Genomic DNA, 115,343 nt, shown 5'->3' with positions numbered 1-115,343 from the left:
GTTATATTCACGGTCTAAATAAAAGTTTTTAAATTTTAATTGGACATTACTGTCGTCAACAAAATCTGCATTCGATGCAGTTGTTCCTAAAGTTGCTGTCGCAGCAAGCATTGCTATCCATAAGTTTTGACGACGCATGGCTGAATTCCCTAGTAATCAAATTAAGCTATGACGCCATCATGCTAAACAATCACAAAAAACGAAATCCGACCAGAGTATTAAGATTTATTGCCTTTATGGCTATTTCTGCTTTTTTTTATTTTAGTGATTCAAATCACGTTAAGAACTTTAAACAATAAGTCATTTTATCTTCCTTTCATTTCATTATTGTTAAACCTTTGTTTCAAGGTTTATTTTCAAAGAATTCAGGCTTTTTGACCGCAAAAAAAAACTGATTAATCGCTTTTAAGTTTAACCCAGTCAAAAATTCACTTAAGCAATTGATTATATTAATATATTACAACTATTTCATGATATTTTTTATCTATAAAGCCAAGTGTCAAATCAAGGTCCAGCCATAAAAAAAGCGCCCTTTCGGACGCTCTTTTTCGCTGTGACTTAAAATAAATTAAGCATTGGCTTCTTTTGCTTTAGACATGGTCAATGCCAAGTCTTCAATCATGTCTTCCTGACCGCCGACTGTACCACGACGACCAAGTTCCATCAGGATTTCACGTGCAGACACGCCATATTTCGCTTCGGCACGTTTAGCAAATAACAGGAATGATGAGTAAACACCAGCATAACCTAAAGTTGCTGCATCACGGTCGGCACGAATCTGATGGGTCATCATTGGAATGATCAGATCTTCCGCAACGTCTTGCACCTTAAACAGGTCTACACCGGTTTCCATCTGCATACGGTTGGCAACCGCAACAAACAGTTCAAGCGGTGTATTACCCGCACCCGCGCCCAGACCAGCAGAGGCCAAATCGACACGTTTTGCACCCGCTTCAACCGCTGCAACCGAGTTTGCTACACCCATGCCCAGGTTATGGTGACCATGGAAACCGATTTCGATGTCTGAACCCAGGTTGGCACGTAAAATACCCACGCGATCCGTTACATCTTTAGGCAACATATAGCCTGCAGAGTCAGTCACATAGATACAGTTTGCACCGTAAGACACCATTTTTTGTGCTTCTTCAAGCAGTTTTTCTGGAGAAGCCATGTGCGCCATCATCAAGAAGCCCACAGTGTCCATACCGAGTTTACGCGCAGCAGTAATGTGCTGTTCAGAAACGTCAGCTTCAGTTGAATGCGTTGCAACACGAATAGTTGCAACACCAACATCATGCGCCATTTTCAAATGGTCAACGGTACCAATACCTGGCAGTAAAAGTGCAGACACTTTAGCCTGTTTCAGGTTTGGAATCACCGCCTTCAAATATTCTTCATCGGTTGCCGCAGCAAAACCGTAGTTCACAGAGTTACCGCCTAAGCCGTCACCGTGAGTCACTTCAATTAAAGGTACACCTGCATCATCCAGAGCCGTTGCAATCGCAACCATTTGCTCAGGTGTAGTTTGATGGCGCATTGGGTGCATGCCATCACGTAAAGTCATATCATTAATAATAATCTTAGACATGAAGATGCTCCTTATGCTTCAACTGCGCTTAAAACACGTTCTGCAAACATTTCTGCGGTACGCGCAGCTGCTGCAGTCATAATGTCGAGGTTACCGGCATATTTAGGCAGGTAATCGCCCAGACCTTCAACTTCCAGGAAGATAGATACACGGTTACCGTCAAATACAGGACCGTTCACCAGTTTGTAACCTGGTACATATTTTTGAACTTCCTTGATCATCGCATGCACAGATTCTGTGATTGCAGCCTGATCTGGCTCACCTTCAACCAGGCAGTGAACCGTGTCACGCATCATCAGTGGTGGCTCAGCCGGGTTAATGATGATGATCGCTTTACCCGCTTTAGCACCACCGACTTTTTCAATCGCACCTGCTGTGGTACGGGTGAATTCGTCAATGTTTTTACGTGTACCCGGACCTACAGATTTAGTCGATACAGTAGCAATGATTTCACCATATTCAACCGGTTGAACACGTGAAATTGCTGCAACCATAGGAATCGTTGCCTGACCACCACAAGTTACCATGTTTACGTTTGGTACTTCGCCCGCGTCTAACAAAGCTTCCAGGTTTACTGGTGGTACACAGAATGGACCGATCGCAGCAGGCGTCAAGTCAATCATCAACACGCCAAGTTCATTCAACTTGCGGCTGTTTTCAGCGTGAACGTAGGCAGAAGTTGCATCGAATGCAATTTTGATGTCGTCTTCCAGAACGTGAGGAAGTAAACCGTCTACACCGTCAGCAGTGGTTTTTAAACCCATTTTCGCAGCACGTGCCAAACCTTCAGAAGTAGGGTCAATACCCACCATCCATACTGGCTCTAAAAATTCGCTGCGTTGTAATTTATACAGCAAGTCAGTACCAATGTTACCTGGACCGATCAATGCACATTTAATCTTTTTCATGAACAATTTCTCTTAAAAAACGCTCTTAAAATCTGGACTTATTCAGCAGCGAATGCAGCAGTTACAGAACCAAAACCTTCAATTTCAACCACGAATTCATCACCCGGGTTAGCGACAACCATAGGACCTAATGCACCCGTCAGGATGATGTCGCCTGCAAGTAAAGGACGGCCACGGCGTACCATTTCATCTGCCAGCCAAACCGCTGCGTTTAACGGGTTAGCCAGACATGCTTTACCCACACCTTGAGACACGATTTCTTCGCCGCGTTTCATGATCATTTTGCAGTTAACGAGGTCTAAATTTTCCAGTTTCACAGGACGTGAACCAAGAACATAAGCCGCAGAAGATGCGTTATCTGCCACAGTATCAATTAAACTGATTTTCCAGTTTTCGATACGGCTATCCACAACTTCTACAGCTGGCAGTGCATATTCAGTTGCACTGATAATGTCTGCATAAGTGTGTTTTTCTTGGGTTAAATCTTTGTTGATGATTAACGCGATTTCTGCTTCAACTTTAGGTTGAATCAACAGGCCGGCTGGAATCGCTTCGCCATCGCCATAAGCCATGTCAGCAAACAACATACCGAAGTCCGGCTGGTCTACACCCAGCTGTGCTTGCACAACTTTAGAGGTTAAACCGATTTTACGACCGGTTAAACGGCGGCCTTCAGCCTCTGCACGTTTGGTATTTACTTCCTGAACTGCGTATGCGATATCCACATCAGCACTTTCACCGCCAAGTTGCGGGCGAATCGGTGCAATCGCAGTTTTTGATAATTCAGCGTCACGTAATGCTTGCGCAACTGATTCAACAACAGCAGAATTCGACATCAATGTTTCCTTAAACTGCAAAAATTGGACTTATACCGTTATCGATGGAAATGCGATGAACAACGAGAAAAAAAATCTGTGAACTGATCAAAGCCATCAGCAAATGGGTGCTGCCCATCTTGGCAAACGCGTATATGTATAAACGGTTTTAGAATCGGAAAATTGCGCTTTTTATGCCAATACTTATTTTATTTATGACAATAGCTAATTCCTATAAATTGACTTGGTTTTATTTTAAAAAAACAGTCATATGAACTAAATATAAAAACCGCTTTCTCATCCAAGCTTCGGCTCAGATTGCCAGATTTCTAAAAGAGCCATCCATCTACGACTAAAAGACTAGATACTTTGCCCATTTTTAATACAGCTCATTTATTCGAGCGGGCAGATATAAATAAAATTTATTAAAGATTAATATTTTAAATTCTAGTGATTGATCAGCATCAGCTTTAGTTTATTTACTGCCAAAAACTTTTTTACACTGCCTTTTTCTATTCCCTCACGACCCATTTGAATATCAAGATAAACCTGTCCACCTGGCAACGGAACATCATGAGCCTTCATTTTTTAAGGGACTATTCGCATTAGATGAAATGAAATAAGAATAAAAAGGAGAATCTAAATCCTCCTTTTAACCGATTACACTGAGCTCAAACCGCCTGTTTTAAATTCACCTGGTTTAATAAAAGCTGATGCAAATCTGCGACATCCTCTGCAATGGCCAGCGGATGATAGCGGGCAAGGACTTCAGGCGTATGCACGCCATAACTTACTCCTATACGCGGCATGGCAATATTTTGTGCCATTTCCAGATCATAGGAAGTATCACCAACCATAATCGCATGTTCAGCCTGGACACCCGTTTGGGTCAAAATTTCTTCCAGCATTAAAGGATGGGGTTTAGATCGGGTTTCACTGGCCGCACGTGTCGCGGCAAACAGCTCCATGCTTTGTGTCTGCTTCAAGACACGATCCAGACCTTTACGGCTTTTGCCTGTAGCGACTGCCAGTTTTACATCCGCTTGAGCCAATGCTTCCAGCATGTCGGCAACACCAGCAAACCATTGATCACCCGTTGAGTTGGCAACGTAGTGCTCTGAATAAGACTGTAAAATATCGGCATGCAATTCAGGCACTGCCGGAAATAAACGCTGTGCGACTTCCGGTAAACCTAACCCGATAATACTTTTGGCATCTTCATCGGTTAAGGGTTGCTGGAATTGTTGTGCTGCGAACTGCAAACTCGCCACGATTTGACCGACCGAATCAAATAAAGTGCCATCCCAATCGAAAATGACCAGTTTTACAGGTGTGTTCATAAATGCTTTCCTAGTATTTGATTCAGTATTTAATTGTTCACCTTTCCCTAGCCCTCTCCTACAAGGAGAGGGAAACCCTTTTGCTTAGTCATTCATTTTTTACTAAATCAAAATACTGACTACACGAAGTCTGAGTTAATGACAGAATATTTTACGTGATGTCCCCTCTCCTTTTTAAAGGAGAGGGTTAGGGAGAGGTCATCCCTCTTAGCTTCTTTTTTCTAAAGAACTGAAATTCTGTAGTGGTTTAATAAAGGAGGGTTAAGATGGATTTTTATCAATCCTTCTTCTGTGCTCTAAGTTGCGCCACCAGACTCTGCATATCTTCCGGCAATGGCGCTTCAATCACGGGATAGCCCGGAATTTCCAGACGCATGGCATGCAGGCACAGACGACGTGGATTTGGACCTTTGTATTCCGTTTGATGACCGTATTTATCATCACCAATTAAAGGATGACCAATACTTAAGCCATGCACACGAATCTGATGGGTACGGCCAGACAGCGGTGAAGCATACACCAATGTGCCATGCATGAAACGCTCAGCCACATTCCATTGGGTTTTACTGTCCTTGCCTTCTTTAGACACACGAACCCGGCGTTCGCCATTGGCCAGTTCATAACGGTGCAAAGGTGCATCAATCAGCTGTTGATCCAGGCTCACCTGCCCTTTAACAATCGCGGCATAGGTTTTTTTGATTTTGTGTTCACGCAGCATATCCTGCAGTGTTTTTAAAGTGCTGCGCTTTTTACTGATCATCACCAGACCGGACGTGTCGCGGTCAATACGGTGAATCAGCTCCAGATATTTTTTGCCGGTAGCCGCACGCAAGCCTTCAATCAGCCCATAAGCCACACCGCTACCGCCATGCACCGCAATTCCTGAAGGCTTGTTCACCACCATCAGCCCTTCATCTTCATACACCACACGGCTGAGCAGGCTTTGTGCCACCTTGTCTGAGACCGGTGCCGCCGTTTCATCTTTCGCTTCAAAACGAATCGGTGCAACGCGAATCTGGTCGCCAATATTCAGTTTGGTTTCTGCCTTGATGCGCTTTTTATTGACCCGCACCTGTCCTTCACGGATTAAACGATAAATCCGACTTTTAGGCACACCTTTCAGTCTGGAAAATAAAAAATTGTCGATGCGTTGACCCAATTGATGTTCGTCCACTTCAAACCAGGTGACACTTTGCCATTCTTGCGTAGAATTCATACAGTTACGATGACCCAAAAAATACTAAAATTGATTAAAAACTGATCACTTAGGCTATGCTTTACACAAGAAAGATAAGCTTAGCCCATAGGCAGATGATGCAAGGTTTGATATAGTCAGCGCACGGATACCGCCGTTAGTGTGAAAAAATTTAATTACTTCAATCTTTTTTTGAAGCTCAATATTAAATTTCACCATTCACATTAAATACGGAAAGGTCCCTAAAGAATATGCCGACGCCGAAGGCTTATTATATCGGCAAAAAAGCAAACTGTTGCGTTTAATTGTACTTCGTACATAAATCAGTTTGCCCTAAAAAATATGTCGCCAACCTAGTTGGTTTTTAAACGTAAACTGATACACATCAGATTAGTCGCACCCTGAAGTCGCATTCAGGCTACAACGTTGATGCATTGGATCTGCACATAAAGCAAAGATACGATGATAATTCCGTATCAAGACGCCCGATCATGAATTAATGAAGGGACGATCTTCAAGCTACGTGACAGTGAAAGTTACTCACATCCAATGCACCGTTTGTCCGCCAGTGAATCGTCCAGGTGACTTTAATCGTTTATAAGATTGAAGCCGTATTGCCATCTTCAATACGTGAATCAAAAACCGAAGCCCAAAAAAAGGCCGGTAAAAAAGCTCAGACCACAATTGCGTCATTTTGAGATCTGGGTGTTGATCCGTAATGTATGATGTTCGCTACGTGTATAGCGATGTCCTGCTGTGTATCACTATTAGGTGTTACACCCATGAAACGTATGTTGATTAATGCAACACATGCCGAAGAGATTCGCGTTGCACTTGTCACTGGTCAGCGTCTTTACGATTTCGATCTAGAAAATCGTACCCGTGAACAAAAAAAATCCAATATCTATAAAGGTCACGTGACTCGCGTTGAACCTTCTTTAGAAGCTGTTTTTGTAGAGTATGGTGCAGGCCGTCAAGGCTTCCTGTCCATGCGTGAAATCGCAAACTCGTATTACAAGGCAGATCCTCGCCAAACTTCAAATATCCGTGAATTGATCACTGAAGGTACCGAACTTTTAGTACAGGTGGAAAAAGAAGAGCGTGGCAATAAAGGTGCTGCCCTTTCTACCTTCATTTCGCTTGCCGGCCGTTATTTGGTGCTTATGCCAAACAACCCGAAAGGTGGCGGTATCAGCCGTCAGATTTCCGGTTCAGTGCGTGAAGAACTGAAAGAAATGTTGGCTTCACTGAATATTCCGCGTGGCATGAGCGTGATTGTGCGTACCGCAGGTATTGGCCGCTCGCAAGAAGAACTGCAACTTGATTTACAGCACTTGATGGATCTTTGGGCGCAAATCCAGAATACGGCAAGTTCAGGTCCGTCCCCAATGCTGGTCCATCAAGAAGCCGGTGTAGTGACTCGCGCAATTCGTGACTATTTACGTGATGATGTTGCAGAAATCCTGATTGACTCGGAACAAGCCTATAACGAAGCCTATAACTTCGTGAAAGCAGTCATGCCACGTCAAATCGACAAGTTAAAAACCTATACTTTAAATGAGCCTTTATTTGCTCACTTCGGTATTGAAAGCCAGATTCAAACGGCTTATGAACGTGAAGTAAAACTTCCTTCTGGCGGTTCAATCGTGATTGACCAGACTGAAGCTTTGGTTTCAATCGACATTAACTCGGCTAAATCGACCCGTGGTCATGACGTTGAAGACACTGCTTTAAACACCAACCTGGAAGCAGCAGAAGAAATCGCACGTCAACTGCGTTTACGCGATATCGGTGGCCTGGTGGTGATCGATTTTATCGACATGACCAAAGACCGCAACCAGCGCATGGTGGAAGCCAAACTGCGTGAAGCCACCCAAAGCGACCGTGCCCGCATCCAGTTTGGTCAATTGTCCCGTTTTGGCTTGATGGAAATGAGCCGTCAACGCTTGCGTCCATCGCTGGAAGAAGCAACAGGTTACGTTTGCCCACGCTGTCATGGTACCGGTATGGTACGTGACTTGCGCTCTTTATCACTTTCAATCATGCGTAAAGTGGAAGAAATTGCACTGCGTGAACGTCACGGTGAAGTTCAGGTTGAAGTTCCGGTTGAAATTGCAGCATTCTTATTGAATGAAAAGCGTCACAGCCTGGTTTACTTAGAACAAACGTCAAATGTCCGTGTAACCGTATTGCCTCACCCGCACCTGGAAACACCACATTACGAAATTTCGTATAACCCTGAAGGTTTTGCCCCAACCAGCTATGAACGTACCGAAGCCACCCGTTCAAGTGAAAAAGAGTTAGGTTATGAAGCGTCTGAATGGCATTTAGGTGAAGAGCAACCAGCCCAGCAAGCTGCTCCACAAGCTTCAAGCCAGCCAGAGCGCAACAACAAGAAAAAACAGCAGCAACATGCTGTTCAACCACAAACTCAAGCCGCTGCCCCTGCTGCACCGTCGACCAGTCCATGTGCCTGGTTAGAAAACCTGTTTGTACAAAAACAGGCCGCAACTGTAGATCAGGCGCGTACTGCAAACAACGCTGCTGCGGCTATTGAACAAATGGTCAATGCTGGCGCCGTAAGCCGTGGTCAATTCGGTCAGGTGGTAACAGCTGCTGCACCTGCACCTGCTGCGACAACAAGCAGTAATGCTTACTTAACGCCAAATGCTCCTGCAAGCAACAAGCAGGAACCTCGTGAAGTTGCAGATAAATATTCTGACAAAGAAGAAAAATCGCAGCGTCACAATAAAAAGCGTAACAAGCCTAAAGAGCAACGCGAACAAGTTCAGCATGACAATCAGCAAAATCAGGTGCATGAAGAAATTGTTCAGGTTCCCCGTCATGAGCAACGCCAAGAACAGCGCCAGGATTCACGTGAAAACAAGCGCCCTTCTCGTCGTCAACAGGCTGATCAGCAAACCGAACAAAATGCTGTGCCACGCCGTGACCGTCGCAACCAGCAACGTCCGGAACGCCCAAATCGCCACCGCGATCAAAGCGTATTGAACGAACAGGCAGCGCAATCAGCTGCACCGGCTGCACCGGCTGCAATTGTGAATGAACAGCAACCTAAAGTCGAAGTGATTGATACACCTCGTCAGGAAGTTCTTGCAACTGCATTGGTGGTTAATGTCGATCAGGCGAAAAGTGAAATTGTTGCGTTAGATTCAGCACCTGCTGTGATTGAAGCATCTATTCCTCCAGCAACTCCGGTAGCAGCTGAAGCGCAAGCGCCAGTCATCGAGAAGCCAGTGGTCGCGAAGGAAGAAAAACCTGCTGCAACTGAAACTCATGAGCCACACAAGCCACGTTCTGCAGACAAGCGTGCCAGCAACGACCCTCGTATGCGTCGTCGCCAAAAACGTGAAGCTCAGGCAAAACAGGCTCAGGCACCGAAGTTAAGCCCTTCTCAGGTTCCAACTTTGGGTCAATACACCGTGATCAGTCTCATTCGCCATGTTTATGGTGAAGATTGTTCCGTGCTGATTGAACAGTTCGGTTTAATTCCAACATTCAACCGTGCCTTGGTTAAATTTACCGAGCAGTATGCTGCAACGCTTTCTGTTCAGGCAACCGAAGCTGAAATACCAGCACAACCGGTAACACGTGATGTAGCAGTCACCAAAGCCGCCCCTGAAGCAGAACCTGCACCCGTGCTTGACTTGACGCCGCCAAAACCGGTGTCGGACAAACGCGTGGCAAATGATCCACGTGAACGTCGCCGTTTGGCAAAACAGGCTGCAGAACAGGCTTTAGAGCAAGCAAAGCAGGCGCATAACCAACCTGAAACTGCTCCGGCCGAAACTGTTGCTGTAACAGAAGCAGAAACGCCGACAGCCGAAGTGGCCGAAGCCGAAGTAACTCAAGCAGTCGTTGAACCAGTAGCAACTGAAGCAGTGGCTGAACCTGTTGCAGAAACGGTAGCAGCGCCAGTGGAAACTGAACAGGCCGCAGAACCGGTACAAGCTGAATTGGCGGTAGAAGCTGTTCAGCAGGATGTACAAACTCCGGCCGAGGCTACAGCAGAAGCTGAAAAAACCGAAGGTGAAGAAACGGATAAACCTGTCCGTCCTCGTCGTCCTCGCGGCCGTCCACCAAAGAAAGCAACCTCTGCAAATGAGTCATAATTTGTTCTAAAATTAGCTCTCGTGCAATGAAATAAAAAAACCTAGTCATTCCGGTGACTGGGTTTTTTTTGATACTTTTGTCAGATTAGGTTGATTGCACTAGACTGAAACGATTAAAAGACAAGTGTACAAATCATAGCAAGCATATTGCGAACAAATAGACTGTATTGGATTACGAAAAATAATAGGATTCATATGAACCACACTACACCGAGCGATCTTATCGGTATTGCGGATGTTGCAGCCAAAATACCTAAATTTATCAGCAAAGTCCCTCATTTATTGAGTGGTCTCAAACAGGCCTATTTGCGTACATCCAATACTCCAGCAGGCTTGGGAATTGCCTTTGAAAAAGCGGTAAGACACAATCCGCACGGCACGGCTTTATTATTTGAAGATCAGAAATTCAGTTACGAAGCACTGAATGAATGGGCCAACCAGATTGGACACTTTTATTTATCGCTCGGTGCCCAAAAAGGCGACGTGATTGCGGTGATGGTAGAAAACCGTCCAGAGCTGATTGCTACCGTTATCGCCCTGGCAAAAATTGGCGTTACCTCTGCTTTGGTCAATACCTCACAAAGTGGCAAGGCCCTGACCCATAGCATTAATCTGGTCAAGCCAATTGCCGTGATTACCGGTGAAGAATGCCGTGCAGCTGTAGAAGAGGTTCGCCAGGATCTGGAACTGGCAGCAGACCGTTTTCACTGGTTCGCCGATCAGGCCACGCAGGTGGATGCCGGCACAGCACCGCAAGGCTGGATCAACCTTGCAGAAAAAGCGGATCAATTTCCGAAATTCAATACCCCGACCACACACACCATTCAAGGTAAAGATGGTCTATTCTACATCTACACCTCAGGCACGACCGGCCTGCCTAAAGCGGTCATTTTCACCCATAGTCGCTGGACTTTGGCTTATGGCACCTATGGTCACGTGCTGGATTTAAAACCTGATGATGTCATGTATTGCACCCTGCCGCTGTATCATGCCACCGGCATTGTGGTGTGCTGGTGTGGCGTGATTGCAAGCAGTGCAACTTTTGCATTGCGCCGCAAATACTCGACCTCTGCTTTCTGGAAAGATGTCAAAAAATTTGATGCTTCAGCCATTGGTTATGTCGGTGAACTCTGCCGCTATTTAATGGATGCTCCCCCGTCTGAACTGGAAAAAGGTCACCGTGTCACTAAAATGATCGGCAACGGCATGCGCCCGAATATCTGGGACAAATTCAAGGAACGCTTCGGGATTGAAGAGGTACTTGAGCTGTATGCATCCAGTGAAGGCAATGTGGGTTTTAGTAACGTGTTTAACTTTGACAACACGGTCGGCTTCTCTCCAACCCCTTATGCGATTATTGAATTTGATAAAGAAAGCAATCAGCCGGTGAGAGATGCCAAAGGCTGGTGTAAAAAAGTCAAAAAAGGTGAAGTCGGCTTACTGGTGGGCAAAATTACCCGCCGTTCACCTTTTGACGGCTATACCGATCCGGAAAAAAACAAATCCGTGATTATGAAAGATGTTTTTAAACATGGAGATGCATTCTTTAATACCGGTGATCTGGTACGCGATATCGGTTTCCGTCATGCCCAGTTTGTAGACCGTCTGGGCGACACTTTCCGCTGGAAAGGCGAAAATGTGTCTACCACAGAAGTTGAAAATGTGGTCAGTGAATATGAAAAAATTGCTGAAGCCGTGGTTTACGGGGTGGAAATCCCCCATACCAATGGACGTGCCGGCATGGCAGCCATTACCCTGAATGAAGGTGTAGAATTAACCGCCCAAGACTTGAAGCAGATGGCAAGCGAGTTTAAAAAATGTTTGCCGGCTTATGCAGTTCCGGTATTTTTACGTGTTCAGGCACAAGTCGAAACCACAGGCACATTTAAATATCAAAAGAACAAACTGAAAGAGCAGGCTTTTGATCCCGACAAGACCGATGAGCGTTTGCTGGTACTCCTGCCAAATGCAACAGAATATTGTGATTTAACTGCGGAGATATTCAACAATATTCAAGCCTATCAATACCGTTTTTAATTGCAGAGCCGTTGTTTTTTTACGAGATTAAGCAAATTTGTTGTATTTATAATCAAACATCAACAAGTTTGCTAATTTTTACTTGCGCTCGTTTGATAACTTGCTACAATACGCTCCATCAAAACAAAGTGGTGTTTAGAAAGCTTTTATTTTCTTGCACTGCACATTCAGACAAGCGCTGAATGTTGGTTCAGGGTCGTTAGCTCAGCTGGTAGAGCAGCGGACTTTTAATCCGTTGGTCCCGCGTTCGAATCGCGGACGACCCACCACTTATTTTGATTGATCTAGAGATGGGTCGTTAGCTCAGCTGGTAGAGCAGCGGACTTTTAATCCGTTGGTCCCGCGTTCGAATCGCGGACGACCCACCATCTTTTTGAAGGCTTCTGACACGAAGCTTTTTTAGCTTTTAAAGCACTCTTTCTGAATGGGTCGTTAGCTCAGCTGGTAGAGCAGCGGACTTTTAATCCGTTGGTCCCGCGTTCGAATCGCGGACGACCCACCATTCTTTCTTAGGGCTTCTTTCTGTACTACACTTTCCGTACTACAATAGAAACGAAACCTGCAATATTCCGACCAAGACAAACCACACCGTTTCGGTTGATTCGCCATTCTCGAAATTTTGCTACACCGATGCTGCAAAACACAATGCTTGAATGCATTCTTAAAAAATCTTCGATTTTTTCTTGCCTCGGGTGAACCCTTAAAGTGATGCTTTAGGTTCACTAATCCTTACTCAGGGTTGTTAGCTCAGTTGGTAGAGCAGTAGACTCTTAATCTATTGGTCGAGGGTTCGAGCCCCTCACAACCCACCAGATTTCTTTATTATTCATCTTATTTCTACACGTCAATATAAAAAAAATACTGCACTTTTAAAAAATTTTTTATCCGTCTGGCTCAATCAAACCAGCGCCTCAACTTTAACTGGCTTTCTCCTTAAGCAAACGGTAAGCCTGTTGTGGAAAAGGATTGCCTTCGGCAAAATATTGCTCGTTTAAGGCGGATGCATGGGCAATCTTGTCCAGATCCATGACCAGATTTTGATCTTTATCAATATTATAAAAAAATTCTACGCCATTTGAGCGATACAAAATCACCTGATGATTTTGCACATCATATGACCAGCGATCTTGACGGTGATAGGGGTTTGAAGCGAAGCTGATTTGCCCTGAATGGATCAGGTTGCGATGGGCAATCCCATCCTCCAGCAAATTAATCACATAATCTGCTGTACCCTCTTTACATCTGACAAAAGGATCATCACAACTGATCGTAGCTTGATAGCGGCCAATATAGGGCTGGGCACTTTTTGGCAGGGTATTTTTAAGCCCTGGCTCGGTTTCCCCTACCGGAACAGTCGCCCGCCCCGCAACATCGGTCAGGCTTTTAGCCTGCTCACCACTCTGAGCTGACGTTTCTTTTTTGATTTGCTGTGCAACAGAATCTTCCAAGGGTTTATTACAACCCATTAAAGCTGCACATATTACTACCAAGAAACAGCCATAATAATCCGTTTTTTGAAACACCTTTTCCCTCCTGGGCGTTAAATGCTCTTTGGCTGTCCCTAGCCATATTTGCCAATACAGAAAATAAGCTACAACGAAATGATATTTATTTTACACTCATACATTAAAGCTTATTTAATTGATTTTTATTGATATAAATCAACTTATTTAACCGAAGACCATTTTAAATCACGACATCGCAATACGCACTTACATTTACATAACTTAACTATTTTTTATGGCGTGTCCCTTTAAAAAGAATCATTCATCTCCATTTTTTATTTATAAGCGAGTTGTTTTAACTGCTTTGCTATTTTCTATTAAGGAGACCTAGATGGCCAATGTTGGTTTATATCGCTCTAAGCGTCAAAACATGATTGCAGGTGTAATGGGTGGTATTGCTGAACGTTTTGGTTGGAATGTGACTTTACTGCGCATTATTTTTATTCTTGTTTCTGTCATGAGCGCAGCATTCCCGGGAATCCTGGTGTATTTAATTTTATGGCTTGTGATCCCCAAACAGCCCAATACCATGTTTGGTCAGACACCAGCGTATAACAACCCGATCCGTACGGTAAATCCGGATCAAAATCGCTAACAACCCGTTGAACTCCATGAGTTGAGTTCGTTTTATGCTACGACTTTTACCCCAATCAGTCGTAGCTTTTTTTTTGCTTTATTTTTTGCTTTATGCCGCTACATTCAACTGCTGGTTCAATGCCGCAATCATATCCGCTCGGCTAATAATGCCCACCATTTTCTGTTTTTCCACCACGGGAATATAGTTAAACGAGCGCTCGACAAAATAAGGCACCAAATCCTGAATCGGCTGCTCCGGCTTTACGGTGATGACCTGCCGAACCATAATATCCTTGACCTGACGCTGCCATGTGGTTCTTAAATCGGTTGCACGTTTAAACCATTCCACCACTTCGTATAAGGCCAGCGTACCGACCAGTTGCTGCTGGGCATTAATCACCGGCAGGCTCATTAAATTCATGTGCTTGAATTTATCCAGGGCAGAATGAATATCCTCATTTTCATTCAAGCTAATCACGTCTTTGGTCATGATGTCCTGACACTTAAACTGGCTTATGCCGCGGGCATTGGCTTTCTCCTGGGCTGCCAGAATGATTTTTTGCAGGTCATATTCACTAATATCCAGCAGCTCGGTCTGCTGATCCAGCGTTGCCTGAATATCCTGCGGTTGAATGGTGACTTTTTGCGTTGGTGTCGGATCTTTAGAACGCTGGTTGATCTGGGCCATTTGCGGATATTGTTTTCCAAGCAGGCGGTTAAACACAATTGCAATCACCAGCAACAGCATGGAGTTTAATAACACCGGATAAAAGATAAAATGATATCCCAGCTCATGGACTGCCTCTCCCCCCAAAACGGCAGTTATGGCTACCGCCCCACTTGGCGGATGCAATGAATCGGTAGTCATCATCAAGATAATAGACATCCCCACCGCCACGCTAAAAGCTTCGGTCAGGTTAGGAATATACATGGCGCAGGTCACCCCAATGACTCCGGCAATGATATTTCCCACCACCATATTCCACGGCTGTGCCAAGGGACTGGCAGGCACGGCAAACAGCAACACCGAAGATGCCCCCATCGGCGCGATATACCATGCATTGATATCCCCCAGCACCCACCAGCTTATGAAAGAGGAAAGTGCCAGTCCAAGCAATGCACCCAGACCGCACAGTAGGCGCTCTCTCAGGGGAAGAACCTTGAAATTGGGTTTTAGGATATTCAGCCATTCAAGTCGGGAATGAAACACAGCACGCCTTTTATTGTTTTGGGGAAGAAGCTGCAAATTATAGAAGGTTGAAGATTAAAGGTGTATTTATTTTATATCTTATATTTATCAATAAATCTGTGAATATAGAATATTTAAATTGAAAAACATAAACTTAGCCATAATATAAAGATAAATTTATGACTTTATAAAAAATCAATGACACAAAATCGCGAAGAATTACTAAAACACCTAGCTGCATCACTAAAAGATGCTAAAGAGCAAGGTGGTGCAATTTTATTGGTTGGTGCTGGCATTTCTGTTTCAGCAGGCATCCCACCTGCACAACAACTCATGAAAATCGCGATTGAGAACTTTCCTGATTATTTTACTGAAGAAGAACAATGTCTTGCTCAAGAAGACATTAACCAACTGCAATACAATGACATTATGACAAAGTTATCGAACGTTAAGCGGAAAGAACTTTTTAAATGGTTTATTGAAGGAAATAAAACTAAGGGTATTAAAAAAGCAAAACTTAATTTTGCTCATATTGCAATTGCTGAGCTTTTAAAACAAGGTTATTTCAGTCGTATTCTCACTGTCAATTTCGATCCTCTTTTAATTCATGCCTGCTATATGGTCGGCATGTACCCTTTCCCTGCAATTTATGATTTGGGTGCAATGGGTCAAGTTAATGCAGAACTTTTACACGACCCGAGTATTGTTTATTTAAATGGTCAGCATGTAGGTTTTGTACAACGTAATACAACGGATCAGCTTGAAGCACATAAGGAAACTTTAACCCAAATTGTTCGCTCCACAGGTTGCTCGAAAACTTGGGTTGTTGCAGGCTATAGTGGTAAAAATGATCCTTTGATGGATGCTCTAAATGAATTACGCCCTTATAACAACTGGCTTTATTGGCTTGAATATAATGAGCAGGTGCTACAAAAAAGTAGCCATCAATTCTTAGAAAGTGATGAAGAGTGTAAAGTTATTTATAAAGCGGATGCCGATAATATTTTTATGCAAATTGCAGATCTTTTGAACTGTAATCTAGACTTTATAGAAAGTCCAAATGTTGAATTAGCCTTATACGAACGAGAAATTAATTTCCAGACCGCTGGGACTAAACAAAATTATTTTACAAAAAAAATTAAGCATTACAGGCAACTTTTATCACAACCAGAACTTATAAAGCTTTTAGAAGAAGTTGAGGATTTTAATACTTCTCTTATTTTACAAGGAATAACACAAAAAATAATTCATCTTTGCCAATCTTCTGATGAAGAGCAAATGCTTGAACTTGTAAAAATCGGTGATATTTTCAAAAAGCAAATAAATTTAGATGATAATCAATTTCAAAACTTTCAAAAAATTCCAATGCTTTTTGCAAACATTTTTATTCTAGCATATGAAAAAAATATCACTATTGATCCAAAACCATTAACCGATAATGGCTTATTAGAATTTGCTTGGATGTTTTGCGAAGTGGCAGAAAATATACAACCCAATTGCGCTATAGAAATTAGAAATCGTATTAACGATTTAAAAAAGTGCATCAATATTTAAACCTTTGCCACTCCCCGACAAAATCCTTATACTTAGAGCCAATTTTTCTCTAATTTTAATGGATGCTACATGAGTCGCGCCATATCGCATATTGATACATTTCAAGGCTTAATTCTTGCCTTACAAAACTACTGGGCTGAACAAGGTTGTGTGGTGTTACAACCTTACGATATGGAAATGGGGGCAGGGACATTCCACACTGCCACTTTCCTGCGTGCTTTAGGGCCAGAAACATGGAACGCGGCTTACGTACAACCTTCACGTCGTCCAAAAGACGGCCGTTATGGTGAAAACCCGAACCGTTTGCAACATTACTACCAGTTCCAGGTGGTGCTTAAACCCAACCCGGACAATATCCAACAGCTTTACCTTGACTCGCTAAAAGCCATTGGTATTGATACCCTGACCCACGACATCCGTTTCGTGGAAGACAACTGGGAATCGCCAACGCTCGGTGCCTGGGGCTTGGGCTGGGAAGTCTGGCTGAACGGTATGGAAGTGACCCAGTTCACTTACTTCCAGCAAGTCGGTGGTGTGGAATGCTATCCGGTAACGGGTGAAATTACTTACGGTCTGGAACGTCTGGCAATGTACCTGCAAGGTGTAGACTCGGTGTACGATCTGGTTTGGACCAAAGGTCAGTTCGGTACGGTCACTTATGGCGACGTATTCCATCAAAACGAAGTAGAGCAATCCACTTACAACTTTGAATATGCCCCAGTCGATAAACTGTTTGAACTGTTCGACTTCTACGAAGCTGAAGCAACCCGCTTAATGGAAGCAGAACTGCCATTACCGGCCTATGAACAGGTGGTTAAGGCATCGCATAGCTTTAACCTGCTGGATGCCCGCGGTGCGATTTCAGTGACTGAACGTCAGCGTTATATTTTGCGTGTCCGTACTTTGGCACGTTCAATTGCAACAAGCTATGTGGCAGCACGTGCGAAACTGGGTTTCCCTATGGCAGAACCGCATCTACGTGATGAAGTATTGGCGCAGTTAAAAGCACAAGTTGAAGCAGAAGCAGCTCAAGCAGCGGAGAACAAATAATGTCTAAACATACTGTTTTATTTGAACTTGGCTGCGAAGAACTTCCTCCAAAAAGCTTAAAAAAATTACGTGATGCCCTTCAGGCCGAAACCGAAAAAGGCTTAAAAGATGCTGGTCTTGCATTTGACACAATTGAAGCCTATGCAGCACCACGCCGCCTCGCATTGAAAATTGTCAATGTTGAAGGCGCCCAAGCCGATACACAAAAACGTTTTGATGGCCCTGCGAAACAAGCCGCTTTTGATGCGGAAGGCAAACCAACCAAAGCTTTGGAAGGCTTTATGCGTGGTCAGGGCATCACGGTTGATCAAGTTTCGACTTTCCAGGCCGGTAAAGTTGAAAAAGTGTGCTATTTAAAAGATGTCAAAGGCCAAAGCCTGGACGTACTTTTACCGCAAATTTTACAAAATGCGTTGGACAACCTGCCAATCGCAAAACGCATGCGTTCTGCGGCCAGCCGTACCGAATTCGTGCGTCCGGTAAAATGGGTCGTGTTGCTTAAAGACAACGATGTGATTGATGCAAGCATTCAGGATCACAAGGCAGGCAACGTGACTTATGGGCACCGTTTCCATTCGCCTGAAGCCATTACGCTGAACCATGCTGATGAATACTTGGCGAAGTTAAAAGCTGCTCACGTGGTTGCGTCTTTTGAAGAGCGTCAAGCCATCATCGACCAGCAAGTAAAAGCTCTGGCTGATGAAGTCAATGCGATTGCCATTGTACCAAGTGACCTGCGTGACGAAGTGACTGCACTGGTGGAATGGCCTGTTGCGTTACGTGCAAGCTTCGAAGAACGTTTCCTTGCGGTGCCTCAAGAAGCACTCATCACCACCATGCAGGACAACCAGAAGTATTTCTGCTTAGTGAATGCTGACAACAAACTTCAACCGTACTTCATTACCGTGTCAAATATTGAGTCGAAAGATCCGACTCAAATTATTGAAGGTAACGAAAAAGTGGTTCGTCCGCGTTTGTCGGATGCGGAATTCTTCTTCCTGCAAGACCAGAAGCAACCGCTGGCATCGCGTAAAGAAAAACTGGCCAACATGGTGTTCCAGGCAGAGCTTGGCACACTTTGGAACAAGTCTGAACGTATTGCGAAACTGGCTGTTGCGCTTGCGCCAATTACAGGTGCAAACCCGGCTGATGCTGAAAAAGCTGCCCTGCTTGCAAAATGCGACTTAACCTCTGAACTGGTGGGTGAATTCCCTGAACTTCAAGGGATTGCGGGTACGTATTACGCGCGCATTGAAGGCGAAAATGATGAAGTTGCAGAAGCATTAGGCGAGCAATACTTACCTAAATTTGCCGGTGACGTTTTACCTAAAACCAAAACAGGTACAACCATTGCCCTTGCCGACCGTTTAGACACCTTGACCGGTATTTTCGGTATCGGTCAGGCACCTACAGGTTCGAAAGACCCGTTTGCACTGCGTCGTTCTGCGATTGGTATTTTGCGTCTAGTAACTGAAAACGAGCTTGATGTGTCAATTGAAGACCTGATCAAACTTGCTTTAGCTGCCTATGGCGATGTATTGAAAGATCACGACAAGACTCTGGCGGATGCTGTTGCATTCCTGGAAGGTCGTTACCGTGCGAAATACGAAGACCAGGGCGTTGCTGTTGACGTGATTCAAGCGGTTCAAGCCTTGTCGCCAAAATCTCCACTTGATTTTGACAAGCGTGTCAATGCGGTCAATCACTTCCGTGACTTGCCTGAGGCGGCTGCACTTGCTGCTGCCAACAAGCGTGTTGCCAACATTCTAGCTAAAGAAGCAGAGCCGACTGGTGCTGTGGTCGAATCGAACCTGGTGGAAGATGCTGAAAAAGCATTGTTCGCTGAACTTGCGAAAATCACGCCTGTGGTTGAGCCGTTATTTGCTGCCAAAGACTACACTGCTGCGCTTTCTGCTTTAGCTGCACTGCGTGCGCCTGTAGATGCGTTCTTTGATGGCGTGATGGTGATGGCTGACGATGCCGACCTAAAAGCAAACCGTTTACGTATGCTTGCTCAGCTTCGTGGCTTGTTTACCAAAGTGGCTGATATTTCAGTGTTGCAGCACTAAAGTCCTAGTTACTTGAATTTTAAACAAAACCCCGCTATAAATTAGCGGGGTTTTGTTTTTGAGAAAAATAATGCAAGCAAATTATAAAGCATATGATTTTGAAAAAAGTCGTGAAAGAATGGATGAAATATTAGATTCTTCTGATAATAATTATCAAGAAAGCAATAAAGTACCAAGTATTGACGATTTAACTTATACCAATGGCTATCATATAAATTGCTCAGCATTATTTATTGATATGCGCGGTTCAAAAGAACTTGCAACAAAACATCAAAAAAAGGTTTTAGCGAAAATATACAGAGTCTATATTTCTGAAATAGTTGCACTACTTAATGGAAACCCTAATATTCAACAAATCTATATTGAAGGGGATTGTGTTTGGGGAGTTTTCAACACAGAAACAAAAGCTCAAATTGATAGCGTTTTCCAAACAGCCTTCGAAGCAAACTCATTAATCCAAACATTAAATATAAAATTAAAAAAGAAAGCATACACTCAACTTAAAGTGGGTATAGGGCTTCACTATGGTCAAGCTTTAGTTATCAAAGCTGGTTATAAAGGTAGTGGTATCAATGAAGTTACTTGGATTGGTGAACTCATAGGTAAAACTGCTCAATACTGCAACAATGCAAATAAAGGATATCGTAAAACAATTATCCTTTCTGATGTATTTTATTCAAATTTGAATGACCATAATAAAAGTTTATGTCAAAAAGTAAATTATACTGACTATTATGAAGGTGATGTCATAAGTAGCTCTATGAATCAATGGGTTCAAGAGAATGGATAAATTAGAATTTCTTCACTCTGCGATTCAGGACACCCAACAAAACATAAGAGCAATCGACTTTAAAATCGGTGCATTACTAGCTGGCTGCATTGTTCCTTTTCCACAAATAAGAGAGATTTTTAAATTTTTAACGGCAAATGAACTATGGTGGCAACAAGCTCTAGCCACAATCATTTTAGCTATTTGGTTATTAACAGTAATTATTTTACTTTTAGCACTTTCGGTAATCGACAGCCCTAGTAAGCATATTAATGATAGTACGGATCAAAAAGGTCTATATTTTAATACTGGTTTATTCAAATTTAATTTATTTAATATTTTTTGGAGAACCGATAATTTTTCTAAAAAATCAGTTCAAGACTATAAAAATGAAATTGAAGATACAACTTTAGATATCTCAAAAGAATTAGCTTTCGAACATTTAAAGTTAATCTATATTCGTGACCTAAAAATTTTCCGCTTGAGGCATGCTGTAGTTCTTATTTTCATACTAATTATAGTCGGATCAATCAGCTTTATCGTAACACCAAATACAAAAAAAGTAGACGTCGTAAACCAAGAGATACAACACCTTCATCCTAAAAAATATTTAGACTATTTGTTATAGCCAATAATCCACCAAGACCCTATACTCAAACTAACAACACTCAACAAGAAAGAATCACATGAAACTTAAAATGCTTATTTTGACTGGTCTTGCGAGTATTGCTGTTACGGCGTGTACCACTGCTCCCACTATTCCCACCCTTGAAACAGGTGTCCTACAAGAAGTTCAGAATCTGGAAGTCTACCCAAACACCATTCACAACAAAGCCAAACTAACCAAATTTACCAACAAATGCATGATCGAATTTACCGGCAACCTGCCAGCCGGAAAAGCCATAGAACACTGGTCATTTAAGGGCAATACCCTCATCACGGGCAGCTCGACCGTGTTTGCTACAGATGGTACAAGTACAGCCACTAACTTTGACCTGAATGATGCTACAGTGCAAAAAAACTTCCTTGCGCTACGCCATTATTTTCATAAAGATGCTTTAGCACAATGTAACTAATGCCTGACTCATACACCCAGAATCACCGATTCTATATGGATTCGGTGATTCTTCTTCCCCTTCAATAAAAAGTCTTTCATTCGCTTCATTTCCATTCAAATACCGCTCATCTGTATTTACTCTAAAGTGTTACATATCAATAGTTTGTATCCAGGGAAATTTATTTTTTTTTGAAAATTTTTTTTAAATTCAAAAACTAAAAAAGAATAGCCAAAAATCACATTCACATATTTGTCCAGATTGTTAATTCGTTGTTGCTAAAACGTTGGAATTTATTCTTACATTCAAAATTTAGAAATTGGACCGATTAAGATAGTGATCTTATAACTCGGTAAACACTCGAGTTTTATCATGCAAGGATAAATCGAGCTATGAAAACAATCAGAACAATGTTGATTAGCACTGCACTTTTAGCTTGTACTCCCCTTTTCGCCAACCCAACCCCCAACGCAGCTTCAGAGCTAAAAGCAAAAGACAGTGAGCAAAATACTGCTGATAAAGCGGAAAATGTTAATCAAGAGATGAATCAAACTCAAACTGCGGACGAAAACTTTGTCAGTAAAAATTCACAACAGAGCACGGATAACAACGGTTCACACCCGAGCAATATGGACATTAATGGTAAAACGCATGCAGAGCTGGGCATTTATTCAGGAAGAATATATTCAGGATTTACGATTAAAACGCCGAATCAGTATCAAGAATAAATTCATCTCTCAGATCTCGTGAAAAAAGCTCATATCAATGGGCTTTTTTCTTGCCTCATGAATCCCAGATTGATCTTAAATGTAATAAATCTGTATTAATTTCGCCACATTTCACGTTTTCTCCTCAATTCATTCTTAAAATAAAATCGAATAGAACAGATTAAACGCATTGCCAAAACAGGAATAAAACCCACAATGAAAATGATGAGAACGGTATTAGTGACCAGTGCAATTTTGCTCTCTACTCCACTTTGGGCTCAAACAGGCACAGCCACTCCTGACAGCACTTCAGAGCACAATCAGTCTGCACCCTACGGAGACAACCCTAATATCTTTAAAGTGCTCGGTCATAAGGCACAGCAGAAGGTTCAGAACACGGTGGAAAAGGTGGATACTGCTGCGCAAAAAGGGATCGCCAAGGTAAAACCGAAGGTAGAACATGCGTGGGAAGAAACCAAAGACTTTGCCACTGAAAAATCGGCCATTGCCAAAGAAAAGTCGCAACACGCAGCAGCCACGGTCAATCAGAAAATAAATGAAACCAAGGATAATATTATTGGCAGTCCAAATGATCAGCCTGCACCGATTATTTCTCACCCGCTAAGTGAATCTTCAACCAATAATTAATTTGCTGCTGCATATGACTGGCTGCTCAAGTACAAGCTGTATGGTAAAACCAAGCCCGATTTATAAATCAAGCTGACTATAAGCAATCAGCCTCTCATAGAGAGGCTTTTTTAATACAGATTAATTGACCTGTCGAATCGGTTGTCCTGCTTTAAAAGCCTGCACGTTCTGCTGCATCTGCTGCACAATCCGTTGCCGTGCATCCACACTGCCCCATGCACTGTGCGGAGTAATAATCAGGTTGGGAATGTCATCGGCCAAAAGTACATTGCCGTCTTTAGGTGGCTCAACGGTAAGCACATCGGTGGCAGCGCCGGCAATTTTGCCCTGGCGTAAAGCATTGGCAAGGGCGGCTTCATCAACGATTCCACCACGCGCACAGTTAATTAGAAATGCGCTCGGTTTCATGGCATCGAAGGCGTAGGCATCAATTAAATTGCGGGTGTCTTCAGTTAAAGGACAATGCAGGCTCAGGAAATCGACTTGGGGCAATAAATCTGCAAAAGGAATACGACTGGCATCAGCTGGACGGTTCGGCAATGACCCGACCAAGACCTTCATGCCAAAAGCATCCGCCAGCTTTGCCACCGCCTGTCCCAGTTCACCATAACCGACAATACCCAGCGTTTTGCCGGACAGTTCGATAATCGGGAAATCCAGCAGACAGAATTGCGAAGCCTTATTCCACTCGCCTTGCTTTACGGCTCGGTCGTATTTGAGTAATGAAGTTGCCAAAGCCAGCATCAAGCTTAACGTATGCTGAGCCACTGCGGCAGTGCCATAACCCTGACAGTTGCACACCACAATGCCCTGCTTACGTGCCTGAACCAGATCAATATTATTGGTGCCGGTTGCGGAAATTAAAATCAGTTTGAGATTGGGACATTGCTGCATAGTCGCTGCATCGACCACGACTTTATTACTGATAATGACCTCTGTCTCCTGCACTCGCTCCAAGAGTTGTGCCGGAGTCGTCGCTGGAAAAAGTGTCAGCTCATCAAATACAGCTTCAAGCTGACTGAAATCCAGATCATTTTTATCCAGCGATTCATAATCTAAAAATACGGCTTTCATGCTGCTTTCCTTGGCTGAGTTTGATGAATATCTAAAAATTATTGCCCAGACATTAAAAGCCAGTTTTACATTCTTTTTCAACCAAATTTAGAGATTAAAAATACAAAACCCACTATTTGGTGGGTTTGTTGATATGCAGTTGAATTGACTTGCGGATTGCATAGAACACATAGATTGCCAGAACAAACACGACAAGCATGCCCCCGCCCATAATGATATAAGTCGGATATAGACTGTGTGCAAAAGTATAGGAAGGTATGGATATAGAGATGAGGGTTAAAAGTACAGCCGGTATAAAATCACGTTTCATCCTTAAGCACCCGTTATTTGTTTATTGTTTAATTTTGAGTCATGAGAACTTGCCTTACCGTTCTATCTTAGACCGATTTAAAGATAAAGCAAGTGATCAAAATTAAAACAAACCGGGCGTATGCTCAACCCTGAATCTGTAGGTTATAGGGCAGATACAGGTTCAGGCTGGGTCACAAATTGCGCCGTTTGCGGAGTATCTTCCACGAACTCATGACTGCCATATTCGTTATTGCTCAAGTTTAAATGCTTATAACTGAGCAGATAAAAATCACTATATTTTTTAATGACCAAGGGATGCATACCGGCTGTTAAGGCGTCCTGCTCCTTGAACAGTTTCATCACCTGCCGGTCATTCATGGCCACAATATAACGCTCATCATTCAATGCAATTTGTACCAGTCCACTGCCTTTGGCAAAGATCGGAATCAGAAATTTATGGTTCAGGGCAATGGCGCTGGCGGCATAGCTTTCAATCTTCTGGCTAATCACATTAAATACCAGTCCATGACCAAAACAGTCCAGTAACTGGCTACGACTTTCCTGCGGCAAATTGACCTGTATGCCCAGTTTCAATAGGTCTTGCTGACTGACCTGTTTATTGCGCAGCAATTCCCTGAGTAAATTGTTTTTGAGCTTGGCATCAAAAAACTGGCTGTCCAGCTGCAAATCATTATTGACCAGAATGGAACCCAAGGCATTGCGGTGCCGGGGCAACAGGTTTTCAATGACTTTGCGATAGTAAAACTTGCTGTTCTTTTTCACCTGACGGATTTTGCGGTAAAAATAGATGGCATCAAACTTGTGCAGCAGAAAGTCACGCAACAATTCCGAGCTGGCCAGAACCGCAATGGCATCGTGTCCGGTGAAAGGTAAATTCAGGGTCTGAATTTTTGGCAGCACCTGTTCAAGTTTTAAATAATGCGCACGGTCTTCCGGACAATAAGGATCATAGACCACAATATATTCACGTTCAGCTGCAACATCCTGTGGCTGAATGTGCATATTGGCATTCTGTTCAGGATCAAAGAACATATTGTAACGCGGGTCTTCGACATCTTCAGGATTGATGGAATACTGCGGCACCAGAGCCACCACGCGCTTTAAATCCAGCAGGTTGGAATACTTGATAACCGCATATCCGCCCATGGAACCGCCATAGCCAATACGGGTTTTAAACGGCGCAATCAGTTCCTGAATCTGGGCAAACATCTCACGCATTGAACTTTCAGGAAACCAGGACTTCTGCTTGGGCATGATGCCAATTACGTTAAAGTCATATTTATGCAGGGATTTTTCGGCATTAATCGACAGTCCTTTGGCCCGGGTAATTAAATCGCCAAAAGAGAAAATCAGTTCATCCGATGAGCCTTTAAGAAAGATTGCACGAATTTGTTCGTCTTCAAAAATAATGTGTTTATCCATTTCCACACCGAAGCAAATCGGCCCTTTATCAGATTCAATACTACAAATAGACACCTTGCCTATTTACGAAAAGCGACTATGTTATTTTATAGATGCCATGAAGATTAAAAAGCGCAAAATATGACACAATCACTTCATCCTGCTGCTCAAAAAGGCTTCAGTTCTGCTGCTGAACTTTATCAACAAGTACGGCCGAGTTATCCACAAGACATCGTCCATTGGCTACGTGATCAGCTCCAACTGGATGAACAGTCGCAGGTGGTTGATCTGGGTGCGGGCACTGGCAAATTCTTACCTTATTTAAAACGGCTGACCTCACACATCATTGCCATTGAGCCAATTCAGGCCATGCTGGCACAATTGCAACATGCCTATCCCGGCATTCAAACGCTGCAGGCATCGAGTGAATCTCTGCCGTTAACGGCACATAGTATAGATGCTGTGATCTGCGCACAATCCTTTCACTGGTTTGCCAATCTTGAATCATTAAGGCAAATTCATCAAGCGCTCAAACCGTCCGGGCATCTGGCACTGATCTGGAATCAGCGCGATGTTCAGGTCGACTGGGTCAAAGCGCTGGCAGACCGCATTCAACCGCTGGAGGGCAATACGCCACGTTATCACAGCGGCCAATGGAAAAAGGTTTTTGAACAGCAAGCGCTGTTTCAGTTAGCAAATACCGAAACGTTTCAGCAGCAGCATGTTGGCACTGTGGAACAGGTGGTGTCCAAACGCCTTCTCTCTACCAGTTTTATTGCCACCATGTCCGCACAAGAACAGCAGCAGTTAAAAGCTGAATTTGAACAGATCGTTTTAGAGTATACAGGCAAGCATCCCCAGGATGAAATTGCATTTCCCTATGTAACTTATGCCTATGACTTTAAAAAAATTGATCAGAAATAAAGGAACCCATCATGATAAAACTTCAACTCAAATACTGTGGTCTTCCTGTTTTACTGTGCTCAAGTGTACTGATGAGTGCCTGTGATCGTAAGCCAGATACCGTATCTCAAGGCGATAAGATTCAGCTTGAAGACAAGGTCATGCAGGAGCTGATTACCGAACCGGTAAAAGAATTTAAAAAAACGCCAGAAGATCAACATGATATTGCCTTGCTGACCGACTTTGACCAGCGTTTCAGCCAAATGAGTGACGAGATGGAAGATGAACTGCTCAAAATGGAGGATCAGGGTACACTGACGGATGAATTTGCCTATAACCGTAAACGCGACAATATTTATTCGGCTTTAACCATGCTCAAAGAACTGGATTTGAAAACTGAGCAAGGGCGTTATATTCAAGGGCTGATGGCAGAATACTGGCAGAATCAGGCCAAATTCTATGATGAAAACAAAGAAAAAACAGCAGAACCAATTAAAAATTCAGCAGATCAAACCAAAGGCCTGGGTGAATTTTTACATGCCCAGGAACAGCTGGAACACTGGCAATCCCAATATCCGGACATGAATCAGGCCCAAGCAAAAAAAGCTGAGGCAGCCAAATCCGAAACCACTGAATCTGGCTATTAAATTCCGTGCATAAAAAAGGGATCCTGTGATCCCTTGATCTTTTTAATCCCTTAATATTTTAACCGCAGGTTTCAGCATGACTAAGGTCGTTCATTATATTGTGGCAGGCCATCACAGATGCTATCCCACTCGGCCTTGGACGCCACAAAAATATGTTGCGTTGGCTTTTGCTGCAGCGGTGTATCCAGCGTACCGATTCTCAGGTGATACAAATCAGGCGTATCGGTTTTAATGCTGATAATCGGCGAGCTACAATCGCTACAGAAACAGCGCTGCGTGGTTTCGCTGGACTGAAACTTTTTCAGTAAATGTTCACCTTGCACAATGTGAAAATCGGCTTTTCGAATCGGGGCATTGGTGGCAAAGGCGCTGCCATTAGCCTTACGGCAACGCTGGCAATGGCATTGCACGATGTCGCCAATTTCGCCCCGAATTTCATAGCGCAAACCGTCACACAAACAACTTCCTGTATATCGCTTTTGTTCAGACATAACTGCTGCATTTTTTATCAAGATTGTGTATGCAACTTAGCATGCTTTAAATAGCAGTTCAAAACCGGCCGCATGATGCACTGTTATTTTTGTGCAGCCAGATAGGCATGTACACCCTCACCTGCAGCACGACCTGTGGCAAAACAGGCCGTAAGCAAATAGCCTCCTGTCGGTGCATCCCAGTCCAGCATTTCGCCGCAACAAAATACATGCGGGTTGGACTTTAATTGCAGCTGCCCGGACAACACGTCGCGTTTCACCCCACCGGCACAGCTAATCGCTTCTTCTATAGGGCGAAATCCCGTTACAGCAATCAGTAGCTGTTTAATCTGCTGGGCCAAAGCTATTGGATCGTTCCATAGAGGTTTTGCAACCAGTTCACGCACCAGGCTGGCCTTCGCTGCATCCAGTCCCGCCTTACGCCAGACAGTGCTCAATGACTGCTTTTTACCCGGCTGTAATTTTTTCACCAATTGCTCCATGCTTTGCTCGGGAAGCAAATCCAGATACAGTTGCATGGCCTGACCATTTTTCACTTGCTGGCGCAGTGCACGCCCCTGCTTATAGACCAGGCCACTTTCCAGACCATAATGGGTAATCACAATATCGCCCATGCTTTTGGCTTGACCCTCTACCCAGGCTTCGACACGTTTTAAAGGCTGGCCAAAGACCGGCTGCATAAACTTGGACCAGGTACGCTCCACCCCGGCATTGCTGGCCTGAAAGGCTTCAATTTCATGCGGAGACAGCCATTGCTGCCATGCGCCGTCACTGCCGAGTTGTGACCACGATACTGCCCCACAAGCCATAATGATGGCATCAAAATCCTGTTCGCTGTCTTGCTGTGTGGTTACATCCCGGATACACAATTGCTGAGCCTTTAGATTCAACACCTGATGGCGATAGTGAAATATCACCCCCTGTTCAACCAGACGTTTTAGCCAGGCACGCAGTAAAGGGGCAGCCTTCATTTCTACCGGGAACACCCGTCCTGAGGAGCCGATATAGGATGCAATCCCTAAACCCATCATCCATTGCTGAATCCATTGGGCATCCCATTTTTTTACCCAAGGGGCCAGCCATTCCGCCTGATCATAACGCTGAATAAACTGCGCAATTGGCTCGGCATGGGAAATATTCAGTCCGGTTTTACCCGCCATCAAAAACTTGCGTGCAGCAGACGGCTTTTGTTCATAGACATGAATCTCATAGCCACCTTGGCTCAAGACTTCTGCAGCCATTAACCCTGCGGGACCTGCCCCAATAATTGCAACACGCTTTTTCATAAACCACTCATTCAGCGTTCTTAATATCAGTTTCTGATGTTACGGCTTGAACCGGATTTTGGCCTTGCAAAGGCTTAAAATCATCAAAGCGCGTAGTGTAGCCTTCCGGCTTGCTGATGATTAATTGCTGGCACAACTCCCCGCGTCCCAGATACTTAATTTCAAAATGGGTACGCGCCGAGGTGCCTGGAATCACTTCTTTGACAAAAGGCAATTTCCAGACTTCAATCAACTGCTGCTGTGCTTCTGCAATATATTCAGGAATGTTGCTGGCCAAAGTGACGGTACCACCCGGCTGTAAGCGTGACAGCAGAAATTCAAAAAATGGCATGTTTAACCAGCGCTGTGCCGGATTATGCGGTTCAGGATTTGGATAGAGAATAAAAAACTGCTGTACTTGAGCAGGCAATAAGGCATGCACAATCCACGGCATGGCATCGGCATGAATCGCCTGTAAATTCGTTTGTCCTTCCAGGACATGCTGTTTTTGCATGGCCAGATATTTTTCACGCGTGCGCTCAATGGCAATCAATTTTTTTTCAGGATGTTGAGCTGAAAACAGCAAGGCATGTTTACCTTTGCCGGCACCAATTTCCACACAAACGGGATCCGGGCGAATCATTTGAAAATCACGAGGTGCATGCATACGCTGTGCTTGAAATTGACGAATTGGCATAATCAGATCAAACTAACAAAAATCCGCTCAAGTCTAGCAAGAGCGACTGTATTTGCCTAATTGAATCCTTATTTTTATTCGGAGAATAACATGCCGCGCACTTTTCCGTGTCCACGCTGTGGTAAACCCACTCACTGGGAAGGCAATGAATTTCGTCCTTTTTGTTCAGAACGTTGCAAAATGATTGATCTGGGAGCCTGGGCGAATGATGAATATAAACTGCCGACTCAAGATGCCCCCCAAGCAGATAACAGTGGCGAACAAGATGATTTTTAATCATCTTGCGTGATCCGCAGGAAAATTATCTACAGGTGAATAAAAGGGATTGATTCACCTTAGTCAAATGGATTGGAAAGCATTTTCCTATATTCCAAACCCAAAAGAATAATAAAAAAAATCAGAAGGATACCAATCGCCGTGATGAGCATATCGTGGCTATAAATCCCCAAGCCCAAACATACCAACATTAGAATAGTAAATATAAACAGTGTTATTTTTGTAAATAGTAGCTTCACCAACCGACCCTCGGAAATTATAAATTATAAATCACGTGATAAAAGTCCACTTTTTATACAGAAAAAGTCAACTTGTCTACAATTTTGTATTAAATTTATTCTTGTTTTCTTCATTATGTAATTAAATCTATCTACAGAAATGATTAAAAACACTATCTTACAAATGTTAATTTTTTATTACTTATAGACAAAAAGAACAACCAGTAGTCACTTTTTAAATTATAATAGCCCTACAAGAATAGTAATAAAATTTTTCTGAATAACTAAACATTTAAAAATAAGAATTTTGGCTATACCAGCCTTATAACGATAAAAAACTAACAATGATAAATCTTAAAAATGATAAAAAAAGGAGAACTCCATGGGTCTTTGGTGCTTAAAAGTTCTATTTTTTCTGTTTGTTGGCTTCAGTATTGTGGGACTGATTTTTGGAATTTATACCCATGATGGCATTATTATTGCGATTGGCATCTTATTCATACTGGCAGCCATTATTATTGCACTGGAATTAAAACAGCTACGCAGTGGACCCTTTCACCGAGATTGATGCAATAATTCATCAATCTCGTACAGGAAAAACAAAAAAGAATTAACCCGCTTTACCTGCTACAAAGGGATTATGCTGTTTTTCAAAACCAATGGTACTTAAGGGACCATGACCGGAAATAAATTGCGTTTCATCCGGTAAACTAAAACATTCACGTTGAATGGAATCAAGCAGCTGCTGATGATTGCCGCGCGGGAAATCTGTACGTCCGATCGATCCCTTGAACAACACATCCCCTGTCCACAACAGGCCATAGTTTTTGTTATAGAACATCACATGACCCGGCGTATGACCTGGAGCAAAACGGACTTCGAATTCCTCTTCGCCTAGCTTTAAAACTTCTCCACCTTCCAGCCATTGAGTCACATCTACCTTTTCAGGAACAGGAAAACCATAACGTTGCGATACTTCCTGAATCATGTCGAGCCAGAAGGCATCTTCCTTGTGCGGACCAATTACCGGCACATTCCAGACCTTGCTTAAAGCACCCGCCGCACCAGCATGATCCAGATGCCCATGGGTCAACCATAAGGCTTTTACTTTCAGCCCCAAAGCTTCCACCTCGGCTTGTAGTTTTTCCGCTTCACCGCCCGCATCAATCAAAATGGCTTCTTTAGATTCAGCATCCCAAACAATTGAACAGTTTTGCTGAAATGCCGTGACCGGCAAAATTTTGACTTGCAGCATGATAATGAAACCTCGGAGAAATTAGTGAGCGAATGTTTGCTTTAATCCATCAAGATTAGCCCGAAGCAGTGTGCTGAGCAAGGCGATATGATCTGGACGACAATTTAATGCCGGAATGTAGGCATATTCTCCACCACCTGCCGAATGGAATATTTCAGCATTTTGCAGCGCTAACTCTTCCAGGGTCTCCAGACAGTCTGCAGAAAAGGCAGGACTCATGACCTGAACCGATTTCACCCCTTGCTTGCCCCATTCTTCCAGCAAGGCATCGGTATAAGGTTTTACCCACTCCTGTTTTCCAAAACGCGACTGGAAACTGATGGCCCATTGCTCCCCGGATAAGCCCAATGCATCGGCCAATAATTGTGCCGTGACACGGCAGCGTTCTGCATAAGGATCGCCTTTATCGGCATAAGGCTGAGGGATGCCGTGGAATGACATCAACAGTTTTTCTGGCTGGCCATGTACGGTCTGATAGTCCCGGACACTTTGCGCCAGCGCCTGGATAAATGCGGGATGCTGATAATAATCGCGAATAATGGACAGACCGGGCAAATTGCGCTGCGTCAAAATCCATTTTGCCAGGGCATCATATAAAGGTGCTGTTGAGGTGGCTGAATACTGTGGAAATAAAGGCAATAAAATAATGTGATCTGGAATGTCCTGTGATAAGCGATTCAAGGCAGAATCAATGCCTGGATTGCCATAGGTCATGGCAGGAATAATGTTGAGTTCAAATTCAGGATATTGTCCGGTCAATGCTTTCTTTACTTCAATGACTTGATTCAAGAGCACTTCACGCATGGGAGAATCTTGCTGCCACACCATTTCATAGGCATGGGCCACACGCTTGGGACGAAAAGGCAAGATAAACAGCCGTAAAATGATTTGCCAGATCGGCTTCGGGATTTCAATGACGCGCTGATCGGACAGAAACTGCTTCAAAAACCGACGAACTGCAGGGACCGTGGGTTGGTCCGGCGTACCCAAATTGGCCAAAATAATCGTGACTTTCGTTTTAGGTGCAGAAGACATCAAACCCTTTTCCAATAGAAATGAACTGCTTTACTTTAACAGCTTTCTGTACTTTCTCTCTATGGATTAAAATGCAGATTTAAATTGAAAAACACGATCATTATCCAGCAAATTACTTTCAAGTAGCTTTTGTCCCTTGAGGGTCAGCTGCCAGAGCATTCGTTGACGGTCATCCCGGCCTGACGGCACAATCCAGTCATTTTGGCGCATTTGCAGCTTAATATTGTGTAAGGCACGAATATTAATTTGTGCACGGGCAACGGCATGGGCACGTGGCATTTCCATCCGGGCATCTGCCAGACCCGTCTCATTCAAATAATCATTGATGCATTTGGAAAAATATTCTTCTGGTGTTGGATTGACAAACATGCTGCCCAAAATAGACAGGAGCTGAGCCCAGGTGAGTTTCTTCTGAATTTTCAGTTCTTTAAAATTGCCATCCTGGTAGGCATGCATACGATATTCAAATGAAAACAGTTCATTCATGGAAACTTTAGGTAAAGACAGGAACGGGTCTACTTCCCGTTTTCCGACTTCGGTTTCCAGCTGTTCAATTTTGGCTTTCAGTTGATCAATTTGATCATGCAAAGCCTGGGTGTTTTGCGGTCGAACCCATCCCGATACCGGATAGCGCTCCAACATTTGTGGCATGTTAAAACGTACGGCCATTTCCAGATCACGCAGGCTACGGTAAGTAAAAATCTGATCCACTTCTTGTTGTAATAATTTACGGAATTCTAAAAATTTTTCGCGCAATTCAGGTTTTTGATCATGTAAAGACTCATCACGTGATGCAGGGTCTTCATGCATAAAGACAATAATCGGTTTCTGTTTGGTGACGGCATAAATATATTCCAGATGCATATAACCCACACCTGACACAGACTGTTCACCATACTGACTGCCTACCAGCAGGACCACATAGTCGCAATCATCAATCTGACGACGTGCAAATGCAGTGCTTAAAGGCGTTCGCTGTTCTAATCCCCAAGAAAAGAAACCCATGCCCACTAAAGTTTGAGCCAAAACGATGCGTTCCGGCTGCATTTCACTGCCAGAAGTAGAAATAAAAACCTGATAACGCTTATCGAGCATTGGTTATCCTCTTCCAATTGCTTATTACATCCTGACTGATACATCCTGAGCAGTCCCGATATAACTCAGCGACCCCAATATAAAAATTTTTTAATATATTTCAAAAGACTAGCCGCATTTGTTTATTTATTCAACACCAATATTACGAATATCCCAAGTCAAATCTTCTTGAATCAGGTACTGCAGCACAGTTTTTAAATTTTCTGCATTATTGCCACTCACATAGCACTCGATGCGTAAGCCATTATTTTGTTCTTGCTCAAATAACAATTGATTTTTGATCAAAATACGGGCTGTTTGTCGCGCAACTGCCAGTCCAGAGTCAATTAATGTCAGTTTCTGACCAAATATAGACTGAATTGCAGATTTTAGGAAGGGATAATGTGTGCAACCTAAAACTAAATAATCGGCTCCCTGATCAACCACAGGTTGCAAAATTGCTTTTAAGGTCGCTAAACAGGCCTCACTCATCTGTGCGCCACTTTCCACAAAAGGCACCAAATCAAGACAGGTGACAGGAATAACCTGCACATTGGCGGGAATTGCAAAACGCTGGATCACATCTTTAATCAGCTGACCACGAAAGGTTGCAGGCGTGGCAAGCACAGCCACGGTTTTGGATTTAGTTTGCAAAACGGCCGGTTTTAGTGCCGGTACCAGACCGATAATCGGAAAATTTTCTCCATAATAATCACGTAAATAATCCAGACTGAATGCAGACGCGGTATTGCATGCAACAACTGCGACTTTACACCCCTTCCGATATAGCCACTCAATGGCATGCGCCGTAAGCTCACGAATTTCCTGATCTTTTCGTGGGCCATACGGTACATGTGCAGTATCGGCATAATAAACAATACGTTCTTTGGGCAAATGTGTGGCAATTTCTTGTGCGACAGACAAACCACCTATTCCAGAATCAAAAATCCCGATGGGTGCATCAGCATGTGCCTTAGGCATTGGATCGATTAAAGGATAAACAGGATGAATGGCTGTCATGGTTTCACTTTCAGCAGTTCAAGAAATCGGAAGATCAAAGCTTAAACCTCAGGTGCCCAATTGCAAGTAAAAATCGCCACTTTGTAAGCTTAAAATGGTTTCATTTTTGTCATTTTCAAGCAGCTGTCCCATTTCAATTAAATGAAAAAAAGCAGAACGTTGAATTAATGCATTGATGCCAAAACGCACGTGTACATATGGACGCAATTCACTTTCATATTCACGCATAAAAATCGGATGCTGCTGATCCACAATCACGATATCCTGAGTGGTCGTGGTGAATTGAATATAAGTCTTTCCATCAATCTCGACCTGATCCACCTGATTGACAAATAAAGGCTCATCTTCTACTTCAATTTCAATCTGCTCAACCGGGGTCTTTAAGTAGAATTTGCCCTGTTCTTTCCAGAGCACGGTTGAGAACAGGTCAATCAGGGCTTGTCGTTTAATCAATTGACCTTCGTGCCACCATTCTCCATTGGCTTTTACCTTTAAATCCATTGTCCCACAATGCTTTGGGTTGAATTGATCCAATGGGGGTATTGACCTTTTGTGACCGGCCTGTGCATCTTTTAAGTATTGTGCAATGCCTTTTAAATTTTTATCATCGGGAATAGCTACTTTTTTCGTCGGATTTGGTGAATTATTTTGATTAATCATGACTAAAGACCCTGCTGACGGAAAAATAATATGATTCAGCCAATTGGCTAGATCGAGGTTTAAAACTATACTAGCCCACAATATAAAAGGCACGATATTAAAATTGTGTCTGGGCACACAGAATACTCATGGCAGCACCGGAATAATGACGGTTGCCACCTTCTAATCATATGAGGAATCCTACATGGAACACATCGAACGTGAATCGATGGAGTTTGACGTCGTCATCGTAGGTGCAGGACCGGCCGGTCTTTCTGCAGCGATCAAGATCCGTCAACTTGCAATTGAAAACAACCTGAACGATCTGTCGGTTTGTGTGGTGGAAAAAGGCTCTGAAGTCGGTGCGCATATCCTCTCCGGTGCAGTACTGGAACCACGTGCCATGAATGAGCTGTTCCCGAACTGGAAGGAAGAAGGTGCTCCTTTAAATGTGCCGGTAACCGAAGACAAAACCTATTTCCTGCTCTCGGATGAAAAATCACAGGAAGCCCCGCACTGGATGGTGCCTAAAACCATGCACAACGATGGCAACTATGTCATCTCGCTTGGTAACGTAGTGCGCTGGTTGGGCCAAAAAGCGGAAGAGCTGGAAGTGTCGATCTTCCCGGGCTTTGCCGCATCGGAAATTCTCTATCATGCAGATGGTTCGGTAAAAGGCATCCAGACCGGTGACATGGGCATTGGCAAGGATGGCGAACCGACGCACAACTTTACTCCAGGCTATGAACTGCATGCCAAATACACCCTGTTTGCTGAAGGCTGCCGTGGCCACCTCGGCAAGCGTTTAATTGCCAAATACAACCTCGATAAAGACTCAGATCCGCAGCACTACGGGATCGGGATTAAGGAGCTGTGGGAAATCGACCCGGCGAAACATAAGCCAGGTCTGGTGATGCACGGTGCCGGCTGGCCGTTAAATGAAACCGGTTCGTCAGGCGGCTGGTGGTTGTACCACGCTGAAAACAATCAGGTGACTTTGGGCATGATCGTCGATCTGTCCTATACCAACCCGCATATGTATCCGTTTATGGAAATGCAGCGCTGGAAAACCCATCCCCTGATCAAGCAGTATCTGGAAGGCGGCAAGCGCATTTCTTATGGCGCGCGTGCCGTGACCAAAGGCGGCTTTAACTCGCTGCCGAAATTCACCTTCCCGGGCGGTAGCCTGATTGGTGATGATGCCGGTTTCCTGAACTTTGCCAAAATCAAGGGCTCACATACCGCGATGAAATCCGGCATGCTCTGCGGTGAAGCGGTATTTGAAGCGATTGCTGCAGGCGTGGCCAAAGGCGGTGACCTGTCCGTTGCGCGCGTGACGGAAGGCGAAGACCTGTTTGCCAAAGAACTGACTGCTTACACCGACAAGTTCAACAACAGCTGGCTGAAAGAAGAATTATATAATTCGCGTAACTTTGGCCCGGCCATGCACAAGTTTGGCCAGTGGCTCGGTGGTGCATTTAACTTTATCGACCAAAACGTGTTTAAGGTGCCGTTTACCCTGCACGACCTGGTGACGGATTTCGGTACGCTGAAAACTGTCGATGCCGCAACCTTCAAGCCGAACTATCCAAAACCGGATGGCAAGCTGACCTTTGACCGTTTATCTTCGGTATTTGTATCCAACACGGTGCATGAAGAAAATCAGCCAGCACACTTGAAGCTGACCGATGCCTCGATTCCGGTGAATGTCAACCTGCCAAAATGGGATGAACCGGCACAGCGCTACTGCCCGGCGGGGGTATACGAAATCATGGAAAATGATGACGGTTCAAAACGCTTCCAGATCAATGCAGCCAACTGTGTACACTGCAAGACCTGTGACATCAAGGATCCTTCACAGAACATCACTTGGGTAACGCCGGAAGGCGGTGGTGGTCCAAACTACCCGAATATGTAATGAGTCTCAGTTGAGATATAAAATAAACCCGCTAAAAAGCGGGTTTATTTTTTAGCGATTAAAACACCTTAAAATTTAAGTCGTAATTGATGAATCAATCTTTCAATCACACATCTCTAATCACGTATTTTAAATAAAAAATTATTAACCCTTCTTCACCAGATAATGGAACTCTTTATTGCCGTTTTCATCTAAACGTTCTTCCTGCAATAACAGCTCATGTCCCAAATGCATGCAGAATTTCGGAATATCCCAAGAAGTTGAATTATCTGTTGCAAATACTTCCACCACATCGCCAGACTTGGATTTACGAATCGCCTGATGCAGCATCATCACCGGTTCAGGGCAACGTAATCCACGGGTATTTAATTGAATGCTTGGAATGACAGAGGGTTCAGACATCAGAAAACTCAGGTTTAAAATCTGCGGTTATTTTAGCATAAACATAAAGGTCCGGTGATATGCTGGAAAATGAAGGAGATAGCCTGATTTTCTGACCTAATTAACTCTGATTTAGATGAAGATTAGCGATAGACAACTGTATTTTCTACGGTATGATTAAAATTACATTTTTTAGATATTAAGCGTCTTTAGGAAAGATCATGCACGAGGAATCAGGCCCGTCGTGGGGCATGCGCGGCTTACGCAAATGGCTGAGTACAGCACCCGAAACTCGCGACGAACTGTTAAAATTAGTACAAGATTCACGTCGTTTTTTAGAACCCGATACTGTTGCCATGCTTGAAGGCGTGCTTGACCTTCCGGCAACCAAGATTCGTGAGGTCATGACCCCACGAACTTCCATGATCAGCTTGCAAGAAGATGATCAGCTGCTCGATATTCTGCATGTCCTGGTAGAATCTGCACATTCACGTTTTCCTGTTTTTTCATCTGATCAACCGGATAATGTCGTCGGCATTTTATTGGCCAAAGATCTGTTGCCTTTCCTGACCGAACCTACCTCCAAAGTAGATATTCGCGCCTTAATGCGCCAACCGCTGTTTGTGCCGGAAAGTGCCCGTTCCGATCAGGTCATGCGGATGTTGAAAAACACCCAGACCCATATTGCAGTGGTGATTGATGAATATGGCACGACTTCAGGTCTGGTCACTTTAGAAGACATTCTGGAAGAAATTGTCGGTGAAATTGAAGATGAACACGACAAGGTCGATGAAGAAGCCCAGTACATTATTCCCGATAACGATCCACACACGGCGAATACCTGGCTGGTTCAGGCACTTACACCAATTGAACACTTTAACAATGTTTTAGATGCTGATTTTTCCGATGATGAAGTAGAAACTGTCGGCGGTTTATTGCTTCAAGAAATGGGTCTAGTCAGCGATTTACAAGGTCAAGTGATTGAACTTGAAAATTGGGAATTTACCATTTTAGAAGCAGATGCACGTACTATTCATCTGATTCGAGCTGTCCGTAAATGAGAACTTACTTTGATAAGCTGTTAAATTCATCTCAACAACACAAGCAGCTCCCTTTTATTTATCCCTTTTTAATTTCGCTTTTTTCAGGTGCCGTGTTCAGTTTTGCACTGGCACCTTATTATTACTGGTGGCTGGCCATATTGTCGCCAGCTTTGCTCTATGCTTCGCTGCGTAAACGCTCTGCTCCACAGGCTTTTTTCATTGGCTGGGCTTATGGCTTTGGCTTGTGGTTTGTCGGGGCCTTCTGGCTGTATACCTCAATCCATGTTTATGGGGATACCAGTGCTTTCTTAAGCGTACTGATGATTGCCTTCATGGCCTTGGTGATGGGGCTATTTACCGCGCTGCAAACCTGGATCTATCGCCGCTTTTTCCCGGAAACACCCCTGACTTTTGCACCGCTGTGGATATTCTTCGAGTGGGCCAAAACCTGGGTATTTACCGGTTTTCCCTGGCTATTTGTCGGTTATGCCTTTACCGAACGTTTCCTGGATAACTATGCGCCCTTATTCGGTATTTTCGGCGTATCGTTTGTAGTGATTATACTGGCCTGTGCACTGGTGGAAATTCTGAATAAGCGAGTGTTCTGGATCATCCCCTCAGCCATCTTTCTGCTGGGTGCCTGGGGAGCTTCTTATCTTCAATTTGTTGAAAAAAAAGCTGAGAAACCGCTTTCCGTTTCCCTGATTCAGGGCAATATTCCGCAAGACCTGAAATGGCTGACCGAATACCAGATCAAAACCTTGATGATCTATGCCAATCTAAGCCGGACTGAATGGGGACGGGATCTGATCGTCTGGCCGGAATCTTCCATTCCAATGTTCCAGACGGATATTGAACCGTTTCTAGATGCCATGAAAGTTCAGGCCAATAAAACCGGAACAGCGTGGGTGACGGGTATCCCCTACTGGGATTTGAAAGAATCACAAATTGAACAACACCCAATGTACTACAACAGCATTATGGCAAGCGGTGATGAATCGAACGGCCTGTATAAAAAACAGCGTCTGGTTCCTTTTGGCGAATATGTGCCTTTATCTGGCTGGCTCAGCTGGGTACTGCCTGCATTGCAAAATGATCCGTCCATGAGCGGTTTTTCTCGCGGAGCGCGCGACCAGAACCCGTTAAATGTGAAAAACCATGCGCTGGGTGCGGCCATTTGCTATGAAGTGGCTTATCCCAACCTGACCCGTCGCAATGCCAGTCAAAGCGATTATCTGGTGACGGTGTCCAATGATGCTTGGTTTACTGGTACAGCGGGACCTTGGCAGCATTTGCAGATGGTACAGATGCGTGCCAAAGAAAATGGACGCTGGTTTATTCGTGCCACCAATACCGGGGTAACGGCATTTATCGATCATCACGGACATATTGTCAAACAGGCACCGACCGACCAAACTGCAATTCTTCGTGGTGAACTGCCTGCGATGCAGGGTGAAACCTTGTATATGCGCTTAAGTGATTGGCCAGTATTGATTATATCATTCTTGCTATTACTACTGGGTTGGCGCTTCCGGCCACGTAAGGTGGATGTTTCGTTTAAATCACGGCGTTGAAACTCCATCTGAGCTCCCTTCTTCAAGGGAGAAACAGTCCCCCCTTTCGGAATAATGCTGATCAGTTAAGGAGTTTAGAAATAAACTCCTTAATTTTTAGTAATCCATGGTGGAGTCTTACCGTTTTAAATCAAACTTTTGCAGCTCATTTGTTACTTTGGTTTCGCCCTGAGAAGCACTGCTTCGTAAGAGCAAAGGCATCTTGCGGAGCAATGCTCCTCACCGCAAAACTCGTCAGCCACTATCAACTAGCAAATTTGTCGCAGAAACAATCATTTTCTTAATGTAGTCCTGCCTCAAACAGTTGCGGATGACTTTCTCACATATCAAATACAGTCATGAATTTAAAAAAGAAAATACCAATAAATTTCTTAACTGACTGGCATTACTCCTTTCGAAAAGGGGGGATTTAGAGGGATTAAGTATTTTCACAAGCCACCACAAATCCCGCCCAACCTCCCTTTTCCAAAGGGAGGAGCCTTTTAAAAAGTAATTAAAAAAAACCGAGATATTTATCTCGGTTTTTTTTATGCACTGGATTTTATAATTGTGTGACGAGATAAGAAATCATGCTTGCTAAAAACAACATGGGAATGTAACGATAAATGCTCACTATACTTTGTTCTAAAACTGAAGACTGTTCTTGTTTTAATTTTAATACAGTCGCTTTTAATGCAGACCAAAAGCACAATACAAACAGGGCACTGAATAAACTGATGGCAAAAAATCCGACCATAATCTGGCTACTGCCTTCCGTCGCATTCCATAAGTTTAAAATGCCTTGACTGATGGGAAGTAAGCTCAAAATTAAAAGAACAGACTTGAGCATTGCCCAATGAAATTGGTTAATTTCATCCGATATTATAAATGCTTTCATTCCATTCTCCTTGGCTAAAAAATGCCTTTAAGAATATTATGCTCAGTTTTAATTAAATAAAAAGACTATATATCTGGATACTTTACAATTATTGTAATCAACAAATATGGGAATCATTCTTATTATAATCCTTAAATCGTGGTTATTATATAATTTATTTTAAATTCAATATCTTAATATATATTTTATAATTAATATTTATTATCACTTCATCCTTTATTGAATAACCAGATGAAGTGAAATGATATATTTTATACCCTTAAAATAATTAAGGATTTTTAATTAAGGCTGATAATAAATATCGGCATCGGTATCTTCACCGCCTTCTTTACCGTCGGCACCAAAAGAATATAAATCGAATGCCCGACCTTCAGCACCGGGAATCACATATTGAATATCATTGTCCCAGCTGTCTTTCGGATAACCACCTTTGACATAACCGCCCTGCATCCAGTTTTTAGCCGAAGCCGGCTGATTTACCAAGGCATCTAAACCGCCATCTTGCATGGACGGATATTTCCCATTATCCAGTTTATATTGGTCTAAAGCCCCGGCAACGCCTTTTAAGGTAATGGAAGTGGTATCAACCTTGGCTTTTTCACCGCGCCCCATCACATTAGGAACAATCAGTGCAGCCAATACACCTAAAATTACAATCACCACCATCACTTCAATGAGGGTAAAGCCTGAGGCACGATTCACTCGAGTGCCACTCGAGCGTGCCGCAAGTCCGAAAGCTGTGCTTGAGGAGGAGATTTCATTCACAACCGGTTCAGTCTTTTTCATTCAATTTCTCTCATTCATCTTTAGAAAGTTTGATTCACTTTCGATTTTTCGTAGAATTTACTCTATTTCTGTTTAAATCATATTATTCATATTCACAATTGGCAGCATCACTGCAATCACGATCACCAGCACAATACTTGCCATCAAGACCAGCATCAAAGGCTCAAGCAATGCCAGCAAAGTAGAAATCAGTGTAGTCACTTCCCGATCCTGCATGGTCGAGGCACGCTCTAACATACGATCCAGCTCGCCCGATGCTTCGCCACTTTTGATCATTTGTACCATCATCGGTGGGAAATAACCACTGCGTTCCAGTTGTGTCGCCAGGTTACCGCCTTCAGTGACTCGCTCGGCGGCCAAATTGACCGAATCTCGGATGACCCAGTTATTACTCACCGCGGCGCCAATTTTAAGTGCATCCACCAAAGGCACGCCAGATTGGGTCAAAATTGATAAAGTACTGGCAAAACGTGCTGCATTGATACCACGGGATAATTTACCCAATAATGGCAATTTGAGCGTTAAACGATCAAATGCATAATGTCCGGCTGTGGTTCTTAAAAAACGTAACAGTCCCATCAGCCCCACAACACCCGCGATCAGTAAAAAGGGCCAAGCCACCCGAATAAAATCGCTGGTTTTCATTAAGACAACCGTGATCCACGGCAAGGTATCTTTACTTTGATCAAAAGTTTTGACAATGTCGGGAACCACATAAGTCATCAACCCCATCACAATGGCAAAGGACATCAGCATTAAAATGATGGGATAAATCATCGCGCCCTGCACTTTTTTTTGCATGGCAAAGCGGTTTTCGGTGTAATCCGATAATTGGTCCAGAATCAGATCCAGATGTCCTGAGCGCTCACCAGCGGCAATGGTCGCAATATAAAGCTCGGGCAAACGTCCGGATTGCTGTAAAGCATTGGCCAAAGAATGCCCCTCCAGTACTTTTGAACGCACGGACATCAACAAATTCTGCACATGGGCTTTTTCATTTTGCTTGCCTACCGCCCGCAGCGCCTCTTCTAAAGGAATTCCGGCTGCCACCAGAACTGAAAGCTGGCGGGTAAACAAGGCCAAATCATAAGCAGTGATTTTTTTCTGAAACCAGCGGGCTGAGTGATGCTTATCTTTTTGCTCGACAGGATCAACCGTCACAGGAATAAGTTCTTTATCCCTCAGCTGTTGACGAATTTGACGTGCAGAATCCCCTTCTAACACGCCTTTTTGCTGCTTCCCTGAAGCATCAATGGCAGTAAATTGATATGCAGGCATTGTAATGCTCTAATTTTCCAAAATTTGCTTCAGCGCTGTTGCGTCTGACCACCAAAATCATTCATATTCTTATACATAAATGATTTGCTCACTCTAACATAACTCGCCCTTTAGCACGACGAAATTTGATCAGGACCATTTGCCCCTTATTTATGCCAAATACACCATCAACGCCAGCCGACATTTATCGCATTCGTGTTGCCGTACCTGTACATCTCTACGACTGTTTTGACTACACCTTAACGGCTGAACAATACCGGCAAGCTGAAGTTGGGGCACGTGTGGCCGTATCGTTTGGACGGCAAAATCTGGTAGGTATTATTGTTGAAAAATTAACGGCCAATACCCCGATAGATCCGCGTTTTAAGCTCAAAGCCATCACTGAGCTGCTGGATGACCAAGCGCTGTTAGATCGAAAAATTTTAAGCCTGCTCACCTGGTCCGCGCAATATTATCAATTTCCGGTTGGCGAAGTTTTTCAAAGCGCCCTGCCAACATTTTTACGTCAGGGCAAACCCTATAATTTATTGGCCCGAATGTGGAAAGTGCTGGATTTGCATGCCGAAGACAAGCTGATGCGCTCTGAAAAACAGCAACAAGCCTATAAAGTGCTGAAATTACATCCTCAAGGCACCACGGAAAATATTTTAAATTTAGCCGGAATTGAAACGGCAACACTCAAGGCGCTGGAAAAAAAGGCAATTGTGGAGTGTATGCTGGAACATCAGGACTTTAGTCCGCAGCCCGTCACCCTGGCACAAATGCCCTTAACCGCCAATGAAGATCAGAAAAAAGCCATTCAACAGGTGTTGAAAGCCCAGAAAAAATATCAGGCCTTTTTACTGGATGGCTTGACCGGGAGTGGTAAAACCGAAGTGTATTTGCAAATCATGCAAGAGGTGCTGAAACAGGGCAAACAGGTCCTGGTTTTAGTGCCTGAAATTGGCCTGACCCCGCAGACCATCAGCCGGTTCCAGTCCCGTTTTCATGGCAACATTGTACTGCTGCATTCAGGACTGAATGATTCCAAGCGCCTGCAAGCCTGGCAGGCTGCACAAACCGGCAAGGCTTCAATTATTTTAGGAACCCGTTCAGCCATTTATACGCCGCTGCCAAATCTGGGGCTGATCATTCTGGATGAAGAACACGACCTGTCGTTTAAGCAGCAGGAAGGTTTTCGCTACCATGCCCGTGATGTCGCAATGTACCGTGCCCATCTGGAAAACTGTCCGATTATTTTAGGCTCAGCCACCCCGAGTATTGACAGCTATGCGCTGGTTGAAATGGGAAAAATGACCCGTTTAGAACTGAATCAGCGTGCCGGTGCGGCCGTCATGCCAAAGATTCATCTGATTGACCTGAAAATTGCGCAAAAACAGAATGGCATAAGCCAAAGCCTGATTGATGAGATTCAAAAACGTCTGGATAGAAAAGAACAGGTACTGGTGTTTTTAAACCGTCGCGGTTATGCCCCGGTGCTGATTTGTGAAAGCTGTGCCTGGCAAGCCAAATGCCCGCATTGTGACGCCAACTTTACCGTGCATCGCCAGCCTTATCAGCATTTACATTGTCATCACTGTGGCAGCATTCACCGTCTGCCCGAGCAATGTCCGCAGTGCACGCATAGTGAATTAAAGCCGATTGGTCTCGGTACCGCCAAAGTGGAAGAAAACCTGCAACAACTGTTCCCCCATTTCGACGTGATTCGGGTCGACCGCGATTCCACCAGCCGGGTCGGCAGCTGGCAAAAAATTTATGACAAGATTCAAAAAAGTGAACCGGTTGTTCTGCTTGGGACGCAAATGCTGGCCAAAGGACATCATTTTCCCTATGTCACTTTAGTGGCCATTTTAGATATTGATTCCGGCCTGCTCAGTGTCGATTTCCGTGCCACCGAACGCACCGCACAACTGATCGTACAGGTTGCCGGGCGTGCCGGACGCGGTGAACGCAAAGGTGAAGTCTATTTGCAAACTCTGAGACCGGATCACCCCCTATTAAATACCTTAATTGACAAGGATTACCGGCATTTCGCCAGACAGACCTTAAAAGAACGTCAGGCTGCCTTATTGCCCCCTTTTCGTTATGCCGCCTTAATTCGCTGTGAATCGAAAAGTCAGGAACAGAACCAGGAATTTTTACAGCAACATGCCCAGGCTTTAAGACAGGTTTCGGAAAACCTGATTGATATCTGGGGACCGATTCCTGCCCCGATGGAACGTAAGGCCGGGCGTTATCAGGCGCATATGGTGCTGCTGTCACAAGATCGGGCCCGATTACATTTTTATATCCGTACCTGGTGGCAAAATATGTTGCATGAAAAGCCCTCAAACATGAAACTGACACTCGATATAGATCCTCAAGAATTAAGCTAAATCAACATTTATGCTGTGCTTAAATTCCTTGAAATTAAAATAAATTCCAGGACAAACTAATGTCGCTACTGTTACAAATTACGATTTTTCTGGGTGCTTCGCTGCTCTTGGTGCCGCTCGCCAAGCGTTTTGGCATTGCCACGGTACTCGGCTATTTGTTTACAGGCATTCTGCTCGGTCCCAGCGTATTCAATATTGCCAGTGATCCGGAAGCGATTCAGGAACTGGCCGAATTTGGCGTGATTTTGCTGATGTTCATTATTGGTCTGGAGCTACGTCCACAACGGCTGTGGGAAATGCGCAAATCCATTTTCCTGATGGGCAGTCTGCAAGTCGGTATTACCGGGGTGATTCTGGCCATCCTGACTTTTTTTGTCTTAAACCAAAACCTTTCTGCCAGCTTTGTCATTGGTATGGCGCTGGCACTGTCCTCCACAGCCTTTGTGTTACAGCTGCTTTCAGAAAAGCAGCAGCTCAACACCACCTTCGGGCAACAATCTTTTTCCATTTTACTGTTTCAGGATATTGCGGCCATTCCGCTCTTGGCGATTATTCCCTTATTGGCGGGTACCGAATCGACCCATCATGGGGTGGCGTATTTTGCCGCAATTATTGCGACTTTTAGCGGCCTGTTCCTGTTTAGCCGCTACATGATGCGGCCATTTTTTCGCTTTGTGGCCAAAAGTGGCGCGCATGAACTGATTACCGCCGTCGGTTTATTTATTGTGCTGGGCGTGGTGGCATTGATGGATGTGCTCGGCATCAGCACCACCCTCGGCGCTTTCTTAACCGGGGTGTTGCTGGCCGACTCTGAATTCCGACATGAGCTTGAAGCCAGTATTGCACCGTTTAAAGGGCTGCTGCTAGGCCTATTCTTCATGACGGTGGGCATGACCACACAATTGTCACTGCTGGTGGATATGCCCTGGCTGATTATTGGCGGTGCACTCATTTTAATGCTGGTCAAAAGCGTGACCCTGACGGCCATTGCCCGCTATTTAAACTATTCATGGCGCAACAGCTTACTGCTTGCGACCTGTCTGGCTCAAGGCGGTGAATTTGCCTTTGTCGTCCTCAAGGTTGCCAGTAGTGAAAAAGTTCTTACTCAAGCCATGCTTGAGCCTTTGACCTTGATTGTAACCCTTTCCATGGTACTCACCCCAATGTTGTACTGGATCATCAGCAGCTGGATTCTTCCTTTAATAGATAAAGAAAAAGCCCCCGTCTATGATGAAATTCCAGACATCCACAACCCGATGATCATTGCCGGCTTTGGCCGTTTCGGACAGATCATTGCCCGTATTGCCCATTTACAGCACCAGTCTTTTACCGCCATTGACAGTAACCTGGAAAAAGTCGATTTCGTGCGCAACTATGGCGGCACGGTATACTATGGTGATGCCACACAACCCGATATTTTACGTTCCGCAGGCATTGAACACGCCAAAGTTTTTGTCCTGGCGATTGATGATATTGAAGACTCCATGAATGTGGCGCGCCATATTCGTTTAAACTATCCCAATCTGAAACTTTTGGTACGCGCCCGAGACCGCCATCATGTGCATTTACTGCGGGATTTGGGGGTCGAACTGATCTGGCGTGAAACCTATTTATCCTCACTGGGCATGGCTTATCGCGCTTTACGTGAATTAGAGATCAGCGAAGAAGATGCGTATAAGAGTATTGAACTGTTCCGTGATTACGATGAGAAATTATTGCTTCAACAGCAACGGGTTTATACTGATGAACAGAAAATTTATGAAACCCATCGTAATGCACTGGCAGAACTGGAACATCTATTTGAAAGTGATGCGCAAATTCGTCAAGAACCTACTGGCGTCAATTTACAACGCGGTCTAGAACATCAGCGTATTGATGTCACAAGAGATGATAGTAACTAGCTTGTGTTTTACAATATAGACACCATTAACACGGGCTATTGGAGAAATTTATGTCTGAATTACGTCAACGCTTTTATATTGAAAATTGCCCGATTCGTGGTGAAGTCGTCCATCTGGAAAGCGTTTTGCAAACAATTCTCGCGCAGCGTGATTATCCGCAAGCCATTCAAATTCTTTTGGGGGAAATGCTCAGCGCTACCGCCTTGTTAGCGAGCACCCTGAAAATTAAAGGCCGTATCAGCCTGCAAATTCAGGCAGCGGGCACCTTTAAATGGGCAATGGCGGAATGTAATCATTTAGGCCAGTTACGCGCATCAGCCGATTATGAAGAAGATCCACGCTTTTTCCAGGCGGAAAACAGCAGTACGGTGTTTAATGCCCTGGTCAATCCGGTGCTGTTTATTAATATCGAGCCTGAATTCGGTGAACGCTATCAGGGTATTATTGCGCTTGAGCATGATACCTTGGCCGGCTGTTTAATGCAGTATTATGATTTATCAGCACAAATTCCAACAAAAATTGTGTTGGCGAGTACAGCTGAACGCTCTGGCGGTCTGCTGATTCAACTCTTGCCACGCAACAGTGAAGAAGAACAGCAACGTGTGGATGAAGACCTTTGGCCACGCCTGACCATGCTGACCGAAACCTTAAAAGCGGAAGAACTCACAGATCTTGAACCGACTGAAATTCTTTACCGTTTATATAATGAAGAAGATGTGCGTTTACCTGAAGCTGAACGATTAAGCTTTGGCTGTACCTGTTCTAAAGAACGCTGTGCCAATGCCCTGATTCAAATTGGTGTAGAGGCAGTGCGTGAAACTTTAGAGTTCCAGAATCCGATTACCATGGATTGCCAGTTCTGCAGCACCCGCTACACATTTACTGCCGAAGAAGCTTTTGGTTTATTTGGTAAACACCTCAGTTGATTTTATTCAAGTGAACAACATCAGGACAGCTATAATCGCTGTCCTTTTTTTTATCTTCGCAAAAAATTAAAAATAAAATCCATTATTTTCTTATCTTTTTTACCTCATTTTTTTACACTTGTATTTTAAATATTTTAGCGTAAAATTTCATTTCAAAATAAAGCAGAACAATCTCAAATAATGCTTTATTTTTAATACATAAAAATAAATTAATAATTGGAAATATTGACCACATGAACACAAAAATAATGCTTAGTCTATTATTACTGCTGACCTGTCCTTTTATTCATGCAAAAGCCCTTGATTTAGTGGGTACATGGAAAGCGATTGATGATAAAACAGGATATGCTCGTGCTGACGTTCTTATCACCAAGAAAGAAAATGGAGGGTATCTGGGAACAATTATCCAGGTCCATGCCATTCCAAACCGTACTGCTATTGATCATTGTGAAAAATGCAAAGGATCACTCAAAAATGCCCCTCTGATTGGCTTGCCGATATTGTCAGGATTTAGGCAAAATCCTAAAAAGACAGATGAATTTATTGATGGTCAGGTACTTGATCCCCTTTCAGGTCATGTCTATCAAGGTAAGGGACGTCTCAATACACGAGGCAATGTCCTGACCTTACGCGGCTTTATTGGAACCAGTTTGCTCGGCCGGACCGTTTCCTGGATTAGAGTGGATTAACATGCTATTCATTCAGCACAAGTTTTTATCTCCGTCCTGTTAGAAACTTGTGCATCCTCCACATGTATCATCCCAAAATCCAGTGCAACATTCATCTCTATAACTAATCAATAAATTATTTTTTATTATTCACTTAGATATATCAAAAGATAAATTTCATGATTAAAACCTATAAAAATAATAATTTTTCCTCCTGAAAAGCCATATTCTGCATTCCGGTAAAATATTCATTAAATAAAATTTTAAATCTTTAATATCGAGTTCGGGTGTTTTTTAATCAAAAGGAAATTAAAAAATAAACCACACAACACTCCCCTTTATTTATGTGACTTATTTAGCAATTTAATCATTTGATTTTATAGATACTTATCGCTATAAATTAGGCGTTTTACTCTAAAAATATAAGACATTCATTTCAACAGGGGGAATTAATGAAGAATGTATATAAAAGTGTTGTGACAGGACTACTATTAGCAAGCCTCTCTTCATTCAGTTTTGCAGCAAACGATAATGACCCTTTGGTCGGCAAATGGAAAACCATTGATGATCGTACTGGTTATTCACGTGCCGATGTAGAAATCAGTAAAAAACCGGATGGCACCTATGAAGGTATCATCGTCGAAACCCGGAGTGTGCCGGGTACAGAAAAGATGGTCATCTGTACAAACTGTCCGGGCAACTTAAAAAATAAACCCTTTATTGGTTTACCTTTTATTTGGGGATTTAAACAAAATCCGGACAATCCACGCGAATTTAACAATGGTCGCGTACTTGATCCGATTGGCGGCAAAGTTTACAAAGGCAAGGCACGGTTAAGCAGCAATGGTAAGCGTTTAACCATTCGTGGTTTTGTCGGCGTATCGGTGATTGGTCGTAGTGTGACCTGGATTAAACACTGATCTTATTGATAAATTTCGGAGGTCCCTATTGAGGGGCCTTTTTTTGTCATGATTTGAAACAATAAGGTACAGATCTATACTGTTTCAGATTTATGAAAGGCATAATAATGATTAAAACATAATCAATTTTAGCTTCTTATTTATGTCTAAAAGTCATTACGAAGTTCTTGGCATTAACCGCAATGCCACACAGGATCAAATAAAGAAAGCCTACCGGAAACTGGCCCGAAAATACCATCCTGATGTCAGCAAAGAGAGCGATGCTGAAGAAAAGATGCAAAGCATTAATGTTGCCTATGACACCTTAAGCAACGAAGAAAAAAAAGCCGAATATGATTTTCAGCTGGATCATCCTGAAGCTTTTTATCAATCCGGGGCACAGACAGGAACCGGTGGTTTTGACAATACCCAGTTCTATCGGCAGGGCTTTAATCAGCAACATTCCAATTTTAGTGGTTTTGAAGATCTGTTTGGACGTTTTGGCTCGGGTTTTGGGGGCAGTAACTATCAATACCAGAACCAGCAAAGACAGCAACAGCGCAGTTATCAAGGCGAAGATCAGCATGCCAGTATAGAAATTGATCCTGAAATTGCTTATCACGGTACAACCCAACGGATTACCTTGCAGATTCCCACTTTAAATGCTTATGGAGAACCTGAAGTTCAACGCAAGACCTTACAGGTGAAAATCCCCAAAGGCATGAAAGAAGGTCAACACATTCGTCTGAATGGCCAAGGTCAGAGTGGCATTAATGGCGGCAAAAATGGGGATTTGTACATTGAAATTCATTACAAGGATACTGCCCAGATTCGGGTTGAAGGGGCCGATGTTTATTACAGCGTGAACATTGCCCCCTGGGAAGCTGCACTGGGGCAAAGCATTGAAATCTCTACGCCCGAAGGTAAAAAAATTCAGGTAAATGTGCCTAAAAATGCCAAAACTGGTCAACAGTTAAGGCTCAAGGACCAAGGAATTCCAAGCAAAGTCCCCGGCCATCTCTACCTGGTTTTAAATATTGTGTATCCAGCTGCGCAAACTGAACATGAACAGCAGGCTTATCAAGCTTTTTCCGAAGCTTTTGCAACATTTAAGCCGCGCAATGATTAAGGAGAACATCATGACGACTATTCATTATCGTGAAATTATATCTGATGAGTTTAATCCTGCAGATGTCATTGATGAACATTACAGTTTTGATTTAAAGCATTTTGCTGATGCGTGCGGGCAAAGTCCGGAATGGGTTTTACAACTCCTTGAATACGATATTCTGGACACGCGTCCAGAAGAAAGAATTCATCAATTTTTTGGTGATGATGTTTCGCGTGCACGTCGGGCCTACCGTTTGCAGCGCGACTTCGATGCCAGCTTTTCTGCGGTGGCAATGATGCTCGATTTGATTGATGAAGTGCAACAATTACGTAAACAGGTCAAGCACTTAAATGTAAAAGGCAATTAAGGCTACTTTGCTGTCTCCACCGTACCGTTTATAGATCAGGTATGTGGTGGTTATTTTGTTCTGAAATTCAACGCTGGAGAATAATCTAGGCTTATGAAAACCAAAGAATGCAATAAGAAAGTGAAGAGAATGTTTCCTGAACATCAGGAATTGATCCATAAACTACGGCATGATGATCCTCATTTCGCAAAAATATTTGAGAGTCATCAGGAACTTGATAAGGAGATCGCGCAGCTTGAGCTTAATCCGGTGAATTTAATTAATGACGATATTGATTCATTAAAACGCAAGAAACTTAAAATGAAAGATGAAATTTATAAAATTCTGTCCCAGAATGCTCAAGCAGGTTGATCTTGTCGCAAACTGCCAATGGCCAAGACCATTCTGGATTTAATTGAGCTGTACTGATGGCACATCAAACACAATAAGTCCGGATAAAAATGTGATAAAAACTGACCTACTATTTAAACTTGGTCAGTTTTTCAACTTCTTTCATGGTTTCTTTGACCGATTGCTTAATCGGCTGATAGTTTAAAAACCAGAACAGGTTCACGTGTTGATCCTGATGCTGTTGGGCCAGTAAATCGATGACGCTCTTTTCCCCACGCCCCACCAGATGGCGACGATAAAAATAATAAACCAGCAGTAGTGTAGTAAGCAGCATCACAATCAGCATGCTCCAAAACCCGGTTGGAGATTTTAAGCCTGGAATAAACTCAAAATTCATTCCATACACCCCAGTCAATAAGGTTAGAGGGGCAAATATCGCGGTAATAATGGCCAGAATACGCATATTTTCATTGGTCTGGTTGGCAATTGCAGAGAAATGCAAATCGATGGCTGCCTGAATGGAAGCGCGCAGTCGAACTGTATGCTTTTGAATTCGTTCGACATGGCTAACTAAATCATTCATCCGTACCAACATAATGTCTTGCCGTTCAGACTTTTTCTTGCCTTTTAAATGTGGGTAATTATCGACAATTTCATCGCGCAGTTCTTGCAAGGTATCAATCTGTTCTTCGCAGAGATTTTCTACTTGCTGAAAAGACATGCTTTCCTGTAATAACTGATCCCATTTGGTAAATCTGCGATGGCCCTGCAGTAATTCTTGCTGCCAAAACTCTACACGTCGGGTCAAAGGTACACGCAAATCTAAATAGCCATCTACTATGCTATTCAGCAAGCGTAAAGCCAAATCTAAAGGTGTAGTAGAAACTTTACGTGATTTGTTTTGCTCCTGCACAGAACGGGTAAAATTCATTTCTATCCGTGAGATATAATTCTCAACCGCCCTGTTGCCTTGTTCACGCACCGTAATCAGCACCTGAGGGGTCATGATAAAACTCACCGGTGTGGTAGCTAGACCAAACATCTTTTCATGCTGTTCCAGCGCTTGTGCTCCGGTTTTTATATCGTCATCCGGAGTGATCAGTTTACGGAAAATCAGCAGGTCATAATCTTCCAAAGTATCGAAGCTGCAGGGATGCTCCAGATTTAAAATATCTTTCACATGAAATTCATTTAATATTAGCTGAGTATATTGATAGATGTCTTTTTGCCATTCATCCGCACGATTCACCACATCTTCCCGGGTGCAATCAATCCACAGGAAGACCGGTTCAGCAGTAGCATTTTGGTCTTTTTGTACAAAAATATGCTGTTCGGTGGGATGTTGGTAGAAATAATAAACCTGCATATCAGCAATTCTCTAGGGTGCTTTTTTATTGTCTGATTGATGGAAATTTCAATAATTCAATCTGCAATAAAATTATCAGCGGTGCGAAAGTGTTAAGCAATAACATACAATTGAATTGGCATATTTGAAATCAAATTTTATGACTGCCCACAAAAAAGCCCTGAGCCAGCCAAAGGAATTTCTTTGGCAAAGCTCAAGGCTTTTCATCGTTTTGATTCACATGAGCTTAGTCATGTGAAACTCAAACACTTATGCTTGTTCGATGTCTTTCATAGTCAGTTTGATACGACCACGGTTGTCGACATCAGCAACCTGAACCTTGATTTCCTGACCTTCAGACAATACGTCTGAAACATTGGCAATGCGTTCGTTCGAAATTTGAGAGATGTGAAGCAAACCGTCAGTACCTGGAAGGATGTTGACGAATGCACCGAATTCAACGATACGGATCACTTTACCGGTATAGATTGTACCTGGTTCGATTTCAGCAGTAAGCGCCTGGATTTTTGCAACCGCAGCCATCGCAGCAGCTTTAGTTTCACCAAATACGCGAACTGTACCGTTGTCTTCAATGTCGATTGCTGCTTTGGTTTCTTCAGTGATTTGACGAATCGTCGCGCCACCTTTACCAATCACGTCACGGATTTTGTCAGGGTTGATGCTGATCACCTGGAATGTAGGCGCGTGCATCGAAATTTCAGGACGGGCACGTGAAATCACCTGGTTCATCGCATTCAGGATATGCATACGACCTGCATACGCTTGGTTTAATGCAACTTCCATGATCTCTTCAGTGATACCTTCAATCTTGATATCCATTTGAAGTGCAGTAATACCGTTAGCAGAACCTGCAACTTTAAAGTCCATGTCGCCAAGGTGGTCTTCATCACCTAGGATGTCAGAAAGCACTGCGAAACGCTCGCCTTCTTTGACCAGACCCATTGCAATACCGGCAACTGGTGCTTTAAGTGGAACACCTGCGTCCATCAGTGATAAAGAAGCACCACATACAGAAGCCATTGAAGATGAACCGTTCGATTCCGTAATGTCAGATACAATACGGATCACGTACGGGAAGCGGTCAGCTGCAGGAAGAACCGCTTGAACACCACGACGCGCCAGACGACCGTGACCAATCTCACGACGTTTAGGACCAGATTCACGACCTGTTTCACCTACAGAGTATGCAGGGAAGTTGTAGTGCAACATGAAGTTGTCAGTTTTTGTACCTGCTAATGTATCTACCATTAACGCATCACGTGTATTACCCAGAGTCGTTGTTACCAATGCCTGAGTTTCACCACGTGTGAACAATGCAGAACCGTGTGCACGGTCTAGAACGCCAACCTGTACGTCAAGGGCACGAACGGTTTTGGTATCACGGCCGTCAATACGTGGTTTGCCTGACAAGATGTTGTCACGTACGGTACGGTATTTAAGATCTTCAAACAGTTCGTTCAAGTCATCTGCAATACCGGTTTCGTCATTTTCTGGAACGAACTGAGCAACTGCTTCAGCTTGTAATGCATCCAATGCTGCATAACGGTCTTGTTTAATTGCAATCGTATACGCTTCAGAAATTTTTGCTTCGAACGCTTCTTTAAGTTTCGCGCGAAGGTCTTCGTTTTTAGCAGGAGCAGTCCAAGTCGATTCTGTTGCACCCGCAGCCGCAGCAAATTCTTTAATGGCTTGGATGGCAATTTGCATTTCGTCATGACCGAAAAGCACAGCGCCCAACATCTGGTCTTCAGAAAGTTCTTTCGCTTCAGATTCAACCATCAATACTGCAGATTCTGTACCCGCAACCACCAGGTCAAGGTCAGATTCTTTTAATTGCTCAAAGCTTGGGTTAAGAACGTATTCACCGTTGATTAAACCTACACGTGCCGCACCGATTGGACCACGGAAAGGCGTACCTGCAATTGCAAGCGCAGCAGAAGTACCAAGCATTGCAGCGATGTCAGCTTCCATCGTCTTGTCAGAAGATACAACAGTCGCAGTGACCTGGATTTCGTTGTAGTAACCTTCTGGGAACAATGGACGGATTGGACGGTCGATCAGGCGTGAAATTAAAGTTTCAGATTCAGACGCACGGCCTTCACGTTTACCGTAACCACCCGGAATACGACCAGCAGCATATTGTTTTTCTTGATAGTTAACAGTCAATGGGAAGAAGTCCTGACCTGCTTTAGCAGTCGGTTGAGCAACCACGGCAACCAGTACGGTTACACCGCCCATAGTAATCATAACGGTGTTGGCTTGACGCGCAACACGACCTGTTTCCAGTACAACTTGATGTTGACCAAATTGGAATTCTTTACGAACAATATTAAACATTGACATGTATTTTTCTTTCCTAGTTCTTTTGAACAGTTATTCTAGTGGAGACCCCTAAGGTTTGGCATTCACATCAACTGCATAAATGACAAAGCTTAGAAGCCGACCTCACTAGACTATAAAAATGTATGAATACACTATTTTTAAACACAAAGAAGGAGCGAAACAATCGCCCCTTCCCCATTACCTAACCAAGGCCAGGTATATTCTTAATTTTCAGTAATACGGCATTTAACATGCAATAGTCCGAAAAAATAAGTTTAATCGAATTAACGACGTAAACCTAAAGCAGCGATCAAAGCGCTGTAACGAGTAGCGTCTTTACCTTTAAGGTAGTCAAGAAGCTTACGACGTTGGTTAACCATACGGATAAGACCGCGACGGCTATGGTGGTCGTGTTTGTGTTCTTTAAAGTGACCTTGCAAATCATTGATTTGGGCAGTTAAAAGAGCTACTTGAACTTCAGGTGAACCAGTGTCGTTTTCAGCGCGAGCAAATTTAGCAACGATCTCTGCGCGATCTGCGTTTGTTAAAGCCATTCGATTTCTCCGAGATGCTTAAAAATTACATTTGATAGAAATCAATTGATTTCTCAATTGACTGCCGTGCATCACTACAGCAAGTGCGTTATTTTAAGGGAAAATCCGGGGGATTGCAAAAAGAGAAACCGCTTTTCATCTTTTTATATCAATCGATTGAAAAAGCTTTATTTTTTTCCTTTCTTTGATTCTACTTTGAATTTATACCTAGCCTGTTAACGTTCATTCAAAAAACCGGGGAAACTGTGTTACAGATGAAAAGCGCCTATTTTGATTTTTTCCTTATGGATGCATGATAGAAAAAAGCCCAAGCTGGGCTTGGGCTTTTTTTTGCGCTGTAGTTTCTTATGTTTTAATTATTATTCTTTTATTTATAGTCATAATTTACGCTTTTCGCGCTTATCGTTATAAACATTCCGTGTGTAAAGCTTTACTTCCTTATGTGGTAGATTCTGCCACAAAACATTGTGTAAAAAAGTCGACTTTCTCGTATCTACTTGTAAGTATTTTCGTACACTAATTATTATTTTTTATATTCCACACAACTCCAAAAACCTATCTTATGCAATTAAATCAAAAACTTAAAATCAAACAAAAATTTAACTTATACAAAAGCGCACCTGTCTGCCATATTTTATTTTGACTTATACCACAATCATTTAATAGTGTTCATTTCAGCCAATCATTTTTGTAATAAATCGCTTAATTGTGCATATAAAAAAGCCCTGTAGTCTCTCCCAAAACTACAAGGCTTAGCGGCTGTAAGTTTCCTCTTTATCCTTACTTCATTGTAAGTTCGCTGTCTTTCGACATTATTATTATATGATGGCGATTTTACTCAACTTTCCGTGTTGAGCTTTTTATGTGCAGCAATCATCTCAAAAACATTCCTAAAGCTCTATGCGCCAATTTCTCGAATCGTTGTAAGTAATTTCGTACAAAAAACCTGATTATTCATTTATGATTAACAATTTAGTGAATTGTTAATTTTATCTAACACACCACTTTTTCTTATGGTTTTGATGGTTAAAGCTTGTACAAAAGCCTCTTGATCAGCCAGCACACTCACCACTTTTTTGGCACGGGTAATTGCAGTATACAGTAATTCTTTACTGAGCAAATTTTTCGCAGCCTCATCCAACACCACTGCGGTATGAGTAAATTCCGAACCTTGTGATTTATGAATGGTCAATACAAATGCCGTTTCAATACTTTTCGGTAAGCGGGTTGCCGGCACCCATTTTTCCAGACTCGGGAAATAAACTTCAAACTGTGACTGTCCATCTCGGCTACGCTTAAAACAGATCCCGATGTCTCCGTTCGACAAGCCCAGTTGATAATCGTTATAGGTCATCATGACCGGACGACCGACATACCAGTCGCCTTGCTTGCTCATCAGTAGCGATAAAGCCTCCAGTAAACGCTGTTCAATTTGCTGGTTCAATTGGCTTAAACCGAAGGCACCATGGCGAATAGCCGCCAAAATCCGGTAATCATCAAAGGTCTTGACCACCTGAGCGACCCAAAACTCAGGTTCATCAGCGGTTAAATAGCTTTTCAGCACTTCAATATAAGGCTGGTAACCCAACATTAGTTTGTCGTAATACGCTGTCCGGTCAAATTGCCTGGACAAATGAGCAGGAAGGTATTCCAGCTGGATCTGATCCGCCATTTCAGCCTGCAAGGATACCGCCCGGATTTCACCCGGAGCAACCACTTGCTTGGCAAACTGCTCGAGTAATGCTGCAGCGTTTAGTCTGGATTCTTGCTCTTGAATAAATTTGGCCATTTGCCCAATCAATGCCCCCGCTTTAAAACGGCGACTGTTTACCAGATGAACGCGATTTTCAGCCAGAGCCGGGACATTTTGTAAGTCGGCCAACACGGCTCCCACGTCCACTGCGGCCAGCTGGTCAGCATCGCCCAGTAAAATCAGGCGGGCCTGATCCGGTACTGCTGATAGCAACATATTGGCCATACTCAAGTCCAGCATGGAGGCTTCATCCACCACAATCACGTCATAGGGCAAAGGCTGCTGGGCATGAAAACGTGGCTGATAGCTGGTTCCCAACTCCAATAAACGGTGAATGGTAATGGGATTCAGCTGCCTGAGCTCATCCGTCACCAGGTCTTGCAATTTTTCATCATTGAGTGAGTTTTGCAGCGCTTCTTTCATGCGCTGTGCAGCCTTACCGGTCGGTGCAGCCATGGCAATGCGAATATTTGGCATGGCCTGATTCAGCACGGCAATAATTCGCGCCAAGGTATAGGTTTTTCCAGTTCCCGGCCCGCCGGTAATGATATTCAGTGCCTGCTTCGCCACCATCTGCAAAGCCTGGATTTGATATGGGTCAGTGATTAAATCTGGATAAGCGGCAAGATCAACTGCTGCAATGGTTTGCTGTTTGAGACGTGCCACTTGCTGAGCCAGAGACTGCTCCATCGCCCAGTAACGATATAGATACAGATGCTGCTGATCAAAAACAAAAGGCGCGATCTGATCTTGCATATTGCCTTGAATATTTTCAGCCAAAACCACTAAATCATGCAGCGTATCCGCTTGCTGCCGAGTTGCAGAAATACAACTGTCGCCGTGTTGAACTGCTTGCAGAACCTGTTCAATAATATCGCTGTTATCTTCGTCCTGCGGTACATGGCTAAACGGCTGCTGGCGAATAAACCGACTCCAAGTGCTGATCCATGCAGCACTTTGATCATCTTTATACTGTTTATTTTCCACACAGTTATCCTCAAAGTTATCCACAGCTTAATCTATTGTTTAAAAGCTATTAATTTTGACAATTTAGGCACTTTTGCTGCTTTTATCTTCAGCAAAACAGCCTAAAATCGCATCAAGCCGCAGTATAAATTCGGCCTCCGGCTTCCAGTGATAAAAGCCCTGTTCCGCCTGTCCGTTCATGCCGCGCAAATACAGATAACTTGCGCCGCCCAAATGTTTTTCAATGTCATAGTCCTGCATGTGGACCGTTAAATAGCGGTGCAACGCGACCAGATACAAACCGGCCTGCAGCCAGTAGCTGGCCTGCGACATGCTCTGCCTAATTTCCACCTCCAGATAATGCGACTGATCGGTGCCTAAAAAGTTACTTTTATAATCGGCAATGTGATAGTGCTGGCCATCAAAATACACCAAATCGATGGAGCCGGTGAGATAGCGTGCCGAATTGGCCGGGTTAAAATCCAGCATGTCAATGCCATGTTCTGCATACAATTGATGGATACGCTGGATGGCCAGAACATGGTCCGACAGGGACAGATAAAAGGGAAATTCGGCCAGATATTCATGTTCATCCAGCTGATTGAGCTGAAAATCCTGATGCAGAGGCGTTGTTAACACCTCGGCTAGCCATTCGCCCATCCAGCCAATCAGCTGTTCTTCATCTGCTTGCTGAAACTCCTGCTCATATTTTGCAGTAAGTTCTAACCATAAACCAGGATAATCATTTTTAAAGCGACGGCGAATTTCCAGCGGCCAGTCTTGCTGATCTTTAAAATCAATATGTTCAAAAATTTCATGCAAGAAAGTTCCAGCGACCGTTCCCATCGGAAAATTCCGCTTGATCCACGACAGCGGTTGTATTGATGTCGTTTCAATCGGCTCAAGCAGATGGATTTCATCTGCAGCACTTGGCATTTGTTCGGTATTTACCGCCAAGGCATCCATAGCCTGTTTACGGCTTAAATGCTGTGCCAAGGCACTGAAACTGGTTTTGGAACGTGGATAAAACCGCTGTGCCGGAAACTCCAAAGCCTGTAAAGGCAAAGGTTCGGGTTGATGTTTGGCCTGCAACTTCACCGGTCTTTCATTAAGCAATGCTTCGTCAGTACTGGCAGGATGCACAAAGTCTTGCCCACGCCAGAAAGCCAAACCATGACTGGACTTGCCTTCTTGATCCTGCAACATGGCATAGACTCGATGGCTGGCCCTAGTCAGCGCCACATACCAAAGCCGGTGTTGCTCTGCGACAGCACGGGCATTGTGTTGATCAACGGCATTTTGATCCAGCAAGTTTTTGTCATTCACCGCAACCACACGCTGAATGTCCACTTTCCCCGTCACCGGATGCACATGCTCGACGGTGGAAAAATTCAGGGTTTTGTTCATTTCCCTAAAGTCTTTATCCGCCCCCAGCAAAAACACAATTTTAAACTCCAGCCCTTTGGACTGGTGGATGGTCATCAGCTGCACCCCAGCCTCATTCGACAGTTTGCGTTCCAGCTCCCACTCGCGTTCCGCCGGAGATTGCAGCTGTTTCAGATACCAGTGATACAGTTTTTGTGCGCCCTGATACTGTTCACTGTGCTGACACAATAATTCGGTCAGATGACGCAGATTGACCACGCTGCGTTCATTATCGCGGCTTTGGGTGGCGACCAGGTTTTTCCAGACCTGAAACAGGTTCAGACAGTATTGCCACGCGGTTAAAAAGCCTTTTTGCAGCCACATTTCCCGAATGCAGTCGAAGTCGTAAATGAACTGGCTCAAGCCATCGGCCTGGGCTTCCAGCTGTATCAATTGCTGTAAATTGAAACCCAATAAACGGCTGAGCAAGGCGCGCTTGATTTTGCCTTCGTCATAAGGATGCATGATGGCAGCCAGTACTGCCCCCACATCCTTGGCAACTGCATGGTCAAACACACTGCGCTTGGAAGGACGATTGACCCGAATGCCCAGACGTTCCAGTTCATACTGGGCTTTATCCAGACCGTCATGGTTTTTCGATAAAATCGCGATGTCATTTTCAGTCAGGTATCTGGGACCGGTTTTTTCTGCCAGATAGAGTTTTTCTGCAATGCCCTGATTAAGTAAGTCGCGAATTTTCCAGGCCACCTGCAGCGGCTCATGCTTTTTATCATTCAATAATAGCCAGCGTAGCGGCTGATGATTTTCACCCTGTGCATCGATGAGTGCCGGATGGGGACGCGAACCGGCTTCAACCGGGCTATAAATCACCTCTTCACCAAAATCCATCTGCCGCTGAAACAGGGCATCCACAGCCTGCACCAGCACTTTAACCGAACGGTGATTGTGGCGCAGGCTGTATTGCCGTCCCTGTTTGGACAGCACATCGGCACGGGCTTTGTTATAGGTCAGCATGTCGCCGCCACGGAAACCGTAAATCGCCTGTTTCGGGTCTCCGACCATAATCATGCAGCCCTGCATATAGCGTTTCTGGTCGCGCCAGATCCGCGCCAGCATATTGTCTTGATCCTGGTTGGTATCCTGAAATTCATCCACCAGAATCAGGGGATAACGGGCTTGCACAAACTTGGCAAAGCGTAGTCCCTGCTCGCCTTGCAAGGCTTCTGATAGCGTGCGAATCTGCTGGGCAAAAGTGGTTTCGCTTTTCTGCTGCAGCACTTGCGGCAGGCGTTTTTTCACTTCTTGACTTAAATAAAACTTCAAATAGGCATCCAGCAAATCCAGATCCAGATTGAGCTGGGACAAAGCCTCGCAAAAACTTTTTAACGCTTGCATCACCGGATGCTGTTCAAACTGATGTAGCACCTCTTCTGCACATTTATTCAGAACTTTTTTGGTCGCCAGATCGGTCAGATTTTTCAGGGTGGTTTCAAAATGCGGGGCAAATAAGGCATAGCAGCGCTGTTCAGCCAAAGCCTGGATAAAAGCCGGTAAATCGTCACACAAGCTACGTTGCATCAAGCCATCGGTGCGCCATTTTTTGCCAATAACCGAATGATATTGACCCTCTGCCGAATAATAATCGCTCAGGCTAGCAATCAGGCTTAAATCCAGCTGAATAAATTCATCCACCAGTTGCTCAAACTGGTTTAAATCCAGCTCGGGTGCCTGCACTTCCTGAAACTGTGCCGAGGCAAAGTTCAGGCTATTTTCCACCACCGGCACATAGGCATCCTGCGACTTCAGCTTTTGATTCAGCAGCAGATAATCGACCACATTCTGCGGCTGCAACTGAATCCATTCACGCAGCACATCATGAATCAGCTGATAAGTATAGCTTTTGGCATCATCGGTAATATCGGCCCGTTCAATTTTTCCGCTTTCAAAGGAAAATTCGCGCAGCAGCTTTTGGCTGAAACTGTCCAGTGTGCCAACAAACAGTTCATCCAGCTGGTCAATCACCAGTTTTAAACGTTCACGGGCAAAATCCACTCGCGTGACATACTCGCTTAAAACTTTCTGGAATAGAGGATCGGATTCAGCTGCTAATTTGGTCTGAAGCTCCGCTTGGGTCAGGGTTTGACAGCTGTCGAAATAACGCAGGGTTTCCACCAGCCGTGCCCGGATACGGTTTTTCAGCTCTGCGGCGGCGGCACGGGTAAAGGTGGTGGCAATGACCTGATTGGGCAGATACGGGCCAAGAAAAATCCGCACCATCAGACTGGACAGGGTAAAGGTCTTTCCGGTACCGGCTGAAGCCTCAATCCAGTGCAAGCCCTTGAATTGCATGTCCACAATCGGGTTAAACGACATTAGGTGTATTGTTTGAGGATGGTTCATATTCTTTTTTATTCTTTAATCGCCTGTTGATGCATAAACACCGGTTGATAGAGCTGATAGGAAAATTGTGCGCAGGCATCTTCCAGCAAGGCGGTGGCATCCTGTTCCTGTAAAATAAACTGCCAGTCGCGGTGCATTTGGGTGGCTTCGTTATCCGTCACCGAAAAACCGCTAAACTTGCCATCTTCATGCCAGTCTTTATAGATCACATCCATATCGTCAATGCACATCTGGTTGTGTTCATTCGGCTGCCAGTCATGTTCTTTATCTTTTTCAGCAATTTTCAGCAGCAAGGCGGCTGGCAACACCAACGGCTGGCTTTGCCCATATTTCCAGGCGGCCAGCCAGTGATTCAGCCATTCACGGGCTTTATTCGAGGTCACGCCATGACATAAAATGGTCCGGTCACTGAACACCACAATCCGCGCCAGTTTTTCACCGCCATTCCCTAAATTCAGATAGGCCAGCCAGAGCAGATATTCCAGCCAGACTTTGGCACGACGCTTGGCACGCGCGCTTGAAGCATCCAGGCTGACCCATTTTTCTGCACTGTTTTTCGGTAAATGAATGTTCATATACACATGATCATTCACCTTCCACACTTGCTGTGTGGTCGGGGTCACTTCAGGGGCATATTTCAGCAAGCGGTCTTTTAAACGCTGCTGTTCAACCACACTCATTTGCCAGCTGCTTTGTTGCAGTTTGCCTATCGGCAGCTGATCCATCAGCAACTCAGGCTGTGCCGTACCCTGCTGTTTTTGCAGGAACTGGCGCACGGCATAACGCCCCAAACCATCCAGCAACAAGGGTTCCTGTACGGCAGGCAGATCTTCAGGACGCAGATTTTCCACGCCCAAGGTTTTTAAATATAACCGTGCCGGGAAAGTGACGTCCTGAATCCACTGATGACTGTCTAGCACCAAGACATCCTGCTGCAGATGCTGATAAGGCGTATTCACCCATGACGAACGCTGTCCGCTGGCATGCCGAATCTGTCCCGCCACACAGAACCACTGGTCCTGATATCGCACCGGTCGGGCCGATTCAAATCCGACCGGATCAAAAGGCAATAAAGGATGCACATGATACAGCGAGCGTAGTTGCTCTGGCACTTCCACACCATTGATCTCTACAGTGGCATCAGTTTGGTTGTCCGCTTGTTTGCTCTGAACGATAAAAGCCAGATGCTGCACCAGTTCCTGCACCACGGTGGAGGGATCACGCACTTCTCCATCGTTAATGTCAAAGCCGTTATAAAACAGCCACAGGTTGTCCTGAGCCAGCAGCAGATGGTCTAAAAATGCGCCCTGATCATCTTCCAGACGCGAACGGTCGCCGAGCTGGGGCTTCAGCAAATCCATCAAATCAAAAGGCAAATGCTGGCTACGATTGGGAAACTTGCCGCTGTCCAGTCCAAGTATCACAATCAGTTTATATGGTACAGGGCGAATCTGTCCGATCTGGCTAAAGGTAATCTGCCCGGTCGGTTCGGCATGGTCCAGCTGCATTTCCAGGGTGTTGTTAATTTCTGCCAGTAAATACGGCAGAGGCAAACTTAAACTGCGCAAGGCATGATGATCGTGCTCATCGTAGAAACTGGCCAGGGTCAGCATCCGTTCCTGTTTTTTGATGATTTTATACACGGTCGATAAGGACTCGACACCAGTTTCTTCAAACTCGGCAATATCCTGCATCAGACATTTAAGCCACTGTTCAACTGGTACATTTTGGCCTTGTTCGTGCGCAATCATCCAGTCACGGCGTGCGTCAAAATCCTGATAAATTTGGATTAGTTTGCCAATCAGCTCAAAATCGCTGGGCAGGACTTGGGCAAAACTCAGCGTGCCCTGAAACAGGCGATGCTCAGGAATGGCAATCCCCAATGCAAGACGATCCAGCGCAAATTTAAAACTGAAACGGTAATCTTCATCGCCTTCACACAGGCTACGTTTTAAATGCTCGGCATCCAGCCCACGTTTAAAGCCGGCAGCAACGAGCAACTCCGTGATGCGTTCAATGGCGTTGACCTCTAAGCCATAGCACTGCTGGGTCGCATTCAGGCTCAGCCAGTCGGCAAAATCTTCAATGCTGAAACGTCCCTGAACCAGTTCAATCCGGCCCAGTACCGCTCGCCAGGCATTCAAGGCATCCAGCTGGGCCACACCGGCAATTTGAATCGGCAGATACACACTGTCTCTGGACAGTTGATGACGACTGCCCGCTTTTTGCTGGATCAGGTCACGTTCGCTCGGCGGCGGTGCAAATACGCTACGGATTAGCGGTTCCAGCTCGCTTAGACTTGGACTGAGGACCAGAATGTCACTTGGTCGACGTGGCGCTTCTTTGCTGCCCTGTGCCAGCCAGTGAATCAGCTGTTCTTTTAAAACTTCCAGTTGGCGCAAACTGGAATGGCAGACATGAATCTGGATGGAATCATCCTGTTCATCCAGCACATATTGATGCTGCTCTGGCTCCACCAGATACAAGATATCGGACTGGATTTTACCAAGCAGATGATCTTTATATTCATCAATAAAGGCATCTGCCCAGACCCCATCTTCCCCCGACGACAAGTTTGATAACAGGGAGAAATGGTCACGTGCCTGCTTACCAAAACGGGTCAATAAAGGATGACGCGACTCACGCTGCTCTGCATTGAAATTTAAGGTAAATTCCTGAAAAAACTGTTCAATATCGGCATCGCTGGCTTTGGGATTTTTGGCAATAAAGCGCTCTTTTACCCGCAGGTCATAGCGTGCTTTCCAGTTCGGATCGACACTGTCGGCCCAATATTCCTGTGACGGGTTATAGTGCAGAATATAGATATCAAGGTACTGTCCCAGACGGCGTAAAAACGCCAGCTGCATGGGAGGCAAATCCAGCAAGGTAAAAATCACCAGCTGTTGCGGCAATCTTTTGAGTGCCGCCTTGCGTGTCTCCGGATTATCCAGAACCTCCCAGAACATGGCATCAATACTTTGCATCTGTTCAAAGTCCTGATGAAACACTTCCTGCCACAGCCAGCGCTGCCAGGCTTCCAGTTCACGGGCCTGATTCAGGGTAAATTCAGAAATGTCGCTATTGGTTTTAAAGAACATGTCCTCAATTGGAAGTTCCTTATTTTGTCCCCAAGCCTGCAACCAGTTAGTTGGACAGCTGCACATCTGCGCGGGACAGTTTTTCTGGCAATACCCGCGATATTCCATGTAATGGCTAAACAGGCGCGAAACCTGCTCTGCCACCCAATACAGCATGCCCTGCTTTTTCAGCTGTTTTTCGATGCCCTGTTCCAGGCGGTCAGCGCTGTCATAAATGCGCTGGACGATGGAATGCAAAGGATGATCAAGCTGTAAAGGATTCTGTTCACTCTGGATAAAGGCTTTCAGCGCCTGAAACACGCGCCACTTGATAATAATTCGCGGAATATTGGCTTTACGTACCTGTTCTTTTTGATCGACCAGTACCCATTGATAGGCGGACCACTGGAAACCGCGAATCCGGTGATGAAACTGTGTATTGGCACTGATGCCTTTTTGTTCGGCCAGTTTCTGGGTCAGCCAGGCTTCAACCGCATGTGACGGCACAATAAAATGTTGGGTTTGCAGCACCTGAAAAGGCGTGGTGGCAGGCTTATTCACGGTCGTCAGCATGGCGTGCACCAGCACATCAATACGCTGACTTTGAATCACATGAATGGCCATTATTGAATTACCCCAATATTTTTTAAAAATGAAACGCCTACAAAAGCATAAAGATTATTTACTATACAATGGCATCTGTCTATGTCACTTTTAGGTGGATGCTGAATTTAAAAATGCTTTGAAATTCACACCTTAATGATGGTTGAATAGAACAAATAACACGAAATTTAAGGTATTTACATGATGAAAACAGACAAAACTCCAGACACAATCGACCCTAATTTAAACTTGGAAAGCATTCGGGCAGAATGCCTAGAACTTGTCAAAAAACGTGCTTACTGCTCTGCAGGAGCAGCCGTCATTCCGGTTCCATTTCTGGATGTGGTCATCGATGTCGGAATTTTGTCACAACTCATTCCGGAAGTGAATGCACGTTTTGGTTTAGCTCCGGAACAAATCAGTGTCTATGATCCCAAAACCAAACAAGTGCACTGGCAGGAACTGCGTAAACGTGGGGTAGAATTTTCCGGCCTGGTGGTGGCGCGTACCGCAGTGAAAAAATCCCTCAACAATGTGGTAGCCAAGGTCATCACCAAACAGGTGACCAAATTTATTCCTCTGGGCGGTCAGATTGTGGCTGCAAGTTTAGGCTATATTGTGATGAAAAAAGTCGCAGGCGCTCACGTAGAAGACTGTTACAAAATTGCCAAAGGCATTCAACAAAAACAGCAAGCCCAGATGGCGAGTTAATCCCCCTCTCGATTTAATAAAAAATTCATCCTGCAGCTGAGAACCTAATTGGCTCTCAGCTGTTTTAAAATGGCTCTTAATATTTCTAAGCGCGCGGTATTTTTGTCATCGTTGGCAATAATATGCCACGGTGCATAATCGGTGCTGGTACGTTCAAACATGTCGGCGGCTGCATCCAAATAAGCATCCCATTTTTCCCGATTGCGCCAATCCTCTGGAGTGATTTTAAAGCGCTTGTTTGGCGTCTCTTCACGGGCTTTAAAACGGGCGGCCTGTTCGTCCTTGCTAATCGCCAGCCAGAATTTGATCACCACGGTTTGACTATTGACCAGATCCTTTTCAAAACGGTTAATTTCCTCATAAGCCCGCTGCCACGCATGCTCGCTGATCAGCCCTTCTACGCGCTCTACCAGCACCCGCCCATACCAGGAACGGTCAAAAATCCGGATGTCTTCATTGGTCTGCAACTTGGTCCAGAAACGCCACAAATACGGATGGCGCTTCTCATACCGTTCTGGGGCTGCAATACTGTGAATATCATATTCACGCGGATCCAGATTTTTCACCAGCCGTTTAATGGCTCCGCCCTTTCCTGCCGCATCCATGCCTTCAAATACAATAATGGCTTTACGGTCATCAAAACGTAACGCCTCGGCTACTTTTACCGACAGTTCTTTCAGTTCTTTTTTATAGTCTTCCTTCGTGGTGGGCTGATTTTCAGGATGTAAAAGCAGCTCGGGAACAGCAGCCGGTTTCCATTTGCTTTTCACTTCGCTCACATGCTCTGGACAGTTTTTCATCGCCGCCAAAATAATCTGTGCAAATTGTTGATTACGGGCTTTTTCATCCTCACAATCAATGATGTTCCAATCCTTGATAAAACGCTGACTCAGCTTTTGCAAACTGTCGTATTGCTTTTTATTACGCCAGTCCAGACCATGTAATTTATGCCAGCGCACTTCATGGGGATCCAGGTTATCCATTCGTTTCTGCAAGGACTTCCAGGACAGGTCAAACCAGACTTTTACCACATCGACATGATTATTTTTCAAGTCCTGCTCAAAAGCCTGCATATCGGCAATATAAGCATCAAACTGCGACTCATCCAGAGGCTTGGACACATGCAAAGCTGTGGCCAGCAAATCGCTATACCAATTGCCAAATAACACCATGAGCTGGCCTTCGGCAGGAATAGAGTTTGCATACGGCTGCCAGTAGGTCTGTTGATTGTTGAACATGTTGGCGGCATCGGCCTTGACCAGCAAATAACGCGGATCGACCCATTCACGCAGCTGCTTCACTGCCTCGCCCTTTCCAGCCAGCTCGATGCCATTGACCAGCACCAGCACACTTTTGGCATTATTCTGACCCCGGGTATTTCTTAGCAGGTATTGGGCTTCAATCAGATTCAGGGAAAGCTCATCTTCATCCAGCAGCGGATTTGTTGTTTTTTTCAGTGTCATCTGTTCCCCATCCTTTATTCTAAATCGCAGTCTATTCAAGCATAATCCAAGGCTGAATTTGAACACATAGTGTTTATGTTGCTCATAATTGCTGCATTTTCTAGCAAACTGACTTAATTTAAATCATTTTTCTGGCTGTTTGTCATAGCGACTTTGTCCGTCTCGCTCTAATATTTAGTCATCTAAAAAATAATAGAGACACAGAATGTCTAAACTGGCTGCATTAGATGATCTTTTAGAGTTGTATTATCAATTGAATTATCATCAAAACTCTGAGATTTTTCGGCGTCTGCAAGAGGTACAGGCCTGGCAAAAACAGCGCATGCAGGCCACCCATAGCAAACAGTTTGCTGAAAAGCAGAATGTGTTGATGTCGGAGTACTTCCTGAATCGTCTGTATGGTGGTCCAGATTTTGATGCACTGGCTGAGCAGATTGCCCGTTTGATGAAATATGCGCACAAGGCTGAAAAGCTGATTCCTGAAAATGCTGTAAAAACAGGCACATCAGGCGTATCTTTGGCCATTTTGGCGGTGCAGCTTGATGAACAGGTGGCGATGCAGCTCCTTGAAGATTATCATCCGCACGAAGCTTTAAACGATGAAATGATGCGTTTGACTTATCTTAAACTTGATCAGGGGCAATCCCGTTTAAGACAGCTGGATTTACTCGACCAGCTGGGTTTTAGCCTGGATAAGTACATGCGCTCGTTTATGGTTCAGACTGCATTTAAAATGTGTAAAGGTGCAGCCAGCAAATATAATTTCGACATTATGTATGAATTTATGCAGGATGGCTTTTTGGCCATGAAACCGTTAAAGTCAGCTGAGAAATTCGTGAAGGATTTTACTGCGGTTGAACGTCAGATTATCCATAAAGTTCATGCCGGCGATCCTCACCCGTTTTAGTCAATTATGTTGTGATGGAAATAACAAATTGAGCAGTGAATAAAAAATACAGAGCAGATTTCTGTATATTATTCATAACAATTGCATGCTGATTGCTGTACAACGTCCTAGAATCTGTCATCATGCAAGCACTGCAACATTAACCCTATTTTTATGTTAGGAGTGACTCTAATGTCTAACGAAAAGCAAACGCCTACCTCTGCCTCTGAGCTGGCACAAAATACAGACAAAGTGAGTCCTTTCTTAACTGAGCCTCTTCCGCAAGGCACTGCCCAAGGTCAGCAACAATCTTTACAACAACAGTTGACCGATACGCCAGTGACCGGTTCAGTACCCAAATACAATCTGCCGCGTGGTGCCAATACCGGGAATGTCGGTCCGACCACCCACTTCGGTTACCAGACTGTCAGCAGTGAAGATAAAGCCCAGAAAGTCGCTGAAGTATTCCACTCGGTTGCCAGCAAATACGACATCATGAATGACCTGATGTCCTTCGGTATTCACCGTTTATGGAAACGCTTTGCCATTAATATGTCAGGCGTACGCCGTGGTCAGCACGTACTCGATATTGCTGGCGGTACTGGTGACCTGGCCAAAGTCTTTAGCCGTGAAGTCGGCCCGACCGGCCATGTGGTTCTTTCAGACATCAATGAATCGATGCTGAATGTCGGCCGTGACCGCTTAATTGATGCCGGCTGTACCAATGTGGACTTCGTTTTGGCCAATGCTGAAACACTGGAGCCATTTGCAGACAACAGTTTTGACCTGGTGACGATCAGTTTCGGTTTACGTAACGTGACCGATAAAGATGCTGCGCTGGCTGCCATGTATCGTGTACTTAAGCCAGGCGGCCGTTTATTGGTGCTTGAATTCTCTAAACCTGTATTCGAGCCATTTTCTAAACTGTATGACCTGTATTCGTTCACAGCTTTACCGATCATGGGTAAAATTATTGCCAACGATTCTGAAAGTTACAAATACCTGGCCGAATCCATCCGTATGCATCCTGACCAGCGTACGCTTAAAGGAATGATGGAAAATGCCGGCTTCCAGAACTGTGACTACCACAACCTGACGGGTGGTATCGTTGCCGTTCACCGTGGTTTTAAACTTTAAGGTTCCCATTCATGTGGTCAATTCTGGCACTGGGTGCCGTTGAACGTGTGATTCACCATTTCATTGATCTGGATGTGATTACCCGCATCCAGTTAAATGCATTGGCTGGCAAAATGCTGCGTGTGGTGATTGCCTCACCGCAGCTTTCTGTAGATGTATTCTTTGATGATGGCAAGGTTCGCCTAGAGCCAACAGCCACTGGACATACTGAAGCTGCTTCGATTTTTGAACAGCGGCCTTATGAAGCCAACAGCTCACAGATTTCTGAAGCCACTGCGACTTTACAAGTCGGCAATGTCGTTGAACTGCTGAAACTGCTGGTTTCAGATGAAGTCGGCAATATTCCGCTGCAAGGGGACTACAAGTTATTGCAGGAAATCCAACGTATCATGCAACAGGCTGAACCGGATTTGGCTTCGCATTTAAGTCCGTGGGTTGGCCCTGCCCTTGCCCATGAACTGGGCAAAATCCAGCTGGCACCGAAACATTTAAAACGGTCCTTAGAAAGTTATTTCTTCTTTGCTGAAGATGCGTTAAAAGAAGATACAGGCTTATTTGCTGCACGTTGGCAAATGGATGATCTGCAACAAGATACCCGAATTTTCAATCAAAATTTAGACCGTGCTGAAGCCAAAATTCAACAGCTTCAGGCACAGATTGATGCTTTAGATACACCTCCTGCTTCACCTCAAGATTAGGTAATTAGATTTATGATTCCGCACGTTTCACGTTTACTCGAACTTTGGCGCATCGCCGCGCACTATAGACTCGACACGTTGTTTCCTGCGGAAGAATTACCGGAAAAAGCCCGTCATGCTTTAAATTTTATTCGCATCCACCCTGCGGCATGGTCAAGCCGTGAACGTAAAAATCCCCTCAAACTGAAAGAAGCTCTGGAAGAAATGGGGCCGCTGGCAATTAAATTGGGACAGCTGCTTTCAACCCGCCGTGACCTGATGCCACCTGAAGTTTTACAGCAGCTGGTCTTATTGCAAGACCGGGTCAAACCCTTTGACAGCAATGTGGCTAAAACACGAATTCAGCAATCGCTAAAAGCCGATGTCAATACGCTGTTTGCCCGTTTCGATGCCCAACCGCTGGCTGCTGCCTCGATTGCACAAGTCCATACGGCTGCCCTGCATGATGGCCGCGAAGTAGTGGTGAAAGTCACCCGTCCCGACATTCGCACTCAAATTCTGCAAGATTTTGAAATTCTGGACTGGCTGGGAGCAGCGCTGGAAAAACGTCTGGAAGCCGCACGTGCCCTGCATTTATCGGAAATTATTCAGGACTATCGTCAGATCATTTTAAATGAACTGGATTTGACCCTGGAAGCCGACAACACCCGTCGTATGCGCCATTATTTCACGGGTTCAAGCATGATGTATGTGCCTGAAGTCTACATGGACAGCAAAGATGTGATGGTGGCTGAACGCATCACCGGGGTTCCGATTTCCGATACCGCGACTTTTGACCAGATGGGTATGAATCGTGCGGAGCTGGCAGAAAAAGGTCTGACCATTTTCTTCACCCAGGTGTTCCGTGACAACTTTTTCCATGCCGACATGCACCCCGGTAACGTATTTGTCGAAACCATCAATCCTGCTAATCCGCGCTTTATTGCACTGGACTGTGCGATTATGGGTGAGCTCTCCAAGCATGACCAGATGACCGTAGCACGCATGTTACTTGCGGTCATGAACAGTAACTTCATGCAGCTGATTCAGATTGTGCACCAAGCTGGCTGGATTCCACCGGGTACCGACCAGGATGCTCTGGCCCGTGAAATGCGTCGCACCGTAGGTCCAATGGTATCGAAGCCAATGCATGAACTGGACTTTGCCGGCATCCTGATTCAAGTGATGGATATCGCCCGCCGTTTCCATCTGGAAATTCCTCCGCAGCTGATGCTCTTGCTGAAAACATTAGTTCATGTCGAAGGTTTGGGAACAGACCTTTATCCGGAACTGGATATCTGGAAACTGGCGAAACCGATCCTGACCGATTGGATTAAAGCGCAAATGAATCCGCAGAAGAACCTGAAGGAATTGGGACAAAAAATTCCAGACCTTTTGCTCGGTGCACAGGATTTACCAAGTTTGATGATTGACAGCCTGAATGGTTTAAAAAACCAGTCCGCCTGGCATTCCAAACAATTGCATGAACTGCAAAGCATGCGTCTGCAAATGGAACATCAGCAAAAACGCAGCTGGATGTTTGGCAGCATTATGGCCATTTTGCTATCGATTGCGATTATTGCACCGTGGTATGTGTCTATTATTCTGATCATGCTGGCGAGCTTGCTGGCTGTCTGGCGAATTGCGAAATAAGATTCCCTATTCAAAAATAATATCAGCCCGTTTATGATGGGCTGATTTTTTCATAATATCTAAAGTGATTATTCAATTATTATTTATAATGATTTGTTGCATTTAGTTCAATTTAGATGTTTTTTTCACTTATTTTTTAACCATTTTTTTGTTATAAAGTTAAGCATCACTCATAACCAAAACTTAGGCTTTAGGGAATACTATGTTCAATCAGACTTTTAAACTAACAACATTAGCAATTGCAACTTCATTATTAGCGGCTTGTGGTGGGGGCGGTGGTGGTGGGAGTTCTGAAGCACCTTTTGCGCCGAAAACTATTTCTGGTACAGCTGTGGATTTTTATGTAGCTGGCGCAGATGTTGATTTTACTAACCCTGCTTGTCAAGAAGCCTATCCAGATCTGAAAACAGATGAAAACGGTAAATTTACTTTCAACACAACAGAAAACTGTCAGGAAACGGGTTTCATTATCACTGGCGGTATTGATACGGTTACCAAACTTCCATTTGATGGTCAATTGAAAGTTAAAGAAATCAATTATCAAGCTAATTCAACTAATGAAATTGTGGCGAGCCCACTTACCACCTTACAAGCTGAATTACCCGATGCAGAATTTAAAGCCATTCTTACAAATTTGGGTTTTGCTAACGATAAAAACGGACAGGGAATTACAGATATAACGACATTTGATCCAATTACCGAAGGATCGAATCAACAAAAAGCCGCTGTATTTATCTTGCAACAAATCTTAACTCAGCTTGAGAATGCCGGTTTAACTACAACTGAAGCAGCTAAGTCCGTTCAAACCACCATCGCGACAACTCCTCTACTGACTGGTTCAGGCGTAGACTCTGCTGTTATTACAACTATCTTTAATAATGCAGCAACTTCTTCACCTAGTCTTCAAGCAGAAATTCAAGCTAATCAAACCAAAGTAGAAAATGTAACAACCACTATTAATACCAGTTTGACTACAGCAGGCTCTTCTACTCTAGAACAATACTTAGCAGGCAATCCTACGATTGTGAGTGAAATTCAAGAGCAAATTACTCCTGCCCTGTATAACAACTTTGAAATAGCAGGCTATAACATTACAAGTATTATCAATTCCGATAATACTCAACGTCTGGCGATTAATAAGACTTCAATTGATTCATTAGCACAAGTGAAATTCAATTTAAATAAAGCAGCTACAGGTACCGATTCTATTAAATTAGGCTTCCAGGCTACTGCTGCAATTGGTCAAAATGGCCAGCCTGAAACCTTGACCGCGTATATTAGCGAGGTAAATGTTTCGTTTGATAATACTACTGCTATTAACAAAATCATTATCCCTGCAGGCACTATTATTGAAATTGAAACTACGCTAGCAAATGCACCGAAAGGCTCATTTGAAGTTGCGGAAGACACCGAATTCCTAGGTGATTCAATTGCCCTAACAGATCTGGTCGCAGCTTTCCCGATTTTAAGTCAGCCGTATAATAATTATAAAAACTTGATCGTCTCAAGCAACCAGGTAAACGCTGAGGTATCTGTTTTTGTAGCTCCAACTACTTATCCAGTCTCTGCAACCTTAGGGTTGAACCTGGGTACATTTGGTCTTCCAAATAAAGCTGCAACTGTCTTTAGTGGATTTACTTCTACAGGCTACTTTGTCATCCAATAATCATAATTAAAAAAGCCAGTGATCATCACTGGCTTTTCTCTCACTTCCTATTGGGTAATTCAAGTTGAAAAATCAATCATTACTTTTTATTTCTGCAGCATTCATTATTTCTCATACTTATGCCGCACCCGATGATTTGTTTTTACAAGCCACGCCTGCTAAAAATAAGCTTACGACCAATGCAAGCCTGGATTTAGTTAACGATACTGTCGACTTTTTAGATTTACGAGAAAGCGAAGGTGTTCAAGGAGACGCAGGAGATTATATCGGTGCGCATATAAGTGCCCAATATCAATTTCATCCTGAATGGTCTATCAGTGCTAGCTATTGGCGTCGAGAAATTGAGTTCAGAGAAGATACCAATAAGTTACATTCTGGAGCCTTAGGCATTACCTACTTTCCGGAAAGTCTTTCGACCGATCGATCTAATCTTGCTTTTAAACTGTCTCTCTGGGGCAATCAAGCCGATGAGCTAGCAAAAACCTCCCCTACCAATGTGAATGGCCGTACAATTAATGAGGTCGTTGTTTCCAATCCTCGTGACACTCAAATTCAGCTAGATACTATTTATACCCATAAAATTGACTTTATGAATCAAGTGAATTTATTTGGTTCTTTAGGATATAGCAAAGTCAAAGTGGATGAATTGGACTTGATGGTTCATTTGACCGGCAATGGACGCGATTGTAAGGCCAATATCAATATTGACTCGAATAATCAGTTAACCGGAACACCCATTGGTCGCTGCCTGATTGACGGTCTAATCGTACGGGATATTGATATTGGAAACTATACTGATCGATTTGATCTTGATGTCCAAAAAGATCTTAACTATGACGCTTATTATGCAGGTCTAGGCGGGTCATGGAACTGGCGCTATAAACAATTTGAAAGTCAGCTTGCCTATCACTACCAACGCCTGTGGCGCGACAATATCGATGACCGTGTTGCTAATTTTGGCAACCAGGCGATTAAAGACAATCATACTATTGGTGCCAAGTTCAGTTATGACTTTACACCGAAACTGACAGCTTACCTGCAAGGTCAGATTTTCCAAAATAACTTAATTGGCTATGTACCCTTCTTATATAATGGGGTCACTGCTTCCCGTTTAGACAAACGTTATGGATTGGCGTCTATTGGCATTCAATACCGCGGTTTCTAAGCCTCAAAAAAGCCTGAGCCCTTCAGGCTTTTTTATTGCCTGTATGACTCCAAAGTCACCTTTGGACACTTCTCGCCATTGGGATCACTAGGCTTTCGCTTAAAATAATAAGACATTTGTATATTTTAATGAGAAGCCATGACGCAAATCTTGCATAAACGCCCTGCTTCATTAAATATCCGTGCTGGCAAATTGGCACGTCAACTGATTGAAAAAGAAGGCTTGCAGGCAAATTTTGTCGATATTGTTCCCGGTGCTGCAGGTGGTCCCAAAGGCATAGGCATTCAAGGCCTCGATCAAGCCATTTTTGGCAATTTCCTTGCGCAGGCACCACAGCGCAGAACCCTGATTGGCTCATCCATTGGCAGCTGGCGTTTTGCCAGTATTGCGGCCTGGGGCGCAAAAGAAGGCACTGAACGTCTTGCAGAGCTTTATACCCACCTGTATTTCCATAAAAAAATGACCCGTCAGGAAGTCGGTAATATTTGCCGCGACATGCTGCTCAATCTGGTGCAAGGCAAAGAACAGCAACTGGTTGAGCATCCCGACTATCACCTGACCGTCATCTCGGTCAAAGCCCAGCACATTTTCCAGAGTGACAGATCCCTGCCGTTAATGGCATCGGTGGTCGGCATTATTGGCAGCAATGCCTTGGCACGCAAGCACAACCGCCTGTTTATGCAACGGGTGATCAGCCAGCCGGAAATGGGGCCCCAATTTAAAGTCAGTGATGATTTTACCACGCATTATCAGCCCCTAAATCTCAGCAATGTTACCTCCTGGCTGATGGCTTCCGCTTCTATTCCCGGCGTGATGGCAGCCATCCGCGATATTCCCGATGCCCCGAAAGGCAGTTACCGTGATGGTGGCCTGATTGACTATCATCTTGACCTGCCGTTTCAGAGCAAAGGTATTGTGCTGTATCCGCATTTTAGCGACAGCATTACTCCGGGCTGGTTTGACAAGATGCTGAAAAAGCGCAAGGCCAGTCCGGAAAATCAGGCACGGACCTTATTGCTTTCGCCTTCTGCCGAGTATTTAGAGTCCCTACCGCTCGGTCGCTTGCCGGATCGTAAAGATTTCACTTTAAAAGGGCTGGACCAGAAACAGCGGATTCAGATGTGGAATCAGTCGGTAGCAGAAAGCCAGCGCTTGGGGGACGAGTTTTTGGAAATGGTGGAGAAACAGAACTTTCCACAGTTTATGCAGGACTTATAAAATCAAGTAGAGGAAAAGCTATAGGTGCTAGATGAGTGAAGCAGCTGATTTTCCTAGGATTGGAATATTATAAAATTCTTGGCGAATAAAGCACATGAACCTTTTGAGTCAGAAATCAAAAGGTTCATGCGTATATTTTTTTCTCAAACAGCCGCTAATCACGTACACTATACAGCTGCGATTTTTTATTCGCTGTTTTCCATTTTGAACATATTTTTGGTGAAATTCTCATGAACAATGCGCAATGGCTCGATGAAGTAAAATTTAACGAACAAGGTCTGATCCCTGCCATTGCCCAACATCATCAAAGCGGCCGTGTCCTGATGGTGGCCTGGATGAACCGTGAGGCTTTGGCGCTCACTGCCGAGAAAAATCAGGCGGTATATTTCTCCCGTTCACGCAACAAGTTATGGCACAAGGGTGAAGAATCCGGTCATTTCCAGACTGTGCATGAAATCCGTCTGGACTGTGATGCCGACGTGATTATTTTGCAGATTGAACAGCATGGCGGTATTGCCTGCCACACCGGTCGTGAATCGTGTTTCTATCGCAAATTGACTGCGAATGGCTGGGAAATTGTCGACGCACAATTAAAAGATCCAAGCCAGATTTATGCTGAAAAATCAACCAACCCGCATACCCTGGCCATGAATGCCTCGACTGCTCGCTCGGAACAGGTCGAAGTACTGGACTATTTGGGCCAGATGATGGCAGAGCGCAAGAAAGCCGACCCGGATTCATCTTATGTCGCCAAGCTGTATCACAAAGGCTTGAATAAAATTCTGGAAAAAATTGGTGAAGAAAGCGTTGAAACCATCATCGCAGCCAAAGATTTTAAGTCTGAAGCCAATGCAGACAATAAAAACGACCTGATTTACGAAGTTGCCGATTTGTGGTTCCACACCATTGTGATGCTGGGTTATTTCGACCTCGACCCACAGCTGGTATTAAACGAGCTGGCGCGTCGCCAAGGCCTGTCTGGCCTGGTGGAAAAAGCCAATCGTCAGCATTAATTCAGTCTTTTTACCGTGTCAGTAGCTAAAAAGCCCAATCCCACCTATGAGCAAGCGCTTGCCATAGATAATGCGCGTCTGGGCAATTCCTTCAAGGTAATTGCCTATGCTGGCACAGGTAAAACCACTACCCTGCAAATGATCAGCGATGCCATGCCCGAGCGCCGTGGCATGTATCTGGCGTTTAACAAGGCCATTGCAGCAGAAGCGCAAAGCAAGTTTCATCGCAATGTCGACTGCCGAACCTTTCACTCGCTGGCTTTTCGCAGTGTGCCCCGCGGTGTCACCGACAAACTTCGCCTGCCGCGTTTAAGTCCGAGTTTTATCGCCAAGGAATATCGGCTGCAACCGATTACCCTGCGCCGGATGATGGGCGGCCGTTATGAAAAATATGTCATGATGCCGTCGCGTCTTGCCAGTCTGGTGGCCAATGCTGTCAGCTATTTCTGCTCGACCAGTTCGCAATATCCAGCACCGCGACACCTTCAGGCACCGAGCTGGCTGCATCCGGACGATATTGAAGAACTACAGAAACACTTATATCCAGCCATTGAACGGCGCTGGCTAGAGTCGATTGATCCGAATCATCAGGCCGGTATTGGGCATGATATTTATCTGAAACTCTGGGCGCTGTCTGAACCGAATATTCCAGCAGACTATGTACTGTTTGATGAAGCACAAGATGCCGACCCATTGATGCTGGGAATTTTGCTGCGTCAAAGAAATACCCAGGTGATTTATGTCGGCGATGCCCATCAACAGATTTATGCCTGGCGTGGTGCGGTCAATGCCATGCAACAGCTGCCGCTGCCGGAATCGCGCCTGACCACCTCATTCCGTTTTGGTGAAGAAATTGCCTTAAATGCCAACGCCATTTTGGGTGCATTAAATGAAACCGTGCCCTTGCTTGGCAATCCGCAGCTGAATTCCAAAGTGGTGAATAAACCGCATACCAAACAGCGCGATGCAATTTTGTGCCGTACCAATGCCCGTGCCATGGAACTGCTGCTTTCCGGACTGGTGCATGGCGACAAGGTCAGCTTGCAGGCCGATCATGTCAAATTAAACCGTTTTGTCGATGCCGCGAGCATGCTGAAACAGGGCCGCCGCGTGACCGACGTGCCGGAACTAGCCTGGTTTAATTCCTGGCACGACGTACATGAATACTGTGAAACCAATGACGGCAGTGACATTAAACCCTTAGTGAAACTGGTGGATGATCACGGTACCGATCCACTCAAAAGAGCCTTGGCCAAAATCACCCCGATTGAACAGGCCGACTACATTATCTCGACCGCCCACAAAGCCAAAGGCCTGGAATGGGACCGCGTGCACATCGAAGATGACTATCAGTTCAAGGTGAATGAAAGAGACCATAAAATTAGTGACGAAGAGTTAAGATTGCTTTACGTGGCCTGCACACGTGCTAAAGTAAGTTTAAATATTCACCACATTTACGATCTGGTACAACAGCTGAAAAAGCAAATGCCGGTATCGCTGCGTAAAGCTGTGGGAGAATAATTTTAGCTTTAGCTGCAAGGCAGGTGTTTTATGAAAATTGACTCTATTCAACTCAAACACGCGCTTCATTTTGCCGATCTCAAGCTGAAATTTAATGACAAGCACATCACCCTGATTCTGGGCGATCAAAGCTCCGGCAAAACCGGTATTTTAAAATTCACCTATCAGGCACTCACCTGGTTTGCAGCCCGCTATAAAGACCTGCGCGCTGCCGGTGTGGTGATGCTGGATCAGGACATCATGTTCACCCGCCTGCAATCCAAAATTGATATTCGGGTTCATATTCCTCCCGATATCGGGACTTTAAATGCAGCTAGCGAAGCTGGCGACAAGCCCCTGACAACCTGTGACTGGCAGATTTATAAAACTTTGAATAGTCATGGCATTGGTACCAGCAAGGCCGAAACCCAGCAATTAGACAATCTGGTGGAACTCTATCATAACGCGCTGAAGCACGATCAGCAGCAAGGCTTGCCCCTGATTGCCTATTACCCGGCAGAACGCTTTGTCCATGAAATGAATATTCAGAGCAAAAATAATCCGGTGGTGTTTCAGACTTCACATGCCTATGAAATTTCTACCATTCCCTATACCACCTTTAGCCGTTTCTTTGAGTGGTTTCGTGAAATCAGCGATATTGAAAATGCCCAGATTGCGCAGCTGTTTCAGCAGCTCATTACCAATTCGTCCATCCAGAAAAATAAAGACAAAGATTTTTTACAGCACTTGGTCAATGCCCAGAAGCAAATGAATGCGCCAAGTCTGGATGCCTTAAAACAGGCTCTCAGCACCGTTCTTCCCAATTTTGAAGATATTTATGTGCAGTATCAGCCCAAATTGCAGCTGATGGTGAGTTATGCGGGAAAAACCATGCTCTATCAGCAACTTTCCAATAGTGTTAAAAACTGGATCGCCCTGGTGGGCGATATTGTACGACGTTTGTGCCTGCTCAATCCCAAAAGTTTATATCCCTGTCTGGAAGGCGACGGCATTTTGCTGATTGACGCGATTGATCACCAGCTCGATCAAAATACTTCGCAAGTGATTTTACAGCGCCTGCATCAGGCGTTTCCGCGCCTGCAAATTGTTGCCACCGGCAACCGCATGGAATTACTGGAACATGCAGCCGAATATCAGTGTTTAAAACTGGAACATAAGCAGCTGTTTGATATGCAATTGCAACCGCTCAAGGAAGAATTTGATTCAATTTATGAAAATCTTGTGTTTAATGAGGAAGTGATTGAAGCCGATGCCTTAAATGAGCCTGCATCAGAAAGTATTACCCCGCAAAGCCTGCTAGAGCAGATCCAGCAGCATTTAACGCCAGAACAACAAGCAGAATTATTGCACTTAATCCAACAACCGGATGACACCTCTTCCTCTCATCCTATTTCCTGACACAAAAGATTGAAAGGTGTTAAAAATACCCGGTATGTTTAAAAAATTCAGTTTCAGCATTGCATCTGGCTAAACACGCTACGCCCCTCAAGCATAGAGGGGCGTATAATAAGTCAGGCAAGTATTTATGAAATGTCAACCAACCCGGGTGTGTGCGCAAAAATAATCGATGTTGTTTTACTCATGCAATAAGATCATGTATATTTAAAGTTTAATAGTAAAATCCGATTCTACTATGACTTTTTTTACAGGTTGCGCAACACAGCTTGTTTTTCATTTTTTAACTCAAACCGGCTTTCAAGATTGAGAAGTTTGGATTGTTCTTTGCAGTCCTGTAATCCTTGAAAGATAAGATTCACGCTTAGGTGTTTATAGCCTAACTCACGACTTTGGATATGAGTGTGCTACCGATTATTATCTTGTTACCGTTAGTACTAGGCACAACCCTTGTCTCGTGGCTGAAATTTTCACGCGGGGTAACTGCTTTAGCGGCTCTAGGGGTCAGCCTGAGTAGTCTGACCCTGTTACTGCTGCAAGCTAAAGAGGTGTTTAATGGCGGAACAGTCACACAAACCTGGGCCTGGTTACCCCAGTTAGGCATCGATTTAAGCTTTCGTCTGGATGCCTTGGGCCTGTTATTTTGCTTGCTGATTAGCGGGATCGGAACGCTGATTTATATTTATGCCTATTATTATTTAAATCCTAGAAACTCCCTAAGCAAACTCTATCTTCTGCTGATGCTGTTCATGGCTTCCATGCTCGGTATCTCTCTTTCTAACAATTTAATTTTATTACTTATTTTTTGGGAACTCACCAGTATTTCCTCTTTCCTGCTGGTCGGTTACTGGAGCAATTATGAGGCTGCGCAGCGCGGTTCGCGTATGGCTCTGACCATTACCGGCATGGGCGGTCTGGCCATGCTGGGCGGCTTCATTCTGCTCGGTCAAATCACCGGAACCTATCAGATTGACCAGATTTTGACGATGAAGGACCAAATTCAAAGTCACTCGCTCTTTGTTCCAAGCTTGTTGCTGATTTTACTTGGTGCCTTCACCAAAAGTGCACAGTTTCCGTTTCATTTCTGGCTGCCGAATGCCATGGCAGCACCAACGCCGGTCTCTGCCTATTTGCACTCCGCCACCATGGTCAAAGCCGGTATTTTCCTGCTGGCACGTTTTACGCCAATTTTTGTCGGTGCGGCGCTGTATCACAATATTGTGACTTTTGTGGGCCTGTTCACCCTGTGTATGGCTGCCTTCTTTGCCATTTTCAAGGAAGACTTAAAAGGCTTGCTGGCGTATTCCACCATCAGTCATTTGGGCCTGATTGTGTGCTTACTGGGGATCGGATCACCCCTGGCCGTTGCAGCAGCCATTTTCCATATTATTAATCACGCGACCTTTAAAGCCGCCCTGTTCATGCTGGCCGGGATCATCGACCATGAAACCGGAACCCGGGATTTGCGTAAGCTTAGCGGCATCTGGCAACTCCTGCCCTTTACAGCCACCCTGACCATGATCACCGCCGCCTCTATGGCCGGTGTGCCCCTGACCAATGGCTTCCTGTCCAAGGAAATGTTCTTTACCGAACTTTTGGCCAACCTCTCTGGTCCGGTGCTCATTGTTTCCGCCATTATGGCAACGCTGGCCGGAATTTTTGCCGTGGCTTATTCGGTGCGTTTGGTGCATGGGGTATTTTTCGATGGTCCGATTGGCTTAGAGGTACCCAACCGACAAGCCCATGAACCGCCGCTGGGCATGCGCGTACCTGCAATCCTGCTGGCAGTTTTATGTATTTTGGTTGGCCTGTTACCGGCGCTGCTGGTGGAAAATATTGTCAATGCAACTGCACGTGCCAGCACTCAAATGCCTGACTTTGCCGGTAGCCATTTAGCCATCTGGCATGGTTTTAACCTGCCTTTGCTGATGAGTATTGTTGCACTCTTGGGTGGGGTAATTTTCTATTTTTCTTTGGCCAAAGGCGGTCGCATCCGGGAAATTGATCTTGATCCTATCTTGGGCAAATTCCAGGGCAGAGTGCTGTTCGATTTATTTTTAAAACATCTGTTACTGAGTTCACGCAAGTTCAAACGGCAAACTGAAAATGGTTCACTGCAAAGCTATCTGATGTGGATTGTGCTGTTCAGTGGCGCTTTGCTGAGCATCCCCTTTATCAATCAGGGCCTGACTACAGGCACACGTGAACTTGTCCATGCTCCCGCGATTGCCATTGTGTTGTGGCTGCTGTTGTTCTCAGCCTGCTGGATGATGCTGTGGTTTCACCATGAACGGATCAAGGCCGTGCTGATTAGCGGTGCGGTTGGCCTTGTCGTGACTCTGGTGTTTGTGACCTTATCGGCACCCGATCTGGCCCTCACCCAAATTACGGTCGATGTGGTCACGACAGTATTGCTGCTGATGAGCCTTTCCCTGCTGCCACAGCTTACCCCTTATGAATCCAGTGTTTCACGGCGCTGGCGCGATGCCCTGATTGCCATTGGCGGTGGTCTGGGCATCGGCTGGATTAGCTGGCTGATGCTGACCCGTGACCACAACTCGATTTCATGGTTTTTCATGCAGCAGTCGCTTCCGCTCGGTGGCGGTTCCAATGTAGTCAACGTAATTCTGGTCGACTTCCGGGGTTTCGATACCTTCGGGGAAATTACCGTCTTGGGTATTGCTGCGATTGGCGCACTGTGTCTGATGGATGGCATGCGTGCACACGGCACCACCATCACCCAGGGACTGACCTACCGCTTTAATCCATCTCCGCTGATGTTCCGTATTACCGCATCCTGGGTATTGCCTCTGGCTCTGGTGGTAAGCCTGTACATCTTCCTGCGTGGCCATAACCTGCCTGGCGGTGGTTTTATTGCCGGCCTCATTACCTCTTTGGCCCTGGTGATCCAGTACATTGCCTTGGGACAAGATCAGGCTGAACAGATGTTGAGAGCCAAATCAGGCCGTTTATATGAGATCTGGATTGGTTCAGGTCTAAGCATTGCAGGACTGACCGGACTGGCTGCCTGGTTCTGGGGACGTCCATTCCTGACCAGTGCCCATGTGCATATCGCTCCGCCCCTGTTGGGTGATATCCATTTGGCCTCTGCAGCATTATTTGATGTCGGTGTCTATGTCACAGTCGTGGGTGCCACCATGTTGATGATTTCAGTTCTGGGTGACTCGCGCCACTCCAGCATGTCCGGTCCTGTATTGAAGGGGGAATAAAATGATCAGTCTAGAATTTTTACTTGCCTCTGCCATTGGCCTACTGGTTGCTACGGGAATTTACCTGATCCTGCGTGCACGTACTTTTCCTGTGGTTTTAGGGCTGGCCATGATTGGCTATGCAGTCAATTTATTCCTGTTTGCCACGGGACGAATTCAGGTCAATGCACCCGCTGTCCTCACGGAAACCAGCAAAGTGACCGATCCTCTACCTCAGGCTCTGGTCTTGACGGCCATTGTGATTGGCTTTGCCACCACGGCCTTTATTGTCCAGCTGGCTTTACGCAGCCGTTATGAAAGCGGTACCGACCATGTCGACTCAAAAGAAGAAATCAACCCGATTGACCCGCGTGAGGATGAGCCTTAATGAATGCCATCATCCAGTTCTGGACTGAACACACCCCAATATTCAGCATTTTAATTCCGGCATTTACCGGTTTTTTACTGGTGCTTTTGGGCAATCCCGGCAAAGGTTCATTAGCACACGACTGGCGGCAGCCTTGGCGTCGTGGCATCAGTTATGTTTCTTCAATCCTGGGTTTAGGCACTGCCGTACTGTATTTAATTTTGGCCAGCAGCGGGCAAATCACGACCTATAACCTCAGTGAATGGGCGGCACCGTTCGGTATTGTGCTGGTTCTGGATCAGCTTTCCGCACTGATGCTGGTGCTGACCTATGCCCTGGCAACACCCATCTTATGGTTTGCCAGTCACGCATGGGATACTCAAGGGCGTTATTTCCATGCCATGTTCCATTTTTTGCTCATGGGCTTGTGCGGTGCCTTCCTGACCGGCGATTTATTTAATTTATTCGTATTTTTTGAAATCCTGTTGATGGCCTCTTATGTCCTGCTGCTACACGGACAAGGCAAGGCCCGTTTCCAGCTCGGCATTCACTATGTCACCATCAACCTGCTGGCCTCTGCGCTGTTTCTGATTGGTCTGGGCATGATCTACGGCAGTGTCGGCAGTTTAAACATGGCCGATGTCGCACGTTTAATTCCGCTGTTAGAACCGGACCAGCATATCCTGGCCGTTGCAGGCGGCCTGCTGTTATTTGTAGTCTTTGGTATCAAGGCAGCCATGTTGCCGGTCGGCTTTTGGCTACCGAAAACCTATGCTGTTGCCACCACTCCGGTGGCTGCCATTTTCACCATTATGACCAAAGTGGGGATCTATGCCATTCTTCGAGTCAATGGCACGATTTTTGATGACCGCTTAAGTCAGGGCATTCTGGCAAACTGGCTGCTTCCGATCGGTTTGATCACCTCGGTTTATGGGGTGATTGGTGCCATTGGCGCCGAGCGTTTACGCCGTTTTGTCGGTTTTATGATTTTATCTTCCATTGGTACCCTGCTGATTGCCATTTCATTATTCAATACCTTGGCCTGGGCTGCAGGACTGTACTATCTGGTACATAGCACTATTATTGGCGCCGCATTTTATCTGCTCTGCGGCTGGATTACCTCGCAACGCGGTACATTCAAAGACCATTTCAACATCGCCCCGCAAATGAAACAGCACAAAGCGGTGTCACTCACCTTCTTTTTCATTGCCTTGATGATGGCGGGCTTACCGCCTTTTAGTGGCTTTTTAGGCAAGGTTTTTATCTTGCAGGCCACTTCACATTCCCCTTATCAGGGTGTGATTATTGCGGTGGTGCTGCTGGTGAGTTTACTCAGCATTCTCGCCTTTACCCGGGTGGGGTTCATTCTGTTCTGGCGTGCCAGCAAACCTGAAAGCCAACCGGACACCGAAGCCTTCAAAGCATATCAAGCCATACCCAATCATGCACCAACACGCAATGACCAAACCATTTATCTGCTGTTGTCAGGCCTGGTGCTGTATATGGTTTGCGCAAATCCAATTCAGCAGTACATGTTCAAAACAGCGGAACAGATCCAAAATAATGCTGTGTATGAAGACGCGATTTTGCACCGGGATGACTTGAATCAGGTGATTAGCGTACAGCCATTCAATCCTGAAAATTTACCTGAAACCAAATATGGTGGTGAAACTGTCGATCCGAATGCACATCTGATTCCTTACATCATCTCTAAAGAAACTTTAGAAGGTGAGCACATTTCAGAATATAAACAACGTCAGATCAGGCAGCAGCAAGATCAGCAAGCTGCTGATCCGGATGATGCCAAACTCAAGCCTATGGAGCCTTAAGCATGCAAAAAACATCGTTTTTGGACCGCTGGCTGCCGCATCCCTTCGTATCCGTGATTGTGGCCTTAAGCTGGATCATGCTGGCACATAGTCTTGATCCGGCAACCTTGCTGATGGCCTTATTGCTGGGCATTGCCATTCCACGTCTAGTCAAACCGTTTATTGGCAATACCCCAAATATTCACTGGATTCTGGCCATAAAATTATTCTTTGTGGTGTTATGGGACATTATTGTTTGTAACATTAAAGTGGCCAAACAGGTGCTTGGCCCCACCCATAAACTGCATCCGAAATGGTTTCGCGTGCCTTTGGAAACCCAGCATGAACAGGTGAATGTATTGCTGGCCCTGATCATTACCACTACGCCGGGTACCGTGACTGCCGGGATCGATCATGATCGTGGCGATATTCTGGTTCATGCCCTGAGTACCGATAATGCCGAAATCGATATTATCGAAATTAAAAACCGCTATGAAAAAGCGTTGATCGAAATCTTTGATGTGGAATTAGGAGAAGATTCATGAGTATTTTGCCTTATGCACTGGGTCTGTGTATGGTCGCAATCACCATTTCCATGTTTCTTTGCCTGATCCGCATGGTGATCGGCCCTTCCATCGTGGATCGGCTTTTAGCCCTCGATACCCTGTTCCTGAATGCGACCTGTCTGGTGGTCATTCTGGGTATCTACTGGACCAGCACCTCCTTGTTTGAAGGTGCTTTACTGGTTGCCATGCTTGGATTTGTTTCCACCGCAGCCTTGGCACGCTACTTTACCACTGGCCATGTGGTCGACTAGGAGCAACAGCAATGCAACTTCTCATGGAAATCCTGGTCTCGATATTTTTGTTAATTGGCTCATTCTTTATGCTGGTGGGCGGCATTGGGATGGTGCGTCTGCCCGATTTATTTATGCGCCTGCATGCTCCGACCAAGTCCAGCACCTTGGGGCTGGGGAGCTTCCTGATTGCTGCCATGATCTTTTCCGCCTTTCAGGGACGCTTCGGTTTTGCCGAACTGTTATTGACCTTGCTGGCGTTCATTACTGCACCCGTATCGGCAAACCTGATGGCACAGGCAGCACTGCATTTACGTTTACGCTCAACCAGTGGCGAAGTACCTGAAGCACTTGAACGCCCCTTGCCCTGGCAACGAACTCGTCGTCGCCCTCCATCTAAAGACACTAATAATAACTCCCATGATGATCTCGGCTAAACAAAAACTCGAGTCTTTCTTATTTTTAGTGGTTAGACTATTTTCAATGAAGTCTACGTTAATACGCTGAAATCCAGCTTGTTCCAGTCAAAATTTCAGCCCATAAAAAAGCCACCCGAAGGTGGCTTTTCTTTTTAGCGATTATTCATCATCTTTTTTTGCATCATCAGCTGGAGGCAAATCCTTCACTGCTTCTGCAATCAGACCAAACATATAGTTGCCATATGCGTTGGTTTTGTCGTAATGGAAACGCAAGCGAGGCGTTATACGTGTCTTGATACGACGACTCAGTTCGTGGCGCAGGAAACCGGATGCCTTGTTTAAGACTTCCAGGGTATCTTTGTTTGCCGCTTCACTCTGCTCATCGCCCAGCTCACGCCCCATCACGGTCACATAAACTTCGGCATATCCTAAATCTGGGCTAACTTTCACCGCAGAGATGGTCACCAGACCACCCAAGCGTGGATCTTTCAGCTCTTGGCGAATCAGTTCAGACAACTCGCGCTGAACTGAATCTCCCATACGCTTCAGACGTTGACTACCCGCCATTAAAGACTCCGTTTAATCAATTGAACATCATACACTTCGATCTTGTCTTGTGCTTTGATGTCTTTATAGCCTTTCACTGCAAGACCACATTCCATACCGGCACGAACTTCTTCCACCACATCTTTATAGCGACGAAGAGATTCAAGCTCACCCTGGAACACCACCACATCATCACGAAGAACGCGAATTGGCTTATTACGGTGCAACACACCTTCAAGCACCATACAACCTGCAGCTGCACCGAATTTGCTTGAGTGGAACACTTCACGTACTTCAGCAACACCCAGAATTGTCTCACGGTGTTCAGGAGCAAGTTTACCGCTCATTGCTGCTTTCACGTCATCAATCAATTGATAGATGATGCTGTAGTAACGAATGTCGATACCGTCTTCATCGGCTTTTTGACGCGCAGTATTGTCCGCACGCACGTTAAAGCCAAGCAGTACCGCTTCAGAAGATTCAGCCAGCGTTACGTCAGACTCGGTAATTGCACCTACACCTGAACCAATAATACGTACTTTCACTTCATCGGTTGCCAATTCAGCAAGTGCCACGTGCAATGCTTCCAAAGTACCGCGTACGTCAGTTTTGAGTACCACGTTGACAATAGGCACATCTTTTTTGCCCATTGATGCCATGATGTTCTCAAGACGCATTGCACTTTGACGTTCAAGACGTTTTTGACGTTCACGATCCATACGCGCATCGGCAACTTCACGTGCTTTTTTCTCGTCATTCACTACAAGAACTTCGTCACCTGCCATTGGTGCTTCTGGAAGACCCAGAATTTCTACAGGAATTGATGGACCCGCAGATTTGATTCGTTGACCATTTTCATCCACCATCGCACGAACACGACCGTAAGATGCACCTGCAAGAACAAGATCGCCCACTTTCAATGTACCGTTTTGAACCAGGATAGATGCAACCGCACCACGACCTTTGTCCACGCGAGCTTCAATGACCACACCTTGCGCAGCACCTTCTTCAGATGCTTTCAACTCTAGCAATTCTGCTTGAATTGAGATCAGGTCTAGAAGTTCATCAATACCTTGACCTGAGTGTGCTGAAACCATGGCAACCGGTACATCACCACCCCATTGTTCAGGTACGATTTCTTTGGTGGTCAATTCATTCAATACGCGGTCCGGATCGGCAGACTCTTTATCCATCTTGTTGATTGCAACAATGATTGGAGTCCCGGCAGCACGTGCATGGTCAATGGCTTCTGCAGTCTGTGGCATTACACCATCATCCGCTGCAACAACCAGCACCACGATATCTGTCGCTTTGGCACCACGTGAACGCATTGAAGTGAACGCTGCGTGTCCCGGGGTATCCAGGAAAGTAATAATGCCCTTATCCGTTTTAACGTGATATGCACCGATATGCTGGGTAATACCACCCGCTTCGCCTGCAGCCACTTTGGTACGACGGATACGGTCAAGCAGCGATGTTTTACCATGGTCAACGTGACCCATGATAGTTACGACAGGAGCACGAGTGGTTTGAGCACCACGCGCTTCTTCAGCCGCTTCAAGTAAATTGTCTTCAGCCTGGGTATCAGAAACCAATACCGGATTATGACCCATTTCTTCAACAACAAGCGCTGCAATCTCTTGATCAATCGCCTGGTTCTGAGTAACCAATTCACCCATTTTCATGAGTGCCTTGATCACTTCACGCACCTTCACCGCCATTTTCGCAGCCAGGTCAGCTACGATAATGGTTGAACCGATTTCAACATCATAAATTTGTTTTTTAACTGGTTTTTCAAAGCCATGCTTGTTCGCTTGACTCGATTTTAAACCGCGTTTATGCGAGTTATCACGGAAAGACTGCTCTTCACCACGACGGCCACCTTTTTTCGGTGCACGCGCATTGGTGGTGTTGCCACCACGTTTAATTTCACGGTCTTCTTTAGCAAAAGAGTCTTCATAAGCCTGACCGACAAGACCGGCAGCCAGTGGAGAATCATCAATCACGCGAATTGTTGCCGTGGTATCTTCAGAAGAATACTTGGAAGCCATTTGACGCATTTGTTCAAGCGTACGTTGTTGTGCTTCTTCAGCCGATTTACGACGTGCCGCTTCTTCAACTGCTTTTAACTGGGCAGCTTGTGCTTCACGTGCTTTCTTCTGTTCTGGTGTTTCAGTCACTTTAACCGGCTGTTTTACAATCGGCTTGTTGTTTGACTTGCGTTTTACCACAACCGCTGCTTTCGGTGCTTCTTGCTTTGCAGTTTCTTGCTTCGCTGCTGCACGCATTGCTTCTAAAGCCTGTTTTGCTTTAGATTCAGGCTGTTGCTTAGGTTCTTCAACTTTTGCTGCTGGTTTTTGCTCAGCTTCACGCGAATTTTGTTCAGCTTGCGCCTTCGCTAAAGCTTCAGCTTTAATCTGTTCCGGATCTGGCTTAACAAATGTATGCTTCTTGCGAACTTCTACATTAATTGTTTTCGCCTTACCTGATGTACTTGCCACTTTAGCAGTACTGGTTGTTTTACGTTTCAACGTGATTTTTCCTGCATTCCCATCGTCTTGACCATGAACTTTCTTCAAATGGTTAACGAGGGTATTTTGTTGTTCAGTGGAAATAATATCTTCAGCTTTACGTTGCGGTAAACCTGCGTCACGAACCTGCTCTAGGAGCTTCTCAACGGGGCGATCCACGCTGAGAGCCAACTCTTTAATCGACTTGTCCGTCATATATTTCCTCCTAGTTAAACCATGATTCGCGCGCTTTCATAATAAGTTGACCTGCTTTTTCCGCACCTAAACCTTCAATATCTGCGATATCGTCAGTGGCTTGGTCAGCTAAATCATCTACAGTCACCACACCGCGAGCCGCAAGGGCATATGCGATTTCCTGCGTCATCCCTTGCATTACAACAAGTTCTGCACTTGGCTCTTGAATGTTTTCTTGTTGTTTTAATGCGTCTGCCAATGTAATTTCTTTCGCACGGCTTTGCAATAATTCAACAGTTTCTGCATCCAGTTCAATTTCATCAAATGTTTCAGCTGGTACATAGGCAATTTCTTCAAGCGAAGTAAAGCCCATCTCAACCAAAGCCATTGCCAAGTCTTCTTCAATATCCAGACGGGTGACAAACATGTCGAGATATTGTTGAGCTTCATTTTGTTGGCGTGCGTAGAATTCCTCTTCGAGCATCATATCCAGTTTGTAGCCAGTCAATTCAGAGGCTAAACGGACATTCTGACCTTGCGAACCAATGGCACGTGCCAACTGGTCGCTCGCCGCAAAAATGATATCTGCACTGTGAACATCTTCATCAATCACAATACTGGATACATCTGCAGGCTCTAGCGCACTAGCGATGTACTGTGCCGGATCGTCCGACCACACCACCACATCAATACGTTCACCATTGAGTTCTGACTGTACCGCCTGGATACGTGTACCACGCATACCAATACAAGCGCCTACAGGATCAATACGGTGATCGTTAGTTTTCACAGCAATTTTAGCACGAACGCCCGGCTGGCGTGCAGCTGCTTTAATTTCGATGATTTCTTCAGAAATTTCAGGAATTTCTTTCTTCATCAATGCAATCAGCATTTCAGGACGTGAACGTGACAATAACAGTTGTGCACCGCGACCTTCACGGTTCACGCTATACAAAATCGCGTTTACACGTTGCTTTGGACGAAGAATCTCTTTAGGAATCATCTCTTCACGGGCAAGATAAGCTTCCGCATTGTCACCCAAGTCAATAATAAAGCCATCTTTGGTTTGCTTTTTCACTTCACCGTAGATGAGTTCACCGACTTTAGACTCATAGGCATCAGCAACCAGAGCACGTTCAGCTTCGCGAATTTTTTGCACAATCACCTGTTTGGCAATTTGCGCAGCAATTCGGCCGAAGTCGATCGATTCCACTTCGAGTTCACGAATGTCACCAATCGACCATTTAGCAGGATCCACATCCGAAATCGCATCCTGACATGCCGGCATTTCGTGATCTTCATCCGCCACCACTTCCCATTGACGGAAAGTACGGTAATCACCAGTTTTACGATCGATTTCCACACGTAAACGTGCTTCTTCCGAGTTTGTGCCTTCATAAAATTTCTTTTTAGTCGCAGCAACAAGCGCTTGTTCTAGCGCTTCAAAGATCGCTTCACGAGGTACACCTTTTTCGTTACTAACCGTTTCTACTACGGTAAGAATTTCACGTGCCATAAGTCACCTATTCGTTCAGATTCTTATTTATTTGGATAAATTAATCTTGGTAAATCAAATTTGCTTTGTCGATATTATGACTGTCAATCTCAAGGACCTGTTGCTTTTCAACTTCCACTTGAATGAGTTCATTTTCAAGATCAACGGCAATCAGTTTGGCTTGAAATTTACGACGGTTATCTACAGCACTGATCAGACGCAGCGCAACGGTTTGTCCGATATAACCCGCCATCTGTTCGAGCTGGAAAAATGGACGATCCCAACCCGGAGAAGAAACTTCAAGTGAATACTCACCAGAAATTGGATCATGTACATCAAGCATGGCACCCACTTGCTGTGTTACGCGAACACAGTCTTGTACGCCGATACCTCGACCCTGCTCAAGCTCGCCATCTTCATTCAGGACAGGTTGCTCGTTATTTTCATCTGCTTTATCGATATAGATACGCAATAAAGAACGTTTACCTTGAGGAAGAAATTCAATTCCCCAAAGATCGACATTGCATGCTTGCACTGCAGGAGCGATTAGGTCTTGGAGTGCTTGAGTTTTATTTGATAGCTTCATTTACTCTCGTCATTATGCTGCGATTTAATGGTCGCGGTGACCGGTTCAGACTAACTCAACTATATTAGTAGTGAAACATGACGATTTGACCAATAAATGTCGGACACTACACGATAGCCAATAAAAAAGGGCGTAATCGCCCCTATTTACACAGAAAAACCAAAGTCCACTGTGCAAAAAGGCCCACCTTTTTGTGAGCCTTTTAGAAACTTGGTAGCGGGAGCTGGATTTGAACCAACGACCTTCGGGTTATGAGCCCGACGAGCTACCAGACTGCTCCATCCCGCATCAACGTGCAAAAATTATATACAATCTACTGATCATTTTCAATCAAAACTGTTCAGTGATTGCTTGATTAAGTTGCACCTTAATCAAATAGTGGTAGCAGGAGCCGGATTAAACCAACAGCCTTCGCCAGTTTATAAAGAGTTGAGCCCGAGGAGCAATCAACTATTTAATAAATAGCATTTCTACACATTCTAAAAACTTGGTAGCGGGAGCTGGATTTGAACCAACGACCTTCGGGTTATGAGCCCGACGAGCTACCAGACTGCTCCATCCCGCAACAACATTACAAAAATTTTATCTCACCTTAAATAAACAAGGCGCCTATTTCAGTTTGCATCTAAAATAAGATTGATTGGTAGCGGGAGCTGGATTTGAACCAACAACCTTCGCCAGTTTATAAAGAGTTGAGCCCGACGAGCAATCAACCAATTCTATAAATAGCATTACCAAACCATTAGAAAATGGTAGCGGGAGCTGGATTTGAACCAACGACCTTCGGGTTATGAGCCCGACGAGCTACCAGACTGCTCCATCCCGCATCAACAGATTTGCTGCTTACACCAACTTATGTTCTGGATTATAAGTTGGTGCGGAAGGGGGGACTTGAACCCCCACGCCCGAAAGCACTACCACCTCAAGGTAGCGTGTCTACCAATTCCACCACCACCGCAGCTGTGACGCATTCTAGTCGGATCACACCCAAAAAGAAAGAACTAAATAAATTTATTCGCCAGTTTTTGGTGCAACTGGTGAAGTTTCACTCGAATTTGCCGGAGCTGTGGTTGTTGTTTGTACCGATTTTAAGCTATAGGCATCAGTGGTTTGCTTTTTGGCAAACACCGCTAAGCTTAGGCTCGTGACAAAAAATAAAGCGGTTAAAATTGCGGTTAAACGGGTTAAAAAATTAGCCGAACCCGAAGCACCAAAAACGGTTGCTGCACCACCACCACCGAAGGATGCACCTGCATCGGCACCCTTACCATGTTGTACCAGAATCAATACAATCATTAAAATGGCTAAGATAATATGTACTACCAGCACAAATGCATGCATGCTGAACTCCTAATTATTTTGTATTTGCAAAAGCCTGAGCAATTTTATAGAAAGACTCTGCATTTAAAGATGCACCACCAACCAGCGCACCATTAATATCTGGACAGGCAGCCAACTCTACTGCATTTTCCGGCTTAACACTACCACCATATAAAATTGCCATGCTGGCACCCAAAGGGGTAATTTGGGTTAAACCTGCACGAATTTTGGCATGCATGGCCTGTGCATCTTCAGGTGAAGCGGTTTTACCCGTACCAATCGCCCAAATGGGTTCATAAGCCACCACTATATTTTTCCACTGCTCAGCCTGAACCACTGCGGCAATATCACAGATTTGTTGCAATACCACCTGTTCTGCCTGACCATTTTCACGCTGTTCCAGACTTTCACCTACGCAATAAATAATGGTTAATCCTGCATTTAAAGCATTTTTAACTTTTTCATTCAGAATCTGTGCAGTTTCAGCGAAAATTTCCCGACGTTCTGAATGACCAATCAGTACAAAATTAATTTGCTGGTCTTTCAGCAGTTCGGCACTCACTTCACCGGTATATGCCCCTGTACCGGCAATACGGGAAACATCCTGCGCAACCGGATAAACAGGACGTACTGAACTTGCCAATTCTGCCTGCACACCACTCAAGGCCAGCATGGTTGGCGCAATACCCAAATAACAATCTTGTTCTTTAATTTCATTGTTTCGCAATAATTTTTTAAAATCTTGCAGCAACGCTTTTGCATCTGCCTGCATTGGGTTCATTTTCCAATTGCCGACAACCCAAGGAGTAATAGCCGAACCCGACATACAGTAACCTATTAAAAACAATTCATTAAACCGCGCATATTCTACACGGAATTCAGCATTTTTTAGAAAATTTTCATATGGCTTTTTTATACTCTTCTTATTTTTGCAATCGATCTTCTTTTACTCTCCGGAAAAACTTCTCCCTGTAATTACGACTGGTTCAAAGTTTTATCTGATATTAAGTAGATGACAACATTTTAAGATATGGTATTTTTATATAACAAAAGTATAATTCAATGATACCAATTATAAACAGATTGATTAAGCAGGCATATTAAAGCATGGCAGCATTACAAGGATCACCAAGATTTACGGGTTTTATTCGGCGTTTAGTCGAAGATGGCTTAGTTTCTGCTGAAAATATGCAGAGTGCAATATTGAATGCGAAAAAAGCCAATCAAGATATTGTCCCTTTTTTAATTGATCAGTTGAAAATTTCCTCTCTGGATATTGCAGAAAAAATCTCTCAAGAATTTGGAGAACCTCTTTTTGATTTGAGCGCCTATGACTCTGCTCAAATTATCCGGGAAGGGCTGGATGAAAAACTCATTAGCAAACATTGCGTTTTGCCCATTTTTAAACGCGGGAATTTACTCTACGTCGCAACCAGCAATCCCACCAATATAGATGCCATGGATGCGATTCGCTTCAGCAGTAAAATGAATATTGAAGCGATTATTGTAGAACACCAGAAATTACACAAACTCATTGAACAGAACTTTACCCAGGCGGACAGTTTTGAATTTTCTGATGAAGATATCGATCTAGATCTAGAACAAGAAGACCTGAACAAACCAGCTGATGAAGATGATGGTCCCCAAGGGGATGAAGCTCCCATCGTTAAATATATTAATAAACTGTTAATTGATGCCATTCGTATGGGGGCTTCGGATTTACATTTCGAGCCGTATGAAAAGTCATATCGGGTACGTTATCGTATTGATGGTGTGCTTCGCCAGATTGCCAATCCTCCATTACAACTGGCAACACGCCTGGCATCGCGTTTAAAAGTCATGTCGCAAATGGACATTTCTGAAAAGCGCTTGCCTCAGGATGGAAGGATTAAACTGAAGCTTTCGAAAACCAAGGCCATCGACTTCCGTGTCAACTCATTGCCTACCCTGTTTGGAGAAAAACTGGTGCTGCGTATTCTGGATCCATCCAGTGCCATGCTGGGCATTGATGCATTAGGCTATGAACCCGAGCAAAAAGAACTGTTTATGCAAGCGCTGGAAAAACCTCAAGGCATGCTGCTGATTACAGGTCCAACCGGTTCCGGTAAAACCGTATCGCTCTATACGGGCTTGAATATTCTGAACCGTGAAGATACCAATATTTCGACTGCAGAAGACCCGGTAGAAATTAACCTGGAAGGGATTAATCAGGTCAACGTCAATGCCAAAGTGGGTCTAACCTTCTCTGCTGCGCTTAAATCATTTTTACGTCAAGATCCGGATATTGTCATGGTCGGTGAGATTCGAGACCTGGAAACCGCTGAAATTGCCGTAAAAGCAGCACAAACCGGTCATATGGTGATGTCTACACTGCATACCAACAGTGCACCTGAGACCTTGACGCGTTTGCGTAACATGGGTGTTCCATCCTTTAACATTGCCACCTCGGTCAACCTGGTGATTGCCCAACGTTTAGCCCGTCGTTTATGCTCTCAATGTAAAGTGCCTGCAGATATTCCAGAGCCCAGCTTATTAGAAATGGGTTTTACCGAAGAAGATCTTAAACATCCAGAATTTCAGGTATATCAACCTGTAGGCTGTTCCGAGTGTCGTGAAGGCTATAAAGGTCGTGTCGGTATTTATGAAGTCATGAAAGTAACACCTGAAATTTCGAAAATTATTATGGAAGATGGCAATGCACTGGAAATTGCAGCAGCATCTGAAAGATCGGGGTTTAATAATTTACGTCGTTCAGGATTAATTAAGGTTATGCAGGGGGTGACTTCCCTTCAGGAAGTCAATCGTGTAACCAGTGAATAAATGAAATTTAAAATAAGGATAAACGCATGGCTGTCAAAAAAGCACAGATGATGCCCGTCTTCAGTTATGAAGGCATTGATCGTAAAGGGGAAAAGCTTAAAGGGGAATTACCTGCACGTAATATGGCACTTGCCAAAGTGACCTTACGCAAGCAAGGCATTACCATTAAACACATTCGGGAAAAACGTAAAAATATTCTCGAAGGGTTAATGAAAAAGAAAGTCACCACCCTGGATATCACGATTTTTACCCGCCAGCTTGCGACCATGATGAAAGCCGGTGTTCCTTTAGTACAAAGCTTTGAAATTGTCGCAGAAGGCCTGGAAAATCCAGCGATGCGTGAGGTGGTACTGGGTATCAAAGGTGAAGTGGAAGGCGGGAATACCTTTGCCGGTGCACTTAAAAAATATCCACAATATTTTGACAACTTATTCTGCTCACTGGTTGAATCTGGTGAACAGTCCGGTGCCCTGGAAACCATGCTGGACCGCGTCGCAATTTACAAAGAGAAAAGCGAACTCTTAAAACAGAAAATTAAAAAAGCCATGAAATATCCTATAGCAGTCACGGTAGTTGCTGTTATCGTGACTATTATTTTAATGGTAAAAGTCGTACCTGTATTCCAAGATCTTTTCGCTTCATTTGGTGCTGATTTACCTACCTTTACTAAAATGGTAGTGAATATGTCTAATTGGACGCAAAAATACTGGTTTATTCTGATTATTGCGATTGGTACCATTATAGCGAGCTTTATGGAAGCTAAAAAGCGTAGTAAAAAATTTCGGGATTTTCTGGATAAAGCAGCACTTAAAGCGCCTATTTTCGGTGACCTGGTTTATAAAGCTATTATCGCACGTTACAGTCGTACTCTAGCCACTACTTTTGCTGCTGGTGTTCCCTTGATTGATGCATTGGAATCCACTGCAGGCGCAACCAATAATGTGGTTTATGAAACTGCCGTCATGAAAATTCGTGATGATGTCGCCACAGGCCAACAGCTACAATTTGCCATGCGTGTGACCAACAAGTTCCCATCTATGGCCATTCAAATGGTCGCCATTGGTGAAGAGTCCGGTGCACTGGATGCCATGCTGGATAAAGTTGCCACTCATTTTGAAAACGAAGTTGACAATGCCGTGGATGGTTTAACCTCGATGATGGAACCCTTAATTATGGCAGTGCTGGGTGTCCTAGTCGGTGGGCTGGTAATTGCCATGTATCTTCCAATCTTCCAAATGGGTTCCGTAATGTAATGCAAGAGTTTATCGCTTATTTTATTACCAACCCAACTGCTTTATATATTGCAGTTGGGCTTTTTAGTCTGTGTATCGGCAGTTTTCTCAATGTCGTGATTTATCGAACGCCGAAAATGATGGAACAGGAATGGCGACAGGATTGTCAACTATTGTTGCATCCTGAACAGGCCATTATTGACGAAACAAAAATCACCCTGAGCAAGCCAGATTCAACCTGTCCGAAATGCCAGACCCCCATTCGCTGGTATCAGAATATTCCTATCATCAGCTGGCTGGTTTTAGGGGGCAAATGCGGTTCTTGCAAAAATCCGATCAGCATTCGCTATCCCCTCATTGAATTGTTAACTGCACTCTGTTCCCTGATTATTGTGGCAGTATTCGGCCCTACCCTGCAGATGCTGTTTGGCCTAATCCTCACCTGGACATTGATTGCGCTGACCTTTATCGACTTTGACACCCAGCTTTTACCTGACCGTTATACTTTACCTCTGGCAGCGCTGGGTTTAGCAGTAAATAGCTATAGTCTCTATACCAATCCAACTTCTGCCATCTGGGGCTATATTATTGGCTTCCTGTGTTTGTGGATTGTCTATTATCTGTTTAAGATCATTACCGGCAAAGAAGGTATGGGCTATGGCGACTTTAAACTTCTGGCTGCCTTAGGTGCCTGGATGGGGCCATTTCTGCTGCCCCTGATTGTATTGCTCTCTTCCTTTGTCGGTGCTGTGATTGGCATTATTCTGCTGAAAATACGCAAAGAGAACCAGCCTTTTGCATTTGGCCCTTATATTGCGATTGCCGGTTGGATTGCATTCATTTGGGGTGAGCAAATCATGAAAATCTATTTGGGACAGTAATTTTTAAGGATCTATATGACGTTTATCTTGGGTTTAACTGGCGGAATTGGCAGTGGAAAATCAGCCGCCAGTCATTGGTTTGAAACCCAGGGCATTACTGTAGTTGATGCCGATATTGTCGCGCGAGAGATTGTTGAAAAAGGACAGCTTGCTTTACAACAGATTCATGCGGCTTTTGGCGATTGGGTTCTATTAGACAATGGCGAGCTGAATCGTCGGGCTTTACGCGAATATATTTTCAAATATCCTGAAGCACGTAAAACGCTGGAAAACATTACCCATCCTGCGATTCGAGAGTCTATTATTCAACAGCTACAGGCTGCGACCAGCCCCTATGTGATTCTGGTTTCTCCCCTGCTGTTTGAAACCAGCCAGCATGAACTGACTGATCATACCCTGCTGATTGATGCATCGATTGACTTGCAGATTCAGCGGGCTGCCATGCGTGATCACCAGTCAATTGAACAAATTGAAAAAATTATTCAGGCACAAATGCCACGTGAGCAAAAGCGTCGCTTGGCTGATGACATTGTGCTGAATGACGGTCATCTTGACCATTTATATAGCCATTTAAAACCGCTGCATGAAGCGTATTTAAAACGCTGAAATTAAAAAAGCAGTCGATTAAGACTGCTTTTTTTGTTGATCCAGCTGCTTCTCTAAACTGTCCTGACGCCCCATCCAGCGCCAAGGCTGTAATGCACCAATCGCCATCCCGATCAAGCCACAAATAATGGCCAGACTTAAAGGTTCACCCAATAGCGGCACGGCCAGAATGGCCGCAATAAACGGGGCCAAAGTGACAATACTCCCTGCCTTGAATGCACCCAGACGCTTAATGGCTTCTACATACGTCAGTGTGGCGACAATGACCACAAAGATGCCGTGAAAAACCACCTGGAGCATTAAATGCACAGGTTCAGGTGCGGTTAAATTTTTCGGTAAAAACAGCAGATAGATCGGTACATAAACAATTGCCGACCAGATGGCAACGCCTGCCATAGAATGCCAGGCTGAGAGTTTCCATTGACGCAACAATACCGTAAAAACACCCCACCAGATCGCACTCAGGAAAAATAGCATGTCGCCAAAACCAAAAGCCACACCAGTTTCCTGATACATCAAGAAACTCATGGCAGTGATCGCGCTCAGCATAATCACCAAACTGATCCAGATGTGTTTATCTAAAGGCTGTTTAAATAATACCAATCCAGCTAAAGCTGTACACAGCGGGAGACAGCCATTCAGGAAAATAGCTGCATGTGCCGCCGGCACATAATGAAAAGCACTATAAGAAGTCAGGCAATACCCGACCCCGCCAATCATCGCCAAAAGGAATGGCTCTTTTTTCCATAAAAAAGCGGTGTCTTTTTTATAGAGCAAAATGGGCATCAAAATACAAAATGCCAGTGCAAAGCGTAAGGCAGTAATATCCCAGGCACTAATTCCCCACTGGGCATTCAGGCGCGAGGTAATGGTAAATCCGCCCCAAATACACATGGTAATAGCGACATAAAGATAACCTTGAGACCGGGGAGACATAGCAGACAACTTTTAAATAGCAAAGAAATAGCAAAGAAAAGAAATTACACGTTACGCTGACGACAGGCTTCATACAGTGCCATCCCTGTCGCCACACTGACATTTAAGCTTTGCAGGTTCCCTGCCATGGGGATATAGACGGTCTGGTCACATTGCGACTGGGTAATTGGACGCAAACCTGTATCTTCAGCACCCATCACGACACATACTGCTGTACCGGTAAAATCAAATTTATCCACGGGTAAGGCTTTTTCATCCAGCATGGTTCCGACTACACGTACATTAAATTCATCTTTGATATGGCCCAAAGTACGCGCCAGATTGGTCACTTGAATGAACTTCACCTTTTCTGCGCCACCGGCCGCAACCTTACGTGCAGTTGGGGTTAGGCTTGCAGAACGGTCACGTGAAACCACCACGGCTTCAACCCCCATGGCAGCCGCTGTACGGATACATGCGCCCAAGTTATGCGGATCGGTGACCTGGTCCAGTGCCAGCAAAAGCGCTTGAGGATTTTGCTTCAGTACGGCATCCAGATCCTGTTCATTCAGTACCGGATGCGGACGCACTGCAGCCACTACGCCCTGATGAAAAGGCTGACCGGCCAGTTTTTCCAGTTTGTCACGGCTGGCTTGTTGCACGCTAATGCCGAAAGGTTCAGCCAGAGCCAGTACATTTTTCAAACGCTGGTCATCACGGCCTTTCAAGGTAAATAAAGTCAGTACGCGCTCAGGCTCGAGTTCCAATAATGACTCCACCGAGTGAACGCCATAATAATATTCTGGTTTTGCCATGAACGGCCTCTAAAATCTATGGTGACTATGGGTAACGATGCAAAAAGAAAAATCCTGCAAAGCAGGCTTTACAGGATTGATGCTTGAATCTAGTTTAACCGATTCAGGTTAAAATTTCTTTGTCTTATCCGGGACGAATGCTTAGCCTTCGAAATGACAGACATAATCGAGCACCTCATCGGTCTCGATTTTAAAGCGGCTATTGCCTGGCACATAAAAAGACTGGCCGGCACGGAACAGTTCACTTTCAGTTTTGTCGCCAATTTGTACACGACATTCACCTGAAATAATTTCCATACGTTCAGGTACATGTGTTTGAAAGGTCAGTGCCTGTTCTGTTGGCAAAATCACCCCTAAGGTTTTTTTTGTGCCATCTTCAAACTGCACGGTATGACTGATACACAACCCGTCGAAATAAACATTCGACTTTTTGACAACCGAAACATGATCAAACTGATTTGACATGCGTATTCTCCAGATAATGCGCATTTATAATTTTTGCCCGAGCTAGTTTAAAGCTGAGCATTAAACTAATCAATCGCTGTTTCCTACCGCCAAATCAATATTTTTCAATTTTTTACAAATATTTTTTTGCAGGCTGAAAAGAACAACTGGCGATTTGTGCACGAACCTCTGCACGAATGAAATTATAAGCATAAATTGCTGCTGATGTTGCCCCGACCAAAGGCGAATAGCATTCTGCAGCATGGATTAGGTCTTCAAATCATCAACAGTATACAGTCTCTTATCTGGTCCAGGTTTTGCGCAGCCGGATAAATTTAGACTCAAATTTTCCCTTTTTCTTAAAATAGACTGCAATTTATTGATGGCAAATTTTATCGGCTATTTTCACACACAGGTTTCATTTTCAGTGCCGAGATAAGGTAAGATATTGATGTTTTAAACCCTTTTAAAATAAAAGCTGTCTTGTGACCAAAACAAAATTTCACTATCTTAGACTAAAACTTTTCGCAGCTTGGATGCGTTTATGCTGACACATTTAACTCTGATCAATTTTGCTTTAGCCGATCACTTAGCCATTGATATTGAAAAAGGTTTCAATGTCCTGACAGGTGAAACCGGGGCGGGTAAATCGTTATTACTGGATGCCCTATCTGCCTGTCTGGGTGAACGTACCGACACCAATTACGTACGTTTCGGTTCGGATAAAGCCGATGTGACGGCCATTTTTAGCTATCAGGAACACAGCCCTGAAGCCGAATGGTTAAAAGCACATGAGTTGGATGACGAGTCAGGCGAAATTCATTTAAGACGGGTGATTTTTGCCACGGGTCGTAGCAAAGCCTGGATAAATGGCCGTCCAAGTAGTCTCTCTGAACTGAAAGAGATTGGCCGCTTATTGGTACAACTGTATAGTCAGCACAGTCAGCAACAACTGTTAGAGCCGCCCTATCCCAAGCACTGGCTCGACCGTTACAGTAACTTTTATCAGCCTGCGCAAGAGGTCCGTAATGCCTATAGCACCTGGCAAAAAGACATTCGTCAGCATCAAGCTGCTTTGGATGCACAAGCCACCCGCAAACAGCGCATTGAAACTTTAGAGTTACAACTGGAAGAACTCGAAGACATCACCCAGATTGACTATAAAGAGATTGAACAGGAGTTTGACCGTTTAAGCCATCATGAACATATCATGCTGGACTGCGGTTATAGCTTAAATGTGCTGGATGAAGCCGAACAAAACCTGACCCAGGAACTGTCTTCAATTATTCGTCGTCTGGAATCGCATGCCGGCCGTAGTGAACAGCTTGCTGAAATCTATAATTCACTGATCAATGCACAAAGTGAAATTGATGATGCAACGGCAAACTTGCGTCAGTTTATCGACCGGCAAAGCTTCGATCCAGAACGGATGGAAGAATTGAACTCACAACTGGAAATTTTCCACCGTTTAGCCCGCAAGTACCGCACTCAACCGGAAACATTGAAAGAAGAATACCAGGCCTGGCAGACTGAACTGGAACAGTTGCATCAGCTGGAAGACCCGGAAACTTTGGCTGAACAGGTAGAAGTGTCTCATCAGGAATTTTTAGCCAAAGCGCAATATCTGGATGAAATTCGCCGTGAAGCCGCAATCCCCTTAGCCAAGCAACTGACTGAGCAGGTCAAGCAGCTGGCTTTGCCGGAAGCCTATTTTGAATTCAAGTTTGAACCTTTGGAGCAGGCAGGTGCTGAAGGTTTGAGCTTTATTCAGCTGCTGTTTACTGCGAACAAGGGTATTCCGCCGCAGCCTTTGGCACGTGTCGCTTCCGGAGGTGAACTGTCGCGTATTGCCTTAGTCATGCAAGTCATGAATGCGGAAAAAACCGAAGCAGAAGTATTGGTGTTTGATGAAATCGACGTCGGGATTAGTGGCGGAACGGCTGAAATGGTTGGCCGTTTATTGGCAGATCTCGCGCAGCATGTACAGATTTTATGTATTACCCATCAAGCTCAGGTGGCGGCACAATCGGATCAGCATCTGCTGGTGAAAAAGCGTCAAACCGATCCGGCTAGCAGTACCATCATCAATCTTGCAGAAGAACAGCGCATTGATGAACTGGCCCGTATGACCGGCGGCGTCGAAATTAATGACACTACACTGCAACATGCCAAGCAGTTACGTCAACTTAAGTTTCAACAGGTATAAAAAAACCAGTACAGCATGTACCGGTTTTGAACTTCAATGCAAATAACATTGCTTGGAGGCCGACTTACCATTTGATCGGTTTTTCACTCGATCCTGGGGTCATGTCATAGGTTGGAGTAAAACCTGCATCTTGATTCTGATAGGAGGCAGGTTGTAGTTTCATCCCGACCAACACCTCTCGGCTCAAGCTTTGTGCAATTTTATCTGTACTTGAATCATTCAATGAATTATTCAGCATGTTTTGAATTGCATTGTCTGCAATGACGCGGTTGAAGGTACCTGCTGCAACAACTTTACTGGTATTCGCCTCAATCACCCGCCAAGTTAAACGCACTTGATCTGCACCTTGATTCAGACCATACATCTGTTGGCCATTGGCAACCGAGACATCATTGATACGCCCCACCAACAAATAGTCTGCACCCACTTTCTGACCTATACGTGCCAATTCTTGCGGTGCACCATCCCAGTATAAAAACTCATTCTCGGACTGCATTTCGCTTAAATAATGACGATCCACCAAGCTCAATTGACCCGTTTGAGCCAAATAGACACCTAATTGATCAGACAATTCTGATGCAAAATCTTCCGCAGAATCCACCTTGGCAGAACGGTTATTTTTTTCATAAAATTGAAATGGCAGCACAGCAATGCGGCGTAAATGCTGATCTTGAACAGATGACTGGTACTGCACAACATGCGCACGCACTTTCGCACGGTAGTTGTTTTTTGATCCAGTCACGCTGAGCACTTGGAATTTAGTGACAGATCCTGAGCCAGTATTATCTACGCTAAAGACTGGAGAAACTTTACCCGAATAACTCCATTTATTATTGGAAACAGACATATTGACAGTTGTTTCATAATCTACACGTGAGGAAACAGTTGCACCATTCACCGATTGAACCGCAACCAACAAGGCTTCTGAAATCGCTTGATGCTGGGTAGCACCACTACCCGATGCTTCCTTAACCACTTCTTTTAATGCTGCAAATGCAGAAGTGGTCGCAGAACCAGCAAGCAATAAAGCTAAAAATATTTTATTCATCATTATTATCTTCTTAAGCAACTGTGCAATCGCACAGTTGCATATTTGAATTATAAACCGAAGGTCGAACGTTTCGACGATTTACGAATTTCTTTCTCGCTGGTCCATTCCACAATGCCGGTTTGTACATTTTGAAGTTTTAAAGTGAACTTGTAATACACATCACTTTTACCCCCTGCATTTTTTACAATGCTCGACAGGTTGCCGTTTAACATGTATTCAGCGCCAATATGACCACCGGCTTTTACCGAAGTTGCCTGGTTCACCAATCCGCTTTGCTTTTGGTATGCCAACTGCTGCGCTAATGCATTGGCAGAAGTCATATCTACAAAACGGAATTTGCCTGAATTGATGAGTTTGTTTTGAATGGTGTCAGTGATTGACTCGGTATCAATATGTTCTTGCGTTTTATTGCGGATGCGGTCTACAAACATCACTGGGCGGCGGTTTTGGGTCAATTGAACAATAACCGGAAAGGTCAACATGTCATCCACCATTTTGTCCGCAATCATCTGCAAATCGGTAGAACCGAAATCTTTAGTCAGGGTTTCAACTGACTGGGCATCTCCATAACTCACGTTATTCGAAGCACAACCGCCCAAGACCAAAGTAGCCAAAACAGTAGTAGCCAAAGTTAATTTTAATTTCATGGAAAACTTATCCTTAATCTTTTCTCAGATAGACAACAACATCAACAGCAGATGGGTTAGGTGCAATGGATTGAACGGTCTTTATTTCGCGGCCAGTTAACTGAATAGGCTTCCAGCGTGAACCTTCTGGATTCACTTCAAAGCCATTTGCATCTACCCAAACAATTTTGTATTCAAAATTACGGCTCACAAACCAGCGGTCCTTGATTGCGATCGAAGCTTTTTTCAAATCGCCAGCGTATCCCATACCGATCCGATCAACAGCAATTTGCGTGACCAGTTTTGGGTTATTGCTAACGGTTTTTACGCTATAGGTGCCATCGGCTGCAGTTTGGGTTGAGAGTGAGTTGGGTGCGGTACAACCAATAAGTGCAGCAGCCAAAAGGCTTGCCGCCCCCAGTTTTAAACATATTTTCATCATTACACTCTTTTTAAAATTAACGAGTTACAGCACTTACACTGGCTGAAATTTTATTATTTATATCACTGACATAAACAAAAACGGTTTGGTTTGGATTTGCTTCAACATTAAGTGTTGGACTGGAAGACTGTGGTCCGATAATTTTCAGATTATGTTTTCCTGGGCTCACCTCAAAACGTGCCACCTGTGTATTACTTGGTAGCGTCGACCATGCTCTTAAATCGGCACGTTCAGTGGCAACATTCATTAAGTTTCCAGCCAGCTGCCCTAAAGATCCCAATTGCTGACCTAATTGCTGTTGCATCACGTATTTTGTCGTTGCCCGTACAATCTGGCTGGTAACGGTACTGATGGTTTGTTCTTTCAGGTTTTTTACTGCCAATGCACCAATATCACTAACCAGAGCACTTTGCTGTACTTGTCGATCACCCAGCTTAATTTTTAAGCTTTGCGGCAGCATATAAGTACTCGGTTCATAGGTGGCAAATGCAATATTAACCAGCCCATTTGGCATGGGAAAAGCAAGTTTATTTTCAATCTTTTTCGGTACCGTGCCCTGTTCAATAAACACAATGACGGGTACTGATTTCTGATTGTTACTTGATACTGTATCAACCCGGGTCACATCTTTGGCAACATTTGAATCACCATGTAATTCATAAGCTTTTTTAAAGTCCACCAAAGCATTGTTATAGTCGCCTGTGGCTTCCCACAAATTAGCTGCCATGTAAAAAGCATAACCATTTTGATAGGTATTTTTAATTCGACCTGCAATCGGATCCAAACCCGCAAAAGCTTCATCTAAAGTTGAATAATCAATTTGTTTATCTTTCTTCTGCTTATCTTTTTTCTTAGCAAACTCTTTCTCGTGCGCCAGTTCAATTTCACGCTGAATTTGTTGTGCAACACGCATTTCCACCCCTGCAGCTTCAGCATTATTCAGCAGAATATAATTTTTTGCCTGAGAAATATGCGCTAAAACCTGTTCATAAGGAGGAACCAAATAAGGTACAACGGACTCATTACTCACCATCGAAAGGGCTTTGAACCCCATCCGGGTTACACTCACTTTACTTCTGTTGTTCTGCTGATCGATCAGCTCAAATGCCTTTTTATAAATATCCAGACTTTCTTGATATTGTTGATTAACCTGTAAAATTCTTGCCTGCTCTAAATAATATAAAACCGCATCTTTAGAATTTTTCTTGCTGTCAAACTTCGCTGCTACAGATGAACTGAGTTCTGCATTTAAAGAACTTCTAAAAAGTGATCCCTCTTCTTCATAAGTTCCAAATACCGCTGCATGTGTTTGTACAGCAAACAATGAAGTAAAGCATAAAGTGAGAACTTTCTTGTTTATTTGAACCGACATAATAATATTCAACTTACTTTTTATTACATACATCATACAAATCAAAACAATATGGATCAAATCAATATTTTTCTATAAAACATATAATTATTTGACTAAATTAAGATATTTTAAATATTGGTCATAAAAATTGTAAAAAATAAATAATAAATCAATATTTTATTAAGTTCTGTTAAATCAAAATAGTTATTTTAATGTGACTTTAATCTCAAAATAAAATCTTAAGCGTGAGAAAAACATAAATTTATATATTCAGCCTATAATTCCTTATAGAAATTTGTAAGGTCAATGTTATAGTCAAGAAAGCTCTAGATAGATTGACAGCTACATCAAATTTCAAACTATTTTTTTCAAATGATAGACTAAAACCCGGAGATGCTTAGATGACTAAACAATATCTGACACATCGCTGTCTCATTGCACCTCCTGATTTAGCCGATGATTTTTTTGCCAATACGGTAATTTATTTGGCACGCCATGATGAAGAGGGTGCTCAAGGCATTATCATTAACCGCCCATCCGGTCTTTCAATCAAGGAATTGTTGAATGACCTGGAAATTGAAGCGGACAATGTCAATCCCCATGCCGTCTTACAAGGTGGACCTTTGCGTCCTGAAGCCGGATTTGTACTGCATACCGGTCAACCGACCTGGCATTCATCCATTGCTGTGGGTGAAAATGTCTGTATCACCACGTCTAAAGATATCCTCGATGCCATCGCCCACAATGAAGGCGTTGGACGCTACCAAATTGCTTTGGGTTATGCCAGCTGGGGCAAAAACCAGCTGGAACAGGAAATTGCACGTGGTGACTGGCTGATCTGTGATGCTGATATGGATTTGATTTTTAACTTACCTTATGACGACCGCTGGGATGCTGCCTATAAAAAAATGGGCCTGGACCGCACCTGGCTATCATCAGAGATTGGACATGCCTGACTTATCACAACCACACATGATTATGGCATTTGATTTCGGTACCCAAAAAATGGGCATGGCGGTGGGTCAATCCTTGATTGAAAGTGCCAATCCACTTACCCTGTTTCCGATGAAAGATGGCATTCCAAACTGGGATGCCTTACTGAAAATTATCAAGCAATATCAACCGACTCTATTTTTAGTGGGTTTACCGCTGAATATGGATGATACTGAATCTGAACTTTCAGCGCGTTCGCGCAAATTTGCCCGACGCTTACGCCATCAGACCAATATTGAAACCTTGATGGTGGATGAGCGCCTGACCACCCGTGAAGCACGTGATGAACTGGATCAATACCAGTCTCAAGGTCGTGGCAAGAAACTGGCGGCTGACAGCATTGCAGCTGCACTGTTTATAGAAAGCTGGTATCGCAATCCGGTAGGTTTAACGCCTTAAAGATAAAAAAAGCATCTTTCAGGATAGTTAACAAATACTGCATTGCCGCAACAAAAGCCCTGCTCTGCCTGATTTTTTGTTATAAAGTAATACTTATTCGTCTCTCTTTTATATGCTTTGACCAAGCAGGTACTTATGGCACTTTCTAGTTTTGGTAAGATTCTTACCGTTTTGGATCTCTTTTCAGTGTCTCGCCCGATCATTAATGTCGATATCATTAGTGAAGAATTAGGACTCTCTAAACCCACAAGTTACCGTTATTTAAAAGAATTGGTTTCGGCAGAATTATTACAACGCCTGAGTGGAACTTCAGGTGACTATACGCTCGGTTCTAAAATTGCCGTACTGGATTACATTTCCCGTACCACGGATCCTTTGGTACAGATCAGCATTCCATTTATGCAGCAAATTGTAGAACGTACCGAATTCGGCTGTCTGCTCACGCATTTAAATTACGATTCATGTATCGATATTCATCACGAACTATATAAAGACCTGACCACACTTATTTATGGTCGCGGTTGTCCTCGCCCAATCTATAAAGGCTCCTCTGCCAAGGTGATTCTGGCCCATTTACCCAAACAGCGTATTTTGGATTATTACCAGCGTTTTGCGACGGAACTGTCTGAAGTTGGCTTTGCACAGAGCGAAGAAGAATTCCTGCTGCAAATGAAACAGATTAAAAAACAGGGCTATTATTTCTCGAGTGGAGAGGTCGATCCAAACCTGGCCAGTCTTTCTATTCCAGTGAAATTTTCCAGCAAGGAACCGCCTTTGGCCTTGACCCTGTTAGGCTCCAGAAACCGCTTTGAATTTACCAATTTCCAGAAGTTGATCGAAATATTGCGCGACAATGCCGATTTAATTGAAAAGAAATTTACGACTTTGACCCATCAGGAAGATACATTTTAATTTGAGGAACAGTAATATATTTTACTCTAAAAATGTTGAATTAAACATTATATTCTCATAATATGATTATCGTTCTTCAGCATCCCTTGTTCCATGATAACGTGATGCGATCTTAAAAACTCTCCTCAAGTTAAAAAAGCTCATCACAGGATGGGCTTTTTTATGCGCTTATTTCCAATACCCTACTGCTTCTGATACGGATAAAAATAACGGAAAGTCAGGTTTACCCGTGGCTCAATAATTTTCACCGATTTTCTTAAAGTATGCTTCCAGTACTGCTGGGTCTTGCCACGCATCACAATCAATTGTCCATGCTGTAACAGCAGATCGACTTTGTCTGGCTTTTGCTTGTGCTTAAAACTGAATTTTCGGGTAGCTCCAAAACTTAAGGAGGCAATTACGGTTTCCCGATCTGCCTCAGAATATAATGCCGGCTCGTCATCGCTATGCCAGCCCACAGCTTGACTGCCATTTTCATATAAATTGGCAAGGCAGGAATTAAAGGAATGGCCGACCAACTTTTCAATGTGTTGTTTTAAACGAAATAATCCGGGTATCCAGACATGGGCTTGCTTGAAGGTGCCTGAATAATGATATTGGTAATTTTCATCGCCATACCAGGCCACTTTGCGTGCCGTTTTATAATGTTGCCCATACAGCACCACTTCATCATGCTGCCAGGCCAGATGAGTTAAAAAATACTGTAAATATTGCTCGCTCTGCCCAGCCGTCAAAATCAGGCCAAAGTCTTCTACCACCCCATCACAAGGTAACAGATTGGTCCGGGCTTCTGGCTCAAACAATTCAAAGTTCATCGGCAAAAATGCATCGTCTAAAATAAATGTAAAATTCACTTTATTTTAGCGGATGATTTCTGTTCACAATTCAAAACATTGTATGCGCTTGTGACAGGGAATGATCGGGCTTAGACTCAAATCAAAATTGAAAATAAAAAATTGCATATGAATATATGGCACTTATTTCAAAAACTTCGTCCTTTTGTCCAGCCTTATCGCTTACTGGTCGTCGCCACCCTAATTTTAACTCTGATTGGCTCCCTCACGGCTCAGGTCAATGCACTCACTTTACGCTATGCGGTCGACAGCATTAACCGGCTGATTGAGTCCGGGTTGGGACTGGCTGAGGGCTGGCATATTCTACTCACCATCTCTGCCATTTTATTGGCTAAGGAAGTCATCAATGCCTTGGTGCAGTTTGGACAAAAATTTTATGGCGAAAAGCTGCGTATTTTTGTTTCACAGGACTTGGCTCAAGGCATTATTGAAAAATTCCTGACTTATCGGCTGGCTTTTTTTAATGCAGACAATAACCAGGCCGGTAAATTGCAAACCCGGATTGACCGCGGGATTGGCTCCCTTACCCGGCTGGTTCAGATCTTCTTTATTGATATTTTACCGTTATTTACCAGTGCCATTGTGGCATTAGGCCTGATGTTTTATGCCAATGCCTATGTCGGTCTGGTTGCGCTGTGTATTGTGCCCATTTACTTCTGGCTGACCTATAAACAGGCACAAAAACTCGGCGGATGGCGGCGTAATTTACGTGATGGCCGCGAGAAAAAGAGCCAGGGAATCTTAAGTATTATTAACTCGATTACCGTCATTAAATCCTTTAACCGCGAGTCCATCGAGTCAGACAAACAGCTTAAATTACAAAAAGAACTGACCCAGAATCAGATGCAGACCCGGCAAACCAGTTTTTTGTTTGATGGCTTAAAGACCTTTATTGAACAGATTGGCATCGTGCTGATTATTATCCTGACCGCTTATTTTGTGCTGGATGGACAAATGAGTATCGGCATGATCATGTATCACGTGCTGCTATTCAACAATGTTTCCGCCCCGATTCGCTCGTTGCATCGCATTTATGATGAAGTAAATGACGCCATGATTTACTCGGAAAGCTTTTTCAGGATTCTGGAAGCCGATCATGAAATTGAGCCAAGCGGCACCCTAAAGCCCGCCATTCATGGACTATTTGAACTGGAAAATGTCGAGTTTTATTATCCCAATGGTCACCATGCTTTAAAAAATATCAACATGCTGATTCAGCCGAATAAAATCACCGCCTTGGTAGGATTGTCCGGCGCAGGAAAATCCACGCTGATCAGTTTACTGGATAAATTTTACCAGCCAGCTTCTGGACAGATCAAACTGGATGGTATCCATCTGGAACAGATCGATACCCAATATCTGCGCGATCACATTGGTTTGGTGCTGCAAAAAAATCATATTTTTCAGGGAAGTATTTTTGAAAATATCCGTTATGGCAAGACCGATGCAAGTCTGGAACAAGTGATGGATGCTGCCAAAAAAGCATCTATCCACGAACAGATTTTACAGCTTCCGCAAGGCTATGATGCAGATGCCTTGCAGCTTTCCGGTGGACAGCAGCAGCGCATTGCGCTTGCCCGCATGTTCCTGAAAAATCCGCCGATTATTTTTCTGGATGAACCCACGGCCAGCCTGGATGCGATTGCCTCGGAGCAAATCAAGCACAGTCTGGACCAAATCAAGCAGGGCCGTACCGTCATTATTATTTCGCATAGTTTGTCGCAGATTATTGATGCCGATTACACCTATGTGATGAAAGAAGGTCGCATTGCCGAGCACGGCGAACATGAGGCGCTCTACCATCAGGACGGGGTGTATAAGCAAATTTTTGATGCGATGGCCAAAAGCCTGAATATTGAAAAGATTGCCAAGACCTTTGAAGAAGATGCCGAGGAAGAAACCCATAGCTAAATACCTAGGATGAAAAGCCTTTTCATTCCCAGTATGATCACTATGGAAAGATCCTCTCCAAAAACCACTTTTCTCTAGTCAGAACAAGGGAAGCTGGTAAATCGATGACATTCATATCCTGGGCCTGGATTAAAAACGCATAATCCATTCCCCTTTGATATAGCGATAATTGTAATCTGGGCCGTAGAAAGAAGCACTGCGGTTGTAACCGGCATTCATGCGTAGAAACTGTGACCCGCGGACAGGGCTTTGCAGGTTCAGTTCAAATAACCGGGTAGATTGGCTTGATTCCTGATTGATTTTTTCACGCCCAAAGCCTGCCGTTAAACCTGCTGACCATCCGGAAAAACGCTGACGCCAACCGAGGGCCAGCATTGATTCTTCATAATCCTGAGGGTTGAAATATTGCCTGCCCACATCTTCTTCAGTACTCCGGTAGGTGCGATATCGCGCCTGAAGCGTCAGTCCCAAGTCCAGTGAAGGCTGATAGATCAATCGAAGACGGCCATGATCACGGCGGTTGTCATCTGAGAAGAATTGTGTCCCTGCAACACCAACGAGGGTGACATGCTCACCGATTCCCTGATCCAGTGCAGCACCCACAAAGGTAAAATTCGTTCCAGCATCGAGGGCGGCTTGGGTTTCAACCCAGTCACGATTGGCAAAAAGCTCTAATGCCGTTTTTTCTGCAAGCGCTGTACGGTAACTGCCATCAAAGGTAAACAAGGTATGATCCCCTTGTTCAAATACACCTGCTTCCACTGCCCAGCCGTTCGCTGTAGCGGATTCAATGTGACGTCCAATAAATGAGATCTTTTGGCCATCTTGCTGCCATTCATCCGCCCTATACTGATAAGCACTTCCCCGGACACCTAAATAATGGTCAGCATCTTCATATCGAGGCAAAAATTCAGCTGATAATTTACGGGTCTGGAAGCCCTCGCTATCATCACTGAAAAAGAATTCCGTTCCGGCCGCACGTTGACTTGGGGCCTGCTCTTGCTCTGATTCACTTGCCAGGCTGGGTGTCGTGATGCTGATAAGCAAAGGAACAAGCATATAGATGGTAATTTTTGTGTTTTTCATTTTGTTCCCCATGTTTTTCGTGTTCTTAATAATTCATCCAGATACCCTAAAATACTGGCAGGCTGTAGCAAGAAACTGTACATGAGTACATACAGCAAAAAGCCACTGAAGTTTTTCCGTACCTTGAGTTCCAGCCCGTCAAACATTCTGCGTTCAATCGAGTAATTTAATAAGCCGAGCAAAAATGCCATAGGTAACAATGCCAGGGTCATAATACCCACAATCCAGTAATGTCCAAAACAGGCCAGAATGATTCCGGGTATGAAGCCAAAGGTAAAAGCAATATCTAACCAGGGGAAAACCAAGTTCCAGTAAATAAAAAACGTGGATAATCTCGGCTTGATTAAAATGGTGGGATGTTTGATAAAGGCTTCAATCATGCCACGTGCCCAACGCTGACGCTGTTTAATAAACACTTTAAGTGTTGTGGGCGCATTGGTAAACAGACAGGCATCCTCACAATGCCCCACACGATAGCCGGCCTTCAACAAGGCCCAGGTGAGTACAATATCTTCACCGACACATTCAGGCCATCCACCCACCTCAATCAAGGCATTGCGGTCATAAATAGAGAAAGCCCCTTGAGCCACCAGGGTCCCCTGATACAGGGACTGCATACGCTTGGTCGCTGCAATCCCCAGAAAATAGTCCCATTCCTGAGTTTTGGTCAGCAAATTCTCACGCGAGTTGCGCACCAGAATCTTGCCCGCGACCGCACGTGTGTTGGGTGGATCGGCCTTATAACGTTCGACAATATTGATTAATGCGACTCGATGTAAATAAGAATCGGCATCGACGGTAATCACCAAGTCATGTTCCGCAAGTTTCAGACCTTCATTTAATGCATGCGCCTTACCTGCATTTTTCTTTAAATCAAGTAAAGTCAGCCAGGGATATTTTTGCTGTGCCTTTCGGACAATGGCTGCGGTTTCATCCTGAGAACCGTCATTAATCACAATGACTTGCAGGGGACCCGGGTATTTTTGAAGACCGATACTCACTAAGGTATCTTGTATTGAGGCGGCTTCATTATAAGCAGCGACCAGCATGGTAATACCCGGATAAGTAGACAATGGCTGTCTTTTGGGTCTTCGATCCATCATCAAGCTTAAAGCCGCAAATGCATTCATGAATCCCGGAATAATGGCAATGCCATAAATCAGGAAAACAGCTGCAAAATGGCCTATATGTCGGCTGAGATCATACATCCAGTTCTGGGCAATCCATATGGAAAAGACTGTCCAAAAACAGGCACCGATGAGAGCGACAATAAACTTTAACTGCACAGAAAAGTAAATTTGAGAAGCTTCTCTTTTACTTTCATCAATGATCATGAATATTCTCTAAATATTTCACCCAATAAAATTTGTGCAGAATTATTTTTAGTAAAGTCCGGAAGTGTTACAACAGATCATGACTTTAGGTGCCTATAGGGAGTTTTAGATACCCATGAAATCATTATTTCGCCAAGAGCAAATTTTGCTTTCTATTAAAAACAACCTGCATTTTGTATAATAATATATCACTTTGTATATTTTTTGATAAATAAGTCACACTTTTTTAAGATAATTTGTATTGCCTATTTCAAGTTATTGTTTTCTATACACTCTATTAATAAAGATTTTTGGTGGTGTTTCAAAAAGTATGCTAGCGTTAAACAAATCCGTTATTAAGGTAAAAGAAAGTCAAATCAAAGGCTTTAAAATGATTTTCGAGCTTTTTAGAAAAGTTGCAACT

At 44.3% G+C, this 115,343-nt stretch carries 97 protein-coding genes, 8 tRNA genes and 2 pseudogenes (1 of these 107 running past the window's edge); 56 read left to right on the top strand and 51 right to left on the bottom strand.

Annotation, left to right across the window (positions count from 1 at the left end; genetic code table 11):
- The 7 genes and pseudogenes from ACPUEY_RS02290 to ACPUEY_RS02260 form a co-directional block, all read right to left on the bottom strand.
- Window positions 1-138: the start of an OprD family outer membrane porin gene (locus ACPUEY_RS02290; RefSeq protein WP_425121006.1), read on the bottom strand. The gene continues 1,152 nt to the left of window position 1, outside the view; the window shows 138 of its 1,290 coding nt (coding positions 1-138); it begins with the start codon at window positions 136-138; its stop codon lies off the left edge, out of view.
- A gap of 430 nt (window positions 139-568) precedes the next feature.
- Complete coding sequence (dmpG, locus tag ACPUEY_RS02285) at window positions 569-1,588, bottom strand: 4-hydroxy-2-oxovalerate aldolase (RefSeq protein ID WP_092819102.1); 1,020 nt, start codon at window positions 1,586-1,588, stop codon at window positions 569-571.
- Window positions 1,589-1,599: 11 nt separating this feature from the next.
- The gene (locus ACPUEY_RS02280) at window positions 1,600-2,496 is read right to left on the bottom strand and encodes an acetaldehyde dehydrogenase (acetylating) (protein WP_425121005.1); all 897 of its coding nucleotides are present in this window, start codon (window positions 2,494-2,496) and stop codon (window positions 1,600-1,602) included.
- 38 nt (window positions 2,497-2,534) lie between these two features.
- Complete coding sequence (locus ACPUEY_RS02275; RefSeq protein WP_131272890.1) at window positions 2,535-3,332, bottom strand: 2-keto-4-pentenoate hydratase; 798 nt, start codon at window positions 3,330-3,332, stop codon at window positions 2,535-2,537.
- Between the two features lie 650 nt (window positions 3,333-3,982).
- Window positions 3,983-4,651: an HAD-IA family hydrolase gene (locus ACPUEY_RS02270; protein WP_131272892.1), complete on the bottom strand. Its 669-nt coding sequence runs from the start codon at window positions 4,649-4,651 to the stop codon at window positions 3,983-3,985.
- A gap of 277 nt (window positions 4,652-4,928) precedes the next feature.
- On the bottom strand, window positions 4,929-5,867 hold the full coding sequence (locus ACPUEY_RS02265) for an RluA family pseudouridine synthase (protein WP_131272894.1): 939 nt from the start codon (window positions 5,865-5,867) through the stop codon (window positions 4,929-4,931).
- Window positions 5,868-5,921: 54 nt separating this feature from the next.
- Window positions 5,922-6,230 (bottom strand): annotated as a pseudogene (locus ACPUEY_RS02260) (hypothetical protein).
- Between the two features lie 398 nt (window positions 6,231-6,628).
- Between ACPUEY_RS02260 and ACPUEY_RS02255 the strand changes: the two are divergent.
- From ACPUEY_RS02255 to ACPUEY_RS02230, 6 genes are all read left to right on the top strand, one after another.
- Window positions 6,629-9,976 carry an Rne/Rng family ribonuclease gene (locus ACPUEY_RS02255; RefSeq protein WP_425121004.1) on the top strand — a complete coding sequence of 1,116 codons (3,348 nt, stop codon included), beginning with the start codon at window positions 6,629-6,631 and terminating at the stop codon, window positions 9,974-9,976.
- A gap of 195 nt (window positions 9,977-10,171) precedes the next feature.
- A complete protein-coding gene (locus ACPUEY_RS02250) occupies window positions 10,172-12,013 on the top strand; it encodes a long-chain-acyl-CoA synthetase (RefSeq protein ID WP_425121003.1) in 1,842 nt (613 codons plus the stop codon).
- 193 nt (window positions 12,014-12,206) lie between these two features.
- Window positions 12,207-12,282: transfer RNA gene (locus ACPUEY_RS02245), tRNA-Lys, on the top strand.
- Between the two features lie 23 nt (window positions 12,283-12,305).
- Window positions 12,306-12,381, top strand: a tRNA-Lys gene (locus ACPUEY_RS02240).
- A 58-nt stretch (window positions 12,382-12,439) separates the two neighbouring features.
- Window positions 12,440-12,515 (top strand) — tRNA-Lys (locus tag ACPUEY_RS02235).
- Between the two features lie 234 nt (window positions 12,516-12,749).
- Window positions 12,750-12,825, top strand: a tRNA-Lys gene (locus tag ACPUEY_RS02230).
- 105 nt (window positions 12,826-12,930) lie between these two features.
- Here the strand turns inward: ACPUEY_RS02230 and ACPUEY_RS02225 are convergent.
- A complete protein-coding gene (locus ACPUEY_RS02225) occupies window positions 12,931-13,536 on the bottom strand; it encodes a hypothetical protein (protein WP_261181209.1) in 606 nt (201 codons plus the stop codon).
- A gap of 313 nt (window positions 13,537-13,849) precedes the next feature.
- Here ACPUEY_RS02225 and ACPUEY_RS02220 point away from each other — a divergent pair, with 313 nt between their 5' ends.
- A complete protein-coding gene (locus tag ACPUEY_RS02220; RefSeq protein ID WP_092819110.1) occupies window positions 13,850-14,113 on the top strand; it encodes a PspC domain-containing protein in 264 nt (87 codons plus the stop codon).
- Window positions 14,114-14,203: 90 nt separating this feature from the next.
- Here ACPUEY_RS02220 and ACPUEY_RS02215 read toward each other — a convergent pair whose 3' ends face one another.
- Window positions 14,204-15,304, bottom strand: coding sequence for an HPP family protein (locus tag ACPUEY_RS02215; RefSeq protein ID WP_425121002.1), 1,101 nt, complete (start codon window positions 15,302-15,304; stop codon window positions 14,204-14,206).
- 177 nt (window positions 15,305-15,481) lie between these two features.
- Between ACPUEY_RS02215 and ACPUEY_RS02210 the strand changes: the two genes are divergently transcribed.
- The 8 genes from ACPUEY_RS02210 (at window position 15,482) to ACPUEY_RS02175 (ending at window position 23,135) form a co-directional block, all read left to right on the top strand.
- Window positions 15,482-16,837: a hypothetical protein gene (locus tag ACPUEY_RS02210; RefSeq protein WP_425121001.1), complete on the top strand. Its 1,356-nt coding sequence runs from the start codon at window positions 15,482-15,484 to the stop codon at window positions 16,835-16,837.
- Between the two features lie 69 nt (window positions 16,838-16,906).
- Window positions 16,907-17,887, top strand: coding sequence for a glycine--tRNA ligase subunit alpha (gene glyQ / locus ACPUEY_RS02205; protein WP_261181206.1), 981 nt, complete (start codon window positions 16,907-16,909; stop codon window positions 17,885-17,887).
- Entirely contained in the window at window positions 17,887-19,956 is a 2,070-nt protein-coding gene (gene glyS, locus ACPUEY_RS02200) for a glycine--tRNA ligase subunit beta (RefSeq protein ID WP_425121000.1), read from the top strand. The genes glyQ and glyS overlap by 1 nt, the downstream gene beginning before the upstream one ends.
- A gap of 70 nt (window positions 19,957-20,026) precedes the next feature.
- Complete coding sequence (locus ACPUEY_RS02195; RefSeq protein WP_425120999.1) at window positions 20,027-20,746, top strand: adenylate/guanylate cyclase domain-containing protein; 720 nt, start codon at window positions 20,027-20,029, stop codon at window positions 20,744-20,746.
- Window positions 20,739-21,353, top strand: a complete 615-nt coding sequence (locus tag ACPUEY_RS02190) for a hypothetical protein (protein WP_425120998.1) — start codon at window positions 20,739-20,741, stop codon at window positions 21,351-21,353. Before ACPUEY_RS02195 ends, ACPUEY_RS02190 begins: the two co-directional genes overlap by 8 nt.
- A 58-nt stretch (window positions 21,354-21,411) precedes the next feature.
- Window positions 21,412-21,801 carry a hypothetical protein gene (locus ACPUEY_RS02185; RefSeq protein ID WP_425120997.1) on the top strand — a complete coding sequence of 130 codons (390 nt, stop codon included), beginning with the start codon at window positions 21,412-21,414 and terminating at the stop codon, window positions 21,799-21,801.
- A 371-nt stretch (window positions 21,802-22,172) separates the two neighbouring features.
- On the top strand, window positions 22,173-22,508 hold the full coding sequence (locus ACPUEY_RS02180) for a hypothetical protein (RefSeq protein ID WP_425120996.1): 336 nt from the start codon (window positions 22,173-22,175) through the stop codon (window positions 22,506-22,508).
- A gap of 195 nt (window positions 22,509-22,703) precedes the next feature.
- A complete protein-coding gene (locus tag ACPUEY_RS02175; protein ID WP_425120995.1) occupies window positions 22,704-23,135 on the top strand; it encodes a hypothetical protein in 432 nt (143 codons plus the stop codon).
- Window positions 23,136-23,255: 120 nt separating this feature from the next.
- On the opposite strand, the gene ACPUEY_RS02170 is transcribed toward ACPUEY_RS02175, so the two are convergent.
- Window positions 23,256-24,209 (bottom strand): 2-hydroxyacid dehydrogenase, encoded by a 954-nt coding sequence (locus ACPUEY_RS02170; protein WP_425120994.1) that lies wholly within the window; start codon window positions 24,207-24,209, stop codon window positions 23,256-23,258.
- A 453-nt stretch (window positions 24,210-24,662) separates the two neighbouring features.
- A complete protein-coding gene (locus ACPUEY_RS02165; protein ID WP_425120993.1) occupies window positions 24,663-25,943 on the bottom strand; it encodes a hypothetical protein in 1,281 nt (426 codons plus the stop codon).
- A gap of 120 nt (window positions 25,944-26,063) precedes the next feature.
- Between ACPUEY_RS02165 and ACPUEY_RS02160 the strand changes: the two genes are divergently transcribed.
- Together ACPUEY_RS02160 and ACPUEY_RS02155 are read left to right on the top strand one after the other, a co-directional pair.
- The gene (locus tag ACPUEY_RS02160) at window positions 26,064-26,846 is read left to right on the top strand and encodes a class I SAM-dependent methyltransferase (protein WP_425120992.1); all 783 of its coding nucleotides are present in this window, start codon (window positions 26,064-26,066) and stop codon (window positions 26,844-26,846) included.
- 11 nt (window positions 26,847-26,857) lie between these two features.
- Complete coding sequence (locus ACPUEY_RS02155) at window positions 26,858-27,472, top strand: hypothetical protein (RefSeq protein WP_425120991.1); 615 nt, start codon at window positions 26,858-26,860, stop codon at window positions 27,470-27,472.
- A gap of 80 nt (window positions 27,473-27,552) precedes the next feature.
- Here ACPUEY_RS02155 and ACPUEY_RS02150 read toward each other — a convergent pair whose 3' ends face one another.
- The 3 genes from ACPUEY_RS02150 to ACPUEY_RS02140 all read right to left on the bottom strand — a co-directional run bounded on the left by ACPUEY_RS02150 (window position 27,553) and on the right by ACPUEY_RS02140 (window position 29,931).
- Window positions 27,553-27,963, bottom strand: coding sequence for a GFA family protein (locus ACPUEY_RS02150; protein WP_425120990.1), 411 nt, complete (start codon window positions 27,961-27,963; stop codon window positions 27,553-27,555).
- 83 nt (window positions 27,964-28,046) lie between these two features.
- The gene (locus ACPUEY_RS02145; protein WP_425120989.1) at window positions 28,047-29,249 is read right to left on the bottom strand and encodes a TIGR03862 family flavoprotein; all 1,203 of its coding nucleotides are present in this window, start codon (window positions 29,247-29,249) and stop codon (window positions 28,047-28,049) included.
- Between the two features lie 7 nt (window positions 29,250-29,256).
- Window positions 29,257-29,931, bottom strand: a complete 675-nt coding sequence (locus ACPUEY_RS02140; RefSeq protein WP_425121043.1) for an SAM-dependent methyltransferase — start codon at window positions 29,929-29,931, stop codon at window positions 29,257-29,259.
- Between the two features lie 84 nt (window positions 29,932-30,015).
- Here ACPUEY_RS02140 and ACPUEY_RS02135 point away from each other — a divergent pair, with 84 nt between their 5' ends.
- Both ACPUEY_RS02135 and ACPUEY_RS02130 read left to right on the top strand, forming a co-directional pair.
- Window positions 30,016-30,201 carry a DNA gyrase inhibitor YacG gene (locus ACPUEY_RS02135; protein ID WP_092819125.1) on the top strand — a complete coding sequence of 62 codons (186 nt, stop codon included), beginning with the start codon at window positions 30,016-30,018 and terminating at the stop codon, window positions 30,199-30,201.
- Between the two features lie 600 nt (window positions 30,202-30,801).
- A complete protein-coding gene (locus ACPUEY_RS02130; protein WP_261181189.1) occupies window positions 30,802-30,987 on the top strand; it encodes a hypothetical protein in 186 nt (61 codons plus the stop codon).
- Between the two features lie 42 nt (window positions 30,988-31,029).
- On the opposite strand, the gene ACPUEY_RS02125 is transcribed toward ACPUEY_RS02130, so the two are convergent.
- The 5 genes from ACPUEY_RS02125 to ACPUEY_RS02105 all read right to left on the bottom strand — a co-directional run bounded on the left by ACPUEY_RS02125 (window position 31,030) and on the right by ACPUEY_RS02105 (window position 35,463).
- Window positions 31,030-31,674 (bottom strand): MBL fold metallo-hydrolase, encoded by a 645-nt coding sequence (locus ACPUEY_RS02125; RefSeq protein WP_425120988.1) that lies wholly within the window; start codon window positions 31,672-31,674, stop codon window positions 31,030-31,032.
- Window positions 31,675-31,695: 21 nt separating this feature from the next.
- Window positions 31,696-32,709, bottom strand: a complete 1,014-nt coding sequence (hemH, locus tag ACPUEY_RS02120; protein ID WP_425120987.1) for a ferrochelatase — start codon at window positions 32,707-32,709, stop codon at window positions 31,696-31,698.
- A gap of 66 nt (window positions 32,710-32,775) precedes the next feature.
- A complete protein-coding gene (locus ACPUEY_RS02115) occupies window positions 32,776-33,804 on the bottom strand; it encodes a DUF4062 domain-containing protein (RefSeq protein ID WP_131272931.1) in 1,029 nt (342 codons plus the stop codon).
- Between the two features lie 126 nt (window positions 33,805-33,930).
- Window positions 33,931-34,803, bottom strand: a complete 873-nt coding sequence (gene murI / locus ACPUEY_RS02110) for a glutamate racemase (protein WP_425120986.1) — start codon at window positions 34,801-34,803, stop codon at window positions 33,931-33,933.
- Window positions 34,804-34,851: 48 nt separating this feature from the next.
- Window positions 34,852-35,463 carry a DUF1285 domain-containing protein gene (locus ACPUEY_RS02105; RefSeq protein WP_092819131.1) on the bottom strand — a complete coding sequence of 204 codons (612 nt, stop codon included), beginning with the start codon at window positions 35,461-35,463 and terminating at the stop codon, window positions 34,852-34,854.
- Window positions 35,464-35,647: 184 nt separating this feature from the next.
- On the opposite strand from ACPUEY_RS02105, the gene ACPUEY_RS02100 reads away from it, so the two are divergent.
- Entirely contained in the window at window positions 35,648-37,360 is a 1,713-nt protein-coding gene (locus tag ACPUEY_RS02100) for a 4Fe-4S dicluster domain-containing protein (RefSeq protein ID WP_425120985.1), read from the top strand.
- 144 nt (window positions 37,361-37,504) lie between these two features.
- Here the strand turns inward: ACPUEY_RS02100 and tusA are convergent, their stop codons facing one another.
- Complete coding sequence (tusA, locus tag ACPUEY_RS02095) at window positions 37,505-37,762, bottom strand: sulfurtransferase TusA (RefSeq protein WP_425120984.1); 258 nt, start codon at window positions 37,760-37,762, stop codon at window positions 37,505-37,507.
- A 200-nt stretch (window positions 37,763-37,962) separates the two neighbouring features.
- On the opposite strand from tusA, the gene ACPUEY_RS02090 reads away from it, so the two are divergent.
- Window positions 37,963-38,802: an HlyC/CorC family transporter gene (locus ACPUEY_RS02090; protein WP_425120983.1), complete on the top strand. Its 840-nt coding sequence runs from the start codon at window positions 37,963-37,965 to the stop codon at window positions 38,800-38,802.
- Complete coding sequence (gene lnt, locus ACPUEY_RS02085; protein ID WP_425120982.1) at window positions 38,799-40,358, top strand: apolipoprotein N-acyltransferase; 1,560 nt, start codon at window positions 38,799-38,801, stop codon at window positions 40,356-40,358. Before ACPUEY_RS02090 ends, lnt begins: the two co-directional genes overlap by 4 nt.
- A gap of 541 nt (window positions 40,359-40,899) precedes the next feature.
- On the opposite strand, the gene ACPUEY_RS02080 is transcribed toward lnt, so the two are convergent.
- The 3 genes from ACPUEY_RS02080 to gspF all read right to left on the bottom strand — a co-directional run bounded on the left by ACPUEY_RS02080 (window position 40,900) and on the right by gspF (window position 43,299).
- The gene (locus ACPUEY_RS02080; protein WP_425120981.1) at window positions 40,900-41,235 is read right to left on the bottom strand and encodes a hypothetical protein; all 336 of its coding nucleotides are present in this window, start codon (window positions 41,233-41,235) and stop codon (window positions 40,900-40,902) included.
- Window positions 41,236-41,517: 282 nt separating this feature from the next.
- On the bottom strand, window positions 41,518-42,021 hold the full coding sequence (gspG, locus tag ACPUEY_RS02075; protein WP_425120980.1) for a type II secretion system major pseudopilin GspG: 504 nt from the start codon (window positions 42,019-42,021) through the stop codon (window positions 41,518-41,520).
- Between the two features lie 72 nt (window positions 42,022-42,093).
- The gene (gene gspF, locus ACPUEY_RS02070; RefSeq protein WP_425120979.1) at window positions 42,094-43,299 is read right to left on the bottom strand and encodes a type II secretion system inner membrane protein GspF; all 1,206 of its coding nucleotides are present in this window, start codon (window positions 43,297-43,299) and stop codon (window positions 42,094-42,096) included.
- Window positions 43,300-43,451: 152 nt separating this feature from the next.
- Here gspF and ACPUEY_RS02065 point away from each other — a divergent pair, with 152 nt between their 5' ends.
- The 8 genes from ACPUEY_RS02065 (at window position 43,452) to ACPUEY_RS02030 (ending at window position 51,897) form a co-directional block, all read left to right on the top strand.
- Window positions 43,452-45,674 (top strand): primosomal protein N', encoded by a 2,223-nt coding sequence (locus ACPUEY_RS02065; protein ID WP_425120978.1) that lies wholly within the window; start codon window positions 43,452-43,454, stop codon window positions 45,672-45,674.
- A 59-nt stretch (window positions 45,675-45,733) separates the two neighbouring features.
- A complete protein-coding gene (locus ACPUEY_RS02060; RefSeq protein WP_425120977.1) occupies window positions 45,734-47,575 on the top strand; it encodes a monovalent cation:proton antiporter-2 (CPA2) family protein in 1,842 nt (613 codons plus the stop codon).
- 50 nt (window positions 47,576-47,625) lie between these two features.
- Window positions 47,626-48,501 (top strand): Hsp33 family molecular chaperone HslO, encoded by an 876-nt coding sequence (locus ACPUEY_RS02055; protein WP_131272939.1) that lies wholly within the window; start codon window positions 47,626-47,628, stop codon window positions 48,499-48,501.
- A gap of 233 nt (window positions 48,502-48,734) precedes the next feature.
- A complete protein-coding gene (locus tag ACPUEY_RS02050) occupies window positions 48,735-49,190 on the top strand; it encodes a DUF2147 domain-containing protein (RefSeq protein WP_425120976.1) in 456 nt (151 codons plus the stop codon).
- Between the two features lie 431 nt (window positions 49,191-49,621).
- On the top strand, window positions 49,622-50,089 hold the full coding sequence (locus tag ACPUEY_RS02045; RefSeq protein ID WP_425120975.1) for a DUF2147 domain-containing protein: 468 nt from the start codon (window positions 49,622-49,624) through the stop codon (window positions 50,087-50,089).
- A 142-nt stretch (window positions 50,090-50,231) separates the two neighbouring features.
- Window positions 50,232-51,197, top strand: a complete 966-nt coding sequence (locus tag ACPUEY_RS02040; protein ID WP_425120974.1) for a DnaJ C-terminal domain-containing protein — start codon at window positions 50,232-50,234, stop codon at window positions 51,195-51,197.
- A gap of 10 nt (window positions 51,198-51,207) precedes the next feature.
- Window positions 51,208-51,546 (top strand): chaperone modulator CbpM, encoded by a 339-nt coding sequence (locus tag ACPUEY_RS02035; protein WP_092819145.1) that lies wholly within the window; start codon window positions 51,208-51,210, stop codon window positions 51,544-51,546.
- Between the two features lie 93 nt (window positions 51,547-51,639).
- Window positions 51,640-51,897 (top strand): YdcH family protein, encoded by a 258-nt coding sequence (locus ACPUEY_RS02030; RefSeq protein ID WP_092819146.1) that lies wholly within the window; start codon window positions 51,640-51,642, stop codon window positions 51,895-51,897.
- A gap of 109 nt (window positions 51,898-52,006) precedes the next feature.
- Here ACPUEY_RS02030 and ACPUEY_RS02025 read toward each other — a convergent pair whose 3' ends face one another.
- The 6 genes from ACPUEY_RS02025 to ACPUEY_RS02000 form a co-directional block, all read right to left on the bottom strand.
- Window positions 52,007-53,242, bottom strand: coding sequence for a magnesium transporter CorA family protein (locus tag ACPUEY_RS02025; RefSeq protein ID WP_425120973.1), 1,236 nt, complete (start codon window positions 53,240-53,242; stop codon window positions 52,007-52,009).
- A 249-nt stretch (window positions 53,243-53,491) separates the two neighbouring features.
- Window positions 53,492-55,579, bottom strand: coding sequence for a polyribonucleotide nucleotidyltransferase (gene pnp / locus ACPUEY_RS02020; protein WP_425121042.1), 2,088 nt, complete (start codon window positions 55,577-55,579; stop codon window positions 53,492-53,494).
- A 269-nt stretch (window positions 55,580-55,848) separates the two neighbouring features.
- Window positions 55,849-56,118 carry a 30S ribosomal protein S15 gene (gene rpsO, locus ACPUEY_RS02015; protein ID WP_005007057.1) on the bottom strand — a complete coding sequence of 90 codons (270 nt, stop codon included), beginning with the start codon at window positions 56,116-56,118 and terminating at the stop codon, window positions 55,849-55,851.
- Window positions 56,119-57,082: 964 nt separating this feature from the next.
- Window positions 57,083-58,858 (bottom strand): exodeoxyribonuclease V subunit alpha, encoded by a 1,776-nt coding sequence (gene recD / locus ACPUEY_RS02010; protein WP_425120972.1) that lies wholly within the window; start codon window positions 58,856-58,858, stop codon window positions 57,083-57,085.
- Window positions 58,859-58,921: 63 nt separating this feature from the next.
- Window positions 58,922-62,623 (bottom strand): UvrD-helicase domain-containing protein, encoded by a 3,702-nt coding sequence (locus tag ACPUEY_RS02005; protein WP_425120971.1) that lies wholly within the window; start codon window positions 62,621-62,623, stop codon window positions 58,922-58,924.
- Window positions 62,624-62,631: 8 nt separating this feature from the next.
- Complete coding sequence (locus ACPUEY_RS02000) at window positions 62,632-66,324, bottom strand: exodeoxyribonuclease V subunit gamma (protein ID WP_425120970.1); 3,693 nt, start codon at window positions 66,322-66,324, stop codon at window positions 62,632-62,634.
- A 183-nt stretch (window positions 66,325-66,507) separates the two neighbouring features.
- Here ACPUEY_RS02000 and ACPUEY_RS01995 point away from each other — a divergent pair, with 183 nt between their 5' ends.
- On the top strand, window positions 66,508-67,014 hold the full coding sequence (locus ACPUEY_RS01995) for a hypothetical protein (protein WP_092819152.1): 507 nt from the start codon (window positions 66,508-66,510) through the stop codon (window positions 67,012-67,014).
- 44 nt (window positions 67,015-67,058) lie between these two features.
- Here ACPUEY_RS01995 and pap read toward each other — a convergent pair whose 3' ends face one another.
- Window positions 67,059-68,477, bottom strand: a complete 1,419-nt coding sequence (gene pap / locus ACPUEY_RS01990; protein ID WP_425120969.1) for a polyphosphate:AMP phosphotransferase — start codon at window positions 68,475-68,477, stop codon at window positions 67,059-67,061.
- A 205-nt stretch (window positions 68,478-68,682) separates the two neighbouring features.
- Here pap and ACPUEY_RS01985 point away from each other — a divergent pair, with 205 nt between their 5' ends.
- From ACPUEY_RS01985 to ACPUEY_RS01910, 16 genes are all read left to right on the top strand, one after another.
- Window positions 68,683-69,384: an FFLEELY motif protein gene (locus tag ACPUEY_RS01985; protein WP_425120968.1), complete on the top strand. Its 702-nt coding sequence runs from the start codon at window positions 68,683-68,685 to the stop codon at window positions 69,382-69,384.
- 171 nt (window positions 69,385-69,555) lie between these two features.
- On the top strand, window positions 69,556-70,500 hold the full coding sequence (ubiE, locus tag ACPUEY_RS01980; protein ID WP_092819155.1) for a bifunctional demethylmenaquinone methyltransferase/2-methoxy-6-polyprenyl-1,4-benzoquinol methylase UbiE: 945 nt from the start codon (window positions 69,556-69,558) through the stop codon (window positions 70,498-70,500).
- An 11-nt stretch (window positions 70,501-70,511) separates the two neighbouring features.
- Entirely contained in the window at window positions 70,512-71,198 is a 687-nt protein-coding gene (locus ACPUEY_RS01975) for a ubiquinone biosynthesis accessory factor UbiJ (protein ID WP_425120967.1), read from the top strand.
- 12 nt (window positions 71,199-71,210) lie between these two features.
- Window positions 71,211-72,830 (top strand): ABC1 kinase family protein, encoded by a 1,620-nt coding sequence (locus ACPUEY_RS01970; RefSeq protein WP_425120966.1) that lies wholly within the window; start codon window positions 71,211-71,213, stop codon window positions 72,828-72,830.
- Between the two features lie 202 nt (window positions 72,831-73,032).
- Window positions 73,033-74,496: a hypothetical protein gene (locus tag ACPUEY_RS01965; RefSeq protein WP_425120964.1), complete on the top strand. Its 1,464-nt coding sequence runs from the start codon at window positions 73,033-73,035 to the stop codon at window positions 74,494-74,496.
- 64 nt (window positions 74,497-74,560) lie between these two features.
- Window positions 74,561-75,661: a hypothetical protein gene (locus ACPUEY_RS01960; RefSeq protein ID WP_300046921.1), complete on the top strand. Its 1,101-nt coding sequence runs from the start codon at window positions 74,561-74,563 to the stop codon at window positions 75,659-75,661.
- A 138-nt stretch (window positions 75,662-75,799) separates the two neighbouring features.
- On the top strand, window positions 75,800-76,879 hold the full coding sequence (locus tag ACPUEY_RS01955) for a patatin-like phospholipase family protein (RefSeq protein ID WP_425120963.1): 1,080 nt from the start codon (window positions 75,800-75,802) through the stop codon (window positions 76,877-76,879).
- A 230-nt stretch (window positions 76,880-77,109) separates the two neighbouring features.
- Window positions 77,110-77,892 carry a bifunctional phosphoribosyl-AMP cyclohydrolase/phosphoribosyl-ATP diphosphatase HisIE gene (gene hisIE / locus ACPUEY_RS01950; protein ID WP_092819161.1) on the top strand — a complete coding sequence of 261 codons (783 nt, stop codon included), beginning with the start codon at window positions 77,110-77,112 and terminating at the stop codon, window positions 77,890-77,892.
- A gap of 15 nt (window positions 77,893-77,907) precedes the next feature.
- Complete coding sequence (locus ACPUEY_RS01945; protein ID WP_131272952.1) at window positions 77,908-79,413, top strand: UvrD-helicase domain-containing protein; 1,506 nt, start codon at window positions 77,908-77,910, stop codon at window positions 79,411-79,413.
- A gap of 30 nt (window positions 79,414-79,443) precedes the next feature.
- Complete coding sequence (locus ACPUEY_RS01940) at window positions 79,444-80,811, top strand: ATP-binding protein (RefSeq protein ID WP_425120962.1); 1,368 nt, start codon at window positions 79,444-79,446, stop codon at window positions 80,809-80,811.
- A gap of 389 nt (window positions 80,812-81,200) precedes the next feature.
- Complete coding sequence (locus ACPUEY_RS01935; protein WP_092819164.1) at window positions 81,201-84,038, top strand: monovalent cation/H+ antiporter subunit A; 2,838 nt, start codon at window positions 81,201-81,203, stop codon at window positions 84,036-84,038.
- Window position 84,039: 1 nt separating this feature from the next.
- Window positions 84,040-84,405, top strand: coding sequence for a Na+/H+ antiporter subunit C (locus ACPUEY_RS01930; RefSeq protein WP_092819165.1), 366 nt, complete (start codon window positions 84,040-84,042; stop codon window positions 84,403-84,405).
- Window positions 84,405-86,213 carry a monovalent cation/H+ antiporter subunit D gene (locus ACPUEY_RS01925; protein ID WP_425120960.1) on the top strand — a complete coding sequence of 603 codons (1,809 nt, stop codon included), beginning with the start codon at window positions 84,405-84,407 and terminating at the stop codon, window positions 86,211-86,213. The genes ACPUEY_RS01930 and ACPUEY_RS01925 overlap by 1 nt, the downstream gene beginning before the upstream one ends.
- A gap of 2 nt (window positions 86,214-86,215) precedes the next feature.
- Window positions 86,216-86,737 (top strand): Na+/H+ antiporter subunit E, encoded by a 522-nt coding sequence (locus tag ACPUEY_RS01920; RefSeq protein ID WP_261181158.1) that lies wholly within the window; start codon window positions 86,216-86,218, stop codon window positions 86,735-86,737.
- Window positions 86,734-87,009, top strand: a complete 276-nt coding sequence (locus ACPUEY_RS01915; protein ID WP_131272956.1) for a monovalent cation/H+ antiporter subunit F — start codon at window positions 86,734-86,736, stop codon at window positions 87,007-87,009. Before ACPUEY_RS01920 ends, ACPUEY_RS01915 begins: the two co-directional genes overlap by 4 nt.
- Before the next feature lie 11 nt (window positions 87,010-87,020).
- Window positions 87,021-87,425: a Na+/H+ antiporter subunit G gene (locus ACPUEY_RS01910; RefSeq protein ID WP_425120959.1), complete on the top strand. Its 405-nt coding sequence runs from the start codon at window positions 87,021-87,023 to the stop codon at window positions 87,423-87,425.
- Between the two features lie 141 nt (window positions 87,426-87,566).
- Here the strand turns inward: ACPUEY_RS01910 and ACPUEY_RS01905 are convergent, their stop codons facing one another.
- From ACPUEY_RS01905 to tpiA, 10 genes are all read right to left on the bottom strand, one after another.
- Entirely contained in the window at window positions 87,567-87,974 is a 408-nt protein-coding gene (locus tag ACPUEY_RS01905) for a ribosome-binding factor A (RefSeq protein ID WP_092819170.1), read from the bottom strand.
- A complete protein-coding gene (infB, locus tag ACPUEY_RS01900) occupies window positions 87,974-90,679 on the bottom strand; it encodes a translation initiation factor IF-2 (RefSeq protein ID WP_425120958.1) in 2,706 nt (901 codons plus the stop codon). The genes ACPUEY_RS01905 and infB overlap by 1 nt, the downstream gene beginning before the upstream one ends.
- Before the next feature lie 10 nt (window positions 90,680-90,689).
- A complete protein-coding gene (gene nusA, locus ACPUEY_RS01895) occupies window positions 90,690-92,174 on the bottom strand; it encodes a transcription termination factor NusA (protein WP_425120956.1) in 1,485 nt (494 codons plus the stop codon).
- 40 nt (window positions 92,175-92,214) lie between these two features.
- Window positions 92,215-92,739 carry a ribosome maturation factor RimP gene (gene rimP / locus ACPUEY_RS01890; RefSeq protein ID WP_092819173.1) on the bottom strand — a complete coding sequence of 175 codons (525 nt, stop codon included), beginning with the start codon at window positions 92,737-92,739 and terminating at the stop codon, window positions 92,215-92,217.
- A 211-nt stretch (window positions 92,740-92,950) separates the two neighbouring features.
- Window positions 92,951-93,027: transfer RNA gene (locus ACPUEY_RS01885), tRNA-Met, on the bottom strand.
- Between the two features lie 200 nt (window positions 93,028-93,227).
- Window positions 93,228-93,304: transfer RNA gene (locus ACPUEY_RS01880), tRNA-Met, on the bottom strand.
- 185 nt (window positions 93,305-93,489) lie between these two features.
- Window positions 93,490-93,566 (bottom strand) — tRNA-Met (locus tag ACPUEY_RS01875).
- Between the two features lie 46 nt (window positions 93,567-93,612).
- A tRNA-Leu gene (locus tag ACPUEY_RS01870) sits at window positions 93,613-93,697 on the bottom strand.
- Window positions 93,698-93,750: 53 nt separating this feature from the next.
- Entirely contained in the window at window positions 93,751-94,080 is a 330-nt protein-coding gene (gene secG / locus ACPUEY_RS01865; RefSeq protein ID WP_092819174.1) for a preprotein translocase subunit SecG, read from the bottom strand.
- A 13-nt stretch (window positions 94,081-94,093) separates the two neighbouring features.
- Complete coding sequence (gene tpiA, locus ACPUEY_RS01860; protein WP_425120954.1) at window positions 94,094-94,885, bottom strand: triose-phosphate isomerase; 792 nt, start codon at window positions 94,883-94,885, stop codon at window positions 94,094-94,096.
- Window positions 94,886-95,166: 281 nt separating this feature from the next.
- On the opposite strand from tpiA, the gene pilB reads away from it, so the two are divergent.
- The 4 genes from pilB to coaE are packed head-to-tail and all read left to right on the top strand — an operon-like array spanning window position 95,167 to window position 99,598.
- A complete protein-coding gene (gene pilB, locus ACPUEY_RS01855) occupies window positions 95,167-96,879 on the top strand; it encodes a type IV-A pilus assembly ATPase PilB (RefSeq protein WP_425120953.1) in 1,713 nt (570 codons plus the stop codon).
- Window positions 96,880-96,905: 26 nt separating this feature from the next.
- A complete protein-coding gene (locus ACPUEY_RS01850; RefSeq protein WP_425120952.1) occupies window positions 96,906-98,132 on the top strand; it encodes a type II secretion system F family protein in 1,227 nt (408 codons plus the stop codon).
- Entirely contained in the window at window positions 98,132-98,992 is an 861-nt protein-coding gene (locus tag ACPUEY_RS01845; RefSeq protein WP_425120951.1) for a prepilin peptidase, read from the top strand. The genes ACPUEY_RS01850 and ACPUEY_RS01845 overlap by 1 nt, the downstream gene beginning before the upstream one ends.
- Window positions 98,993-99,007: 15 nt before the next feature.
- Window positions 99,008-99,598, top strand: a complete 591-nt coding sequence (gene coaE / locus ACPUEY_RS01840) for a dephospho-CoA kinase (RefSeq protein WP_425120950.1) — start codon at window positions 99,008-99,010, stop codon at window positions 99,596-99,598.
- An 18-nt stretch (window positions 99,599-99,616) separates the two neighbouring features.
- On the opposite strand, the gene ACPUEY_RS01835 is transcribed toward coaE, so the two are convergent.
- From ACPUEY_RS01835 to ACPUEY_RS01825, 3 genes are all read right to left on the bottom strand, one after another.
- Entirely contained in the window at window positions 99,617-100,534 is a 918-nt protein-coding gene (locus ACPUEY_RS01835) for an EamA family transporter (protein WP_425120949.1), read from the bottom strand.
- Window positions 100,535-100,578: 44 nt separating this feature from the next.
- Window positions 100,579-101,328, bottom strand: a complete 750-nt coding sequence (gene rlmB, locus ACPUEY_RS01830; protein ID WP_131272963.1) for a 23S rRNA (guanosine(2251)-2'-O)-methyltransferase RlmB — start codon at window positions 101,326-101,328, stop codon at window positions 100,579-100,581.
- Window positions 101,329-101,469: 141 nt separating this feature from the next.
- On the bottom strand, window positions 101,470-101,793 hold the full coding sequence (locus ACPUEY_RS01825) for a pyrimidine/purine nucleoside phosphorylase (protein ID WP_086195201.1): 324 nt from the start codon (window positions 101,791-101,793) through the stop codon (window positions 101,470-101,472).
- A 523-nt stretch (window positions 101,794-102,316) separates the two neighbouring features.
- Here ACPUEY_RS01825 and recN point away from each other — a divergent pair.
- Window positions 102,317-103,978, top strand: a complete 1,662-nt coding sequence (gene recN / locus ACPUEY_RS01820; protein ID WP_092819181.1) for a DNA repair protein RecN — start codon at window positions 102,317-102,319, stop codon at window positions 103,976-103,978.
- A gap of 64 nt (window positions 103,979-104,042) precedes the next feature.
- On the opposite strand, the gene ACPUEY_RS01815 is transcribed toward recN, so the two are convergent.
- The 4 genes from ACPUEY_RS01815 to ACPUEY_RS01800 are packed head-to-tail and all read right to left on the bottom strand — an operon-like array spanning window position 104,043 to window position 107,469.
- Entirely contained in the window at window positions 104,043-105,026 is a 984-nt protein-coding gene (locus tag ACPUEY_RS01815; RefSeq protein WP_409976734.1) for a CsgG/HfaB family protein, read from the bottom strand.
- A gap of 50 nt (window positions 105,027-105,076) precedes the next feature.
- The gene (gene lpoB, locus ACPUEY_RS01810) at window positions 105,077-105,676 is read right to left on the bottom strand and encodes a penicillin-binding protein activator LpoB (RefSeq protein ID WP_086174116.1); all 600 of its coding nucleotides are present in this window, start codon (window positions 105,674-105,676) and stop codon (window positions 105,077-105,079) included.
- A 13-nt stretch (window positions 105,677-105,689) separates the two neighbouring features.
- Window positions 105,690-106,094 carry a DUF1425 domain-containing protein gene (locus ACPUEY_RS01805; protein WP_425120948.1) on the bottom strand — a complete coding sequence of 135 codons (405 nt, stop codon included), beginning with the start codon at window positions 106,092-106,094 and terminating at the stop codon, window positions 105,690-105,692.
- A gap of 19 nt (window positions 106,095-106,113) precedes the next feature.
- Window positions 106,114-107,469 (bottom strand): hypothetical protein, encoded by a 1,356-nt coding sequence (locus ACPUEY_RS01800; protein WP_425120946.1) that lies wholly within the window; start codon window positions 107,467-107,469, stop codon window positions 106,114-106,116.
- A gap of 383 nt (window positions 107,470-107,852) precedes the next feature.
- Between ACPUEY_RS01800 and ACPUEY_RS01795 the strand changes: the two genes are divergently transcribed.
- The 3 genes from ACPUEY_RS01795 to ACPUEY_RS01785 all read left to right on the top strand — a co-directional run bounded on the left by ACPUEY_RS01795 (window position 107,853) and on the right by ACPUEY_RS01785 (window position 109,755).
- Window positions 107,853-108,407, top strand: a complete 555-nt coding sequence (locus ACPUEY_RS01795; protein ID WP_425120945.1) for a YqgE/AlgH family protein — start codon at window positions 107,853-107,855, stop codon at window positions 108,405-108,407.
- Window positions 108,400-108,843: a Holliday junction resolvase RuvX gene (gene ruvX / locus ACPUEY_RS01790; RefSeq protein WP_425120944.1), complete on the top strand. Its 444-nt coding sequence runs from the start codon at window positions 108,400-108,402 to the stop codon at window positions 108,841-108,843. The genes ACPUEY_RS01795 and ruvX overlap by 8 nt, the downstream gene beginning before the upstream one ends.
- Window positions 108,844-108,978: 135 nt before the next feature.
- Entirely contained in the window at window positions 108,979-109,755 is a 777-nt protein-coding gene (locus ACPUEY_RS01785; RefSeq protein WP_131272967.1) for an IclR family transcriptional regulator, read from the top strand.
- 182 nt (window positions 109,756-109,937) lie between these two features.
- Here ACPUEY_RS01785 and ACPUEY_RS01780 read toward each other — a convergent pair whose 3' ends face one another.
- Window positions 109,938-110,570 (bottom strand): alpha-ketoglutarate-dependent dioxygenase AlkB family protein, encoded by a 633-nt coding sequence (locus ACPUEY_RS01780; RefSeq protein WP_425120943.1) that lies wholly within the window; start codon window positions 110,568-110,570, stop codon window positions 109,938-109,940.
- 147 nt (window positions 110,571-110,717) lie between these two features.
- Between ACPUEY_RS01780 and ACPUEY_RS01775 the strand changes: the two genes are divergently transcribed.
- A complete protein-coding gene (locus tag ACPUEY_RS01775) occupies window positions 110,718-112,520 on the top strand; it encodes an ABC transporter ATP-binding protein (RefSeq protein ID WP_425120941.1) in 1,803 nt (600 codons plus the stop codon).
- A 129-nt stretch (window positions 112,521-112,649) separates the two neighbouring features.
- Here ACPUEY_RS01775 and ACPUEY_RS01770 read toward each other — a convergent pair whose 3' ends face one another.
- From ACPUEY_RS01770 to ACPUEY_RS01760, 3 genes and pseudogenes are all read right to left on the bottom strand, one after another.
- Window positions 112,650-113,606 carry a hypothetical protein gene (locus tag ACPUEY_RS01770; protein WP_425120940.1) on the bottom strand — a complete coding sequence of 319 codons (957 nt, stop codon included), beginning with the start codon at window positions 113,604-113,606 and terminating at the stop codon, window positions 112,650-112,652.
- Complete coding sequence (locus tag ACPUEY_RS01765) at window positions 113,603-114,940, bottom strand: glycosyltransferase (protein ID WP_425120939.1); 1,338 nt, start codon at window positions 114,938-114,940, stop codon at window positions 113,603-113,605. The genes ACPUEY_RS01770 and ACPUEY_RS01765 overlap by 4 nt, the downstream gene beginning before the upstream one ends.
- A 319-nt stretch (window positions 114,941-115,259) precedes the next feature.
- A pseudogene (locus tag ACPUEY_RS01760) lies at window positions 115,260-115,343 on the bottom strand (IS1 family transposase); the annotation flags it as partial.

The sequence above is a fragment of the Acinetobacter sp. G11 genome, from assembly GCF_049808495.1.
Classification (GTDB): Bacteria; Pseudomonadota; Gammaproteobacteria; order Pseudomonadales; family Moraxellaceae; genus Acinetobacter; species Acinetobacter kookii.
The sequence above is the reverse complement of the archived record's forward strand: the minus strand, read 5'-3'. Positions and strand labels throughout refer to the sequence as shown.

What these genes read in the sequence shown, in the direction of transcription:
- dmpG (WP_092819102.1), bottom strand. Translation starts at nt 1,588, where the DNA reads ATGTCTAAGATTATTATTAATGATATGACTTTACGTGATGGCATGCAC.
- ACPUEY_RS02280 (WP_425121005.1), bottom strand. Translation starts at nt 2,496, where the DNA reads ATGAAAAAGATTAAATGTGCATTGATCGGTCCAGGTAACATTGGTACT.
- ACPUEY_RS02275 (WP_131272890.1), bottom strand. Translation starts at nt 3,332, where the DNA reads ATGTCGAATTCTGCTGTTGTTGAATCAGTTGCGCAAGCATTACGTGAC.
- ACPUEY_RS02270 (WP_131272892.1), bottom strand. Translation starts at nt 4,651, where the DNA reads ATGAACACACCTGTAAAACTGGTCATTTTCGATTGGGATGGCACTTTA.
- ACPUEY_RS02265 (WP_131272894.1), bottom strand. Translation starts at nt 5,867, where the DNA reads ATGAATTCTACGCAAGAATGGCAAAGTGTCACCTGGTTTGAAGTGGAC.
- ACPUEY_RS02255 (WP_425121004.1), top strand. Translation starts at nt 6,629, where the DNA reads ATGAAACGTATGTTGATTAATGCAACACATGCCGAAGAGATTCGCGTT.
- ACPUEY_RS02250 (WP_425121003.1), top strand. Translation starts at nt 10,172, where the DNA reads ATGAACCACACTACACCGAGCGATCTTATCGGTATTGCGGATGTTGCA.
- ACPUEY_RS02220 (WP_092819110.1), top strand. Translation starts at nt 13,850, where the DNA reads ATGGCCAATGTTGGTTTATATCGCTCTAAGCGTCAAAACATGATTGCA.
- ACPUEY_RS02210 (WP_425121001.1), top strand. Translation starts at nt 15,482, where the DNA reads ATGACACAAAATCGCGAAGAATTACTAAAACACCTAGCTGCATCACTA.
- glyQ (WP_261181206.1), top strand. Translation starts at nt 16,907, where the DNA reads ATGAGTCGCGCCATATCGCATATTGATACATTTCAAGGCTTAATTCTT.
- glyS (WP_425121000.1), top strand. Translation starts at nt 17,887, where the DNA reads ATGTCTAAACATACTGTTTTATTTGAACTTGGCTGCGAAGAACTTCCT.
- ACPUEY_RS02195 (WP_425120999.1), top strand. Translation starts at nt 20,027, where the DNA reads ATGCAAGCAAATTATAAAGCATATGATTTTGAAAAAAGTCGTGAAAGA.
- ACPUEY_RS02190 (WP_425120998.1), top strand. Translation starts at nt 20,739, where the DNA reads ATGGATAAATTAGAATTTCTTCACTCTGCGATTCAGGACACCCAACAA.
- ACPUEY_RS02185 (WP_425120997.1), top strand. Translation starts at nt 21,412, where the DNA reads ATGAAACTTAAAATGCTTATTTTGACTGGTCTTGCGAGTATTGCTGTT.
- ACPUEY_RS02180 (WP_425120996.1), top strand. Translation starts at nt 22,173, where the DNA reads ATGAAAACAATCAGAACAATGTTGATTAGCACTGCACTTTTAGCTTGT.
- ACPUEY_RS02175 (WP_425120995.1), top strand. Translation starts at nt 22,704, where the DNA reads ATGAAAATGATGAGAACGGTATTAGTGACCAGTGCAATTTTGCTCTCT.
- ACPUEY_RS02170 (WP_425120994.1), bottom strand. Translation starts at nt 24,209, where the DNA reads ATGAAAGCCGTATTTTTAGATTATGAATCGCTGGATAAAAATGATCTG.
- ACPUEY_RS02165 (WP_425120993.1), bottom strand. Translation starts at nt 25,943, where the DNA reads ATGGATAAACACATTATTTTTGAAGACGAACAAATTCGTGCAATCTTT.
- ACPUEY_RS02160 (WP_425120992.1), top strand. Translation starts at nt 26,064, where the DNA reads ATGACACAATCACTTCATCCTGCTGCTCAAAAAGGCTTCAGTTCTGCT.
- ACPUEY_RS02155 (WP_425120991.1), top strand. Translation starts at nt 26,858, where the DNA reads ATGATAAAACTTCAACTCAAATACTGTGGTCTTCCTGTTTTACTGTGC.
- ACPUEY_RS02150 (WP_425120990.1), bottom strand. Translation starts at nt 27,963, where the DNA reads ATGTCTGAACAAAAGCGATATACAGGAAGTTGTTTGTGTGACGGTTTG.
- ACPUEY_RS02145 (WP_425120989.1), bottom strand. Translation starts at nt 29,249, where the DNA reads ATGAAAAAGCGTGTTGCAATTATTGGGGCAGGTCCCGCAGGGTTAATG.
- ACPUEY_RS02135 (WP_092819125.1), top strand. Translation starts at nt 30,016, where the DNA reads ATGCCGCGCACTTTTCCGTGTCCACGCTGTGGTAAACCCACTCACTGG.
- ACPUEY_RS02130 (WP_261181189.1), top strand. Translation starts at nt 30,802, where the DNA reads ATGGGTCTTTGGTGCTTAAAAGTTCTATTTTTTCTGTTTGTTGGCTTC.
- ACPUEY_RS02125 (WP_425120988.1), bottom strand. Translation starts at nt 31,674, where the DNA reads ATGCTGCAAGTCAAAATTTTGCCGGTCACGGCATTTCAGCAAAACTGT.
- hemH (WP_425120987.1), bottom strand. Translation starts at nt 32,709, where the DNA reads ATGTCTTCTGCACCTAAAACGAAAGTCACGATTATTTTGGCCAATTTG.
- ACPUEY_RS02115 (WP_131272931.1), bottom strand. Translation starts at nt 33,804, where the DNA reads ATGCTCGATAAGCGTTATCAGGTTTTTATTTCTACTTCTGGCAGTGAA.
- murI (WP_425120986.1), bottom strand. Translation starts at nt 34,803, where the DNA reads ATGACAGCCATTCATCCTGTTTATCCTTTAATCGATCCAATGCCTAAG.
- ACPUEY_RS02105 (WP_092819131.1), bottom strand. Translation starts at nt 35,463, where the DNA reads ATGATTAATCAAAATAATTCACCAAATCCGACGAAAAAAGTAGCTATT.
- ACPUEY_RS02100 (WP_425120985.1), top strand. Translation starts at nt 35,648, where the DNA reads ATGGAACACATCGAACGTGAATCGATGGAGTTTGACGTCGTCATCGTA.
- tusA (WP_425120984.1), bottom strand. Translation starts at nt 37,762, where the DNA reads ATGTCTGAACCCTCTGTCATTCCAAGCATTCAATTAAATACCCGTGGA.
- ACPUEY_RS02090 (WP_425120983.1), top strand. Translation starts at nt 37,963, where the DNA reads ATGCACGAGGAATCAGGCCCGTCGTGGGGCATGCGCGGCTTACGCAAA.
- lnt (WP_425120982.1), top strand. Translation starts at nt 38,799, where the DNA reads ATGAGAACTTACTTTGATAAGCTGTTAAATTCATCTCAACAACACAAG.
- ACPUEY_RS02080 (WP_425120981.1), bottom strand. Translation starts at nt 41,235, where the DNA reads ATGAAAGCATTTATAATATCGGATGAAATTAACCAATTTCATTGGGCA.
- gspG (WP_425120980.1), bottom strand. Translation starts at nt 42,021, where the DNA reads ATGAAAAAGACTGAACCGGTTGTGAATGAAATCTCCTCCTCAAGCACA.
- gspF (WP_425120979.1), bottom strand. Translation starts at nt 43,299, where the DNA reads ATGCCTGCATATCAATTTACTGCCATTGATGCTTCAGGGAAGCAGCAA.
- ACPUEY_RS02065 (WP_425120978.1), top strand. Translation starts at nt 43,452, where the DNA reads ATGCCAAATACACCATCAACGCCAGCCGACATTTATCGCATTCGTGTT.
- ACPUEY_RS02060 (WP_425120977.1), top strand. Translation starts at nt 45,734, where the DNA reads ATGTCGCTACTGTTACAAATTACGATTTTTCTGGGTGCTTCGCTGCTC.
- ACPUEY_RS02055 (WP_131272939.1), top strand. Translation starts at nt 47,626, where the DNA reads ATGTCTGAATTACGTCAACGCTTTTATATTGAAAATTGCCCGATTCGT.
- ACPUEY_RS02050 (WP_425120976.1), top strand. Translation starts at nt 48,735, where the DNA reads ATGAACACAAAAATAATGCTTAGTCTATTATTACTGCTGACCTGTCCT.
- ACPUEY_RS02045 (WP_425120975.1), top strand. Translation starts at nt 49,622, where the DNA reads ATGAAGAATGTATATAAAAGTGTTGTGACAGGACTACTATTAGCAAGC.
- ACPUEY_RS02040 (WP_425120974.1), top strand. Translation starts at nt 50,232, where the DNA reads ATGTCTAAAAGTCATTACGAAGTTCTTGGCATTAACCGCAATGCCACA.
- ACPUEY_RS02035 (WP_092819145.1), top strand. Translation starts at nt 51,208, where the DNA reads ATGACGACTATTCATTATCGTGAAATTATATCTGATGAGTTTAATCCT.
- ACPUEY_RS02030 (WP_092819146.1), top strand. Translation starts at nt 51,640, where the DNA reads ATGAAAACCAAAGAATGCAATAAGAAAGTGAAGAGAATGTTTCCTGAA.
- ACPUEY_RS02025 (WP_425120973.1), bottom strand. Translation starts at nt 53,242, where the DNA reads ATGCAGGTTTATTATTTCTACCAACATCCCACCGAACAGCATATTTTT.
- pnp (WP_425121042.1), bottom strand. Translation starts at nt 55,579, where the DNA reads ATGTTTAATATTGTTCGTAAAGAATTCCAATTTGGTCAACATCAAGTT.
- rpsO (WP_005007057.1), bottom strand. Translation starts at nt 56,118, where the DNA reads ATGGCTTTAACAAACGCAGATCGCGCAGAGATCGTTGCTAAATTTGCT.
- ACPUEY_RS02005 (WP_425120971.1), bottom strand. Translation starts at nt 62,623, where the DNA reads ATGAACCATCCTCAAACAATACACCTAATGTCGTTTAACCCGATTGTG.
- ACPUEY_RS02000 (WP_425120970.1), bottom strand. Translation starts at nt 66,324, where the DNA reads ATGGCCATTCATGTGATTCAAAGTCAGCGTATTGATGTGCTGGTGCAC.
- ACPUEY_RS01995 (WP_092819152.1), top strand. Translation starts at nt 66,508, where the DNA reads ATGAAAACAGACAAAACTCCAGACACAATCGACCCTAATTTAAACTTG.
- pap (WP_425120969.1), bottom strand. Translation starts at nt 68,477, where the DNA reads ATGACACTGAAAAAAACAACAAATCCGCTGCTGGATGAAGATGAGCTT.
- ACPUEY_RS01985 (WP_425120968.1), top strand. Translation starts at nt 68,683, where the DNA reads ATGTCTAAACTGGCTGCATTAGATGATCTTTTAGAGTTGTATTATCAA.
- ubiE (WP_092819155.1), top strand. Translation starts at nt 69,556, where the DNA reads ATGTCTAACGAAAAGCAAACGCCTACCTCTGCCTCTGAGCTGGCACAA.
- ACPUEY_RS01975 (WP_425120967.1), top strand. Translation starts at nt 70,512, where the DNA reads ATGTGGTCAATTCTGGCACTGGGTGCCGTTGAACGTGTGATTCACCAT.
- ACPUEY_RS01970 (WP_425120966.1), top strand. Translation starts at nt 71,211, where the DNA reads ATGATTCCGCACGTTTCACGTTTACTCGAACTTTGGCGCATCGCCGCG.
- ACPUEY_RS01965 (WP_425120964.1), top strand. Translation starts at nt 73,033, where the DNA reads ATGTTCAATCAGACTTTTAAACTAACAACATTAGCAATTGCAACTTCA.
- ACPUEY_RS01955 (WP_425120963.1), top strand. Translation starts at nt 75,800, where the DNA reads ATGACGCAAATCTTGCATAAACGCCCTGCTTCATTAAATATCCGTGCT.
- hisIE (WP_092819161.1), top strand. Translation starts at nt 77,110, where the DNA reads ATGAACAATGCGCAATGGCTCGATGAAGTAAAATTTAACGAACAAGGT.
- ACPUEY_RS01940 (WP_425120962.1), top strand. Translation starts at nt 79,444, where the DNA reads ATGAAAATTGACTCTATTCAACTCAAACACGCGCTTCATTTTGCCGAT.
- ACPUEY_RS01930 (WP_092819165.1), top strand. Translation starts at nt 84,040, where the DNA reads ATGATCAGTCTAGAATTTTTACTTGCCTCTGCCATTGGCCTACTGGTT.
- ACPUEY_RS01925 (WP_425120960.1), top strand. Translation starts at nt 84,405, where the DNA reads ATGAATGCCATCATCCAGTTCTGGACTGAACACACCCCAATATTCAGC.
- ACPUEY_RS01920 (WP_261181158.1), top strand. Translation starts at nt 86,216, where the DNA reads ATGCAAAAAACATCGTTTTTGGACCGCTGGCTGCCGCATCCCTTCGTA.
- ACPUEY_RS01915 (WP_131272956.1), top strand. Translation starts at nt 86,734, where the DNA reads ATGAGTATTTTGCCTTATGCACTGGGTCTGTGTATGGTCGCAATCACC.
- ACPUEY_RS01910 (WP_425120959.1), top strand. Translation starts at nt 87,021, where the DNA reads ATGCAACTTCTCATGGAAATCCTGGTCTCGATATTTTTGTTAATTGGC.
- ACPUEY_RS01905 (WP_092819170.1), bottom strand. Translation starts at nt 87,974, where the DNA reads ATGGCGGGTAGTCAACGTCTGAAGCGTATGGGAGATTCAGTTCAGCGC.
- infB (WP_425120958.1), bottom strand. Translation starts at nt 90,679, where the DNA reads ATGACGGACAAGTCGATTAAAGAGTTGGCTCTCAGCGTGGATCGCCCC.
- nusA (WP_425120956.1), bottom strand. Translation starts at nt 92,174, where the DNA reads ATGGCACGTGAAATTCTTACCGTAGTAGAAACGGTTAGTAACGAAAAA.
- rimP (WP_092819173.1), bottom strand. Translation starts at nt 92,739, where the DNA reads ATGAAGCTATCAAATAAAACTCAAGCACTCCAAGACCTAATCGCTCCT.
- secG (WP_092819174.1), bottom strand. Translation starts at nt 94,080, where the DNA reads ATGCATGCATTTGTGCTGGTAGTACATATTATCTTAGCCATTTTAATG.
- tpiA (WP_425120954.1), bottom strand. Translation starts at nt 94,885, where the DNA reads ATGTCGGGTTCGGCTATTACTCCTTGGGTTGTCGGCAATTGGAAAATG.
- pilB (WP_425120953.1), top strand. Translation starts at nt 95,167, where the DNA reads ATGGCAGCATTACAAGGATCACCAAGATTTACGGGTTTTATTCGGCGT.
- ACPUEY_RS01850 (WP_425120952.1), top strand. Translation starts at nt 96,906, where the DNA reads ATGGCTGTCAAAAAAGCACAGATGATGCCCGTCTTCAGTTATGAAGGC.
- ACPUEY_RS01845 (WP_425120951.1), top strand. Translation starts at nt 98,132, where the DNA reads ATGCAAGAGTTTATCGCTTATTTTATTACCAACCCAACTGCTTTATAT.
- coaE (WP_425120950.1), top strand. Translation starts at nt 99,008, where the DNA reads ATGACGTTTATCTTGGGTTTAACTGGCGGAATTGGCAGTGGAAAATCA.
- ACPUEY_RS01835 (WP_425120949.1), bottom strand. Translation starts at nt 100,534, where the DNA reads ATGTCTCCCCGGTCTCAAGGTTATCTTTATGTCGCTATTACCATGTGT.
- rlmB (WP_131272963.1), bottom strand. Translation starts at nt 101,328, where the DNA reads ATGGCAAAACCAGAATATTATTATGGCGTTCACTCGGTGGAGTCATTA.
- ACPUEY_RS01825 (WP_086195201.1), bottom strand. Translation starts at nt 101,793, where the DNA reads ATGTCAAATCAGTTTGATCATGTTTCGGTTGTCAAAAAGTCGAATGTT.
- recN (WP_092819181.1), top strand. Translation starts at nt 102,317, where the DNA reads ATGCTGACACATTTAACTCTGATCAATTTTGCTTTAGCCGATCACTTA.
- ACPUEY_RS01815 (WP_409976734.1), bottom strand. Translation starts at nt 105,026, where the DNA reads ATGAATAAAATATTTTTAGCTTTATTGCTTGCTGGTTCTGCGACCACT.
- lpoB (WP_086174116.1), bottom strand. Translation starts at nt 105,676, where the DNA reads ATGAAATTAAAATTAACTTTGGCTACTACTGTTTTGGCTACTTTGGTC.
- ACPUEY_RS01805 (WP_425120948.1), bottom strand. Translation starts at nt 106,094, where the DNA reads ATGAAAATATGTTTAAAACTGGGGGCGGCAAGCCTTTTGGCTGCTGCA.
- ACPUEY_RS01800 (WP_425120946.1), bottom strand. Translation starts at nt 107,469, where the DNA reads ATGTCGGTTCAAATAAACAAGAAAGTTCTCACTTTATGCTTTACTTCA.
- ACPUEY_RS01795 (WP_425120945.1), top strand. Translation starts at nt 107,853, where the DNA reads ATGACTAAACAATATCTGACACATCGCTGTCTCATTGCACCTCCTGAT.
- ruvX (WP_425120944.1), top strand. Translation starts at nt 108,400, where the DNA reads ATGCCTGACTTATCACAACCACACATGATTATGGCATTTGATTTCGGT.
- ACPUEY_RS01785 (WP_131272967.1), top strand. Translation starts at nt 108,979, where the DNA reads ATGGCACTTTCTAGTTTTGGTAAGATTCTTACCGTTTTGGATCTCTTT.
- ACPUEY_RS01780 (WP_425120943.1), bottom strand. Translation starts at nt 110,570, where the DNA reads ATGAACTTTGAATTGTTTGAGCCAGAAGCCCGGACCAATCTGTTACCT.
- ACPUEY_RS01775 (WP_425120941.1), top strand. Translation starts at nt 110,718, where the DNA reads ATGAATATATGGCACTTATTTCAAAAACTTCGTCCTTTTGTCCAGCCT.
- ACPUEY_RS01770 (WP_425120940.1), bottom strand. Translation starts at nt 113,606, where the DNA reads ATGAAAAACACAAAAATTACCATCTATATGCTTGTTCCTTTGCTTATC.
- ACPUEY_RS01765 (WP_425120939.1), bottom strand. Translation starts at nt 114,940, where the DNA reads ATGATCATTGATGAAAGTAAAAGAGAAGCTTCTCAAATTTACTTTTCT.